The organism is Siccirubricoccus soli (assembly GCF_024178315.1).
Lineage (GTDB): Bacteria > Pseudomonadota > Alphaproteobacteria > Acetobacterales > Acetobacteraceae > Siccirubricoccus > Siccirubricoccus soli.
Genome location: NZ_JAMZIK010000043.1, coordinates 1 through 97091, shown reverse-complemented (window position 1 = coordinate 97091; position 97091 = coordinate 1). Strand labels below are relative to the sequence as shown.

Below are 97091 nucleotides of genomic sequence, written 5' to 3'. Positions count from 1 at the left end.
GCGCCCAGATGGGCGGCTGGTACCGCAAGGAGATCCGCTCGGTCGAGGACCTCAAGGGGCTGAAGATGCGCATCGCCGGGCTCGGCGGCACCGTGCTCTCCCGCCTCGGCGCCGTCCCGCAGCAGCTCGCCGGCGGCGATCTCTACCCGGCGCTGGAGCGCGGCACGATCGACGCGGTGGAATGGCTCGGCCCCTATGACGACGAGAAGCTCGGCTTCCACAAGGTGGCGCAGTACTACTACTACCCCGCCTGGTGGGAGGGCGCAGCGAACACCCATCTCTTCGTCAACCAGGAGCAATGGGCGGCGCTGCCGAAGAGCTACCAGGCCGCCATCCGCACCGCCGCCGCCGAGGCGACGCATTGGATGGTGGGGCGCTACGACATCCGCAACCCGGATGCGCTGCGCCGCATCCTCGGCTCCGGCACCCAGCTCCGCCCCTTCCCGCGCGAGGTGATGGAGGCCTGCTACCGCGAGGCCATGGCGGTGGAGCAGGACCTCGCTGGCCGCAGCCCCGAATTCAGGAAGATCCATGAGGGGTGGTCGAAGGCGCGGGACGACATGCGCGCCTGGTTCCGCGTGGCGGAGCTGAGCTTCGACAATTTCGTCGCCCAGGCCTCCCAGCGCCGCTGACCCTGCCCGGCGCTCCGTCGCCGCGTCTCGACCTGGACCGCCTGTTTCCCTGGCGCGGCTTCGCCGCGACAGGCTGTGCGAGGTGCCGGAAAACAGGGGCTCCGGGGGGCCATGGCGCTGCGCAGCAATGCCATGGCAATAAGGCGTCCCCGCAACGGCGCGAAGCGGTGTTGTGGGAGCTAGGCTTTGATGATGCAGCGCCCGGTTACGCCGCGCCGGGCGCAGGCATTGCGGGTATCCACCACCAGCGGCGCCAGCCGGGCGATACGGGCGTAGTCCACCGCATCATGGTCGGTGACGATCAGCACCGCATGGCAGGCCTCGAGCGCCGCATCGCTCAGCAGCATGGAGCGGCGCCCGGCAAGGGTCGGGTGCTCCGGCAGCTCGGCCGGCAGGGCAGGCACCAGCGGGTCATGGTAGGCGGCGACGCCGCCGCGCTGCTCGATCATCTCCATCAGCCGCAGCGCCGGGCTTTCCCGCACATCGTCCAGATTCGGCTTGTAGCCGACGCCGAGGACGAGGATGCGGCTGTTGCGCAGGCCGCGGCCCTGGCTCTCATCCAGCCCGCGCAGCAGCCCGTCCAGAACGTAGTGCGGCATGGCGGTGTTGATCTCGCCCGCCAGTTCGACGAAGCGGGTGGGGACGCCCTGGGCCTTCGCCTTCCAGGCCAGGTAGAAGGGATCCACCGGAATGCAGTGGCCGCCGAGGCCCGGGCCGGGCCAGAAGGGCATGTAGCCGAAGGGCTTGCTGCTCGCCGCCTCGATCACCTCCCAGACATCGATGCCCATGCTGGCGTAGACCTGCTTCAGCTCGTTCACCAGGGCGATGTTGACGGCGCGGAAGATGTTCTCCGTCAGCTTCACCGCCTCCGCTGTCTGGGGGGAGGAGACGGGCACCACGCGCCGCATGGCCGCGCCGTAAAGGGCGAGGGCAAGGCGCTGGGAATGCGGGTCCGCGCCGCCGACGACGCGCGGGATGCTGGCCGTGTCGTAGTGCGGGTTGCCGGGGTCTTCGCGCTCCGGCGAATAGGCCAGGAAGAATTCATGGCCGCAGACCAGGCCGGAGGAGTCCAGAATGGGCTGCACCACCTCCCGCGTCGTGCCCGGCCAGGTGGTGGATTCCAGCACGACGAGCTGGCCGGGACGGAGCTGCGCCGCGACCTGGTGGGCCGCCCCCTTCACGGCGGAGAGGTCCGGTTCCCGGTGGCGGCCGAGCGGCGTCGGAACGCAGATCAGGATGGCATCTGCCTCGGCGAGGCCGGCCAGGTCGCCGGAGACGGCGAATCGGCCGGACCGCATCGCCGCCTCGATCTTTTCGCGCGGGATCTGGCGCAGGGTGCTCTCGCCGGCGGTCAGGCGGGCGAGCTTCGCCGGATCGAGGTCGAAGCCGGTGGTGGCGAAGCCGGCATCGGCCAGGGCCAGGGCCAGGGGCAGGCCGACATAGCCGAGGCCCATGACGGCGATCTGTGCGCTGCGCGCCTCGAAGCGTTGAAGCTGCACCTCCCACAAGGGGCGCAGCCGGGTGGCAGAAGGGAGCGGATCAATCTGCGGCAGCATCGTATCCGGCATGCCATGAGCATTCCGCTGTCGTTCTTATAAAGTCAACCAGGAATAGTATTAACGAAACCACCTACGCGGTATGGATGCCCCCAGGGGCAGCTCTCGCTCCCGGCGTCACAGGGCGTGACCCTTGCGGGCAGATTCCGCGACTCGGCCATCGCCGGTGCGACCTTGCTCCGAAGAGGTGAAAATTCTGCAACCCGTCCCGGCCGAAGCCGGGGCCGTGCGGTGCTGCCACCATGCGTCGGCGGGGCGGATTTTCCGGCCCCGGGCGGCTCCGCCCGGACGGCAATTGCTTTAGGAGGGGCAGGCAACGGAGCGCGTAGGATGAAGGTTCTGGTCACCGGCAGCGCCGGCTTCATCGGCTTCCACCTCAGCCGGCGGCTCCTCGCGGCCGGGCATGAGGTGGCCGGCCTGGACGCCATGGTGCCCTATTACGATGTGCGGCTGAAGCAGGCGCGTCACGCCCGCCTTGCCGCCCTGCCGGGCTTCTCCGCCCATGAATTCGATCTCTGCGAGGCGGAGCGGCTGCGCGAGGTGCTGCGGGCGGAGGCGCCGGAGGTGGTGGTGCACCTCGCCGCCCAGGCCGGGGTGCGCTACGCGCTGGAGCACCCGGAAAGCTACGTCCACAACAACCTCGTCGCCACCTCCACCCTGGCGGAGGCGCTGCGCCACCAGCCGGTACGGCATCTGCTGATGGCCTCCACCAGCTCCGCCTACGGCGCCAACGAGACAATGCCCTTCCGCGAGACGGATGCGGTGGCGACGCCGCTGAACATCTACGCCGCGACGAAGCTGGCCACCGAGCATATCGGCCACAGCTACGCGCATCTCTGGCGGCAGCCGGTGACCATGTTCCGCTTCTTCACGGTCTATGGGCCCTGGGGCCGGCCGGACATGGCCTTCTTCAAATTCACCGACGCCATCCTGAAGGGCCGGCCCATCGACATCTACAACCACGGCCGGATGGAGCGGGACTTCACCTATGTGGAGGATCTGGTCCAGGCGATCGAGAAGCTGATCGACTGCGTGCCGGAGCAGGGAAGGCCGGTGGCGGAGATCGACAGCCTCAGCCCGGTTGCGCCCTTCCGCGTGGTGAATATCGGCAATGCGCAGCCGGTGCAGCTGCTGGACTTCATCGCCGCCATCGAACGCGCGGCGGGGCGCGAGGCGATCCGCAACCTGATGCCGATGCAGAAGGGCGAGGTGCTGAAGACCTGGGCCGATAGCAGCCTGCTGGCAGCGCTGACGGGCTACCGGCCGAGCACCGGGATCGAGGAGGGGATCAGGGAATTCGTGGCCTGGTACCGGGAGTATTACGGGATCTAGAGCGGATCGCCGTAGGGCGGCGTCGCCCGAAGGCGTCAATCTGCTCTACAGACAAAGGCGTAGAGCGTCTTCGGTGAACGCATGTGAACCGAAATGCTCCAGCCGCCCCTGGCGGGAGGCCCGGAGGCGAACCCGCCCAACCAAGCCCGCCGGTCGGCTGGGCTTGGTTCCCCAGCGGTTTTAGGTCCCTGGTGGTGCAGCCTGCGCCACCATGCGCCCGCCGTCCCCGCCTGGGATGGCCCCTGCGCAGCGAGCCGGGCCGGCAGGCTGAACTCCGGTCGCGGCGACACCTGGCCGGACAAGGTAGATTTGCCCTCAATTCGGCGCGATGATCATTGCTCGCTAAAAAAGAGGTTAGGCGGCAGGCACTTGAACGCCGTAAACCAGACATTTGTTCGATAACAGAAATATTTGTGATGATGCCGCAAATATCGGCGTGGCCGCGCCTCTCGGCCGCGGTCAAGCGAATAACGAGTTTGTCCGAACGGGAGCAGAACTCGCTATGGCCGTATATCTACGGATATTGATGTCCCATTTGCAGCGCTCGGCCGGCCGATTTCAGCGGAATGTCTGGCTGCCCGGGCGGCCGGTGCTGACCGCCTTGCGGGCGAGCCATTGGCTCTACGCCTGCATGAGCAAGCAACCGCAGGTCGTCGATCTCGCCGAGGGTGTGAAGGTGAAGCTCGCGCCCAAGCTGATGTCGCACGGCTCCACCTCCATCTTCATGAAGAGGGCGGAATACGAGCCCGAGCTTCGGTACATCGCACGCTTTGCCGAAGTCGGCAGCACGGCAGTGGATGTCGGCGCCAATATCGGCATCTACACCCTGTTCCTGTCCCGCTACCTCGGCCCCTCCGGCCATGTCTTTGCCTTCGAGCCGAGCGAGATCTCCTATCCCGAACTGGTCGAGAATCTCACCCGCAACCAGGTGACCAACGTCACCGCAAGCCGCCTTGCGCTCTCGGACCGCGCCGGCACGGCCGCGCTGTTCCAGATCAACGGCAGCCCGGTCAACTTCTCCCTGGCCGAGGAGGCGCATACGGACACCGAGACGGTCTCCGTCACCATGCTCGACGCCTTCCTTCAGGAGCCGCCGACGCGCCTGTCCTTCATGAAGATCGATGTGGAGGGCTTCGAGTACAGGGTGCTGCAAGGGGCCCGGAACACCCTGGAACGCCACAGGCCGACCGTCATGTTCGAGGTCTCCGACAGCGCGATGGCTCGCGCCAATACGGACCGCGCGGCCCTCGAGAACTTCTTCCGGCGCCTGGGATACCGCCTGTTCGTCTTCGACGAGGATGGCGGGCTGCAGGAGCTGGAAACGCTGGTGGACGCGAATGTCATCGCGCGGCCCGGTGAGGCGCTGCACCGCCCCTAGGGCAGATCGCCGCAGGGCGGCATCGCCTGGCAGCGCAGAACTGCGGCAAGGCCCTATGCCGGAGCAGCCTCGCTGCGCCTCGATCCCTGCCGGGCTCCGAAGGCCGCACTGGTCCTGGCCGCAGGTCCTCGCAAGGGGTCCTGCGGGGCTGCCCTAGAGCATGCTGCGTTCGCTTGCGCTCACGCAGCATGCTCTAGGCCGTTGTTGTGCGAGCATCTTCACGCGTTCAGATGATTCCAGCTGAACGCGATCTGCTCTAGGCCGCCACCGCCCCGCTCCAGGGCGTCATCGCATCGCTGATCCCCACCGCCCCGTCCGGCCCGCGCCGGATCATGTTCGGGCAGGCGAAGTTCAGCGGCAGCACCGCGTGTTCCACCGTCTGGGTCGGCCCCACCGCCTCCAGCGCCGCGATGACCTCCGGCGGCAGGCGCTGGTCCGCGGTGATGCCGCTGGGGCCGGAGACGTCGATGCGCGGGTAATGCGCCGCCTCCTCCAGACCCATGCCGAAATCGGCGACATAGGTGAGGAGCTGGAACACCGCCGCCAGGATGCGGCGCCCGCCCGAGGCGCCGCCGGCGATCTCCGGCTCCGCGCCATTCGCCGCGATCACCGGGCACATATTGGTCAGCGGCCGCTTGCCCGGGGCGATGGCATTCGGCGTGCCCGGCTGCGGGTCAAACCACATGACGCCGTTGTTCATCAGGACGCCGGTTCCCGGAAGCACCACGCGGGAGCCCATGGAGGAGAGCAGCGTCGTCGTCATCGCCACCATCATCCCGTCCTTGTCGCAGACGGTCAGGTGGGTGGTGCAGCTATCCACGCCCTGCGGCTCGGCATCGCCAAGCCCCGCCAGCCGCTCAGCATAGGAGGCCTGCAGCACCTCGGCCAGCTTGCCGTACCAGGCGGCGGAGGGGACCTCGTCATAAGGGGCATCGGCCATGCCTTCCAGCACGCGCCGCAAGGTCGGCGCCGCGGTCAGCCCATTGGCCAGCATCAGGGTGCGGCCGCGCCAGGGCGCCGTGATGGCCGGCAGCACCCGTGCCGTGCAGCTTTTCAGGTCGGCGGCGGTGATGACGCCGCCCACCGCCTTCATGTCGGCGACGAGCTGCGCCGCGATCTCGCCCTCGTAGAAATCCCGCAGCCCGGCGCGCTGCAGCTGCTCCAGCGTCGCCGGCAGCTCGCCCTGCACCAGATAGCCCGGCTTGCCCTGATAGGGCGTGGTGGGCGGCAGCCCGTTCGGCAGGTAGATCCGCGCGCTCTCCGGATAGAGCCGCAGCACGGCGGCCGAGGCGGCGATCTTCAGCGTCGTGTACCAATCCTGCGGCAGGCCGCGCCTGGCCAGCGCCACGGCAGGGGCCAGCACCTCCCGGATCGGCAGGCGGCCATGCTTCTCATGCAGCAGCGCATAGCCGGCGACGGCGGAGGGGATGACGAAGGAGAGCGGGCCATGGATGTTGCGGTCGCCCTCCACCTCCGGCCAGGAGAACAGATCCTGCTTCAGCCTTCCGGTCAGCGGAAAGGCGGAGGCATCGAGGCCGGCAGGGGCGACGGGGCCGAAATCGAAGGTCTCGGCGGTCGGCATGCCCGGCTTCATCGCCAGGGCGAAGCCGATGCCGCCCAGGCCGCAATTCCAGGGCTCCAGGCTCGCCAGGGCGAAGGCGGTGGCCACGGCGGCATCCGCCGCATTGCCACCAGCCCTCAGCATCTCCGCCCCCGCCTCGGCCGCCGCCTTCACCTGGGAGACGACGATGCCACCGGCGCCGCGCGCCTCCGGCTTGCGCAGCTGCCAGTGCTGGGTGAGGTGTTCGATCATCGCGGGGACCCTTGCGGCATGTCCGCATGCTCGCGCCGATCGCCGCGGAAGGGAAGGGCAGGGGCCCCGCCGCGGTCAGCCCTGCGGCACCGGCGCGTGGGCGGAGGGGAGACCCGCCTGGTGCCGAGCCTCGATCCGCCGGACCAGCGAGTTCTCCGCATGCGGGTTCGCGAAATGATACAGCGCGGTGGCGCGGACCACATCCGGCGGGCAGGGGCGGTTGGCGTGCAGGGAACGGTAGCCCCAGAAGAAGTAGACATTGCCGGGCTCCATCGGCACGTCCCTCGCACCCATCCGGCGCTGCACCCAGGGGCTGGCCAGCGGCTTCGCGACCAGCCGATTCTGCAGCAGCGCCTTCTCGGCCAGGTTGGTCAAGGTGCTGGACCGAACGCCACGCAGGTTGGGATAGATGACGAGGTCGCCCCGTTGGGCCCGCGGCCGGGCGGGGATCAGGATCGGCACCAGCGCGGTGATCAGATAGGCATCGTAGTGGAAGCGGTAGGAATGCCGCAGCCCGGAGCGGCCGGATAGCACCCGCAGCACCTGGAAGATGTCGTCCGCCGGCGCCGCGCGGCGCATGCTGCGCTCATAAAGACCGGTCATCACCCCGCGGAAGCCGGCGGAACGGCCAAGTTGCGCGAGCGGCAGCCCGGCCACCGGGCCGGGACCGAGGTAGCAGAAATACTCGCCGCCATTGCGTGCCAGCTCCTGCTCCACGAAGTCGGCGATGGCGCCGAGCGCCGTGTGGGGAATGCAGTTCCGCAGCATGGCGACGCCATCCTGCTGCATGGCGGCGAAGATATCATCGATATCCCGGCTCGCCAGCGCTGGGAAAGGATCAGCGATCTGCAGCATCAGGCACCTGCCCAGCCAGCAATGCTGCAATTTGCTATAAGAAACGGCATATTTTTTTCCCGGCCCTTGGCACGGTATTGTGCCGGGCGGAACTTGGAAAATTCCGGGACCGTGAGGAATTCACGAGATCGAATGCAACGCGAAAAGAAATGTGATCGACACCAATGGACGACCCGATACGGTTTGTCTCCGACGATTTCGGCTGATTATCATGTGGATGATGCGGATGGTCGCCGGCCTCTAAGGATGGCTGGTGCCCTGGCATTCGCAGGTCAGGTTGTGAATCCCGTTACTGGGCCAGTTTCCTGGCCATGTCGGGCGGTGCGCGAGGGCCGCGGCATGCCGCTGGCACGCGGGGCGGCCCGGCGTCATGGGATCCGCAGGCGGAATGCCACGAAATCGCCGCCAGACCGGCCTGATATCGCCCGGGGCGAGGAGTTCAGTCAGGGGACACCGGCCGGCCGGGCTGCCGGATTTCTTGGAGAATTGCCGCCATGCGTCAGCGGATCGCCTGCGGCCTCATCTTCGGGGCCCTCTGCCTCATCACCGCCCTCGTCGGCCTGTTGCTCAGCGACGCCATGGCACCCGGACGGGTGCCGCCCATGCTCGCCTTCTGGGGGGCCTGCGGCGCGGGGGGGCTGCTGGTCGGGGGCCTGGCCCTGCTGGAGCGCCGCGGCGTGGACACGCTGCCCGGCCTGCCCAGCCGCGGCTGAGCCGGCCCGGCCTCAGGCTTCCAGCCAGGGAACTGGCCGTCCGCGCCCCGCGGCCGGCCCGTGCCGCTCAGCCGGCCTCGGGATAGAGGGCGCGCAACCCGGTCTCGGAGGCCTCGCAGCGACCGCGCTCGGTGATCAACCCGGTCACCAGCCGCGCCGGCGTTACGTCGAAGGCCGGGTTGGCCGCCGGGCTGCCCTCCGCCGCGACGCGGATCGTCTCGATCCGCCCATCGGCGGTGCGGCCGGTAAGCTCCGTCACCTCGGCGGCGGCACGCTCCTCGATCGGGATCTCCGCCACGCCGTCGGCCACCCGCCAGTCGATGGTGGAATGCGGCAGCGCCACCCAGAAGGGCACGCCATTGTCCTTCGCCGCCAGCGCCTTGAGATAGGTGCCGATCTTGTTCGCCACGTCGCCGGTGCGGGTCACCCGGTCCGTGCCGACGATGACGATGTCCACCTCGCCATGCTGCATCAGGTGGCCGCCGGCATTGTCGGCGATGACGGCGTGCTTCACCCCATGCTTGCCGAGCTCGAAGGCGGTCAGTGCCGCGCCCTGGTTGCGCGGGCGGGTCTCGTCCACCCAGACCTCGACGGGAATGCCCTCGTCATGCGCCTGGTAGATGGGGGAGAGGGCGGTGCCGTAATCCACCGTCGCCAGCCAGCCGGCATTGCAGTGGGTGAGGACCTTCACCTGGCCCTTCTTCGCCGCGATCTCCCGCAGCAAGGGCAGGCCGTGCTGGCCGATGCGGCGGCAGGTCTCGGCATCGTCGTCGGCGATGGCCAGCGCCTCGGCATAGGCGGCGGCGACGCGCTCCGTGGGCGGCAGGTTGTGCAGCCGGGCCCGCATCCGGTCCAGCGCCCAGCGCAGGTTGATGGCGGTTGGGCGCGTCTCGCCCAGCACCGCCACCGCCCGTTCCAGGCCTTCGGTCGAGGGGTCGGCCCGCAGCGCCAGCGCCACCCCATAGGCGGCGACGGCGCCGATCAGCGGCGCCCCGCGCACCTGCATGGAGCGGATCGCCTGCGCCACCTCCGCAAGGCCGGTCAGGCGAAGGATGTCGAGCTGCCAGGGCAGCTTCGTCTGGTCGAAGATCCGCACCGACCAGCCATCCTCGTCCACCCAGACGCTGCGATAGGGCTTGCCGTCGATCTTCATGCCTGTGGTCCCGGTTGCGTGGCTGGCGCCGTCAGGCAGGCATGTGGCGTGAGGGAGGGGGCCTGTCCAGCATGATAGGCCGGGGACGGGCCCCGCCCCGCTAGATCCGCTGGTGCAGCGCGCAGACCAGGGTGAAGAGCTGCCGTGCCGTCTCGAAATCCAGCCCGATCCGCCCTTCCAGCCGGGCCATCAGCAGCTCCGCCCCCTCGTTGTGCAGGCCGCGGCGGCCCATGTCGATGGCCTGGATCCGGGCCTCCAGCCCGCCCTCCAGCACCGCCCGTTCATGGCTCTCCACAATCATGTGGTAGTCCTTGATCAGTCGCCGGAAGGGGCCGAGGGCGAGGGCTACCGCCCGGACCGGCACCTCCCGCAGGTCGCGGATATCGAAGACCAGGCGGCCGTCGCGGATGCAGAGATGCAGCAGGAAGGGGCCGCCGCCGACGCCCACCGGGTCGAAGCGGTTCTCCCGCAGCAGATCGGCCACGGCCTGGCGGCGATCCGCCTCGGCATAGGCGGAGGGCAGGGGGGCGTCGTCCGGCAGGATGAGCTTGTCCAGCCGTCGCGCCCCGGGGGGAGCGAGCGTGGCCGGGGCGGTGCGTCCCTCAGGCATCGTGGCGGGGAGCAGCGGCAGCGGGCTCCGGCTCGGGCTCCGCGCCGACGAAGCCCAGCGCGCTCATCCAGCCGACCACGGCCCCCTTCACCGGCCGCAGCAGCAGGATGCAGAGCACGGTGAAAAGCGGCAGCCAGACGGCCATGTGGACCCACATCGGCGGCTGCCAGACGCGCTCCACCCAGAACACCCCCGGCACCAGCAGGTGGCCGACCAGGAAGATGACGAAATAGGGCGGGGCGTCATCCGCCCGCAGCCGGCCGAGCGGCGCGCCGCAATTGGCGCAGGCCGGCACCAGCCGGAGGTAGCCGGCGAAGACCTTGCCCTCGGCGCAGAAGGGGCAGTGATTCCCCAGGCCGCGACTGACCGCCGTCCACAGGGGGGGCGGGGCGTAGGCGGCGGTCGGGGCAAGGCGGCTGGCATCCCAGCGCATCCGGCAATCCTCCATTGGCGCCGATCCGGCGCGTTCCGTTTCGGCTTGGCGGCGCGGGCTGCCGCAATGATGCAATGCAATATCGCCCGGCGGTCCGCCATAGCAAGCGCCGGCTGGTGGCCTGCCGGTCCTGCCGGAGCCGGAAAGCCGGAACCTCGGCGGCAGGAGACCGGGCCGGGGGCGCCGCAAGCCGGCCTCATGCAGCGCTCCACCCTAACGAGCGCGGGCGGCCGGGTCCCGGTTCCAGAGAACCGCCAGGGCCCGGACGTCCGGCGGATCGTCTGCGTGCGGGAACGCCAGCCGGCTGCGAAGGCCAGCCTCCCTGGCGGCGCCGTCGCGGCAGGGCGGCGAGTCTGCCTGGCATGGAGGATCCTGCGCCATCCCTCCGCCTTGCCGCTTCCCGGCCGTCATGCGGCACAAGGTCCGGCTTGCGCCGGGAGGGCAGGCTGGGCGAGGCTTGCGCATGGCCCAGCGCATCCTCGTCCTCAATCCCAATGCCTCGCTCTCCTGCACCGCCGGCATCGCCGCGGCCCTGGCGCCGCTCGCCACCCCCGGCGGCCCGCGCTTCGACGTGGTGCGGCTGGAACAGGGGCCGCCTGCCGTCGCCACCTGGCGGGACTGGTTCCAGGTGGCGGAGCCGCTCTGCCAGCTGGTCGAGCGGGAGGCGGCGGATGCCTATGTCATCGCCTGCGTCTCCGACCCGGGGCTGGAGGCGGTGCGGATGGCGACGACCCGCCCGGTGCTCGGCATGCTGCGCTGTGCGGTGGCGGCGGCGCTGACCCGGGCGGAGCGGTTCGGCATCATCGGCTTCATGGAGAGCAGCCGGCCGCGCCAGCGCCGGGTGCTGCAGGCGATGGGGGTGGAGGCGCGGCTGGCGGCGTTCGAGCCGCTGAACCTGCCGATGGAGGTGCTGACCGACCCGCTCGCCGCCCGCGCCCGGATCGAGGCAGCGGCGCGCCATCTGGCGGCGCAGGGGGCGGAGGCGATCATCCTCGGCTGCACCGGCCTCGCCGGCCATGCCGCGGCGGCGGAGGCGGCCGCCGGCGTCCCGGTCATCGAGCCCTGCCTGGCGGCCGGCAGCATGGCGCTGCTGGCCCTGCGTGGCGAACCGGTCGCGGCCGCCCGTACGGCGGCCTGAGTCCTGCCGGCTGGGTCCGGCCCGCCGGCGAGCGGTGAAGGGCGTGCTACGTTGCGCGCCGCTGTCGATGCCGTCTCGGTCGGGACCCGTACGCGTCATGGATGGCCCTGTCCTGGCCGTGGCGCCATGGGCGACGCCAGTCCAGACGGCCTTGAACCTGCGCGCCACCGATCACCACGCTCCGGCCGCTGCGCGCCATGGGTGGCTCCGGCTCACGGGCCCAGACCTGCGCGCCACGCTCCGGGCGATGCCGTCCTCGACAGGTCTGGGGAACCATCCAGGACCTTCTCCCCGCTCAGTGCTTCCCGTGGGCCGGACGAGCCCGGCCCTGCCCGCATGGAGGCGCCGCCGGCGAGGGGCCATGGCCGCCAGCCCGGTAACGGCCGGTTACGCTTTCTCACCCGTCGGCGACGGAGGGTGATGCTGGCGTCGCATGGCATCGGCAGGCTGGCCGCCTCACCCCGAGGGAGAGCCGCCATGGCCCAGCCGCTGTTCCGCGCCGGATTGTTCACCCTGGCCGTGTCGCTCGGCTTGCTGCCCTATCTCGGCGGCGGGGCGGGGGAGCGCCATGCCAGGATGGTCGGCCGCCAGGCCCTTGCCGCCCCGCGCCAGCCGGTCGCTGCGCGGGAGGAGCCGGGGATCGAGGCCGAGGACGGGGACGCTACCGGCGGGCCGCAGCGCCTCACCGTCTGAGGCCGGATTGACCCGGGCCCGCGGCATCGTGAAGCTGACGGCGGGAATTCTGGGACCAGACCCTTATGCGTTCATTCACCCGTCGCGGCCTCGCGGCGATGCTTGCTGCCGCCTTGCCGGCCGCCGCCGGTGCCCAGGCCTGGCCGGCCCGGCCCATCCGCTTCGTGGTCCCCTGGCCGCCGGGCGGGCTGAACGACCTCATCGCCCGGCATTTCAACGACCGCGTCTCGGCCCGGCTGGGCCAGGTCATCGTCAACGACTTCAAGGCCGGCGCCGGCGGGCGGATCGGGGTGGCGGAGGTGGCGCGGGCGGCGCCGGATGGGCTGACCATCGGCATGGGCAATCTCGGCCCGCTGACCATCTTCCCCAACCTCTACAAGGACATGCCCTACGACGTCCGGCGGGACCTGATCCCGGTGATGATGTTCGCCGCCTCGCCCCTGGTGCTGGTGGTGAACAGGGACCTGCCGGCGCAGGACGTGGCGGGGCTGATCGCCCTGGCCAAGGCGCGGCCGGCGCAGCTCAACTACGCCTCCATCGGCATCGGCACCGCGCAGCACCTGATCTTCGAGATGTTCCGGGTGAAGGACGGCATCCGGATGGAGCACGTCCCCTATCGCGGGGCGGGGGACAGCCTGCTGGCCATCCTTGGCAACGACGTGCAGGCGGAGTTCGAGACGCTGCCTTCCATCCTGCCCGCCATCCGGGATGGCCGGGTCCGCGCCCTGGCAGTGACGACGCCGGAGCGCGTCCCGCACCTGCCGAAGGTGCCGACGCTGAAGGAGGTCGGCTACGACATCGAGGTCGCCACCTGGTACGCGGTGATCGTCCCCGCCCGCACGCCGGAGCCGATCGTCGAGCGCCTCTATGCCGAATACACGGCGATCTCCCGCAGCCCGGACACCCAGGCCTTCCTGGCGGAGCAGGGGCTGATCTACCTGCCCAACACCCGCGCCGAATTCGCCGCCCGCATCGCCTCCGAGACCACCCGCTGGGCGGCCATCATCGCCGATCGCGGCATCAAGGTGGATTAGCCTCATGGACGCCAAAGGCCTCACGGCCTTTGGCAGGGGAACTCCCTGGGGTCCTGGACCGGGATGGGTGGAGCTTCGCTCGCCCATCCCGGTCCGGCACGCTGTCCGGCTATGCGGCCCGCGCTTTCGGCCGACCCGTTGCGGCCGATCGCGCTCCAGCCGCGGAGCCCTGGGGCGCGGCGCCGGCAGCGCCGCGGCGCATCAGCGCCAGGCCGGCCGGCCGAGATTGACGTCGCGGCCGCTGGTCAGCGCACCACCGGCCGCGCCAGCCGCACCGCCGATCAGCGCCCCGGTGCCGACGCTGCCGCCGGTGAGGGCGCTGACGCCCGCCCCCGCGCCGGCCCCCAGCAGGCCGCCGGACACCGCCCGGTCGCCGGTGGAATAGCCGCAGGCGCCCAGGGCCAGGGAGGCGAGGCCGAGCAGGGCGAGGCAGGTCTTGCGCATGGCGTCCATCTCCTTGTTCTCAATTCCGAAGTGGCAACGCGAGGCCATGCGCCGGGTTGCGATGCCGTCACGCCACGTGATCGGGCCGCCTCCGACCAGGGCTTGAGCCGCGTGCAAGGGGCGGGTAAGCCAGCGCCTCGCCGGCTGCCCCGCGGCTTTGTGAACGCCCCCTGGACGCTTCCCCGAAGCTCCCCCCGGCGGCCTTCCGGACGCCTGCCCGGGCGGCAGAGTCCGAGCTGGAAGGTTGCCCTCACATGTTTTCTCGCCTGTTCGGCTTTCTGTCGGCCGACATGGCCATCGACCTCGGGACCGCGAACACGCTGGTCTATGTGAAGGGTCGGGGCATCGTGCTGAACGAGCCGAGCGTGGTGGCGATCGCCGACCACCGGGGACGCAAGCAGGTCCTGGCCGTGGGTGAGGAGGCCAAGATGATGCTCGGCCGCACCCCCGGCAACATCGCCGCCATCCGCCCGCTGCGCGACGGCGTCATCGCCGATTTCGAGGTGGCGGAGGAGATGATCAAGCACTTCATCCGCAAGGTGCACAACCGGCGCAGCTTCGCCTCGCCGATGATCATCGTCTGCGTCCCCTCCGGCAGCACGGCGGTGGAGCGCCGTGCCATCCAGGAAAGCGCCGAGAGCGCCGGCGCCCGCCGGGTGCTGCTGATCGAGGAGCCGATGGCCGCGGCGATCGGCGCAGGGCTGCCGGTGACGGAACCCTCGGGCTCCATGGTCGTCGATATCGGCGGCGGCACCACGGAGGTCGCGGTGATCTCGCTTGGCGGCATCGTCTATGCCCGCAGCGTGCGTGTGGGCGGCGACAAGATGGACGAGGCGATCATTTCCTACATCCGAAGGCACTTCAACCTGCTGATCGGCGAGAGCAGCGCCGAGCGGATCAAGATGGAGATCGGCGCCGCCACCATCCCGGACGAGGGGGACGAAGGCGCGCTGACCGAGGTGAAGGGCCGCGACCTGATGAACGGCGTGCCGCGGGAGGTGGTGGTGACCCAACGGCAGATCGCCGAGAGCCTGGCCGAGCCGGTCACCGCCATCGTCGAGGCGGTGAAGGTGGCGCTGGAGAACACCCCGCCGGAGCTTGCCGCCGACATCGTGGACAAGGGCATCGTGCTGACCGGCGGCGGCGCCCTGCTGCACCGGCTGGACGAGGTGCTGCGCCACGCCACCGGCCTGCCGGTGGTGGTGGCGGAGGAGGCGCTGTCCTGCGTCGCCCTCGGCACCGGGAGGGCCCTTGAGGAAATGAAGCGGCTTCGCCAGGTGCTCTCTTCGATGTATTAGAATGTCTCGCAGGACCGCCGCGCGGCTTTGCGGAAGGGGCGGATTCGGCGGCCTCCGGGAGGCCGCACCGGCCTGCGCCCCCAGGCCGCGGACGGACAACCGGCGGCGGCAAGGGATGTTTAGGCACATCCAGTGCAAGCTGGATCGACCTAAGGTGGTGGGCGCATGACGGTTCCGGGCGCATGACCTTGTCAGGCCGATATCCTGAGCGGCAGCAGGCGCCCAGCCGGGGAGGCCGGTGCGGATGATCCGCCTCAGCATCCCCCTGCGCCAGGCGCTGGCGCGGCTCAGCCTGCCGATGATGATCGCCGCCGCCTTCGGCGTGATGCTGCTGGGCAAGGCGGATGCGCTGCTGGCGGAGCGCGCCCGGGTGGCGCTGGCCGACCTGCTGACCCCGATCTGGAGCGCGCTGCAGCAGCCGGTCTCCGCCGTGCAGCAGGCGGTGCGGGAGGCGGAGTCGCTGCTGCGGCTGCGGCAGGAGAATGCCAGGCTGCTTCAGGAGAATGAGCGGCTGCGCCGCTGGCAGGCGGCCGCCCTGGCGCTGGAGGCGGAGAACACCCTGCTGAAGCGGCAGCTGAACTACCTGCCGGAAGCCGCGCCCGCCTACACCACAGCCAGGGTCGTGGCCGATGGCGGCGGCACCTATGCCCGCGCCGTGCTGCTGGCCGCCGGGCCGCAGCATGGCATTCGCAAGGGTCAGGTGGCGCTGGATGAGCGGGGCCTGGCCGGGCGGGTGACGGAAGTGGGCAGCCGCTCCGCCCGGGTGCTGCTGGCCACCGACATCAACAGCCGCATCCCGGTGACGCTGGAAGGCAGCCGGGCGCGGGCCATGATGGTCGGCACCAACGGCGCCCGGCCGCGGCTGCAGCACTGGCCGGAGGGCGCCATCCCGCAGGAGGGCGACCGGGTGGTGACCAGCGCCGAGGCCGGGGCCTTCCCCGCCGGCCTGCCCGTGGGCGTGGTGCGCTGGAGCGCGGCGGGGGCGCCGGAGGTGGAGCTCTTCGCCCGGCTGGACCGGCTGGATATGGTGCGGCTCTTCGATTACGGGCTCAGCGGCATCCTGCCGCCGGAAGCCGTGGCCCGGCCCGAGCCCCGGGCGCGCCGGTAGCGCCATGGCCTTCAAGGGGCGCCCCGCACCCTCCACCGGGCTGCTGCGGCAGGTGGATGCCCTGGCGCGGGCGGCCTTCCCCTCCGGCTTCACCGTCCTGGTGCTGGTGCTGGCCGCGGTGCCGGTGGGGCTGCCGGGGGTGGTGGCCGCGGCCGGCCTGCCCTGCATCTTCTTCTGGTCGGTCTTCCGCCCCGCTGCCCTGCCGCCGCCCGCCATCTTCGGCCTCGGCCTGCTGACGGACCTGCTGAGCGCGGCGCCGCTCGGCAGCAACATCCTGATCCTGCTGGTGGTCTATGGCTTCGCCACGCGCTGGCGGCGCTTCCTGGCGCGGCAATCCTTCCTCGCGGTCTGGCTGGCCTTCTGCGGCTTCGCCGCCGTCGCCGCCCTGCTCGGCTGGGGGTTGCAGGCGCTGCTCGGCTGGGCCGTGCCGCCCGCCATGCCGGGGGTGGCGCAGGTGATGCTCTCCGCCGGGCTCTACCCGATGCTGGCCGCCCTGATGAGCGCGGCGCAGCAGGCGATGATCCGCGCCGAGGCTGCCGGATGAGGGGGGTGCGGCGCGAGGAGGAGCAGCGGCGGAGCATCTTCACCCGCCGGGCGCTGGCGCTTGGGCTCGGCCAGCTCGCCCTGTTCGGCGCGCTCGGCACCCGCCTCTACCGGCTGCAATCGGAGGAGGGGGAGCGCTACCGGACGCTGGCCGAGGAGAACCGCCTCTCCGCCCGGCTGATCCCGCCGCCGCGCGGCCGCATCCTTGACCGCAACGGCCAGGTCGTCGCCGGCAACAAGCTGAACTGGCGGGTGCTGCTGGTGGCCGAGCAGACCCAGGATGTCGGCGCGACGCTCGAGACCTTCTCCCGCATCCTGCCGCTGGCCGAGCATGAGCGGGCGCGGATCGAGCGCGAGGTGCGCCGCCGCCGCCGCTTTGTCCCCGTCACGGTCCGGGAATTCCTCGCCTGGGAGGAGATGGCGCGGATCGAGGTGAATGCGCCGGACCTGCCCGGCATCCTGATCGATGTCGGCACCACGCGGCTCTATCCGGAGGGCGAGCACCTGGCCCATATGGTCGGCTATGTGGCGCCGCCCGCCGAGCGCGACATGGATGGTGACCCGCTGCTGGAGCTGCCCGGCATCCGGGTCGGCCGGGCCGGGCTGGAACGCTTCCACGACCAGGTGCTGCGCGGCCGCGCGGGGGCGGTGCAGCTCGAGGTGAACGCGGTCGGCCGGGTGATCCGGGAGGTGGAGCGGCGGGAGGGCGTGCCGGGCCAGGATGTGCAGGTCTCGGTGGATGCCGAGCTGCAGAAGGCCATCCGCGGCAGGATCGAGGAAGGCACCAGCGTCGTCGTCCTGGATGCGAAGAACGGGGAGGTGCTGGCCATGGCCTCCCAGCCCTCCTTCGACCCCAACCTGTTCAATGCCGGCGTCTCCGCCGCGCAGTGGCGGCAATGGACGGCGAGCCGCTCGACGCCGCTGATCAACAAGGCGACCAACGGGCTCTACGCCCCGGGCAGCACCTTCAAGATGGTGGTGGCGCTGGCGGCACTGGAGGCGAAGGTGTTGACGCCCGGGGAGCGGGTATCCTGCCCGGGTTATTACGACCTGGGCGATACGCGCTTCCATTGCTGGAGCCGCTATGGCCATGGCGGTGTGGATATGCGCGCCGGGCTGAAATATTCCTGTGACTGTTATTTCTACGAGGCCGCCAAGCGCACCGGCATCGACCGCATCGCCGCCATGGCGAACCGCTTCGGCCTCGGCGTGGATCTCGACATCGAGCTGCCGGGGACCCGCAAGGGGCTGGTGCCGACGCGCGCTTGGCGCCAGGCCCAGGGCAAGCCCTGGAATCTCGGCGACACGGTGGTGCATGGGATCGGCCAGGGCTTCTACCAGCTCACCCCGCTCTCGCTTGCCACCATGGCGGCGCGGCTGGCGACCGGGCGGGCGGTGCAGCCGCACCTGACCCGCAGCATCGGCGGCCGCCCGGCCCGCGGCGGGAAGCCCGAGGACTGGCCGAGCCTCGGCATCCCGGACCGCGACCTGCGCCTGGTGCGGGAAGGGATGTGGGCGGTGGTGAACGAGGAGGGCGGCACCGCCCGGGTGGCCCGCCTGCCGGGGCAGTATGGCGTGCTCGCGGGCAAGACCGGCTCCGTCCAGGTGCGGCGGGTGAGCCGTGAGCAGCGCGAGCGGGGCTACAAGGCGGAGAACCAGCCGCGGGAGTGGCGGCCGCATGCGCTCTTCGTCGCCTATGCCCCCTATGACAACCCGCTCTACGCCGTCTCCGTGGTGGTGGAGCATGGGATGAGCGGCGCCGGCGCCGCGGCGCCCCTGGCCCGCGACGTGATGCTGGAGGTGTTCAACCGCTTCCGCGCCGCCCCCGCACAGCGCGTGGCGGAGGGGCGACCATGAGCGGCACCTTCGAGCGCCGGCTGCTGACGCGCGACCGTGGCACCGGGCTGCTGCAGAAGCTCTGGCTGATCCCCTGGAGCTTCGTGCTGCTGCTCTGCGCCGTCGCCGCCGTCGGATATGTCGCGCTCTATTCCGCCGGCGGCGGGCCGGAGGCCTATGCGGCGAAGCACGCCATCCGCTTCGGCTTCGGCTTGGTGCTGATGCTTGGCATCGCCATGGTCGATATCCGGATCATCGCCCGCTTCGCCTGGGTCGGCTATCTCGGTGGCATCGCCCTGCTGGTGCTGGTGCTGCTGCATGGCAATGTCGGGAAGGGGGCGCAGCGCTGGATCGATATCGGGCCGCTGCAGCTCCAGCCCTCGGAGCTCATGAAGATCATGCTGGTGCTGGCGCTGGCCGCCTGGTTCCAGCGGGCGAGCGGGGAGCGGATCGGCAACCCGCTCTTCCTCATTCCGCCCGCCCTGATGGTGCTGGTGCCGGTCGGGCTGATCCTGAAGCAGCCCAATCTCGGCACCGGCCTGATCACCGCCATGATCGGCGGGGCGGTGTTCTTCGCCGCCGGGGTGCGGTTGTGGAAATTCGCCCTGATCCTGGCCGCGGTCGGGGTGGCGGCGCCGATCGCCTATGAGCATCTGCACGACTACCAGCGGGCACGGATCACCACCTTCCTCGACCCGGAGAGCGATCCGCTGGGGGCGGGGTACAACATCATCCAGTCGAAGATCGCGCTGGGCTCCGGCGGGTTGTGGGGGAAGGGGTTCCTGCAGGGGACGCAGGGCCACCTGAACTTCCTGCCGGAGAAGCAGACCGACTTCATCTTCACCATGATCGCCGAGGAATTCGGCCTCGTGGGGGCGCTGACCACGCTGGGGCTGCTGGCGCTGGTGGTGCTGTTCTGCTTCGCCGTGGCGTTGCGCTGCCGGCATCAATTCGGCCGGCTGCTGGCGGTGGGGCTGGGGACGAATTTCTTCTGCTACGTCTTCGTGAACGTGGCGATGGTCACCGGCTCCATCCCCGTGGGCGGGGTGCCGCTGCCGCTGATCTCCCATGGTGGCTCCGCCATGCTGACCACCATGCTGGGTTTCGGGCTGCTGCTCTCGGTCTTCGTCCATCGCGATGCGGAATTCGGTCCCGCGCGCGACTGAGGGGGTGGACAAAGCGGCAGCGGGCGCTATGAACCGCCCCTGTCGGGCGCATAGCTCAGTTGGTAGAGCAGCTGACTCTTAATCAGCGGGTCCAAGGTTCGAGTCCTTGTGCGCCCACCATTTTCAAGCACTTACGTGGTGGTGGTTCCGACGTTCCGACGGGCGTTCCGACGCCTGTCCACCACGCGTTCTGCGCCTTATTCACGCCGCTTAGCCCGTCGTTCCGCTGCGAGGCGTAGCTTCGCCCCCTCCTCGAACTGTTCCGGTGTCCGACGGGCATACCGGCGGCGCATGTCAGCAGTCAGATGGCCGCTATGGGTGCCCATCTGGATATCGGTGGCGCCAGCGGGTCCATCCCCGCGCAGGCGGGGGAGCCTTCCGCGGCTGCAGCTCCTGCGCATAGGCCGGGGGTCCATCCCCGCGCAGGCGAGGGAGCCTTGGCCTGGAAGGTGAACGACGCCGTGGTGTCGGGTCCATCCCCGCGCAGGCGGGGGAGCCTTCCGCGGCTGCAGCTCTTGCGCATAGGCCGGGGGTCCAGCCCCGCGCAGGCGGGGGAGCCTTCCGCGGCTGCAGCTCTTGCGCATAGGCCGGGGGTCCAGCCCCGCGCAGGCGGGGGAGCCTTCCGCGGCTGCAGCTCTTGCGCATAGGCCGGGGGTCCAGCCCCGCGCAGGCGGGGGAGCCCCCGCGCTAGGTCTCGCACCGCGGCGCGGAGGGGTCCATCCCCGCGCAGGCGGGGGAGCCGTACGTTCTGGACTGAAGCGCCCTCGACCTACGGGTCCATCCCCGCGCAGGCGGGGGAGCCATGCTCGGCCTTGCCACTGGCGCCGCTGCCCGGGGTCCATCCCCGCGCAGGCGGGGGAGCCATGCTCGGCCTTGGCACTGGCGCCGCTGCCCGGGGTCCATCCGCGCGCAGGCGGGGGAGCCATGCTCGGCCTTGGCACTGGCGCCGCTGCCCGGGGTCCATCCGCGCGCAGGCGGGGGAGCCCCCTGACGGTGGCCGAGTACGGCGCAGGCTCCGGGTCCAGCCCCGCGCAGGCGGGGGAGCCCCCTGACGGTGGACGAGTACGGCGCAGGCTCCGGGTCCATCCCCGCGCAGGCGGGGGAGCCATGGTGCAGCGGCACTCCTTTCCCTCGAATGGGGGTCCATCCCCGCGCAGGCGGGGGAGCCGAGATCTGCCACTTCTGCGGATAGACGATGCAGGGTCCATCCCCGCGCAGGCGGGGGAGCCCATGGCAGCAGCGTGACGCGCCCGAAATAGACAGGTCCATCCCCGCGCAGGCGGGGGAGCCGGCCGAAGCTGCAGGCCGAGATCCTCCGCCGCGGGTCCATCCCCGCGCAGGCGGGGGAGCCGGCCGAAGCTGCAGGCCGAGCTCCTCCGCCGCGGGTCCATCCCCACGCAGGCGGGGGAGCCATGCCTGCCCGCCGGCGCGGAAGATCCGGACGGGGTTCATCCCCGCGCAGGCGGGGGAGCCCATGGCAGCAGCGTGACGCGCCCGAAATAGACAGGTCCAGCCCCGCGCAGGCGGGGGAGCCGAGCTCTGCATCGTTGATAGCTTGGGTCAAGGGGGTCCATCCCCGCGCAGGCGGGGGAGCCATGCCTGCCCGACGGCGCGGAAGATCCGGACGGGGTCCATCCCCGCGCAGGCGGGGGAGCCGAGCTCTGCATCGTTGATAGCTTGGGTCAAGGGGGTCCATCCCCGCGCAGGCGGGGGAGCCTCTTGCGCATACCTGATTGATAAAACTCAGATTGTCAAAGAACCACACTGATCACTGGATCAGTTGCGTCGTACCAACAGCATGCCGTCAAGATCTGCCAATTCCCGCCTGGGCAGGCCGAGGACCAGTAGCCCCAGCCCGCTCGGCCAGGCATTGTCGCGCCAAGTCAGCAGGATCGAGCCACCCGGCATCCCGTCCCACCAGTCGGACAGCACGGCCCAGACCCGCTCGCGCACTCCGCGGGAGAGGTTGGGGGCCACGAACACACCAGGTGCGACCTCCGGCATGATGGAGGACAGGAAACCACGGTAGCGGTCCGGCACGTCCCGCGTGACGACCACGGTCATCGGCATCAGGCGCTTGGCTCCTCGACGAACAGCGCCTTGATCCGGTCGATCATCGCCGGGATCACGCCGCCCCGGCGCAAGCGCTCGGCGACGATCCGCCGCGTGGTCCGCTCGATCGGATCGCCCGAATGGCGCTGCGCGATCGCCACTGCCTTGAACGCACAGGGCACCGTCACCTCGTCACGGAAGAGATCGGCGATGTCGAGCACGAAGCTCTGGCCCGAATCCTCATGTATAAAGCCGAGTTGGGGGATCGTGCCCGTGGCCGCAACGGCGATCGCCGCGGCGGCCTCCACTGCGCTGGCTGCATGGTTGATCGCCTGGTTTGGCAGGTCCGCCGCCGTCGGATTGGCGCGGTCGTAACGCCGGCCGGCCCAGGCGATGCCTGCGCGCTCCGCGGCCAGGCGATACACCTCTTTCATACGGGCACCCTCGATGCCGCGCAGCACCGTGATGTCCCGATGCGGCAGTACCTCGCCCAGGCGGAGAGCGTACATCCGGCGCGCCACCTTCATCCGCGTGCCCTTCGCATCCGCCCAGGCCAGGGCCTGCGCTCGCGCCAGGGCAGAGCTGTCGGGTGTCAGCGGCTGTGCAGTGTAGAAACGCACCCCGCCCTCACCGATGGCAGCCAGCCCGGTGCCGTGGCGGGCCAGCAGGCGCAGCGCGTCATGGCTGATGCTCGACCCAGGCCCGAGCAGGACCAGCGAAACCGATTGGTGCGGCAGCCGGTAGTCGCCCGCCGCCACCGTCTCGCTGCCGGCGGCGACGAAGCGCAGGCAGCCATCCTCGACAGAGAGCGTGCCGCGATCCAGCCAGAGCAGGCCGTGCCGGTCGGCATGCGGCAGCCGCGCCGTCTCCAGACCCAGTCGGCCTTTCAGCATCCCGGCCGCGCCCTACCGCACGGGCCGCAGCAGCAGCATGCCGAAGCCGAACGCGCGATGCCGTCCCACGCCGCGGGCAAGCAACTCCGCGAAGGCCTCCGGCTCCGTCACGCGCAGGATACCGGAGAAGCTGGCTTCCGGCGTGGCCCGCCGCAACCGCAATGCCCGCGTAGCATCCCGGCGCTGCGCCTCGACCAGTTGGAACGCGTCCAGGGTCACCTGCTCCAACGTGGCGCCCGGGGCCAGCCGGCGCGCCAGCCAATCCCGGTAGACCTCGCCCCGGCTCGGGCCGGCCTCGGGCGGCAGGCCGTCGATGGCGGCGAGGAAGGCATCCACCTCGCGCACCTTACGGCGGTCGCCGTCGCGGTCCTGCCGCACCGTCGGTCGCAGATGGACAGAGAAGCCGAGGCGATGGCCGGCGGGGAAGCGATCCGGCATCCGCTTCGCCGCCAGCCGGTCGAGCCCGCCCAGCGCCGCCAGGGCGGCAGGTTCAGCGAAGCTCGCTGCCTGCAGGCGCAGCGTCGTCTCGTCCTGCTGGGAGTAGGCCAGCAGCTTTGGCGGACGCCGCGCGTCGCGCTGCAGCAGGAAGGGCTTCGGCGCAAGGTTGCCGAACACGGCGCAGAGCAGGGCATGCAGCGCATAGCCGACATCGCCCTCGCCCTGCCGCGGCATCAGGCCGTGGCCCTGCGCCCAGCGGAAGATCCGCGCCACGTCTGGCTCCGCCTGCAGCATGGTCAGGGGCATGTGCCGGCCTCCGCCGCCTGTCCGCGATCGTCCGATGCGGCATCGGGGCGGGGAGGGGCTAGGTGCCGGATCAGCACCGTCCGCCCGCCGCCATGTACGCCGGAATGCCAGTCCCGCAGGTCGCCGGCCCAGCGCCGTTCATCCCCCAGCAGCGTGGGTTCGGTTGCCGGCAGCAGAATGCGCCAGAGCCCAACCGCCGGCTCGGGCGGCAGGCTGGCGAGCGCGGCGAGCAGCCCCTCCGCCTCCACCAGCCCACCGAGCAGGGGGCGGCTGGGCAGGCAGGTCTTGCGGCCGAGGAAGAGCGGTCGCGCCGGGCTCTCCAGCGCGGCGGCAAGCGCCTCCAGATCCGGCGCCTCCCCAGCGGGGTCGAGGCGCAGCGCCACCGTCACCCGCTTGTCGGCATCGTAGTCGCGCAGGCGGATGTGCGGCGCTGCATAGGTACCGGGGCCGCCGGCACGCTCCTCCGGTGTGCCGCTTGTGGTCCAACCGCGGTCGTCCTTGCCGAGCTGGGCGGTTTGGAAATCGGTGATGCGCTCACCTTCCCGGTCAATGCGCGCGGCGAAGACCAGCCGCGCCTGAAGCCGAGCATGGCGCTCCCGCTCCCCCCGCCGCCAACCCAGGGCATTGGCTAGTAGCCCGATCAGTAGGGAGGCGGTCGGGAAGTCACCGACCACACCCCGTGCATCGACCACCTCTCCGCCGAAGGCGAGCAGCGGCCCCTCCAGCACCAGGAGCAGGTGCCGCGGCATCAGGCAGCCCCGGCGGCAATCGCCCCGCGCACCCAGGCCGCGAGATCATCCAGGCTGCGCGGCACGCCCGTCCCTGGCAGGCTGGCCTCGGCGGCGCTGAGCAGGCCGCGCTCCTCCTTCAGCCCGTAGCAAGCATCGAGCCGCGCCATATGCGCCGAAAGGGCATCGAGCGCGCGGCCAAGCAGGTCGCCCTCGCCGGAGAGCGGCACTGGCCTGCGGAAGGCATTGGCCAGGCTGCGTGGCTGGCGCGTGCCCAGTTCCACGAGCAATGCCTCCGCCCAGGCATAGGGCGCGGTCGAGCCTTTCTTTGCCCCCGGGGAGACGGTGGCGATCAGGTGCAGCAAGTGCTCCACGACCCGCCCGCCCAGCGCCGCGTCATTGCCGAGATTGGCGACCAGGCCGGGCACGTCCACCACGACATAGCCGTAGAACAGGCCGGAGGTCAGCTCCGTCTCGAACAGGCCGGCCGATCCGGTCTCGCCCGCCTCGCGCGTCAGATCGTCGATGACGGTGAAGTAGTCGCTCTCGCTCTCCTCCGCATGCACAGTGAAGGCGTGCGCGACATGGATGGCGGCCTCGGTATTGGCCTCGGGGTCGGAGGTGACCATCCGGCCGAACAGAGCGCTTTCCAGTCCGGCGGCGAGGTCACCCGCCACCGCCTTCATGGCTGCCAGGTTCTTCTTGCCCTCACCCTTGCCGAAGCGCGCCTCAATGCCGGCCTCGGCCGCCTTGGGGCTGTCGGCCCCCGCCACCGCCGTCCGCGCCAACGCCACGATATGCTCGATCTCCGGCTGGCCGAGCAGCAGGGCCTGGCGGCTCGAAATCTCGACGCTCTTGTCGCCGTAGAGCTTCTTCGCCAGGGAGACCCGCACCGCCTCGGCGATGGCCGACGGCAACTCGCCGAGGCGCGGCATGATCTCGCGCTCTACCACCTCGCGCGAGCGGATGGCCATGGGCTGGCCGATCGCCTTCAGTGCCCAATCATCCTCCACCACCCGCCAGTGTCGCTTCAGGCATTGCGAGGAGACGCGGATGCGGGAGGCACCACCGAAGGGCAGCCGCTTGGCGAGGCCGGCGTCGTCGCGGTTCAGCAGCACTGCCGGATAGGCGGCGAGGGTATGGATCTGGACGAAGCGCGGCGGCGTCATGCGGTGGCATCCTCGGGGGCTTGCGTCCGGGCGGCCGTCTCAGCGGCGGCCTCGGCGCGGTAATAGGCGCGGGCGATGGCGGTACGGGCCTCTTCGGAGGCTGCGGCCTGCCCGCGGAAGGCGCTCAGCACCAGGTGCCGGAGCGCATCTGGATCGAGCTTCCGCCCTTTGGCGACGAGGAAGCGGACCATGCGCGGCAGCACCACCAGCAGTTCGGTCGGGCGAGCCTGCAGCAGCCGGGTCAGCCGGCCCTCGCTGTAGCCGGCGGTGTACAAGGCGGCGCCGAGCGGTGGGCCGCCGCGGTGCAGATCCGGCGCTGCCAGGGCCAGGGAATGGATCAGCAGCGCCCAGGCCCGCTCGCCCCCGTCCTGTAGCCAGCGCTCCGGCAGGTCCGCCAGCAGTCGCTGCAAGGCCGGCACGGCGAGGTTGCCTGCCGGGTCGAGGCGCCGCAGCGCCGCGCGCGGGCCGGGGCCGAGATGCGGGTCAGCCAGGCGCCGGGCGATGGCACGCAGCGCCTCCGCCGCATCGGGCGGGGCGGCGGAGGGATCAGGCGGCGTCACGCTGCGGTTCCTTCAGCCAGGAGGCGAGCAGGCCATCGGGCCTGTAGGCAACATGCAAAAGGGCGGCACGGCCTCGGACCCGGGCGCGGTAGCGGAGACGGGAGGATTTCGGCGCCGCGGCATCGGCGACGTCGAGCAGGGTACGGGCCTGGTCGAGCAGGCCGCGCACCCAGGCGCGCCGCTCCGCCTCCCGCGCCGCCCTATCATCCTGCTCCAGCTCTCGCCACAGGGCCGGGAAGAAGTCGCGGTCCACCCCGGCGTCAAAGCGGCGGAGGAAGGTCTCTGCCTTGCGCTTCGCCTCCTCATCACGCGGGTCTACCGCTTCCGGCCCGTTTTCCAGCAGGGCAAGCAGGCCAAAGCGCAGGGCATTGGCCATGGCGGCGGCCAGCGCCACGCGCTCCTGCGCCGTGGCGGCGGCGCGGTCGGCCGCGCGGCTGGCGAACAGCGCGCGGACGCGCCGGGTGAGCGGAACGCGCCGCTCGTGGTAACCCTCGGTCTTGCCCTGACCGCGCGTCAGGGCGCGCGCCAGCAGCACCAGCCCCTCGGCCGGGTCCTCCGCCTGCGGGTCCTGCAACGGGGCGTGCCTGATGGAGGGGGAGAACATTAGCTCCACCATGCGCCGGTAACCGAAGCCGCGGGCATCGACGGTCAGCACCTTCAGGCTGCCGTCCTTCTCGGTCAGCACCGGCGCCCAGGGATCCCCGGTGACGCCGCCCGGCGCGGGCGCGACGCGCGGCGCCTTGGACCCCCCGGCCCGGGCAGCGATGCGCCCCGCCACCTCCACCAGGCGGACACGGCGGCAGATCTCGATATAGAGCGGGTCGAGCCGCATGCGCGGCAGGGAGGCGGCGCCGTCCCAGGGCTCCAGCCAGAGCAGGGCGAGCCCGCCAGCCTCGGCGCAGCCTTCCGAGAGGGGCGGCCGGCCGCCCAGCGCGAGCAGGCAGCGGATGTCGCGCCGCACATGTGCTCCCGGTCCGCCGGGCGGCACGAGGCAAAGCGCCGGCCGGTTGGCGAAGCCGCCATTCATGCGGCTGATGCCGTAATTGCCCGCGCCCAGAAAGCCTTCCATCGTCTGCAGGCTGACCAGGGCAAAGAGCCAGTCATCCGGCGCTGCCGCGGCCATGACCTGCCGCTTCAGATCATGGTTCTTCGACGCAACGAGCAGGTCGAGCGCATCGGGCGTCGACACGGCGTTCTTCAGGGCGCCGATCCCATCCGGGATGGGGGGTTGCAGCAGCGCCGGCCGGTTGGACGGGCCAAGCAAGCACCAGGGCGCGTCATCCGCATGCTCCGGCGTCAGGCCGCGCAGCAGGTCGCGCCAAGCGCCTTCATTCTCTGGCGGCGCCAACAGGCCGGCTCTCAGTAGGGCCAGGGTGCCGAGCTGGACCAGGAAGGCATGCCAGGCATGGCGCTGATGTGGCCGGAGGGCGGTGAAGCCCGTGATCGCGTCCTGCATACAGGCGGCGAGCACGCCCGGCAGGGTCAGCAGATCCTGGCGACCATCTGGGCGAATGACGCGGATGCAGGGCTGGATCAGCGTGTTCATGGGCTTGTCAGCATGATGGCAAAATCACCTAACCAGCGAGCCTCAGACGCTCACAGTCCATAAACCAACGGCCATTTGCAAGCGAGGATATTCAATAAGCGCGTCGTGATAGTGGAACAGAGGTTCTGACGCGCGACGCAGGGGAAGCACCGCGGCATGGTAATGGAACGATTTATCAATAATCCAGGATCATGTCCCCTTTGCTGGATCGGGAGCAGGGGCCACTCAGGCTGAGACACCAGCCGCAACGTTTACGCGCCGCACGGCTGGAGCATGCGGCGTTCGCTTGCGCTCACGCAGCATGCTCCAGGCCGTAGTTTTGCGAGCATTTTCACGCGTTCAGCTGATTCCATCTGAACGCGATCTGCTCTAGGCAAATCTGTCCCCGCGTGGGCGGGGGAGCTTTGGTATAGGAGCGCTCGGCCGAGGCGCGCTGCGGTCCATCCCCGCGTGGGCGGGGGAGCCCTCGAGTCCCCGCCCGGCCTTACCCTGGCGGCGGGTCCACCCCCGCGTGGGCGGGGGAGCCCTCGAGTCCCCGCCCGGCCTTACCCTGGCGGCGGGTCCACCCCCGCGTGGGCGGGGGAGCCCTCGAGTCCCCGCCCGGCCTTACCCTGGCGGCGGGTCCACCCCCGCGTGGGCGGGGGAGCCCTAGAGTCCCAGCCCGGCCTTACCCTGGCGGCGGGTCCATCCCCGCGTGGGCGGGGGAGCCGGGTCTGGAAAGGACTCCGCGATATGGTAAGGGGGTCCATCCCCGCGTGGGCGGGGGAGCCCGCGCCACGGGCGGCCAGGTGACGCCGAACGACGGTCCATCCCCGCGTGGGCGGGGGAGCCGAGCTGCGCCCGGTTCTGTCCCTCACAGGAACAGGTCCATCCCCGCGTGGGCGGGGGAGCCCGTGGATCCACCACGACCTTTCGGATCCCGCCTGGTCCATCCCCGCGTGGGCGGGGGAGCCGGCGATGCGCTCGACCTGGTGGCCTGGGCGAAGGGTCCATCCCCGCGTGGGCGGGGGAGCCGCCTGCAGCACATCACTACCTCCATGCCCCCCAGGTCCATCCCCGCGTGGGCGGGGGAGCCCGCAGCGTGCGCGAGGCCCGGCCGCCCGAAGGTGGTCCATCCCCGCGTGGGCGGGGGAGCCTCTAGGTGCTAACCACCTTAGAAAACTGCCGAATTGTCAAGGAGCCCTGGAGCGTGCCCTACGCCGCCGACACCTGCAGACCCATGCGGTCATAGGTGAAGGCGTGCCCGCCCACCCGAAATCGGACCCCATCCTCGGTCTGTTGCCAAGCCTCCGGCTCCACCATCTCTCCCAGGCCGGACAGCATGTGGTGCGGCAACCGCAGGGCGCCCGGTGCTGAACCGAAGGGACCGGCCAACCCCTCCGGCACCGTCACCAGCAAGTCCTTCGCACCCAGTCGCGTGGCCAGCCGTTCGTCTGAAGCCAGCACGAAGTCGCTGAAGGGCCTGGACCGGTCGAGGAGCGCCACCCCCGCCTGCTGCCGCCGCGCAATTCCGGTGCCGGCGATGGAGTGGAGATGCCGCGCCCAACGGTCATCTGCTTCCCGCCAAGCCGCCTCAATGGCAGCGAGCGCCTCGGGATGCGTCGCGTTTTCGACCAGGAGGCGGTTCATTTCCGGCACGCGCCAGGTCGCATGCCCTTCCAGCAGGCGCCAGGTTGCCTCGATCATGCGCCAGTCCTCATAGACCCGACCCAGGCCGTGCCGCCCGCGCCGCTCTGCCAGCCGCAGCATTTCGCGCCCCTGGGGCACCAGCACCAGGGCATGTGGCGCTACGAAGCCGGCCGGCCGACTGCGCCCGGAATGCCGGTGCAGCCGGCCTAGCCGCTGCAGCAGCACATCCGCCGGGCAGAGATCGGTAAGCAGCAGATCGGCATCGAGATCGAGGGAAACCTCCAGCGTCTGGGTCCCGACGACAACGCCCCCTTTCCCCACGCCGCGGTCGCGGCCGAAGCCCGCCTCCACTGCCGCATCCAGCCGCAGGCGGTCCGCCCCGGCGAAGCGACCATGATGCAGCGTCGGCACCCCGCCCACCCGGAAGAGCGCGGGGTGATCCGGGCCGGTCAGGACCTCCAGCGCCCGCGTCGTCGCCACCGCCGCGCCGACCGTGTTGCGCAGCACCAGCACCCTGGCGCCTGCTTCGGCCGCCCGCAGCGCCCGAGCGGCGATGGCCTCAGGCCGGTCCAGCCAGTCGGCCAGCTCCAGTTCCGTCACCTTCCCCGGACCAGCGGGCTCCAGGGCCTGCTGCTGCTCCCGTCCCGCCTCTGCCCAGCTCAACGCCGGATAGGGCAAGGCTGCCGCCACCCTAGCCGGCGGGCAGGGCGTGCCCAGCAGGCGCGAGCGCATGCCGGCCCCAAGCGTCGCCGAGAGCAGCAGGGCATGGCCACCGGCGCGCAGGTGTTCGCGCAGCAGACTGCCGAGCAGATCTTCCATGTAGCGGTCGGAGGCATGCACCTCGTCCACCACCAACAGATGTCGCAGTAGCGCCGTGCCCCGCAGATGCGCATGCTTCACCCGAATGGTGCCCAGCAGTGCTTGATCGAGCGTGCCGATCGCGATCTGCGCCGCCAGGAAGCGTTTGGGATGCTCAGCGGCCCAGCGGGCCCGGGTCTTGCCGCCATCCGGGTCATCGCTCCATTCGAAGCGAAAATCGGGCAGCGGGTGGCCCTCGGCTGCGTCGGCCCGCACCTGCCCTGGCACCGCCAGCACGACGGCAGGCTGATCTGCCGGGCCGAAGAGCCGGTCGCGGAAGGCCAGGACGCGGTGGAAGACCTGCGTCGCCGCCACTCGCGTCGGCAAGGCGAAGTAGAGCCCGTCCACCGCGCCCTGTTCGAACAGCGTCTTGAAGCGCCAGAGCGCCGCCTCGGTCTTGCCCGATCCCGTCTCGGCCTCCAGCACCAGGCAGCGGGCGGCGGCCTCCCCGGTTGCGGCCTGCGCCGGCCGGGGCCGGGGCACGCCGAAGCTCGCCGCGAAGTCCGGGGCCGCAGCGCGCAGGACAAGGCGACGCGGCTCGACGGCCAGGCCGGTGGCGGTCAAGGCTTCCAGCGCCCAGACACGTGCCTCCGCCATACGGCCAGCATAGGAGCCATTGGCCATGGGAAAGAAGCGCTCGTCCGAGCCGAGCCAGTCGGCCAGCATCAGCAGGCCGGCGAAGGCGTGGTGGAAGGGCGGTGTCTCCGGCAGCGGCGGGCCGCGCTCGAAGGCCGGGGCGAACCACGCGTCCAAGGCCTGCCGTAACGGCGCCAGGTCGGCAATCGGGTCGCCCTCGGCATCGGCGCGCCAGTGCGCGCGGGCGCTGGGCAGGATCGGCAGCTCTTTAACTCGCCAGGGGCGACCGTGGTGGGCGAAGACGGCGTCGAAGAGGTCGCAACTCCCCTCGTCGCCGAACCATGCCGCCAAGCGGTCCAGACCGAGGACGTCATGAAGGCGCACCGTCAAGTCCTCTGCGTCCGGCGCCTGCACCAGCCAGAGGAGCTGGTCGATATGGCCGACCGGGAGCGCCTGCGGATCGACACGCCGGCGGAATCCACGATTGGCCTTGCCGATGTCGTGTAGAAAGCAGAGGGCAGCCAAGCGGGCCTTGGTGACCGGGTCGAGCGCGTCTCGGTCAGCGAGCCGTGCCAGCCGGCGACCCAGGATAGGCATGTCGAGCAGCGCCTCGGCCACGGCAGCGACATCGGCCGAATGCGCGACAAGGTGATGCCAGCGGACAATCTGGCCGGTCTTGTCACGCAGGATCTTGGCCCAAAGCTCCCGGGACGTCGGCATGACAGGTAGCGGCACGGAGCACTCTCATTTCTGATCGTTGCGAAGCCGCCGCAGATCGAGAGACGGGCGACGAGTGTCGCAGGTATTCGACGACATTACCGCAGGGCAAAGACGATCTGCTCATCCGCAAGCGCGTTCTCCGCCTCATGCGCCAGGCCTCCTTGCTGCGGCAGCTCCATACCGCCAGACGGCCGATCCGCGCCCGTGAGGGCACCGTCGTCGCCCCGGCCTCCAACCAGCGCTGGGTCTCCGACAGCTTCGAGACCCCTGCTGGAACGGCGAGGTGGTCCGCGTCGCCTTCGCCATCGACACCCATGACCGCGAGGTCATGGCTTGGGCCGCCACGATCGGCGCCGGGATCAGCGGCGAAATGGTGCGCGACGTGATGCTGGAGTGCGTTGAGCGCCGGTTCGACGCCGTCCGCGCCCCGGAGCCAGTGCAGTGGCTGGCCGACAACGGCTCGGCCTACACCGCAGGCGAGACGGTGGACTTCGCCACCGCGCTGAACCTCGTCGCTTGCTTCACGCCGGTCCGCAGCCACGAGAGCAACGGCGTCTGCGAGCCTTCGTCAAAACCATGAAGCGCGACTACGTCCGGGTGAACCCAAGGCCGGACGCCATCACCGTCCTCCAGCAACTTCCTTCCTGCTTCGAGGACGACAACACCATCCACCCACATAGCGGCTTGCGTATGCAGTCACCTCGTGAGTTCACCGCAAGTCAGTCAGCCACCCAAGCCGCGTGTCCGGTCTGACGGGGAGCACTCCACCAAACAACGTGACAATGCCGGAGCATCGGTGCCGTCGCGGTTCCCGGGGCGCCGCTTAGGGCGCGAGATGTGATAAGGCAGCCCCCGGCGCTTCTGCTGCATGGCAGCATTGCTGTTGACACCGCATCGAGAACTCGTCAGTTTCCTTTCCAAGGAACTCTTGAGTTTTCTGCAAGAACCCACCGTGCATCTTCAATCCCGCCACGCCCGCTCCTCCAGGGCCGCTGTCTCGCGCACTCGGTGGGCCTGCCTGCGAGGCGCCACCGCCCTTGCCGGCCTGCTGCTCGTCTCAGCCTGTGACGATCAGCCGCGGCAGGCGGCAGCCAACGAGGCTTCCGCACCACCGGCCGAGGTGACCGTTGTCGCCATCCGCCGACAGGCCGTGCCCGTCACGACCGAGATGCCCGGCCGAACCACCGCATACCGCGTGGCCGAGGTGCGGCCCCAGGTCGGCGGCGTGTTGCGTGAGCGCATGTTCACCAAAGGGCAGGAGGTTGGGGCCGGGCAGCCGCTCTACCAGATCGATCCCGCCCCCTACCAGGCGGGCCTCAACAGCGCCGAGGCGGCCCTTGCCCGCGCCGAAGCCACGGCCCGGTCGGCTGGGATCACGGTCAACCGCTACCGCCCCCTGGTCCGCGCCCAGGCTGTCAGCCAGCAGGCCATGGACAATGCCGAGACGGCGCTCCGCCAGGCCCAGGCGGATGTTGCCTCCGTCCGCGCCGCAGTGGAGATGGCACGCATCAACCTTGGCTACACGCAGGTGATCTCACCCATCGACGGGCGCACCGGCCGTTCCTCGGTGACGCCGGGCGCGCTGGTCACGGCGAACCAGGCCGACGCCCTCGTTACCATCACCCAGCTCGATCCGATCCATGTCGATGTAACACAGTCGAGTGTGCGCCTGCTGCAGCAGCAGCGCGCCGTCGCAAGCGGCACGTTGCGCCGGGACGCGGCCGATCGGGCACCGGCCAGGCTGATCCTCGAAGACGGGTCGGAATACCCGCATGCCGGCCAGATGCAGTTCACCGAAGTCATCGTCGACCAGGGCACCGGCTCCGTCACGCTCCGTGCAGTCTCCCCCAACCCCGACGGGATGCTCATGCCCGGCATGTTCGTCCGCGCGCGGGTCGAGGAGGGGGTCACGGACCGCGCTCTCCTCGTGCCGCAGCAGGCCGTGATGCGGACCCCGCGCGGCGAGGCGACCACCGTCGTGGTGAATGCGGAGGGTGTAGCAGAGCCGCGCCTGCTCCGCGCGGATCAGTACCGCGTGCAGCGTGCCGATCTCTTCCCGCAACTCGGCGCGACGGGCAGCTTCGAGGCCGGCCGAACCCCGGCTGCCCTTGCCACGGCCAATGTGCCGATCGACAGCGCCGCGGGCATCACCCGGCGTACTTACGGTGCCGGCATCGGCTTCAGTGCCTGTGAGATCGACCTGTTCGGGCGTGCCCGCAGCCTCAGTTCCGCGGCCTTCGCCCACTATCTCGGCTATGAGGAGGCACGGCGCAGCGCGCAGATCAGCCTGGTCGCGCAGACCGCCAATGCCTGGTTGGCCCTGGCCGCCGACCAGGAACTGCCAGACCTCACCCGGCGGATGCTGACCAACCAGGAGGAGGCACGGCGCCTGACGCGCGCGGGCTTCGACGGCGGCACCGCAACCGCGCTGGCGCTGCGCCAGGCGCAGACCTCGGTCGAGACGGCGCGGACCAGCCTCGCCCTCTATACCCGCCGTCAGGCGCAGGACGAGAACGCCCTCGCACTGCTCCTCGGCCGGGCCGTGCCGGCTGAGCTGCTGCCGGCTGGGCTGTCCGTTGATGCGTCGCCGATGGCCGAACTCCCCGTGGGCCTCAGCTCAGAGAGGCTGGTCCGGCGGCCCGACGTGCTGGCGGCGGAACAGAACCTGATCGCAGCCAATGCCGATATCGGCGCGGCGCGTGCGGCCTTCTTCCCTCGGCTCACCTTGACGGCCGGCGCCGGGTCCGCCAGCGCCGGGCTCTCGCAGCTTTTCGGCGCCGGCAGCGGGTCCTGGAGCTTCGCGCCCCAACTCAATATCCCGATCTTCTCGGCCGGGGCACTGCAGGGCAGCCTGAACCTTGCCCAGGTGCAAAGTGACATCCAGGTCGCCATCTATGAACGGACGATCCAAACTGCCTTTCGCGAAGTCGCCGACGCACTCGCCGCGCGCAGTACCTATGACCACCAGATCGCCGCGCAGCAGGCGCTGGTCGCAGCTTATGAGGGTGCGTACCGGTTGGCCCTGCGGCGTTTCCGCAGCGGCCTTGACACCTATCAGGCGCCTCTCGATTCCCAGCGTCAGCTCTTCGCCGGACAGCAGGAGCTGATCGGGCTGCGGTTGCAGCGGCTGCAGGACCTGGTCTCCCTCTACAAGGCGCTCGGCGGCGGCTGGCGTGAGCAGAGCAAGGTGGCAGCGGGGGACGTCCAGTGACCACGAATGGGAAGATCCCGGCGCGGGGGCGCCTCTCCGAGGCCGATCGTTGCCGGGCTCTACGGCAGGCAGCCGAAGCCGTCTTCCTCCGGATGGGCTATGCCGCGGCCAACATGGATGATGTCGCGCGCACCGCTGGGATGTCGAAGCGGACGCTGTATCAGCACTTCCCCTCCAAGGCGGCGCTGTTCGAGGCGGTGATCGAGGATTATCTCGCGCCGCTCCGCATCGACACCGAGCTGGAGGAGGAACCCGACATCGCCAGGGCGCTGACCGCCATGCTGGAAGTGGCCGCGCGGCATCTTCTCGCATCAAGTCAGAGCGGGATCCTCCAGCTTGTCGTCGCTGAAGTGAACCGTTCGCCGGAACTCGCGGATGCCTTCCATCGCGCCGGGCCAGGCCGTGGCGCAGGTTCGCTCGAACGCCGCATTGCGGCTGAGATGGGGAAGGGGCGGCTGCGGGTCTCCGACCCGGAGGACGCCGCCAGCATGCTTTATTCGATGGCTATAGGCGCGATCCACATCAAGATGCTGCTCGGCCTGCGTGGCCCACCGGACGAGGCCGAGATTTCCCGCCGCGTCCGTCAGGCCGTCGCCGTTTTTCTTCGCGGTACGATGATCGATTCTGTCGGTCTGGTCCTGGAGCTGCGGGACGACGCCAAAGGTCAGTAATTCCTTACGGCAAGTTTTAAACAAGGCAATTTCAATCACCAGTCAATCAGGCGGGGGAGCAGAGGTGTGAAGGCGATTATCTTATGTGCTGGCCAAGGCCGACGCTTGCTGCCGCTGACAGAACGGGTTCCGAAATGCCTCCTTCCAGTCGCCGGGCGCTCCATCCTTGAATGGCAGATTCGTGGATTGGCCACCGCTGGTATTGAGGATATCACGCTCGTAACGGGATTTGAAGCTGAGGCTGTAGAGCAATTGGTTCACGCCATCGCTCCGGCCCGTGCCACAGTCCGCACGGTATTCAACCCTTTCTTCAGTGTGGCTGAGAATATCGGCAGCTGCTTCCTCGTTCGAGACCTGCTCCAGGCCGCCGAAACCATTCTGCTGAATGGTGATACGTTGTTCGAGACGGCAGTGCTGCGCCATTTGCTTTCGACACCGGATTGTCCAATTACAGTCACGATCGACCGGAAGCCCACCTACGACGCCGACGATATGAAGGTTTCGCTGGATGGAACGCGGCTGACGGCCATCGGTAAGACGCTGCCGGTCGGCAGCACTCATGGCGAATCAATCGGCATGCTGATGTTTCGCCGCGATGGAGGGGAAATGTTCGCGGCCGGGCTCGAAGCGGCACTGCGGCAACCGGACGGGCTCGGCCGGTGGTATTTGTCGGTCATCCACACCCTGGCACAGACCGGCGTCGTGCAGGCGAGATCGATCGAGGGCCATGCCTGGGGCGAGATCGACTATCCGGACGACCTTGCTGCCGCCGAACGGCTTGTGCGTGCCTGGGGTAACCCTGCTATTGCCACCGTCGCGGGGGGGAACTGAATGGACTTCCCGCTGCTTCCGACCCTGAACTCCTGCCCCCAGCGCCTCGGCGACTTCGACACCTTGTCGAAGGCCCTGGATTACGCCGCCGAGGGCGTCACCGGGTTCAATTTCCACGATGGACGGGGCGTGGTGACGCAAGTTCTGTCCTATCGACGGCTGCGCCGGGACGCCCTCGCTCTGGCGCGCCGCCTGACGCATGCCGGGCTTCGGCGCGGCGATCGGGTGGCTATCGTCGCCGAAACCCATCCTGATGTGGTTACGGCGTTCTTTGGCTGCCAGTACGCAGGTCTGGTCCCAGCACTGGTGCCGTTGCCCGCGGCATTCGGTGGTCGCGAGATCTATGTCGAGCATATCCGCCGCCTGGCCCTCGCGGCCCATGCATCGGCCCTGTTCGTGCCGGACGCCATGCGGAACTGGCTGGCGCCCTTTGCGCGGGAGGCCGGGCTGAAGGCCTTCGGCAGCGTCGCCGCGCTGCCGGACGGTCCGGATGGCGGGCCGCTGCCGATCCCCACGCAGGAAGACGAGATCGCCTATCTGCAATTCTCTTCCGGCAGCACCCGCTTCCCCGTGGGCATCGCGGTCACCCAGCGGGCGCTGATGGCCAATATCAGTGCGATTCTGCGGCACGGCCTGCGTGTGGTGCCGGAAGACCGCGCGGTGTCCTGGCTGCCGCTCTACCATGACATGGGCCTGGTCGGCTTTCTGTTGGCGCCGCTTGCCGGTCAGGTGACGGTCGACTTCCTTTCTTCTCATGAATTCGCGCGCCGGCCACATGTCTGGCTGCGCCTGCTGTCCGCTAATCGCGGCACGCTCTCCTATAGTCCGAGCTTCGGCTATGAACTCTGCACCCGCCGCGCGCGGCTCGGCATGGCGAAGGGGCCACCGCTGGACCTCTCGGCGTGGCGCGTCGCCGGTATCGGAGGCGACATGATCCGCAGCCATGTGCTCGACCATTTCGCCGAGACCTTCGCCGCCGATGGCTTCCGTGCGGAAGCCTTCGTTCCCAGCTACGGTATGGCGGAGGCGACACTGGCAATCAGCTTCGCACCGCTCGGCACCGGCGTCGCCACCGATATCGTGGATCTCGACCAGCTTGAGCGCGAGGATATCGCGCAGCCGGCCACGAGCGGAAGCCGACGCACACGCGCCTTCGTCCTGTGTGGGCTGCCGGTTCCAGGAACCGAGGTAGAGATACGGCATGCCGCCGGATTCCCACGCCCCGGGCGGCCACTGCCGGAACGCGAGGTCGGACGGATCCTGGTCCGCGGACCGGGCCTGATGCGAGACTATGAGCAGCAGCCGGAGGAGAGCGCAGCCGCCCTCTTGCCAGATGGCTGGCTCGACACGGGCGACCTTGGCTACCTCCTGAACGGCCAACTCGTCATTACCGGACGGGCCAAGGACCTGATCATCGTAAATGGCCGCAATATCTGGCCGCAGGACCTGGAATGGTCGGTCGAGCAGGCCGTGACCTCGGTCCGCACCGGCGATACCGCTGCCTTCGCCGTTGAGGAGGACGGGGTGGAGCAAGTCGTCATGTTGATTGAAGCCCGCGGCGCGCCCGACAGCGACACGCGCACAAAGCTCGTGGCCGCTGCTGCGGGCACGCTCCGCGCGCGGCATGGGCTGGAGGCTTGCATTGTCCTGGCACCGCCCGGCAGCCTGCCGCACACCTCCTCGGGCAAGCTCAGCCGCATGGCGGCGCGCGCGCTCTATCTGGCAGGCGCTTTCACGATGCGCGCACCCGTCCTGGAGCCGGTTTCCGAATGATGAAGGCACCGCTGGTCGCGGTCACCGGCGCAACCGGGTTCCTCGGGCGCCATGTGCTCGACACCCTTGCGGGCAAAGGCTGGCGGCTGCGCCTCCTCATCCGAGGCGATGTCCTGCCACGACTGGCGACCCGGTCCGTGGAGCTGGTGCGCGGCGATCTTGCGGATGAAGATGCGCTGCAGCGGCTGGTCCGGGGGGCGACGGCGGTCGTGCATCTTGCCGGCCTCATCAAGGCCAAACGACGGGCGGATTTCCTGGCTGTGAACCGCGACGGCAGCGCCCGGCTGGCCGCCGCAATCGCCGCGGCCGCACCCGGGGCGCGCTGCGTGCTGATCTCCTCCCTCTCGGCGCGGGAGCCGCATCTGTCAGACTATGCCGGAAGCAAGCAGGCCGGCGAGGCGGCGGCGATTGCCGCCCTTGGTGAGAAGGCCGACTGGGTGGTGCTGCGGCCCGGTGTCATCTACGGTCCCGGCGACCGCGAAGGCCTTGCGCTCCGTCGGCTGGTCTCCGCCCCGTTCATACCGGTGCCACGCGCGCCGGAGCCGCGCATCAGCTTCGTCCATGCGCGGGACGTTGCTGCGGCTATCGCCGGCGTTTGCCTTGCCGGGCCATCGAATGCGGTCTTCGAGGTCGCGGACGAGCGTTCCGGCGGTTACGGCTGGCGCGAGATCATGCGCCGGCTCTGCGAGATGTTGCGGTGCGAACCGCGCTTCGTGCCGGTGCCGGATTCGATGTTCTTGGCAAGCGGAGCAATGGCCGATGCCTGGTCGTCAATAACCGGGCGACCCAGCCTGTTCGGGCGCGGCAAGGCGCGCGAGATCCTGCACCGGGACTGGGGCTCGAGTGCCGAGCGGCAATTGCCCAGCCTGGTCTGGGTTCCCGGCATTCCGCTGCAGGCGGGGCTACAGGATATGCTTGGCTGGTGGACGAGCCTCGGCCTGGTCAACGCCGCAGCTCCTGCATGAAAGTCCGTGCTGTTGTGTCGGATGCTACCTGCGCGTTGCCTCGTAGCGGAAGCTACAGGTTCCACGGGTTCGGCCCAGTACCATCAGGTCCGGTATATCCGATGCGGTCAGTTGGTTGCCCTGGATCCGTCCAACGACTGAGCGGGTTGCTCCGATTGAGCGCAGTGCCATCTCTCCCTCTGGGGAAACAGTGCCGGCAAGCATCGGCTTCGGGATTGCCAAACCTCGGTGCCGCGACGAGCGCATCTCGACCAAGCCGCCCTCGACCCGGAACCAGACCCTTCGCGACCTATCGGAACAGGTGAAATCCGAGCTGATCGGCACCCGCTGGCCCTCGTACCAGACTACGGAGGGCGCAGTCGTAGCGGAAGCAGCTTGGCCGCCCCCTGCCTGATCTACCACCGTTTGGTGTGGTGCTGGCCCCGTCTCGGCGCAACCGGCCAGAAAGCTCAAGACCATGAGGCTGAGCCTGCTCAGTGAGGGGCAACCGCACCAGCCTCCGCCCGCCAGAAGCGAGGTCCGAAGGGGCGTTCGATCGTGCCGGCGGGCACGGGCGCGTCTGGCGCATCGCATTCTGCAAACCTTTGTTCCTGTGCGCTTCGCTGCGTCAGCTGCTGAGGGCACTCAGCACCATCTACTTCCATATGTGTCCGAGCGCACGGTGAAACGACAGCGAAAGATCAGGTGCGGGGCTGCCGTACAGAATTGTTGCCATGCTGGTCGTCCCGCCCTGCGCTGGCCGCAAGCTCCTCATGTCTGCCCCCAGACGCCAGGGTTACATTTCAATGACCTATCCAATACATTCGACTGGAGGACTGAGATATGTTTGGGGGGCCGAGGCATGCCGGATGAGGAACTAGTGCTGCGCGAAATCACGGGCGCATTGGAGGAACTGGGCAAGGGGACGGTGCCGGTGACCATGGAGACAAGTCTCCTGCATGACTTGAGCCTGGATTCGGTCACTGCCCTCGATTTCGTCATGCAGCTCGAGACGCGGCTGGACATCATCATCCCGATGGATGGCATGGCAGAAATCGAGACCATCGGCGATCTCGTCGGTGTGCTGACCCGCGGCACCGGCAAGGCCGACTGATCGATGCTAGCTAAACTTCGCGCCCTGCGCTCCGAGCTCGCAATGGTCTCCGCCGCAGGGCGGAATCCCTTCGGCGTGACCTTCGATTCCATTTTGTCGGCGACGGAGGCGATCCTCGACGGGAAGCGCGTCCTGCTGCTGGGCACCAACAACTATCTTGGCCTGACCTTCGACCAGGACTGCATCGACAGCGCGGTCACGGCGACCATGGCGCACGGCACCGGCACCACCGGCTCGCGCATCGCCAACGGCACCTATGGCGGCCATGCGGCGCTGGAGCAGCGGCTGGCACGCTTTCTCGGCCGGCGGCATGCGATGGTCTTCACCACCGGCTACCAGGCCAATCTCGGCACGCTGTCCGCGCTAGCCGGGCGCGGCGACCACCTGCTGCTGGATGCGGACAGTCATGCGAGCATCTATGACGGCGCGAAGCTCGGCAATGCGCAGGTCACCAGGTTCCGTCACAATGATCCGGACGACCTTCGGCGCCGCCTGCGCCTGCTCGCCGACCAGCCGGGCGAGAAGCTGATCGTCCTTGAGGGCATCTACAGCATGCTCGGCGACACCGCGCCGCTGCGCGAGATGGTCGAGGTGAAGCGCGAAGCCAGTGCCTGGCTGCTGGTGGACGAGGCCCATTCCCTGGGCGTGCTCGGTGCCCACGGCCGCGGCCTGGCCGAAGCGGACGGCGTGGAGGCGGATGTCGATTTCGTCGTCGGCACCTTCAGCAAGAGCCTGGGCGCGATCGGCGGCTTCTGCGCCTTCGACCTCGACGATTTCGGTGCGCTGCGGGTTGCGGCCCGGGCCTATATGTTCACGGCCTCCCTGCCGCCTTCAATCGTCGCCTCGGTCATCCAGGCCATCGAGGCGATGGAAGCCCAGCCACAGCTGCGCGACAGCCTCCGGCGGAACGGCCAGCATCTGCATGCGGGGCTGGCCGCCGCCGGCTTCGTGCTCGGTGCGATGCCGAGCCCGATCGTATCCCTGCCGATGCCGGACCGCGAGACGGCGATCCGCTTCTGGAACCAACTCCTGGACGCAGGCGTCTATACGAACCTGGCGCTCGGGCCGGCGACCCCAGGTGGCAGGCCCTTGCTGCGCATGAGCGTCAGCGCCGCCCTGACCCCGGAGCAAATCGACACCGCTATCGCCGTAATCACCCGGACCGGGCAGCTGCTGGGGCTGGCTACCGCCGGGCTGGCGGCGGCGGAGTAGCGGGCGCGAGACCGGCCCGGCGTCCTTCAGCGCACCGCCCCATCCCGCCGCAGCCGCCACAGCAGGATCGGCGCCGCAAGCACGGGGTGGCGGCGCTGCCAGCCGGTCAGTTCGATCGTAACCCCCGCGTGGCGGGCAATCTTGCTCGTCAGGTAGTCCGGGCCGCCATCGAAGGTGAAGGCGGCCTTGACCAGCCGCATCACGTTCAGCGTCTTGCCGCAAACGCGCCGAACCGCCCAGGAAAGGGTGAAATCCCCGACCAGACCAGGCCGCAGCTGTCCCTCGGCATCCACGGCGGTGGCCAGGCCGAGCCGCGCCAGCGCCAAGGTCAGGGCCGGGCCGTACCAGCCGGGCGAGGCAGCCAGCAGCCGGTCCGACCGGTTGCCGCGCTCGACGCGGAGTTCGGCACCGTAGGTGCGGGCCAGGAGGCCGCGCCAATATTCCACAGGCGTTGCGGCCGGTGGACCGAGCCGGATTGCCCAGAGCACGGCCGTCGTCAGCGCCTGCGCCACGGCCTGTTCCACCCTGTGCCGCGCCGCAGGATCGTGCGCATGGACCAGGGTCGATGGCTGGCAGAAGCGGGCCCAGATCGTGGTGTCCAGCGATCCCGGCCGCAGCCGCCGCTCGAACTGACGAAGCGTCAACACCGCCACCTTGGCACGGATCGGGCCGGCGAGGCCGTCGCTGCGCCAGTGCAGAACCGTTGGCGGCAGCAGGGCATTGAACAGCGCCGGCAGCCAGCGCCGGTGAAAGGCCCGGTGACCGCTGGTCAGTACATAGAGGTCGAGCAGCCCGGCTGGATCGTCGTCGAGCCGGCAGGCGCCATAGAACAGCACCGCCTCCACCCCGACGCCATGCCGGGCCAGGATGTCCTCGGCTAGGTGTCGGGCGGCCAGCATGGCGGCACCAGGTTCGGCAGGTGTGGCAAGTTCGGCGGCGACCAGCGCCTCGAGCGTTGCGGGGGCGGCGGGCGTCACGGCGTCACGAAGGCGACCCGGCCCGGGGCGGAGAGCACCAGCCCCTCCGGCCCCGGCTCGAACACCTCCCCGTCCAGCACGAAGGGCACGCCGAGCCGGATGGCGAGCCGGTCTGCGTTGCCGCTGCGATAGCCGGCTGCCGACATCCAGGACCGCGGCCGGCCCTGGACGCTGGCCCAGAGCGCTGCCGCAAGACGCTGCGGCGGCGCCGCGACATCGAGCCACCGCACCGGCCCCGGGCCGTCCCCCCAGAAGGGCCATAGCCCCAGCATCAGCTGGTCGAGCGGCGTGGCCAGGACCAGGAAGCGGTGCCCGTCTCGCGGCGCCAGATCATCCGGCGCCAGCTCCATGGCGGCGCCGGCCCGCAGCGAAGCGTCGCGCCCCCACAGGGTCCGCAATGCAACGCCGGCCAGGGCCAGCAGCACCGTCAGCCGGTCATGGATGCCGCGCCGGTGCAACGCCCGATCCGCCAGCAGCTTCGCCTCGGTGAAGGCGCCGGCGCCGAACAGCAGCCCATGCAGCGGCAGGGTACCGTGCAGCCCAGGCCGGGCGACCTTCAGCACCGGCAGCAGCCGGCGGCGCAGCGTGCCGCACCGGGCCGCCTGCAGCAGCCGCGCCAACGCCGCCTCCCCCGGGCCGGCGCTGCCCAGCACCCGCGCGGCCAAGTTGGTCTTCCCCGTCGCCAGCAGGGCGATGTCGGGTGGATGGTCGCCAAAGGCAGCCGGCAGGGCGGTCAGGACCTCGCGCAGCGTGCCGTCGCCGCCCTGCACGGCCAGCAGGTCCACCCCCTGTGCCGCGAAGCCGGCCAGGGCGGTGCGGAGCTCCGCCAGCGTCGCGGGCACGGCAAGCGGTAGCCCAGCTGCCTGGGCGCCGAGCCTGCCCTGCCCCTTGCGCAGCATCCGGCTCAGCGGGTTGCTGATGATGCCGACACGCCGGACGCCGCCGGACCCGCTCATTGCTGGAGCCAGGAGCGCAGCGGCGCCCGGCGTTGCGCCAGGCCCGCCTGCACCGTCACCACCACCTGCTCGATGCAGCCGAAGACCGTCCAGGCGGCCACCGCCAGCATGCCGAGATCCGGCCGCCCGATCAGCGTGCCCAGGGTGAGCAGCACCAGGTTCGGATTGCGCCGTGCGATCACCAGGCGAAACAAGCTGTCGAAACGCCGCCAGACATGGATCTCCATGCCGAACAGGGCGAGGAACAGCCCCTCCTGCAGCCGCTGGAGCACATAGCCGACGAAGACGATCACACCCACCGCGACGGGTTCCGCGAGCGGCATGCCCACCGCCTGCAGCCCCAGGATCCAGGCCAGCCACCAGAAAGGTGGATGGATCAGGTCGATCGCATGGTCGAAGACGTTGCCAAAGGGCGTCGAGGTCAGCGTCACCCGCGCCAGCTTGCCGTCCACGGTGTCAAGAAAAGTCATCACCCAGGCCGCCAGCAACCCGGCCAGAAAGGCCCCCTCGGCGAAGAGCCAGAGCGCGAGGAAGACCAGCACGAGGCTGACCAGCGTCACCTGGTTCGGGGTGATGCCCAGCGCGGCGCAGGCGCGCACCACATGGAAGGCCGGGCGGGGCCAGACATGCTTGGTGACGGCATCGGTGACACCCTTGTAGGAGCCGCCGAACATCTCCCATTCCACGGCCCGGCGGGTGTCGGGCCCGAGGCGCAGCAAATAAGGGTTGCCGCGCTTGCGCAGCGCGCGGTCGTAGCTGTCCGTCAGTTCGGCGGGCGCCGCGGGACGCAGCCCGGCGAAGGCCGCATCCGTGGAGGCACGCCCGGCCTCCAGCGCCTCGGCGATCGGGGCCGCGGCGATCCCCGTCGGCAGATGCGCAGCGACCGGGCGGCCATCCTCCGGCCGGCAGAGCAGTACGCCGGGGCTGCGCACCAGGCCGGCGACCAGGGCGGCATCGTGGACATGATCCGCCCGCAGCAGGAGAAGCCTGCCATCCATCTGCGTCCCATCCCAGGCGGCGACGTCCCCGACTCCCGCTCGGGCCAGCGCGCGGCCGAGCAAGGCGGAACCGGGCATGCTCCAGATCGGGACGGGCGATTCGCTCAGCAGTCGGGCCGCTGGCGCCGATGCGCCGGCCGGGCGAGACTTGGGCGATCCATGTCCTTCACCCTTGCGCACCTGTCGGATCTCCACCTGCCTGTTCCCCCCGGAGCCTTGCATCCGCTTGGACAGCTCGCGGGCAAGCGTTTGCTGGCCTATCTTGCCCTGCGGCGCAAGCGCCAGCGGAGCCTGCCCGCCGATGCCCTGCTGGCCGATATCGCCGCCGCCGGACCGGACCACCTGGTGGTCACGGGTGATCTGACCTGCCTCGCCCTGCCCGGCGAATTCGCGTCGTCGCGGGCCTGGCTGGAGCGGCTGGGCCCGCCCGGGCGGGTGACAGTCCTCCCGGGCAATCACGACGCGACCGTGGCAGTGCCCTGGGAGTCCGGGATCGGGCGCTGGCAGCCATGGATGGTGGATGACGCGCCCGGACCGGGCGCGGCGCCCTTCCCGTTCCTGCACCGGCGCGGGCCCATGGCCCTGATCGGGCTCTCCTCGGCCGTTCCGACCATGCCTGGCTCGGCCGAGGGACAGCTGGGCGCGGCACAGCTCGCCCGGCTGCCGGCGCTGCTCGACGCGACCGGGCGTGAGGGGCTGTTCCGGGCGGTGCTGGTGCATCATCCGCCCGTGCTCGGGCCGGGCGGGTGGCGCAAGGCGCTGCGCGACCGTGCCGCTTTGTGCGCCCTGCTGGCCCGCCATGGGGCGGAGCTGGTGCTGCATGGGCATCACCATGTTGCGTCGCGGGCCGCGCTGCCCGGAGCGGCACGCCCCATCCCGGTCCTCGGCGCGCCGCAGGCGCTGGCGGCGGGACAGCACTGGCCCGGATGGCTGCTGCATCGGATCACGCGCACCGGAACCGGGTGGCGGTGCGAAACGACCCTGCGCTTGCAGGACCCGGCGACCGCCGAGTTCCGCAGCTTGGCAATGGAGTGAGCCTCCCCCCGCCGACTTGCCGAGCGTCAGTAACGCAGCCGGATCGTCATCTGCGAGCCGCCTACCGGCACCGCGAAGCGCACAGCCTCGAAGGATGGCAGGCCAATCAGCGCCGGGGCGTCGTTGGAGAAGCCATAGCCCTCGGCAGGTGTCCCGATCAGCGTGCGGTTGAAGTCGTGGTCGTTGTTCTCGTCGTGGTAGACGGCGATGGCGTAGTCGCCGGCCTCGGAAAGGGCAAAGCATGCCTCTGCTGCCGAGCCTTGCAGCAGGATGCGCTGGCGCGCCAGGCGGCCGCCGCGCGCCAAGAAATCCTCCGGCCGCGGGCCGTAGACCGTGATGGTGATGTTGCCTGCCACCTTGCGCGCCCCGGTGACCGTGACCTGCAGGCGCGGCCCGGCCGGCGCCTCCGCCGCAGCACAGGCGGTCGCGCGGGGCCCGGCCGCCGCCATGGCACCGGCGCCTCCGAGCAAGGCTGCGGCCAGCAGCCAGGCGGCCGGCCATGCACCTGTCGCCGGACGGCCAGGCTCCCTGCTGAACTGGCGACCTTGCGGCGCCGCACCTATAGTCCGGCCAGGGCGGTTCAAGGCCGCGCCGCAGTCAGGGGCCGCACGGCCTTCCCTTGAACCGGTTGTGCGAGATTTCGGATGCCAGCTGCCACGCTCACCAAATTCGGTCATCCCGCCACGTTGATCGGCGAAACCGACCATTGGATCGTGCTGCTGCGGCCACAGCAGGTCACGCTCGGCTCGCTGGTGCTGGTGTGCCGTGAACCGGTCACCCGTTTCGCCGAAGCCAGCCCCGCAGCCTTTGCCGGACTGCACGGCGCCGTCCGCCGCGTCGAAACCATCCTGCGCGAATTTGTGGCGTATGAGAAGATCAACTACCTGATGCTGATGATGGTCGACCCGGACGTCCATTTCCACGTCATCCCGCGCTACAGCAGCGAGCGGGTGCATCTGGGCAGCAGCTTCCCCGATGCCGGCTGGCCAGGGCCACCGGCGCTCGGCCAGGCTGTGGAACCGGAGGCGGCGGTGCGGGACGACATGCTGCTTTGCCTCCGCGCCGCCTGGGGAGCAACCGGAGCGTGATCCGGAGCCCCGCCACCGCAATCTGGTGGTGGCCATCAAGGGCGGGCATCGGACGGGGACCGCCGTCGAGGGGCGGGGTGGTAGACCGCTACATGCTGCGCCAGCTGGCCAGGCCGCTGGCTGCCACCCTGCTGCTGGTGCTGCCGGCGCTGCTGATGGAGCGGCTGCTTCGGTTGTTCGACCTTCTGGCCGGTGCCGGCGGATCGGCGTCCTCGATCGTCCGGCTGTTGCTCTACCTGGTGCCGCATTACCTCGGCCTAGCCTTTCCGGCGGCTCTGTTCCTGGCGGTCTATGTGGTCGTCGCGCGGTTGAGCCAGGACCACGAGCTCGACGGGCTGCAGGCCGCCGGCTTTTCGCTGACTCGCCTCAGCCGGCCCTTCCTCGCGGTCGGGCTGGGCTGCGGCCTGCTCGCCCTCGGGCTGTACGGCTATGTCCAACCCCTCAGCCGCTACGCCTACCGCGCAGCCTTCCACGCCCTGACCAATGCGGGCTGGAACGCCACCCTGGTGCCCGGAGAATTCCTGCAGATCGGGCATCGGCTTACGGTCCGTGCCGACCGGCGGGACCCGGCGGACGGGACGCTGCACGGCATCTTCCTGCAGCAGCGGGACGAGGATGGGCGCGAGGTGCTGACCACCGCCGTGACCGGCCGGCTGCTGCTCAGCGACGACGAGACGGAACTGCTGCTCGAATTGGACGAGGGCCAACAGATCACGCTCCTGCCCGACGGCCAGGCATCGACGCTGCGCTTCGCCGGGTCGGACCTGTCCCGGCCCTTCACTCGGCGCCTGCCCATCTTCCGCCTGCGTGGCACGGATGAGCGGGAGATGACCATTGCGGAGCTTTGGGCCGGGCGGCAGTCCCCGGACCCGCCGCGGGACCGCACCCGGCTGGATGGCGAGCTGCACGGAAGGCTGGTGCGTTCGGCGTCGATGCTGGTCCTGCCGCTGCTAGCAATGCCCCTAGGACTGGCGGCGAAGCGGTCGCGGCGCTCGGTCGGCATCCTGCTCGGGGCGGTGATCCTGATGTTGTACCAGCAGGCGCTGCAACTGATCGAATCGCTCGGCGATATCGGCCGGATCGATCCGCGCCTGGGGCTTTGGGCCGCCCTTCTCCTGCTCACCGGCTTCGCCATCGCGGTGTTCCGTCACAGCGATCGCCATCCGGAGGAAGGTGCCTTCGACGGCGTGATCGCCTGGCTCGACCGGGCGGCGGCCACCATCGCCGGCTGGCTGCCATGGCACCGGGGGCCAGCCGTATGATCCTGCGGCGCTACCTGACCGGGATCTTCCTGGGTTGGACGGCCGCGGTGCTGCTGGGGCTGGTGGTGCTGCTTCAGCTGCTGGACCTGCTCGACAAGACGAGTGAGGTGCTCCAGCGCGGCGGCCCAGCCGATATCGGCCGCTATGCCCTGCTGCGCCTGCCGACCATGCTTGGGCAGCTTATCCCCCTGGCGGTGCTGGTCGGGGCGATCCTGACCTTCCGGCGTCTGGCCGGAACGCTGGAGATCACGGCATTGCGGGCCTTGGGGCTTGGTGCCTGGCGCATCCTGGGGGCCGTGCTGCCGGCTTGCGTGCTGGCGGTTGCGCTGCAGGCTGCGCTGCTGCTCGCCATCGCGCCACGGACCGAACGGGCACTGGCCGATTGGTGGGACAGCCAGGGCGTGGAAGGCCAGCCCGTCGCGCTGGCGCAGCGGCTTTGGCTGCGCAACGGCGCCGAGATCGTGTCGGTGGAGGCGGCCTCCCTGGACGGCAGGTCGCTCGCGGGGATCCTGCTCGTCCGCCGCGATGCGGAAGGGCGGGCGCTCGAGCGCATCGACGCGCGCCGCGCGATCCATGGGCCGGAGGGTTGGCGGCTGCTGCAACTGCGCTTGGTCCGGCCGGGCGAGACCCGGCCGCAATCCCTGGCGGAACTTGCCTGGGCGGATGGCCCCTCACCGGAGGCGATCCGCGATCTCGCGCGTCCGATCGCGGCGCAGCCGCTCGACCGGTTGCTGGCGGGGCAAAGGGGCGAGGGCGCCGTGACCCGCGGCCCCGCCTTCTATGCGACCCGGCTGCAGGCCGTCACGGCAACGATGGTTGCTCCCTTCGTCATGCTGCTGCTTGCCGCGCCCGCGGCCTTCGGCCTGCCGCGGCAGGCGGACGGTTATCGGCGCGGCGGAATTGGACTGGCCCTCGGGCTCGGCTATCTCGTCGTCAATGGCCTGCTCAACGCAATGGGCGAGGCCGGTGGGCTTGGGCCCCATCTGGCCGCCTGGACCGCGCCACTGGTCTTTGCCCTCGTAGGCCTGCTGCGGCTGTGGCACGAGGAGGCCTAGCGGCACGGTGATGGGTCGGGAGGGGGGAAGGACGATGCATGGTCGCTGGCGAGACGGGTGGAGCCCCGATCTCGGGCGGATGACACTGCGGGGGCCGCTGCGCGCCCATGTCAGGCATCAGGGCTACGACGAGGCGGTGAGTTTTTCCTGGGTCCCGCGCCTGAGCGGCGGCGCCCCGTACGACCATCCGCCTAGGCCGGGCGGTACGGTGTGACAGCGGAAAGGACGGGCTTCCTCGAGACCGGCATGAGCGGCTCCGCCGTCGAAATCGTCCCGGTCTCCGGCCGCGCGGACCTCGAGCGCTTCATCCGCCTGCCGCATGCGCTGTTGCGCACCGATCCCGCCTGGGTGCCGCCCCTGCTCATGGAGCGCCGGGCGGCGCTGTCGGCAAAGCACAACCCGTGGTTCCGCCATGGCGAGGCCGCCTTCTGGATCGCCCGCCGCGACGGCCGCGATCTCGGGCGCATCAGCGCGCAGGATGACCAGCTGGTGCGTGATCCGGACGGCACCCGCCCCGCGCATTTCGGCCTGCTGGCGGCGGCGGATGACCGCGACGTCTTCGCGGCGCTGCTGACCACGGCGGAGGCCTGGGGCAAGGCGCGCGGGCTCAACCGCCTGCGGGGACCCTTCAGCCTGTCCATCAACGACCAGACCGGCCTGCTGGTCGCGGGCTTCGAGACGCCGCCGATGCTGATGATGCCGCATGACCCGCCCTTTGCCGGGCCGCGGCTGGAGGCGCTCGGCTATCGCAAGGCCCGCGATCTGCTGGCCTATCTCTGCGACCTTTCGCTGCCGATGCCGCCCGCGGCGGCCCGGCTCGTCGCGCGGCCCCTGCCGGACGGCGTCGTGCTGCGGCCGTTGCGCCGGCGTGCCCTGCGGGAGGAGATCGCCACGATGCTGGGCATCTTCAACGATGCCTGGTCCGGCAATTGGGGCTTCGTGCCCTTCACCGCCGAGGAAGTGGCGCATCTGGCCGCGGAGCTGCGCCCGCTGCTGAATGAGCGGCTGGTCTGGTTCGCCGAGCTGGCCGGCAGGCCGATCGCCTTCGCCGTCTGCCTTCCCAACCTGAACGAGGCGATCCGCGATCTGTCCGGCCGGCTGCTGCCCTTCGGCTGGGCGCGCCTGCTCTGGCGGCTTAAAGTGGCAGGCGTGGCGACAGCCCGGGTACCGCTAATGGGCGTAAGGCGCGATATCGGCGCGGGGCTTCTGGGCCGGGTGCTGCCGCTCTTCCTGGTGGAGGCGCTGCGGCGCGAGGCGTTGGCCCTGGGTATCGATCGGATCGAGATGTCCTGGGTGCTGGAGGACAACCTGCCGATGCGGCACTTGGCGGAGATGCTTGGTGCCAAATCCTATAAGACCTACCGCGTCTACGAGAAGGATCTGCCGACGTGAACCCGTCCGCTGCCGGGGCAGGCGTGACTGCATTGGTGCTGGCGGGCCAGCGTGGCGGGACGGATCCGTTGGCAGCCTCCAGGGGCGTATCGCACAAGGCGCTGTTGCCGGTGGCCGGCGTGCCGATGCTGCTGCGGGTGGTTGCGGCGCTGCGGGCGACCCCGGCGATCGGGCGCATCGTGGTGTCGATCGAGCAGCCGGAGACGACGCTCACCGCGCTGGACGGCCTGTCGGGTGTCATCCTGCGCCCGGCCGGAGCCAGCCCGGCGCGCAGTGCCGCGGCCATCCTGGAGGAATTCGGTACTCCCCTGCTGGTCACTACCGCCGACCATGCCCTGTTGAGCGCGGCGATGGTGACGCATCTGCTGAACGCTGCGCCGCCAGAGGCCGCCGCCCTCGCCGCCCTTGCGCGACGAGAAACGGTTCTGCTGGAGTTCCCGGAGACACGGCGCAGTTGGTTGCGGCTGCGTGACGGCACCTTCAGCGGATGTAACCTGTTCCTTCTGGCGCGCCCGGAAGCGGCACGGGCGGTTGGCTTCTGGCTGAAGCTGGAACAGCATCGGAAGCGGCCGCTGATGATGGCATGGATGCTGGGCCTGCTTCCGCTGCTGCGCTATGCGCTCGGGTTGATGACCTTGCAGGGGGTGGCTCGGGCGCTTGAACGGCGCTCCAGCGTGCGGCTCGGCTTCGTCGAACTGCCCTTCGGTGCCGCCGCGGTGGATGTGGACAAGCCATCGGACCTTGTCCTGGCGGAGACGGCGCTGTGCCCTGCCGGCTGGAGCCCCGAATGAGCCGGCGATGGGCGATGCCGCTCGGCGGCCGGGATGCCCATGCGGATGGTGCGTTCCGCCGCGCGTTGGAAAACGCCGCTTGGCTGTTCGGCGGCAAGGGTGCGGGCGCGCTGCTGAGCCTGGTCTATCTGGCCATCGTGGCGCAGACGCTCGGCGTGGCGACTTTCGGCATCTTCGCCATGATCCTGGCCTTCGGCCAAGCCATCGGGACTGTCGTCGGCTTCCAATCCTGGCAGACGGTCATCCGCTACGGGGCCCGCCACCTGGCCGACGGCAATGTCGGCGCGCTCCGCGCCGTGCTCGGTTTCACGACCGCCCTCGACCTCTGTGCGGGAGTCTTCGCCGCGGGCCTGGCCAGCCTGGGCGCCCTGGCGGTCGGGAGCACGCTGGGGTGGTTGGATCAGGAAGCGCAATTGGCAGTCTGGTTCGGCCTGTCTCTGCTGTTCGGGCAGCGCGGGACGCCGACCGGAATCCTGCGGCTCTTCGCGCGCTTCGACCTGGCCGCCTGGAGCGAGTTCACCCTGCCCGCCGCGCGGCTGGTGGGCACCTGCGCGGCCTGGGCGGCCGGCGGTAGCCTGGCCGGCTTCCTGATCGCCTGGGGTGTGGCGGAGCTGGCGACGACCGTGGTGATGTGGGCCACGGCCGCTTCGCAACTGCGTGCCCAAGGCGTCGCGGCGGGTCTCCCCCGGATACGTGGAATAGCCGACGGAAACCCGGGGATCCTGCGCTTCGCGGTGCTGACCAATCTCACTTCTTCCATCGGTCTCATCTGGCAGCAGGTGCCGATCCTGGCGGTCGGCTGGATCACCGGGCCTGCCGGTGCCGGCGGCTATCGCATTGCCATGCAACTCGGGACGGCGTTGACGAAGCCGGTGACCTCGCTCGCTCGGGCGCTCTACCCGGAGATGGCGAAGCTGACCGCGACGAGGGGTGCATTCGCGGTTCGGCTCGTCCTGATCCGCGCCGCGCTGCTGACGACAGCCATCGGGCTCCTGACGATCCTTCTTGTCGCCGTGGCCGGCGAGTCGCTTCTGTCGCTGATCGGTGGGCCTGGCTATATCTTTGCCTATCGGATTTTCCTGGTGCTCACGATCGCCTCCGCCGTGAACCTCTCCGGCTTCGGGCTCGAGCCGGCGCTGGTCGCCTTCGGGCGGCCCGACAAGGCTCTGGTCGCCCGCGGCCTGGCAAGCATCGGCTATCTCGTCTTCCTGGGCGTTCTCCTGGGTACGATGGGGCCGATCGGCGCGGCATGGGCGACGCTTGCGGCGAATGCCTGCTCGGTAATGCTGCTGCACATCGCCTTCCGAAGCCTGGAGCGCCAGGTGGCATGAGAGCGCCGGATCCCAACGTGGCGCCGCAGAAGGTCTGCTTCTTCCTCAACGCGCAAGCCCATATGCTGATGCATACCGTGCCGATCGCGATCAGGCTCTCGCATGATCGGCGGTTCGAAACCCATGTGGTAGCGACCACGGCCGCTCATATCGAGCATGCGCGCGCCATGGCCCTGAAGGGTGGCGCGGGCCCGATCCGGTTCTTGCGGATCGGCGGCAGATGGTTGGAGCGCGCCGCCCGGCTCACCGGCGCTTCCATCCCCCCCAAGCTGTTGAGTCTGGCCGTGGCAAGCCGGCACCTGAAGGGCTTCGATGCCGTCGTCCTGCCGGAGCGGACATCCTTGCTACTTCGCCGAATGGGTTGCGGCCATCTTCGCTTCGTGCACACCACGCATGGGGCCGGGGACAGGGCCGTCGGCTTCGATCCGCGTATCCGCCAATTCGACTTCGTGCTGCTGGCCGGCGAGAAGCAGCGCCGGCGCATGCTGGCCAAGGGGCTCCTCCGCGAGGGCGGCCATGCCGTGGTCGGCTATCCCAAATTCGACGCCGTCGCACTGTGCCGCGCCGAGCCGCCAGCGTTGTTCCGCAGCGAACGGCCCGTGGTGCTTTACAACCCGCATTCCAGCCGGGCGCTCTCCTCCTGGGAGAAGATGGGCGAGGCGATCCTGCGGCAGGCCGCCGCAGAGCCGCGCTACAACCTCATCGTCGCGCCCCATATCAAGCGGTTCGACCGGCAAGGAGACCGGCTTCGCGCCGAGCGGCTGCTCGCTCCCTACAGCGCCTGCGCCAACATCCATATCGATCTCGGCAGCAGCCGCTGCATCGACATGACCTACGCCGCCATGGCCGACATCTATCTGGGAGATGTCAGCAGCCAGGTCTACGAGTTCCTCGCCAAGCCACGACCCTGCCTGTTCCTCAATGCGCATGGCGTTGCCTGGCGGAACGACGAGAACTACGCCCATTGGCGCTACGGGAGGGTTCTCGATAGCGCAGACCGGATCCTGGATGCCCTGGATGCCGCGTGCGATGACCACAGCACCTATCTGCCCGCGCAGCAGGAGGGGTTTCAGGATACCTTCGACATGTGCGGGGATCTCCCTTCGGCGCGGGCGGCACAGGCCTTGGCGGAGTTCCTGCTGCGCGCTGCCCGGGACTCGGACGGGCCCCGTGCCTGACGCGCCCGGCCGTCTCTGGCTGGTCACCAGGGTTTATGCGCCCGACGAAGGCGGGGTGCAGACCTATGCCGCGGAGGTGGCACGCGCGTATGCCGCGCTTGGCTGGCAGGTCACGCTGTTCGTGAAATCCTCGGCCGGTCCCCGGCGTGAGACCGACGGTCGGCTGACGAAGATCGACGTGGGGCCGGGTTCCAAGCTGCGGGTCTATGCACGCCTCCTCGGCGCCATGGCGGCCGCCTGGCGGGAGGGCGAGCGTCCCGAGGCGATCCATGCCTGCACCTGGCGCGCGGCCATTCCGGCGCTGTTCTTCCGCCGACGCTTGATCGTCACCGTACATGGCCGGGAGATTGGCCGTCCACGCGGTTTGGCATTCCGGCTCATGCGCCTGGTGCTCGCCAGGTCGGAACGTGTGGTCGCCGTCAGCGAAACGACGCGCGAGCTGCTCCTCCGGCGCCTTCCGCAGTTCGAAGCCCGCTGCGTTGTTGCCTGGAATGGCATTTCCACCGCGGTAGTCGCAGCAACGGGCGCTGCGCGGACCGGCGAGGGCGAGCCAGGCGTCCTAACCCTCTGCCGGCTGGTGCCGCGCAAGAACATTGTCACGGCGGTCAAGGCAGCTGCGTCATGCTACGATCGGGGGCTGCGCTTCCACTATCGCATCGCCGGCCGCGGCCCACAGGCAGCCGAGATCCGGCACGCCATCGACGCAAGCGGTGCCGGTAGCCGGATTGCGCTCCTGGGCTATGTCGGTGATAGACAGCGCGAGGTCGAATTCCGGCAGGCAGAGATTTTCCTTCATCCGCAGCTTGCGCTGGAGGCCGGGGATGAAATCGAGGGCTTCGGCATCAGCATCGCCGATGCCATGGCGCACGGCCTTGTCTGCATCGTTGGCGCCGAAGGCGGACCTGCCGAGCTGATTCAGCACGACGTGACAGGGTTCGTCGTCGATGCGAGGTCCGAGGCAGCAATCGCTGCGGTGCTCGAGCGGGTACTCCTTGATTCCACGCTGCGTAGCCGCATGGGGGAAGCCGCGCGCTGCTGGGTCGGGGAGAACCTTTCCTGGCACCACCATTGTCGCATCAGCCTTGACCGTCGGCCGGCGCCGCGGGCTGGCCAGAGGTCACAGGAACGGTGGCAATGACAGAGCTTGTTGCGCTAACATGGCTCACCCTTTGGTCGAGCGGTGCCGGGCCGCAAAACGGTCCAACCAAATCGTGTTTGGGATCAGGCACCGTCAAGTTGTCGCCTCTGGCGGACCGAGCTGGTAGGCCCGAGGACAATGCTGGCATGGAGTTCGAGCTGCCGCAGCAACCCCGCTGACATCGGCCCATATCTCGAACGTAGGCGCCCTTGCGGCTCGATACTCGCTGGCGGAGATGCGGTCGCGGGGCATTGCCAAGTTGGCCGCCTCTATCCGGAACGAAGTGGTTGGGCCAAGCCGGGTTGATGACGTCCGATCTCGCCAGCTACCCCGGATACCGCTTCCCCGCTGAGATCATCAGCCACGCCATATGGCTTATCACGTCTTCAGCCTCAGCCTGCGTGACGTCGAACTCGTCCTGGCCGCGCGGGATTGTAGTCGGCTACGAGTCCAGCTGATGCAACGGACCAGCGTCGACAGACCAATCCCAAGATCCTTGGCGATCTCGCGCTGACTCCGCCCGCTTGTCCGGACCAGCCGGACCGCCTCGTCCTCAAATTCCATACGGCGATGATCAGCGCGTCATAGGCGATCTCGCGTGCCCCAAGGAGAACCCGGCCGTCATCCAGCCGCAGGGGCGCGAGGCTGACCGCCTTCCGTCGCCGGTCGATGCCATCCATCTCGCCCGGCCAGTAGGCGAAGCCATGCAGCCGTGCATGGGAGGCGAAGACCACCTGCTCCCGGTGGACGTCGCTGGTGCCGGCTGCGATGGTGTGCAGCATCGGTTTCCAGACATGGGCCGTGTCGCGGTCGATCAGCGTGATTGCCGCCTGGCCGGAGCGGCCGAGGCGCTTGCCAAGCTGGGTGGCGATCTCAAGGCCGGCGATGCCGCCGCCGATGACGGCGATGCGTCGAGGATTGGTCATGAGGCTCCACCAAGCGGCGTGAGGAATGGTCGGGCGTGGATAGGGGACGCGCGACCGGCGGCTGAAGGGGCGGGCAGGCCGGCCAGAGCTGGGATGCGGTGTGCACGACAGAGCACCACGCTAAGGGCTAGGGACAAAACCGCCTGACCTGTCTGATGCAGATGATGGCGCAGGCGAGTGTGGTGAGGACGAGGTGGACGTCGGCATGGCGCTCGTGGCGGATGGCGAGGCGGCGGAACTGGGCGAGCCAGGCGAGGGTGCGTTCCACCTTCCAGCGGTGTCGCCCCAGCCGCTCGCTGCTGTCGATGCCGCGGGCGCGGCACTCACGGCGGCATCGGCGATGGTCATGGGCCTTGTCGGCGTGCAGCTTGTCCGAGCGGCGGCGTGGCCGTCCCGGACGCCCTCGGACAGGAGGCACGGCATCCAGGGCGGGCGCCAGCACGCGGCTGTCATGTCGGTTGGCCGGGCTCAGCGTCAGGCCGAGCGGCGTGCCTTCCCCATCGACGAGCAGGTGCCGCTTGGTGCCCGCCTTGCCACGGTCCGTCGGATTGGGCCCGGTCTCCGCGCCCCCCTTTGGGCGCGCGCGGCGGCACTGCCGAGCGAGGCCTGGTGCCAGTCCAGGGGCATTGTCAACCTAGCCTAATTTGCAGCGAATTTTCGCAATAGCCCTTTATTGCCCGCTTATGCGCAACAATTTTTTAGCTGCATTCCGGGCTTCGCCGGCCGCAGAATTGCGGACCGCGGCGCGCCTTCGGCCCAAGTTGACAATGCCTCCTTTCGAGTGACCTCGCCCGGGCGATGCGGCTCTGGTGCATGACGGCGCATGAGTTTGCGAGCGCCATCGCGCTATTCGGGCGCGATGCCTGCACGCCGAACGAGGTCGCCATTGGCCGCGAGGTCCCGGGCCACGGTCTCACGCAGGGCCTGCGCACCGGTCGGCGCAGGGGTGATGCCGAGCGGTTCAAGCCGCGCCATCACCTGCTCGTCGGCAAAGGTCGCCGCGAGCGCCCCTTCCAGCTTCGTCGCGACGGAGGCAGGCAAGCCGGCAGGCCCTGCGACGGCGGTCCAGTTGGGCACGTCGTAGCCAGGGAAGCCCTGCTCGGCGACCGTCGGCACCTCCGGCAGCAGCCGGTACCGTGCCGGCATGGCGACGCCGAGGGCGCGCACCCGTCCGGCCTCCATGTGCGGCTTGGCCGGCGCGAGGGTGCTGAGCATGAAGTCCACCCGCCCGGTGGAGACGTCCGTCAGCGCCGCGGCGGTGCCGTTGTAGGGCACATGCACCAGGTCCACCCCGGCACGCCGGGCCAGGTCGAAGGTGCCCAGGTGGGCCGAGGAGCCCACGCCCCAGGTGGCGTAGCTGATTTCGCCCGGCCGGCGGTGCGCCGCGATCAGCAGCGCCTGCAGGCTCTCCCAGCGCGGATGCGCGACGAAGAGGTACATCGCGCTGCCTGTCATGCCGAGCCAGGTGAAGTCCTCTGCCGGATCGTAGCCTGCGTTGCGCAGCACGAAGGGCGTGATGCTGAAGGTGCCGTTGCCGGCGAAGACCAGGGTGTAGCCGTCCGGCCGCGCGCGCGCGACCAGCCGCGCGCCGAGCGTCGTGCTGGCCCCCGGCTTGTGGTCCATCACGAAGGTCCCGCCCAGGCGCTCCGTCAGGCCCCGGACGATGGCGTTGCCGAACACGTCCGGTATGCCGCCCGCGGCGTAGGGGATGACCAGGCTGACAGGACGCTGGCCAGGATAGCCGTCCTGGCCGCGCGCGGACCCCAGCCCGAGAAGGGCGCCGCCTCCGGCGCCCAGCAGGGCGCGACGCCGCAGCGTGAGGCATGCACTCATGGACGCGTCTCTCCCGGGTTGCGGCGCCTGTCCAGGCTTCAGATGGTGCGGCCAATCCCCTGCCAGTGCCGCTCCCGCAGCTTGCGCTTGAGCAGCTTGCCGGAATCGTCGCGCGGAAGCTCCTCGTGGAATTCGATCCGGCGCGGCACCTTGAAGTTGGCCAGCTTGGCCTGGAGCGCCGCCCGGATGGCGGCCTCGGTCGTGCCAGGCAGGGCGCGCACCGCGGCGCAGAGGGCTTCGCCGTATTCCGGATCGGGGATGCCGAAGACGGCGCAGTCCAGCACGCCTTCGACGCCGATCAGCACCGCCTCGATCTCGGCCGGGTAGATGTTCACCCCGCCGGAGATGACCATGTCGCGCTTGCGGTCGCAGAGGAAAAGATAGCCGTCCTCGTCGAGGTACCCGACGTCGCCGACCGTGATCAGGCCGTCCCGCTCCACGGCCCGACGCTCCGCGTCGCGCTTGTGGTAGGTGAAGTCGGGCATGTAGTCGCAGCTGGCATAGATCTCCCCAGGAACGCCGGGCGGGCATTCCCGGCCCTCGGCGTCGAGGATCTTCAGCACTGCTCCTTCCGTGAGGCGGCCGACCGTGCCGGGCTTGGCCAGCCAGTCATGGCTGTCGCAGGCGGTCGGCGCGCCGAGGTCGGTGGCGCCGTAGAACTCGTGCAGCACCGGGCCCCACCACTCGATCATCGCCCGCTTCACCTCCGGCGGGCAGGGCGCGGCGGCATGGGTGACATGGCGGAGCGAGGTGAGATCGTAGCGGCGCCGCACCTCCTCCGGCAGGCGCAGCAGGCGCACGAACATGGTGGGAACGAGGAAGGTCGTGTCGATCCGATGCCGCTCGATCAATGCCAGGAGCTGCTCCGGATCGAAGCGGGGCATCAGCACCAGCAGCTCCGCGAGGGTGCCGGAGCGGAGGCCGAAGCTATTCGGGGCGCTGTGGTAGAGCGGCCCTGGCAGCAGGCCACGGATGCCTGGACGGATGCCGTAGATCTGCGCGCGGTTGCGGGCGGTGCCCTCCATCTGCGCCGGCGTCGGCGGCATGCGGCGGACGCCCTTGGGGCGGCCGGTCGTGCCGGAGGTGTAGATCATGCTCTCGCGCGCCGGCTGCGGCAGCCTGTCCCAAGCCGGCTGGCGGGCCAGCCACGCCTCCCAGTCCTCCCCGGCCGGTTCGGACATCGGCAGGCCGTAGGCGGCGGCGAGCTCGGGCGGGGTGCGGACGGTGATCACCGTCAGGCTGGGCGGCGCCTCGGCCAGCAGCGGGAGGAGATCCGCATGCGCGACCACAACGCGGGCATCGCTGTCGCGCAGCAGATAAGCGACCTCGTCCGGCTTCCAGTGCCAATTGACCGGCACCGCATAGCCGCCGAGCATGGTGGCGGCGTAGCTCGCTTCCAAAAAGGGGAAGTCATTGCGCAGCAGCAGCGCGACGCAGTCACCCACGCCCACGCCGAGCGCGGCGAAGCCGGAGGCAGCGCGCCGCGCCCGCTCCATCAGGGCGCCGCGGGTGACTTGGCGGTCGCCGCTGATGATCAGTGCCGCGTCGCTCATGGCACGTATTCGGCCCGGCCGTTGCTCAGCACCACTGCGTCCCGGGCCGGCACGCGGACGCGGAAGGCGGCCGCGCCCTCCCCGAGGCGCCAGACCTCCGTGCGCAGCGTCTCCCCTGGATAGACCGGCGAGGTAAAGCGCAGGTCGAAGCGCCGCAGCCGCTCCGCTTGGCCGTCGCAGAGCAGGTTCGCCACCGACCAGGCGGCAACCCCGTACGAGGCGAGGCCGTGCAGGATCGGCTCGGCGAAGCCGGCGCTGCCGGCGACGTCGGGGTCGGCGTGCACGGGGTTGAAGTCGCCGTTGAGCCGATAGAGCAGGGCGGCATTGCGACCGAGGGTCCAGTCGAAGCCCGCTTCGGGCGGTGCCTCCGGCACCGGATGCGGCTTGCGCACCGGGCCCGCGGGGCCACCGAAACCGCCATCGCCCCGCAGGAACGACGTGCTGGTCAGGCTGCAGAACAGCTCGCCCGTCCCGGCGTCCAGAACCTCCCGGGTGCTGTACAGCAGCGCGCCGCGCCCGGCGCCCTTGTCGATGATCTCGTCGATGCGGAGGCGGCCGATGACGCGCCCTTCGGGCGGCAGCGGGCGGTGGATGGTGAGACCCTGCTCGCCATGCAGCACCTTCGGCCAGTCGACGCCGGTGTCGGGCTCCTTCACCCAGAAGCCGGGCGTCGCCAGCACCACGCCCATGGTGGGCAGTGCGACCAAGTCCTTTTCGTAGACGTGGCGCAGCTGGCGCCGGTCGAGCGGATCCTGGCCGAGGCCGAGGCCGAGCGCGTAGAGGATTGTGTCCTTGAAAGTGTAGCTCTGCTCGATGTCTGGAAAGTGCCGGTTCTTCAGGCGTCCGTAGTCGATGGCCACCGTGTCTTCCTCCCAGGTTCTTGTGTCGGGCGTATCAAGTGCCTCCGGGTCCGAAGGCGGCATCGGCGGCCAGCACGCGCTGCGCCTGGCGGAGATGCGGCATGTCCAGCATCCTGCCGTCCATCCCGACCGTGCCGATGCCGGGATTGGCGGCGAAGGCGGCGCAGACCCGGCGGGCGAAGGCGACCTCCTCGGCGGTCGGGCGGAAGCCCTCATTGATGGCGGCGACCTGCGCGGGGTGGATGGCGATCTTGCCGGTGAATCCCTCGCGCCGCGCTGCAGCGCAGGCGACGCGCAGGGCGGCCTCGTCGCGGAAATCCGGCTCCAGCGTGTCGATCGGCTGGGTACCGGCGGCCACCGCGGCGAGCAGGCAGGCGGAGCGCGCCATGCGGTAAGTCAGCGCCAGGGCGCCGGCGGCGTCCTGGTTGGTGCTGGCACCGAGCGCAGCCGGCAGGTCCTCCGCTCCCCAGGTGAGGCCGGCGAGGCGCGGCACAGGCTGGCGGGCATAGTCGCCGAGGCCGAGGACGGCCGTGGCCGTCTCGGTTGCCACGGCGAGCAGGCGGATCCGGCCCGCAGGCAGGCCGTCCCGCGCCTCCAAGGCGTCGAGCCAGTGGGAGAGGCGGAGCAGGTCGGTGGGACCATTGACCTTGGGCACCACCAGCCCATCCGGCGCGGCGCGCACCACCGCCGCCGTGTCGGGCAATCCGCCATCCTCGAGCGGGTTGATGCGGACCCAGAGGCGCGGACGGCGCTCCGCGCCGGCATGGGCCTGGAGATAGGCCGCCACCATCTCCCGCGCCAGCGGCTTGCGGGTCGCGGCGACGGAGTCCTCGAGGTCGAGGATCAGCGCATCCGCGCCGCTATCACCGCCCTTGGCGAGCTTGCGCTCGCTGTCGCCCGGGACGAACAGCCAGGACCGCGGCGGCGCACTCATGCAGGCTTGCCCTTCATCAGGGCGGAGCGCCGGCAACGCGCCACCAGTTCGCCCTTCTGATTGAAGGCGCGGTGTACGAACTCCACGACGCCCTGGCCGGGGCGCGACCGGCTCTCGCGCTTGGTGATCACCTCGGATTCCACACGGATGGTGTCGCCGTGGAAGAGCGGCTTCGGGAAACGCACCTCGTCCCAGCCGAGATTGGCGACCGTGGTGCCGAGCGTGGTGTCGCCAACGGAGATGCCGACCATCAGACCGAGCGTGAAGGCGCTGTTGACGATGCGCTGACCGAATTCCGTCTCGGTCCGGCAGTACTCCTCGTCGAGGTGCAGCGCCGCCGGGTTATGGGTGAGGGCCGAAAACCAGACATTGTCGGCCTCGGTGATCGTCCGCCTTATGGCGTGCCGGAAGACCTGGCCGACCTCGAATTCTTCGTACCACAGGCCCGGCATATCAGCCCTCCTGCACGCGCCACTGGACCAGGGTGTAGGGCGGGTCGGCCTCGTCGTGCGGCTCGAACACCGCCTCGACCTTGGCGCCGATGACGACCTTGTCGGTCGGACCGCAGAGCAGGTTGCCGACCATGCGGACGCTGTCCGCATGCGGCAGTTCCACCAGCACGATCGTATAGGGCGTGTGCCCGTTCAGCGCCCCGTGCACCGGGTGGTGCGGCCGCTGCCAGGACCAGATGCGCCCCTTCGGCGCCACCTCTTCCCAGCCGAGGTCGAAGGAGTGGCAGCGGTGGCAGATCCACTCCGGGCCCCACTGGTACTTGCCGCAGCCGCGGCACTTCTGAATCACCAGCCTGCCCTGGCGAGTGCCCTCCCAATAGGGCTTGGCGAGGCCATCCTGCGCCGGCACCGGCAGGCCCTCGGGAAGGACACGGTTCATCGTGGTGCTCACAGGGCAGCCTCCGTCCCGACGACCAGGCTGCTGACAGGCGTGACCATCGGCCCGCCAAGCACGGCGACCACGTTGGCGCCCGCCACCTGGTTGATCGCAGTGCCGCGCAGTTGGCGCACTGCCTCGTTCACCATCTCCAGCCCGTGCATGTAGCACTCGGCCAGGTTCCCGCCCGAGGTGTTCATCGGCATCTTGCCGCCGGACACCAGCAGGTTCTCCAGCACGAGCTGCTCGTTCGCCGTCTTCGGGTCGACGAAGCCGTGCTCCACCAGGCTCAGCAGCACGCCGCCCGTGAAGTTCTCGTAGGCCTGCACCACATCGCAGTCCTTCGGGCCAAGCCTCGCCATGTCCCACATGTTCTTTGCCACCGTCTTGAAATGAGCGGAGGCGTAATCCGGCGCGTTGTGCACCGGCGCGGCGCTGCGGTGGTGCCCGCCCTGCGCGGCGCCGAGCAGATAGACCGGCTTGTGCGGCAGGTCCTTCGCGTGGTCCGCCGGCACCACCAGCACCGCGCCGGCGCCGTCGTTCTCCTGGCAGCAGTCGAAGAGGCGGTGGAACGGCTCGATGATCCAGCGCGAGGCCTCGTACTTCTCCGCCGTCAGGGGCCGCCCGCGCATCACCGCGTTCGGATTGTTCTGCGCGTGGTGGTAGGAGGCCATGGCGATCGCCCGCAGCGCCTCGTGCCGGATGCCGTTGTCCGTCATGAAGCGGGTGATCTTCATGGCGAAGCGCTGCGCCGGCGACATCAGCCCGTAGGGCGCCAGGAAGGCGTCGTCGCCCATCGCCGCCGCGCCCGTGCGGCTGCGGCCGTAGCGGGCGAATTGCCCCTGCGCGAGGGAGCGGAAGGCGATGACGCAATTGGCCATGCCCGAATGCACGGCCGCCGCGGCATTGGCGACCGAGGCCGCGACGCCGCCGCCGCCGCCGCCCCAATGCATGTTCGAGAAGCGGAGTTCCTTGATGCCAAGCGCTGCGGCGAGGCGCGGGCCGTCGGAGCGGTCGTCACCGTAGGAGGCGAAGCCGTCGACATCGCGCGGGTCGATGCCGGCGTCCTTGCACGCGGCGAGGATGGCCTGCAGCGCCAGCTTGAACTCCGCGTCGGGCGATTGCCCGTGCTTGTAGTAGGTGGTCTCGCCGATGCCGGCGATCGCCACCTTGCCCCTCAATGTGCGCTCGGTCATGCGCCCGCATTCCCTCCCTGGTCTACCGGCCGGCATCGGCGAAGAGCCGGCGGCCAACGATCTCCTTCATCACCTCCGCTGCGCCGCCGGCAATGCGGGTGACGCGCGCGTCGGCGTACGCCTTCGCGATGGGCGTCTCCATCATGTAGCCGGCGCCGCCGAACAGTTGCAGGCAGCGGTCCACCGCTTCGCATTGCAGGTCTGTGCAGAACAGTTTGGCCATCCCGGCCTCCACCGGGTCGAGCGTGCCCTCCAGCTGCAGTGCGATCATCTGGTCAGTCAGCGCCCGCGCGGCTGCCGCCTTGGTGGCAAGTTCGGCGAGCACGAAACGGGTGTTCTGGAAGTCCGCGATCGTCTGGCCGAAAGCCTTGCGCTCACGGGTGTAGGACACGGTCCAATCGATCGCCGTTTCCGCCACCACGCTGCCGCGGACCGCCTGCACCAGCCGCTCGCGCGCCAGATTGGTCATCAGCATGGCGAAGCCGCGGCCTTCCTCGCCCAAGCGGTTTGCTGCCGGCACGCGAACCTCGTCGTAGAACAGTTCCGAGGTGTCCGCTGCGGGCATGCCAAGCTTGTGCAGGTTGCGCCCCCGGCGGAAGCCGGGAGTGTCAGTCTCTACCACGATCAGGCTGATACCACGGGCGCCTGCCGCCGGATTGGTCCTGGCCGCGGTAACGACCAGATGGGCATTCTGGCCATTGGAGATGTAAGTCTTCTGGCCGCTGATGACGTAGTGATCGCCGTCCCGCACCGCACGGGTGCGGATGCCCTTGAGGTCGCTACCGGCATCGGGCTCGGTCATGGCGATGGCGCCGATCAGGCTGCCGTCGCACATGCCGGGCAGCCAGCGGCGCTTTTGCTCCTCGGAGCCGAAGCGCGCGATGTAGGTGGCAACCATGTCGGAATGGACGACGAACCCGGGGCCGGTCAGGTTGGCCCGCGCCAGTTCCTCGGTCACCACCGCACAATGGCCGAAATCGCCGCCCGCGCCGCCATAGTCGGGCGAGATATCGCAACAGAGCAGCCCGGCGGCGCCGGCCTTGCGCCAGATTTCACGCGGAACGATGCCGGCCTCCTCCCATGCGGGATGGTGCGGTACCAGCTCCGTCTCAACGAAGCGGCGCACGGCCTCCCGGAAGATGTCATGGCCTTCGTCAAAAACCGTGCGGGGCCGCTTCAGCATCGGCCTTTCCTCCCATCATCCGCTGCCATATGGTAAGCAGGTGTACGACATGGCTGCAAGCGCCATGCGGGAGGGGTACTATGGATTTCGGTGTCTCGCCTGAGCAGGAAGCCATCCGGGAGGGCGTCGCTGCGGTTTGCCGACGCTTCGGCGACGAGTACTGGCGCGACTGCGAGGCGGAGGCCCGCTTCCCGCGCGAGTTCCACACGGCCATGGCCGAGGGCGGCTGGCTCGGCATCACCATGCCGCAGGAGCATGGCGGCGCCGGCCTTGGCGTGACTGAGGCGGCGCTGATGATGCACACCGTGGCACGCCATGGCGGCGGCATGGCCGCGGCCTCCTCGCTGCACATCAACATGTTCGGCCCGCATCCGATCGTGGTGCACGGCACGAAGGAGCAGCAGGCGCGCTGGATCCCGCGCCTCGTCTCCGGCGAGGACCAGGCCTGCTTCGGCGTCACCGAGCCGAATGCCGGGCTCGACACCACGAGCATCACCACCTTCGCCCGGCGCGCTCCCGGCGGCTACCGCGTGAACGGCCGGAAGATCTGGACCTCCACCGGTCAGGTAGCGAACAAGATCATGCTGCTGACCCGCACCACGCGGAAGGAGGACGCGCGTCGCCCGACCGATGGCATCTCCCTCTTCTACACTGACCTCGACCGCAGCCGCGTCGAGGTGCAGCGCATTCCGAAGATGGGCCGCGCGGCGGTGGACTCGAACATGGTCTTCATCGACGACCTTTTCGTCCCGGAGGAGGACCGCATCGGCGAGGAGGGACGCGGCTTTTCCTACCTGCTCGACAGCCTGAACCCGGAGCGCGTGCTGGTCGCGGTGGAGGCCATCGGCATCGGCCAGGACGCGTTGGACCGCGCCGCGCGCTACGCCCGCGAGCGCACGGTCTTCGGCCGCCCCATCGGCCAGAACCAGGCCATCCAGCACCCGCTGGCAGAGTGCTGGACGGCTCTCGAATCCGCTTGGCTGATGGCGATGAAGGCCGCTTGGCTCTACGATAATGGCCGCCCCTGCGGGGCGGAGGCGAATGGCGCGAAGTTGCTCGGCGGCCGCGCCGGCTACAATGCCTGCCTGCAAGCGGTGATGACCCATGGTGGCATGGGCTATGCGAAGGAGTACGTGGTCGAGCGCCTGCTGCGCGAGGTGATGATTACCCGCCTCGCCCCGGTCTCCGAGCAACTCGTTCTCTCCTTCATCGCCGAGCGGGTGCTCGGCCTACCGAAGTCCTACTGACATGACGCCGCTCAAGGGTATCCGCGTCCTCGACTTCTCCAAGGTCCTCGCCGGCCCGCTCTGCGGCCAGTGGCTGGGCGACCTCGGCGCGGACGTCGTCAAGATCGAGCCGCCGGGCAGCGGCGACGACACGCGGGGATGGCCGCCCTTCCGCACCGGCGGGGACCAGCGTGTCGGCGCCGTATTCCTCAGCGCCAACCGGAACAAGCGCAGCCTGACGCTGGACCTGAAGACCGAGGCCGGCCAGGCGGCGGCGCGGCGCATGGCGGCCGAGGCCGATGTGGTGATCGAGAGCTACGCGACCGGCGTCGCCGAGCGCCTCGGCATCGGCGCGGAGCGGCTCTGCGCCGCCAACCCGCGGCTCATATACTGCAGCATCTCCGGCTTCGGCCGCACCGGGCCGCTGAGCCATGGGCTCGGCTACGATGTCATCCTGCAGGCCTTTTCCGGCATCATGGCGATGACCGGCGAGCGCGGCGGCGGTCCTATCCGCAGCCCCTTCTCGCCGATCGACCAGAGCACCGGGATGAATGCCTTCTCCGGCATCCTCGCCGCGCTGCTCGAGCGCGGGCGGACCGACCGCGGCTGCCGGCTGGAGGTCTCGCTCTTCGAGACCGCCGCGGCGCTGCTCGGCTACAGCCTGCAGATCTACTGGCAAAAGGGCGTGCTGCCGGAGAAGAGCGGCTCCGGCCACGAGTCCCTCTGCCCTTACCAGGCCTTCGAGGCGTCGGACGGCCCGGTGCTGATCGGCATCGCCAGCGACAATCTCTGGCGGCGGTTTGCCGCCGGCATCGGCCGGCCGGAGCTGGCGGAGGATCCGCGCTTCCGAACGAATGCCGACCGCGTGCACCACTTCGCCGAGACGGTCGCGTTGGTGCAGGACATCACCGTTACCCGAGCCGTCACGGAGTGGGTGGAGTTCTGCGGCCGCGTGGGCATCCCTTGCGCGGCCATCAACACCCTGGCGGAGATGCTGGCGCATCCGCACACGGCGGCGCGCGGCATTGTGCTGGACTACGAGCATCCCGCGCTCGGGCCGCTCAAGACCATGGCGCAGCCGATTCAGTTCAACGGCCGACCACGCAAGGTCGCGTCGCCCCCGCCGCTGCTGGGCGAGCACTCGGCCGAGGTGCTGGCCGGCTACGGTTTCACGCCGGACGAGATCTCGGCCCTGCGCGCCGCGGGCGCCATCGGAGAGCCAGGCAATGCGGCGTAGGACCTTGCTCGCCACCTTGCTGGCCCCAGCAGCAGTACGCGCGCAGGAGGAACCCTGGCCAACCCGGGCGCTGCGCGCCATCGTTCCCTTTCCGTCCAGCAGCGCGACCGATGGCATCGCCCGTTTCGTGGCGGAACGGCTCTCGCCGCGCCTCGGCCAGTCGGTGGTGATTGAGAACGTCGCCGGCGGCAACGGACTGATCGCCGCGCGCCAGGCGGCCCGGGCGGCGCCGGACGGGCACACTGTATTCTTCGCCACCAACTCGACCCACGCCGCGAGCGTGCACCTGGCGAAGGAGCCGGGATTCGACCCGGTCCGCGGCTTCCTGCCGGTGACGCTAACCAGCCTGGCCCCGCTCGTGCTGATGGTTCGCGCCGATTTCCCGGCGCAGACGGTCGAGGAGTTCATCGCCGTGGCGCGCGCCAGGGCCGGCGCGTTGAACTACGGCACCGGCAACATCGGCAGCTTGGCTGCGGCGCAGCTGCTGAAGAGCCTGGCCGGGATCGAGGCGGAGCAGATCAGCTATCGCGGGACACCCGCGGCCGTGACGGACCTGCTCGCCGGAAGGCTGCAGTTCCTGGTCAGCGATCTCGCCGCGGCCGGAGAGCATATCGGTGCCACCACGCTGCGCGCCCTGGGTGTCACCACGGCGCAGCGCATCCCGATGCTGCCGGAAGTGCCGACGCTGCAGGAGGCCGGGGTGCCTGGCTACGAGTTTGCCTCCTGGGTCGCGGTCTTCCTGCCTGCCGGCAGCCCGGCGGCCGTCCAGGCACGACTCAACCGGGGGATCCGTGCCGTCCTCGAAAACGACGAAGGAAAGCGCTTTGCGCTCAGCATCGGCCTTGTCGCTGCGACATCGACGCCGGAGGAGCTTGCGGCTTTCCAGGCACGCGAGATCGCCCTCTGGGGGCGCATCGCTCAGGTCGCCAGTTTGCCCAAGGAGTAGCTTGTTGACCTACCCGCGACTGGGGCCGGGCCGTCCGGCATGAGCGACACGAAGGCAAGCGGCGAGTTCCGCATCGGCTTCCTGATCCACGACGTCTCGCGGCTTCGCCAGATTCTGTTCGACCAGGAAATGCGGCCACACGGCGTCACCAGGGCTCAGTGGTCCGTGCTGGCGCAACTCTCCCGCAAGGACGAAGGGGGCATGACCCAGGCAGAGCTGGCACGCTTGCTCGGCCTGGGCAAGGTCGCGGTCGGTTCCATGATCGATCGGCTAGAGGCGGCAGGGCTGGTAGTCCGACGGGACGATGCGCTGGACCGTCGTATCCACCGCATCTTCGTCACCGCCAAGGGCCGCAAGATCCAGGCCCGCATGGTGGAGGTGGGACGCAGGCTGAACGGGCAGGTCCTGGCCGGGCTCTCCGCCGAGGAGATCGCTGTCGCGGATCAGGTGCTCACGGTCATCCGGCGCAACATACGCCGCGCACTGCGGGACGAGGATGAGGCTGGCGATCCCGCGGGTGCCACGAACGAGATTGGAGCCGGCTAGAGCGTTTTCGGTTTACATGCGTTCACCGAAAACGCTCTACGCCTTTGTTTGCAGAGCAGATTCACGCCTTCGGGCGATGCCGCCCTACGGCGATCTGCTCTAGATGTTTGGTCCCGGGATATGGTGGTGCGGGTCATGGATGAACCTGGAGGGCTCCTCCGTCCAGGCTTTGCAAATGGCTTCGTAGGGGGTGAGACCTCGTAGGGTTTTCAGCCGACGGGCAAAATTGTAGGCGGCGCCAACGTGTTGCATGGGTCAGCGGTGTGGACGCACGTAGCCCTACCCGCGCTCCGGGTCATGCGGTGCGGACATACTCCGGGCGTCCGAGTTCGAGCGTGCGGTTCAGCACATTGGCGGCGATGGCCACCTCGGTGGCCTGACGCCCGCCGGTTTGCGACCGGAGCCCGTCGCCGAGGACGCGTTTCCATCTTGAGACGTCGGCCTCGACCAAGGCACGCCAGTTGTACCCCGACGCTCGCTGCCAGCCCATGCGGCCGCGCTCCGCGATGCATTGCAGGTGGCGGTCGCGCTGTGTCGGCGCGGTCTCGGCTGCCGCGCTTGGCACCGCGTTCACGCGTGGTGGCACGATGACGGCCGCCTCGGGATGCCGTACCGCGACCTCGGCATAGACGTCGTCGCGGTCGTACGCGCCGTCGCCGGTAAAGGACGCCACCGGGCCGTCAACCTGGTCGAGCAAGGGGCTGACCTGCGAGCCATCGTCGGCATTATGGTCTGTGAGTTCGGCCGCGACGATCCGGCCCGTGTCGGCGTCCGTGGCGGGATGCAGTTTCCGCCACGATCGGCGCCGCTTGCTGCCGTGCTTCTCCGCCAGCCATTCGTCAGGACACAGAGCTTCAGTCCCGTGCTGTTCACCAGCAGGTGCAGGGGCTCGTTCCCCGCCTTCGGCCGCAGCACCGGCAGCGTCTCAGCCCGGCGGCTCGGGGTGGAGTGGTCGGGCACGGCGAGGTCGAGACCGAGCAGCTGCAAGATGGACCCGATCAGGCTCTCGGTCTGGCGCAGGGCCAGGCGGAACACCGATCGCAGAGCCAGAGCCGTCGTGATCGCCAGGTCCGAGTAGCGCGGCTGCCCGCCTCGAGAGCTGCGCGACGTCGCGCGCCACGCTTCGATCGCCTCTGCCGTGACCAGATCGTCAGGCTGCCGCGGGCCCGCAGGCCAGCGTCGTAGGCGGCCCAGTTGGTAACCCGGTGTCGCTGCTTCGGAATATGGTGACGGCGGTCGGCCTGGGCATTGTGCGGCAAGGGGCTGTCCCCGAACGGAGGAGGGGACCGGCCCCGGCCTCATCCTATCCGAAGCCGCCCAACCGGGCGATCCGTGCAACAACATCACGGACAATGCTCCAGGCGGCGTTGGCAGCGCGACTGGAGGCGATCCGGTCTGGTGAGCCCTTGACCAAGACTGCGTATTGCGAACGGCGCCTGATGTCAGGGCCTGATCAATGGACATGCTCACCCGCGGTAATCTTAATCAACGGGTCCAAGGTTCGAATCCTTGTGCGCCCACCATTTCCCGGCACTTCCGGGGCGGTGGTTCCGACGTTCCGATGGGCGTTCCATTGCTTGCCCGCGGCCGTTTCATTCCTCCCGCCGGCCTTCCCTCTCCTGATCCTGCCTTTCCAGCCGTCTCGTCGCTTGCGGCGGGGGCGCCAGCCGCTCGAATGCGGCGCGGCACCGAGGCCGGCGCTTGAAGGGTTGCCGTGCAGTGAAGCGGTTTCGGCGAAGCAAAGCCGTATGGTAAACCCTCCGCAAGGAATGGCCGGGGCGGTGGGCGGTGCAGGCAGCAGGCTGCGAGCGGGACGGCACTTCACCAGGGCGAGGCCGGCGACGGGGAGCGGCGTGGCGGCGCGTCCTGCCGCTGCTCATCTTCCTCGCCGGCTGCGACAGCCACGAGGACGAACTGCCACCGGAGGAGCCGCCGGCCGTGACCGTCGCCCGCCCGGTGCGGCGCGAGGTGACCGACTGGGACGAATACACCGGCCGCTTCGTCAGCGTGGAACGGGTGGAGGTCCGGGCGCGGGTCAGCGGCTACCTGGACAGCTTCGCCTTCACCGACGGCCAAGTGATCGAGCGAGGCGACCTGCTGTTCCGCATCGACCCGCGCCCCTTCCGCACGGCGATCGTGGATGCCGAGGCGCGGCTCGCCAGCGCCCGCTCCCAGCTCACCCTGTCCGAGCGGGAATTCGAGCGGACGCGCAACCTGCTGACCGCCCGCGCCGCCTCCGAGGCCAATGTCGAGCAGCGCGTCCAGGCGCTGGAGGCTGCCCGCGCGGCGGTGACCCAGGCGGAGGCGGCGCTGCAGCGCGCCAAGCTGGACCTGGAGTTCACCGAGGTCCGGGCGCCGCTCTCCGGCCGCATCGGCCGCCATCTGGTCAGCCCCGGCAATCTGGTCTCGGGCGGGGAGGGGAGCGGCGCGACGCTGCTCGCCACCATCGTCACCCTGGACCCGATCGATTTCAGCTTCGACATCGACCAGTCGGCGGCGCTGCGCTACCAGCGCCTCGCGGTCGGCGGCGGCCGCCCCTCCTCGCGCGACATGCGGAACCCGGTCCAGCTCGCCCTGGCCGATGAGACGGGCTTCCCGCATCGCGGCGAAGTGGTCTTCGTGGACAATGAGGCGGATTCCGGCACCGGCACCATCCGGCTGCGCGCCCGCTTCTCCAACCCGAAGGATCTCTTCCTCCCCGGCAGCTTCGCCCGCATCCGCCTCGTCGGCAGCGCGCCCTACCAGGCGCTGCTGGTGCCGGATGCCGCCGTGGCCACCGACCAGTCGCGCCGCATCGTCTATGTCGTCACGGAAGGCGACCGGCTGCAGATGCGCCAGGTGCAGCTCGGCCCGATGCATGACGGCATGCGGGTGATCCGCCACGGCCTGGACGGCAGCGAGGAGGTGGTGACCAGCGGCCTCACCCGGGTGCGGGCCGGCCAGGCGGTGGTGCCGCAGCGCATGCCCGCCCCCACGCCCGCGGCGCAGGCGGAGGCACGGCCCTGAGCAATCTCGGCGTCCTCTCGGTCCGCCAGCCGGTCCTGGCCTGCGTCCTCTCGCTGGTCCTGCTGATCGTCGGCGGGCTCTCGCTGCTCTCCCTGCCCATCTCCGAATATCCGGATGTGGCGCCGCCCACCGTTGTCGTCGCCACCTCCTACCCCGGCGCCTCGGCCCAGGTGGTGGCGGATACGGTGGCGACGCCGATCGAGCAGGAGGTGAACGGCACCGAGGGCATGCTCTATATGTCCTCGCAATCCACCGCCGATGGGCGGATGGTGCTGACCGTCACCTTCCGCCTGGGCACCGACCCGGACCGGGCGCAGATCCTGGTGCAGGGGGCCGTCTCCACCGCCCTGCCGCGGTTGCCGGAGGAGGTGCGGCGCTGGGGCGTGACGACGCGCAAGCTCGCCACCGACCGCCTGATGATCGTCTTCGTCAGCTCCCCCGATGGCAGCTACGACCAGCTCTACGTCTCCAACTACGCGCTGCGTCAGGTGCGGGACGAGCTGCTGCGGATCGACGGCATCGGCGATATCGACATGCAGGGGGCGCGCGACTACGCCATGCGCGTCTGGCTCGACCCCGGGCTGATGGCGGCCAACAACATCACGGCGGAGGACATCGTCGCCGCGGTGCAGGCGCAGAATGCCGAGGTGGCCGGCGGCCAGATCGCCGAGCCGCCGGTGACGGACCAGGCCTTCCAGCCCAACCTCACCTTTCGCGGCCGGCTGGCCGATCCGCTGGATTTCGAGCGCATCGTCATCCGCGCCGGGGCCGACGGCCGCCTGCTGCGCCTCGGCGATGTCGGGCGGGTGGAGCTCGGCGCCGCCTCCTACACCACCGCCAGCACGCTGCAGGGCCGTCCGGCCGTCGCCCTCGCCATCACCCAGCGCCCCGGCTCCAATGCGCTCGCGACGGCGACCGAGATCCGCGAGCGCCTCGCCGAGATCGCCCGCGACTTCCCCGCCGGCATCACCGCCGAGATCGCCTACGACCCCACCCGCTTCGTCGCCGACAGCGTGCACGAGCTGGTGCGGACGATCGGCGAGGCGGTGGGGCTGGTGGTTCTCGTTGTGCTGCTCTTTCTGCAGAACTGGCGCGCCGCCACCATCCCGATCCTTGCCATCCCGGTCTCCCTCATCGGCACCTTCGGGGTGATGATCGCGCTCGGCTTCACACTCAACGTGCTGACCCTGTTCGGGCTGGTGCTGGCGGTGGGCATCGTCGTCGATGACGCCATCGTGGTGGTGGAGAATGTGGACCGCCACCTGAAGACCGACCCGACGGTGGAGCAGGCGGCAACGCGGACGATGCGGGAGGTGGGCGGGGCGCTGATCTCCATCGCCCTGCTGCTCTGCGCCGTCTTCGTGCCCACCGCCTTCCTCGAGGGGATCACCGGGCGGTTCTTCCGGCAATTCGCCGTCACCATCGCGGTGGCCACCGCGCTCTCCTGCTTCTGCTCCCTTACCCTCAGCCCGGCCCTGGCCACGCTGATCCTGCATCGGGAGGAGGAGGGCCCCCCGCGGCGTCCGCCCGGGGCCTTGCGGCGGGCGGTGGGCTGGGCGCTGGACTGCTTCAATGCCGGCTTCGACCGGCTGGCGGAGGGCTATGGCGCGCTCACCCGCCGCGTCGCGCCGCAGGCGGGGCCGATGCTCCTGCTCTATGCCATGCTGATCGCCGGGGTGAGCTGGCTGCTGCTCACCTCCCCGCAAGGCTTCGTGCCGGCGCAGGACCGCGGCTACGCCATCGTCTCCATCGAGCTGCCGGGCGGCTCCTCCCTGATGCGCACCACGGCGGTGGTGGAGGAGGCGGTGGAGATCGCGCGGGAGGTCCCCGGGGTGGCCCGCGTCGCCGGGTTGGCAGGCGTCTCCGGCGCCACCAATACCGCCGGCAGCAACCAGGGCCAGCTCACCGTGGTCTTCACGCCCTTCGAGGCCCGGCGGGAGCGGGAGCAGAGCGCCGCGAGCATCCTGGCGGCGCTGCGCCGGCGCCTCGCGGGGCTGCAGGAGGCGACGGTGCTGGTCATCCCGCCGCCGGCGGTGCCCGGCCTCGGCAGCGGCGTCGGCTTCGCGCTGCGGCTGGAGGACCGCACCGGCCGCGGCACCGCGGTGCTGGCGGATGCGGCGCAGCAACTGGTCACGACGCTCAACCGGACGCCGGGCCTGACCGGGGTCTACACCCCCTTCAGAATCGACTCGCCGCTGATCGCCGTGGATATCGACCGCACCCGGACGGAGATGCTGGGCGTGCCGGTGGCGCGGCTGAGTCAGGCGATCGAGACGCTGCTCGGCTCCTCCTACGTCAACGACTTCACCGCCTATGGCCGCAACTGGCGCGTGGTGGCGCAGGGGGCGCCGGAATTCCGGCGGGAGGCCACGGATCTGGCGCGGCTTTATACTCGCAACGCCGAGGGGGCGATGGTGCCGCTGGCCAATGTGATGTCCATGCGCGACATCACCGGGCCGCAGCGCGTGCCGCGCTACAACCTCTACCCCGCCGCCGAGGTGGCCGGGGAGATCAGGCCGGGCACCGGCTCCGCCGCCGCGCTCCGCCTCGTCGAGCGGACGGCGCGGCGGGTGCTGCCGGACGGCATCGGCTTCGAATGGACCGACCTGTCCTACGAGCAGCGGACCAGCGGCAATGCGGGGCTGCTGGTGTTTCCGCTCTGCGTGCTCTTCGTCTACCTGGTGCTGGCGGCGCAGTACGGCTCCTGGAGCCTGCCCTTCGCCGTCATCCTCATCGTGCCCATGTGCCTGCTGACCTCGACGCTCGGCGTGCGGTTCCTCGGGCAGGACGTGAACATCCTGACGCAGATCGGCTTCGTCGTGCTGGTCGGGCTGGCGGCGAAGAACGCCATCCTCATCGTCGAATTCGCCCAGGCGCAGGAGGATACCGGCAAGAGCCCGCTGGATGCGGTGGTGGAGGCCTGCCGGCTCCGGCTGCGCGCCATCCTGATGACCTCGCTGGCCTTCATCCTCGGCGTGCTGCCGCTGGTGCTGGCGGAGGGGGCGGGGGCGGAGATGCGCCGCGCGGTGGGCGCGGCGGTGTTCTTCGGCATGATCGGCGTGACGCTGTTCGGGCTGCTCTTCACCCCGGTCTTCTACCTGGCGATCCGCCGCATCACCGGGCCGCGGCGCTCCAAGCTCTACATGATGAAGCGGCGGAACGCCTGACGGGCCGCCTTGCCTCGGCGCGGTGCGCTTGCGCCGACCGCGCCGGCGGGAAACCGCCCTGGCGCTGCGGCCTGCCGCAGCGTCCGGGGCGCCGGGCGACCCCCGCCCGGCGGAACATGCCCTATGCGTTGAGCGCCGCGCCGATCTCGCCCTGGCGGCCCGGCACGCTCATCGCGACCGCATCGCCGACGCGGCGGAGATCGATGTCGATCCGCGCCTCCCCCAGCGCCAGGCCGCGCAGCGCCACGCGGTCGAGCCCAGCCGGGATCTCCGGCCGGTCCAGCCACACCACCCGGGCCTCCGGGTTGAAGCTCAGCCCCAGGCAGGCGCCGAGCAGCCCGATCGGCGCCGCCGCCGCCCAGGCCTGGGGGGCGCAGGCGACCGGATAGGCGGTCGGGCCATGGCCGCGCCGCCGGGGAAAGCCGCAGAACAGCTCCGGCAGCCGCCGCAGCTCCAGCCGGCCCGCCGCCGCCGCCAGCCCTTCCAGCAGCCGCGCCGTCGCGGCGCGGTGACCATAGCGCGCCAGGCCAAGGCCGATCAGCGCCGTATCATGCGGCCAGACCGAGCCATTGTGGTAGGACATCGGGTTGTAGCGCGCCTCCGTCGTCGCCAGCGTCCGGATGCCCCAGCCGGAGTGGAAGGTGCCGCCCAACAATTGCCGCGCCACCAGCGCCGCCCGCTCCGGCGAGGCGATGCCGCCGAACAGCGCATGCCCGGCATTGGAGGCGCGGACCCGGCAGGGCCGCTTCGCCCCGTCCAGCGCCAGCACATAGGTGCCGAGCCGGTCGCACCAGAACGCCGCCTCGAACCGCTCGCGCAGCGTCTCCGCGCGGGCCTCCAGCGCCGCCGCGCGGCCCGCCGGCAGGCCCAGCGCGCGGGCGATGCGCGCCCCGGCGCGGAAGGCGGCATAGGCGTAGGCCTGCACCTCGCACAGCGCGATCGGGCCCTCGGCCAGCGTGCCATCCTCGTGCGAGATCGAGTCCCAGCTATCCTTCCAGCCCTGATTGGCGAGGCCGGTGGCGGTGCGGCGGCCATATTCGATGAAGCCGTCGCCGTCCCGGTCGCCATGGGTCTCGATCCAGCGCAGCGCCGCCTCGAGATGCGGCCAGAGCGGCCGCAGCACCTCCGCCTCCCCGGTGCGATCGAGCCAGGCGCCGGCCAGGGCGACGAAGAGCGGGGTGGAATCGACGCTGCCGTAGTAGCGGCGGAACGGCACCTCGCCGAGCTCCGCCATCTCCCCGGCGCGCATCTCGTGCAGGATCTTGCCGGGCTCCGCATCGGCCGCGGCGTCCTCCGCGCCCGCCTGCAGCGCCGCCAGCCGGCGCAGCACGCCGAGCGCGATCGCCGGGTCGAGCCAGAGGGTCAGCCAGGCAGTGATCAGCGCGTCGCGCCCGAAGACGGTGCTGAACCATGGCACCCCGGCATAGGGGTAGGGGCCCTCCGGCGTCTCCGTGGTCAGCAATTCCAGGTCAGCGACGGAGCGGCCGAGCATCTCGTTGAAGATGGCGTCGGAGGTGGTGGCGGCGGCCATGCGAGCCAGGGCGGTCCGGCGGCTCCGCCTGCCCTCGCGCAGCGCCCGCAGCAAGGCCGCGGCCGGCAGCTCCGGCGGCAGGCCGGGCGCCGGGTTGCAGGAGACCTCCACCAGGATGCTCCGCCGCTCCCCCGGCGCGAGGGTCAGGGCGAAGTGTGCCTGGCCGGCCTCCAGCCGGTCCGGCGCCGGGTGGAAGCGCAGCCGCGTGGCGCGCCGCCTATGGTCCAGCCCGACATAGGCCAGGGTGACGCCATCCGGCGCCAGCCCGGGCGCCTGCAGCGTGCCGCGGCGCGGGCGGCGCTCGCCGCGGACCTCGAAAAGGTCGGCGAAATCCGCGGCGAACTGGATGTCGAGCGCCAGCCGCACCGGCCGGTCGGCGAAGCTGCGGATGCCGATGCGCTCGTAGCAGGTGCCGCGATGGATGAATTTGGTGCGGCGGATATGCACGCGGTCCCGTTCGATGGCCGGGCCGCCCTGCGCTGCGTCCAGGTCGGGGTTCGTCAGGTCGCAGCTCAGCAGCGCGCCGTCGTCGGACACGGCGGAGCTGAGCACCAGCGGCGTCGTCCCGGCGATCCGCAGCTCGAGCCGGGAGAGGTGGCGGGTGTCGCGGTGGTAGAGACCCTGCGGCGCACCCGGCTGCGGCCGGGCGTCGCCGCTCTGGTCGAGCACGGCGAAGGTGTCGTCATGCTTCAACACCCGGAGCTGGCGCTCATGCAGGCTGACATCGGCGGTGATGGCGTGCGGGTCCGCCTCGGTGACAGCGGGGGCGGTCATCATTCCCATATTTTGCCTCTGGTCGTCACATCGCGGGGCCAGCGGCGCCCGCGCTTCGGTCCGGCCTCAACGCGCGACGGCGGGCGCGGGCGCGCCCGCGCCGGCATTATCCGAGGAGGCCGTCCGCGCCGTTCCCCGGGAGGTGCCGAACCGGATCAGCCAGGTGAGTCAGCCGCCGGGCCGCCGGCGCCTCCCGGCCGCTCCGGCGGGCGAAATCGGCATAGAGGCGGAGATAGTCATTCGCCATCCGCCTTGCGGTGAAGCGCCGCTCGAAGGCGCGGCGCACGCCATGGCGGTCGATCTCCTCCAGGCGTTGCACCGCCGCCACGGCCGCATCCTCGTCCGGCACGATGAAGCCGCTCACCCCGTCCTCCAACACCTCGGGCACCGAGCCGCGGGGGAAGGCGATGACGGGCGTGCCGCAGGCCATGGCCTCGATCATCACCAGACCGAAGGGCTCCGGCCAGTTGATCGGGAAGACCAGCGCGGCGGCGTTGCCGAGGAACTCGCCCATCTCCGCCTGGCCGATCTCGCCGATGAACTCGATGCCGGGGCCGTCGAGCAGGTGCCGGATCTCGGAATCGAAATAGGCCTGATCCACCCGGTCCACCTTGGCCGCGATGCGCAGCGTCCGGCCGGTGCGCTGGGCGATGCGGATCGCGCTGTCGAGGCCCTTCTCCGGGCAGATGCGGCCGAGGAAGGCGAGGTAGCCCTGATGCCGCGGGTGCAGGCTGAGCAGCTCCGCCGGCAGCCCGTGATACACCGTGCCGACGAAGCGCCCCATCGGCAGGGGCAGGCGCTGGTTGTTGGAGATGGAGACCAGCGGCGCCTCGGGGAAATGCCGGAACAGGGAGTCGAGCTCCGGCAGGTCCATCCGGCCATGCATGGTGGTGAGGTGCGGCACCCGCGTCGCCATGAAGGCCGGCAGGTGGGCGTAGTCGATATGGGCGTGGATGATGTCGAATTCATCCGCCCGGGCCAGCACCTGCTGCACCATCTGCACATGGAAGGCGTTCGGGTCGCGCATCATGTCGGCCAGCCGCAGGGAGCGGGGGACGATGGGGACGAGGCGCGCATCGGTGCGGCTGTCGCCGCTGGCGAAGAGCGTCACGTCATGGCCGAGGGCGACCAGCTCCTCGGTCAGGTAGGAGACGATCCGTTCCGTTCCGCCATAGCACAGTGGCGGTACGGCCTCGGCCAGGGGGGCGATCTGGGCTATGCGCATGCCGGGTCGCTCCAGGCCGTGCCGCGTTGTGCCGCGGCAGTCTGCCCGGGACCGGTGCCCGCCCGGTCCGATCGGCATCCGAAGCGCGGGCGGGCCGGCCGGCCGCCGTGCGGCGCTGCCACGCCGTCGGCGTCTCCATCGCCCAAGCGCCAGGCCGCGCTGAACCGCGGCCTGTGGCCCACCACAGACCTGCATTCCATGCAGGGATCTCCTCCAGTGTCCCCGCGACAATGATCCGGAGGGGCCTGGGTTGCATCGGAGACGCCCCGGCAAGGATAATTTGCGGTGACACCGCGCCGTCCCATTGCCCGGCGGAACGGCCAGCCCGGCCGGGGCGCTGGCCCTCGGCGGGCGGCTAGATGGGTGGTCCCGAAATGCGGTGGCGCGTTCTGCCGTGAGCAGGAGGACGCGCTATGGCAGCAGGTCTTCACGGCGCAGCCCGCACGACGCCGCGGGTTCGAGCCGAACTCCAAACGTTACAAGCACCGTCCCGCCCGCCATGTCAGGCGCCCGTGGTCCGGACGGCCGCCGGCATCACGCCCCGCCCTTGAACCCTGTCGCCACCACGTAGAGCTCCGCGCTGTCCTTCCGGCTGGCCGGCGGCTTGGCGTGGCGCACCGTGGCGAAGCGGCGCTTCAGCGTCTCCAGCAACGCCTTCTCCGTCCCGCCCTGGAACACCTTGGCGACGAAACCGCCGCCCGGTGCCAGCACCTTCAGCGCGAAATCCAGCGCCAGCTCCACCAGGCCGATGATGCGCAGATGGTCGGTCGCGTTGTGCCCGGTGGTGTTCGGCGCCATGTCGGACAATACGAGGTCGGCCGGCCCGTCCAGCGCCGCCAGCACCGCTGCCTCCGCCGCCGGATCCTCGAAATCCCCCTGCAGCAGAGTAGCGCCGGGGATCGGGTCCATCCGCAGCAGGTCCAGCGCCACCACCCTTCCGGCGCCACGCTGCACCGCCACCTGGGTCCAGCCGCCCGGCGCAGCGCCGAGATCCACCACCCGCTGGCCCTTCTTCAGCAGGTGGAAGCGCTCATCCAGCTCGATCAGCTTGAAGGCGGCGCGGCTGCGGAAGCCCTGCGCCTGGGCGGCGCGCACATAAGGGTCGTTGAGCTGGCGCTCCAGCCAGCGCTGGCTGGCGGTGCTGCGGCCCTTGGCGGTGCGCAGGCGCGTGGTGAGGCCGCGCCCGCCGGGCGGTGGCAAGGACATGCGAATCGGGTTCCTTCAGCAGCCGCGGCGATACCCGGCCTGGCGTCCGCCCGCCCGGTCGGCGCGGATCATGCGCATCAGCATGCCCTCGCGCAGGCCACGATCGGCGACGGTCAGCACCGGCACCGGCCAGAGCTGGCGGATGGCAGCATAGATGGCGCAGCCGGGCAGGACGAACTCCACCCGCTCCGGCCCGACGCAGGGATGCGCGGCAAGGCCCGCACGGCCCAGGGCGAAGAGATCCCCCAGCGCCTGGTCCGCCGCCGCCCGGTCCAGCCGACAGCCATCCACCAGCGGGCGGCGGTAGCGGGGCAGGGCGAGCGCGACGCCGGCCAGGGTGGTGACGGTGCCGCTGGTGCCGATGAGGCGGACGCCGCCCGCCCGGATCTCCTGCCCGATGCAATGCACGCGGTCGAAGGCCTCGAGCTGCGCCGCCACCTCCTCCACCACCGCGGAAAAGCCGGATTCGGTGAAGCAGGAGGAGCCGACGCGCTCCGCCAGGGTGACGACGCCGAGGGGGAGGGAGATGTAGCCGATCAGCTCCGCGCTGGAGGCGCCATGGCCGGAGCGGACGCGGATCCAGGCGATTTCCGTGCTGCCGCCACCGATATCGAAGAGCAGGGCGCGGCGGTCCCCCTCCTCGAGCAGCGGGGTGCAGCTCTCCATGGCCAGCTCCGCCTCTTCCCGGGCGGAGATGATGCGGGGGCGGAGACCGGTCGCGGCCTCGACGCGGGCCAGGAAGGCGGGGCCGTTGCCGGCGCGGCGGCAGGCTTCCGTCGCCACCGCCTGCAGGGCGCGCACCGGGCGGCGATGCAGCTTTTCCGCGCAGGCCGCCAGGGCACCGAGGGCGCGGTCCTGGGCGGTCTCGGAGAGCAGGCCGGTGGCGGCCAGGCCTTCGCCCAGCCGGACGATGCGGCTGAAGCTGTCCAGCACCCGGAAGCCGCTGCCGCAGGGGGCGCCGATCAGCAGCCGGCAGTTATTGGTGCCGAGATCGAGCGCGGCATAGGCCGGCGCCCCGCCCTGACGCAGCAGCGTCGGCGCCTGAGGCAGGCATTCCCGCGCCGTCGCCGGGGCGGGATGCACGGGGCCCCCCGCTGCCGGGAGACCGATGGGAATGGCGTCATCGGGCATGGTTGAGCCAAGGTTGCGGGCGCGGTCTCGTCGCGTCCCTCCATGATCCGGTGATGTGGGGGCCCGGGCAAGCGCTTTCATCCTCCGGGCAGTTGCGGAGCCTCGAATGAAGTGGTAGCACCCGCCTCCGCCCGGGCAGGAACGCCAGGGCGACCCCGGGTGACCCGGTGGGGGATAGTTTAACGGTAGAACTCCCGACTCTGACTCGGGCAGTCTTGGTTCGAATCCAGGTCCCCCAGCCACCCCGACCCTTCCACCGGCCCCAGCTTCATCGGCAACGGCGCAGGCCGGCAGCGGCATGAAGGGTGCCATCCCGGGACGGTCCTCCACCGGCGTCGTCGTGGTTCGGCGCGCCGTGGCCGTTCCGCTCATCCCTTGGTCATGCTTCCGGCCGCATCCTGTCCGGCGATCGCGGTCTCGGTCCCGGTCCCGCCGCGGGGCCTGCCTGTCGATCCAGCCGGAGGCAGGGATGAAGCTGGCTTGGGGCATCTATCTTGCGGGTGCCTCCTACCCCAAGGATGCACGTATCGAGGCCGAGGTGACGCGGCGCATCGCCCCCGTCTTCGGCCGCTGGACCAGCCAGCAGAGCCTGCTCGACGAGGCCTCCGGCAGCCGGTTCGAGGGCAATCCCGGCCGCCGCCTTGCCGGCCTCAGCCGTGTGGTGCCCTACGATGCCGCCGCGCGTGGCCTGGTGCTGCTGGGCCGCTCCTCCGGGGGCCGCGTCGCCACGGTCTTCGCCGGCCTCCGGCCGGTCAGCGCCGTCATCTGCCTGGGCTACCCCTTCCGCCACCCGACCGGGCCGCGCGAGCCGGAGCGCTTCGCGCATCTCGCGCATATGACGACACCGACGCTGATCCTGCAGGGCAGGTCTGATGTCTATGGTGGCGCCTCGCTGCGTCAGGACTACCCGCTCTCGGACCGGGTCCGGCTCGAATTCCTCGATTGCGGGCATGAGTTCCAGCTCGACCCGCAGGGCTGGGACCGCGTCGGCGACCGCATCCTCAGCTTCCTGGCCGCGTTGCAGAGGTGACGGCCCCGGCTGCTGCCCGCGTGCCAAGCCGAGTCGTCCTTGCTATGCTCCGCAGCCCGGATGAACCGGCGGGAGGGAGAACAATGCCCGAGAACAGCTTCCGGCCCGAGCAGGACATCATGCGCATGCTGGCCGAGTTCCGCCTGCCCGCAATGCCGGATCTCAACATGTTGGCGACCGCCCAGCGCCGCAACCTGGAGGCCCTGTCCGCCGCCAACCGCGTGGCGCTGGAGGGGGCCCAGGCGGTGGCGCGGCGGCATATGGAAATCCTGCAATCCGCCATGGCCGAGATGACCGAGGCGATGAGCGGTCTCTCCTCGCAGGAGACGCCCCAGGCCAAGGCCGCCCGCCAGGCGGAGCTGCTGAAGGCCACCTATGAGAAGGCCGTCGCCAACATGCGGGAGGTGGCGGAGCTGATCCAGAAATCCAATGCCGAGGCGCTGTCCCTGCTGAACCAGCGCTTCGCCGAGGCGATGGACGAGGTCAAGCAGCTCATGACCAAGCAGGGCTGATCCTGCTCCCACGAGCCGCCGGCGCCCGCCAGACTCATGGTTTCCAAAGGCCTTTCGGCCTTTGGTAGGGGGAGTTTGAGGGGGACGACGTCCCCCTCAAGCCGTGTGCCATCAGGCCTTCGTCGCCATCGCCAGCGGCGGCGGCTGCCGCGCCGCCCCCGGCCGACCGAGCGCGCTGTAGCCCGGCGAATTGCTCTTCGGCAGCGCCGCCGTGGCGATGGTCTCGATCACCTTCGCCTGGATGCCGATGGCGCGTTCCAGCAGGGCGCGGTTCTCCTCGCCCAGGCGCTGCAGCCGCGCCGCCATCTCTTCGGCCGATTGCCGGGCCGGCCCCGCCGCCTTGCTCCCGGTCCGGGTTGCCGCCGCATAGGCCGCGGCGAAGGCGTCCGAGGCCTGGAGCTTGGCCGAGGCCAGCCCCGCCGCCCGCGGCATGTCCAGCGAGACCAGCGCCTCGTTCTCCGCCCTGAGCGCATCCGCCAGGCGCTGGCCGGCCAGCAGCAGGGCGTCGATCATCACCATCTCCGGGCTCTCCTTCATCCTGGGGGGACCTCCATGCCCTGGCGCCGCAGCATCTCGCGCAGGATCGCCTCGCCGAGGCCGAGCCCATGGCCGCCGCGCACCGCGCGCTCGGCGATGGCGTCGATCAGCATGGGCTGCCAGCTCGCCTCCGCCGCGCCGCCGCCGAAGGCGCCGCGGCTGGGATCGGCGGTGGCGAAGGCGGGCTTCAGCAGGGCGGCGAAGGCCTGCGCCTCGAAGGCCCGGGCCGCCTGCTGCAGCCGGGGCGGGATGGCGGCGCGCTGCGCGGGGGTGAGGGCGGACCCGGTCATCAACGCAGCTCCAGATCGGCCTGCAGCGCACCGGCGGCCTTGATCGCCTGCAGGATGCTGATGAGGTCGCGCGGGCCGACGCCGAGGGAGTTCAGCCCCCGCACCAGCTCCTGCAGGGAAATGCCGCCGGACAGCACGCCCATGCGGCGCTCGGCCTGGTCCTCAATCTCGATATTCGTCCGCGGCACCACGGCCGTCTCCCCGTTGCTCAGCGGGTTGGGCTGGCTCACCTGCGGCGTCTCGGTCACCCGGATGGTCAGGTTCCCCTGGGCGATCGCCACGGTGGAGACCCGGACATTGCTGCCCATGACGATGGTGCCGGAGGCTTCCTCGATGACCACGCGGGCGATCTGGTCCGGCTCCACCCGCAACTGCTCGATGCCGGCGAGGAAGCCCATGGCGTCGCGGCCCGCGAGGTTCAGCGCCACCGTCCGCGGGTCCAACGCCGTGGCGGCGCCAGGGGCAGTGCGGTTGATGGCGGCAGCGATGCGCCGCGCCGTCGTCAGGTCCGGGTTGCGGAGTGCAAGGCGCAGGCTGTTGCGTCCGGCCAGGCTGAACGGCACTTCGCGCTCCACGATGGCGCCGTTGGCGATGCGCGCCGCGGTCGGCACGCCGCGCTGCACGCTGGCCCCGGCGCCCCGGGCGGCGATGGCGCCGGTCGCGACCGCCCCCTGGGAGACCGCATAGACCTCCCCATCCGCGCCGAGCAGCGGGGTGACGAGCAGGGTGCCGCCCTGGAGGTTGGTGGCATCGCCCAGCGCCGAGACGGCGACGTCGATCCGGCTGCCCGGCCGGGCGAAGGCGGGGAGGTTGGCTGTCACCATCACCGCGGCGACGTTGCGCGTCTCCAGCCGCGCCTCATTGTCCCGGGTGTTCACGCCGAGGCGTTCCAGCATGCCGATCAGCGTCTGGCGGGTGAAGATGGCGGTGCGCAGCCGGTCCCCGGTGCCGTTCAGCCCGACCACGAGGCCATAGCCGACGAGTTGGTTGTCCCGCACACCCTCGAGATCCGCGATGTCCTTGATCCGCACCGTCTGGGCCACGGCCGGCGCCAGGGCGGCAAGCGTGGAGAGCAGCGCCGTCATGGCCGCTGCCGCCAAGGCGATCTTCGCCCTTGCGAAAGCATTTTTGGCCACGCTGCTCTCCATCCTGTCGGTTCCGGGGGACGGCCGCGCCGGCCGCCCCGCTCGCAGGGGAAGCAGCAATGCCCGTGCCAGGGCCGGGCGAGGGTTCAGGCGGCAAGCTTTGCCCGGGGCGGGTGCGGATTGCCGGGTCGGGTGGGCCGAGGAGGCAGGAAATGCGCGGTGTTGGGGGAGTCGGCGGGGCAGGGAGGGTGAGCGGCAGGCGCGGCTCGGGCCGGGCCGGGGCCGGCGGCTTCGCTCTGCCGGCCGGCGGGGCGGAAGCCGGGGCGCGGACCGAGGCAGCGGCCACCGCCGCGCCCATCGGCCTCGCCCTGCTCGCCCTGCAGGAGCATGGGGGGGAGCGGCGGCGGGACGTGGCGGCGCGCCACCGTGCCGGCGCCCTGTTGGCGGAGCTGGATGGGTTGCAGCGGGAACTGCTGGCCGGCGGCGCCGACCTGGAGCGGCTGCGCCGCCTGGCGGCGCTGCAGCAGGGCGAAGCGGCGGAGGATCCGGGGCTGCAGGAGGCGCTGGAAGCCATCCAGCTCCGCGCCCGTATCGAGCTCGCCCGCCGTGGCTGGGAGGAGAGTGTGGCGGACTCGTGAAAAGCGCGCTGTATCAGGAATTTGCGAGGACGCAACCCCTTGGCGGAGTAGGGCGGTCGCCTGTATGGTCCGCGCCGCCTCGGCAGCCGGCGCGACGGGCCCGGCGCCCAGGGGCTTGGGGCCGTCCAGACCATGCTCATCACGCTGCCGCCGGACTATAAGCCAAGCGACGACGAAGAGTTCATGAACCCCCAGCAGCAGGCGTATTTCCGCCAGAAGCTGCTGCGGTGGCGTCAGGAGCTGCTGCGGGAGGCGGGGGATACCCTGGCCAGCCTGTCCGCCGGCGGCATCACCGAGGCCGACCTCACCGACCGGGCCAGTGTCGAGACCGACCGGGCGCTGGAATTGCGGACCCGGGACCGGGCCCGCAAGCTGATCTCGAAGATCGACCAGGCGCTGGAGCGGATCGAGAACGGCACCTATGGCTATTGCGAGGAGACGGGCGAGCCGATCGGGCTGCGCCGCCTCGAAGCCCGGCCGATCGCCACCCTCTCCATCGAGGCGCAGGAGCGCCATGAGCGGATGGAGAAGGTGCACCGGGACGACTAGTTCCCCACGAAGCCGCTGCGCGGCTCGTGGGGGAGGGCCGGATATTCCGCTGGGATCGCTGCGCGATGCCGTGGCGCTTCGGGTGCGCTTCATAAGCAAAGTCTCGCACGGGCTGTCGCGGCAAGGCCGCCACAGGGCAGTAGGACGCTCGGTTCCCACATTCCGCAGGCATGGCCAGCCTCCCGCTGGACGGCGAGATGCGGCTGCGGGACAGGCGGGCGATCATCACCGGCGGGGCGTCCGGCATCGGCCTCGCCAGCGACGAGGCGAATTACGTGACCAGTGCCGCCCATACCGGAGATGGCGGCAGCGTCTTCGACTGAGGAGCTGGTGCGGGCCGTGGGGCTCGGGCTCAAACAGTCAAGAGGGGCGCCGCCCCTCTCGAGTTCACCCTGCGAAGGGCCGAAAGGCCCCCTGAACCCTTGAGGCAGCAGGCTGAACCCGCGAAGCCAACACTCAAGGTTTCCAAAGGCCCTTCGGCCTTTGGCGGGGAGAGTTTGAGAGGGGCAGAGCCCCTCTCAACCTTACGCTTCGGCGGAAATCGGAACGCCCTTTTCCTTCAACAGGCTCTGCAGCTCGCCCCCCTGGAACATCTCCATCACGATGTCGCAGCCGCCGACGAACTCGCCGTTCACATAGAGCTGCGGGATGGTCGGCCAGTTGGTGTAGGCCTTGATCCCCTCGCGGATTTCCATGTCCTCCAGCACGTTGATGCCCTTGAAGGGCACGCCGAGGTGGCTGAGGATCTGCACCACGCGGGCGGAGAAGCCGCATTGCGGGAAGACCGGCGTGCCCTTCATGAAGAGCACCACGGGCTGGGCCTTGATCTCGCTTTCGATCCGCTCGAAGACCGGGTTGGTCATCTGCATTTCCTTTCTCGCGCCGCCCAAACGGGATCAGGGGGCGCCGTATCGGGACTATGTCGGGGCGGAAGTCTGCAACGCAAGGGCATGCAGCTCCCCGCCCATGCGCCCGCGCAGCGCGGCATAGACGAGCTGATGCTGCTGCACCCGGCTCTTGCCGCGGAAAGCCTCGGAGATGACAGTGGCGGCGTAATGGTCGCCGTCCCCGGCCAGGTCCTCGATGGTCACCTGCGCGTCGGGCAGCGCCGCCTTGATCAGCGCCTCGATCTCCCCCGGCTGCATCGCCATTCCGGTCCGCTCCCTCTTCAGCTCTCGGCCATCAGCGCCGGCAGGGTAGCCTCATGGGCCGCCCTGAGGCTCGCCACCGATATGGAGGGGCCCTCGGCCAGAGCCAAGGCCTCCCCACCGCTGCGGCCGAGCTTCATGGCAGGGACGCCCGCGGCCGCGGCGGCGGCCAGCAGCGCCGCCCCATCCGCCACCGCCAGGACGTAGCGGCCCTGATCCTCGCCGAACCAGAAGGCATGCGCCGGCAGGCCGGCGGGGATGGGGAGGAGGGTGGCGCCGCACCCGCCTGCCATGGCCATCTCCGCCAGCCCGACCAGCAGCCCGCCATCGGACAGGTCGTGGCAGGCCCGCACCTCCCCGGCCAGGATTCGGGCGCGGACGAAATCGCCGTTGCGGCGCTCGGCGGCGAGGTCCACCGGCGGCGGCGCGCCCTCCTCCCGCCCGGCGATCTCCCGCAGCCAGAGCGACTGGCCAAGCCAGCCCCTGGTCTCGCCGATCAACACCAGGTCGAGGCCGGGCGTGAGGGAAAGCCCGACCGCCTGGCCCACCTGCTCCAGCACGCCGACGCCGCCGATGGCCGGGGTGGGCAGGATCGCCCGCCCCTCGGTCTCGTTGTAGAGGGAGACATTGCCGCTCACGACCGGGAAGTCGAGCGCGGTGCAGGCCGCCGCCATGCCGCGCACCGCGGCGGCGAACTGGCCCATGATCTCCGGCTTCTCCGGATTGCCGAAATTCATGTTGTCGGTGATGGCGAGCGGCCGGGCGCCGACCGCGGTCAGGTTCCGCCAGGCCTCCGCCACCGCCTGCTTGCCGCCTTCCTCCGGGTCCGCGGCGCAGTAGCGGGGGGTGCAGTCCGTGGTCATGGCGAGCGCCCGGGCGCCGCCCTTCTCCAGGCTTTCCTCCACCCGGACCACCGCGGCATCGGCCGCGCCGGGGCGGCGGGCGGTCTGGCCGCCGACCATGCTGTCATACTGGTCCCAGATCCAGCGGCGGGAGCAGAGGTCGAGGCTGCCGACCAGCGTCTCCAGCGCCGCCGCCGGCCCGACCGGGTCGGTGATAGCGGCCGCGTCCAGCACCTTCTGCTTCGGCGTCTCCGCCGTCGGGCGGCGGTAAAGCGGCGCCTCGCTCTCCAGCGGGGCGAGAGGGATATCCGCCTCCAGCTTCCCCTGGTGGCGGATGGTGATGCGGCCGGTATCGGTCAGGTGGCCGATGACGGCGAAATCCAGCTCCCACTTTCGGAAGATCGCCTCCGCCTCGGCCTCGCGGCCGGGCTTCAGGATCATCAGCATGCGCTCCTGGCTCTCGGAGAGCATCATCTCATAGGCGGACATGCCCGCCTCGCGCTGCGGGACGTTGTCCAGCACCAGCTCGATGCCGACGCCGCCCTTGCCCGCCATCTCCACGCTGGAGCTGGTCAGGCCGGCCGCGCCCATGTCCTGGATGGCGACGATCATGTCCGTCGCCATCAGCTCCAGGCAGGCCTCGATCAGCAGCTTCTCGACGAAGGGGTCGCCGATCTGCACCGTGGGACGCTTCTCCTCGGAATCGGAGGAGAATTCGGCACTGGCCATGGTGGCGCCATGGATGCCGTCGCGGCCCGTCTTGGAGCCCACATAAACGACCGGATTGCCGATGCCGGCGGCGGCACTGAGGAAGATGCGGTCCTTCGGCGCGATGCCGACGGTCATCGCATTGACCAGCGGGTTGCCATTGTAGGCGGGGTGGAAATTGACCTCGCCGCCCACCGTGGGGACGCCGACGCAATTGCCGTAGCCGCCGATGCCGCGGACCACGCCATCGATCACCCGCTTCATCCGCGGCGCCTCGGGCATGCCGAAGCGCAGCGCGTTCAGGTTGGCGATGGGCCGGGCGCCCATGGTGAAGACATCGCGCAGGATGCCGCCGACGCCGGTCGCCGCGCCCTGATAGGGCTCGATGAAGCTCGGATGGTTGTGGCTCTCCATCTTGAAGATGGCGGCCAGCCCGTCGCCGATATCGATGACGCCGGCATTCTCGCCGGGGCCATGGATGACCCAGGGCGCCTTGGTCGGCAGGCCGCGCAGCCAGACGCGGCTGGATTTGTAGGAGCAGTGCTCCGACCACATGACGCTGAAGACGCCGAGCTCGGTGAGCGAGGGCGAGCGGCCGAGAATGGCCAGCACCCGGTCGTACTCATCCGGCTTCAGGCCGAACTCGGCGGCAAGCTGGGCGGCGCGTTCGGGAAGGAGGGGGGCGGGAGTCTGGGTCATGTGGTCCTCAGGCCGCGGCGAAGCTGCCGGCCAGGCTCTCGAAGAGCGGCAGGCCATCCGTGCCGTCGATCTCCGGATCCACCTGGTTCTCCGGATGCGGCATCAGCCCCAGCACGCGGAGGTTGGGGGAGAGGATGCCGGCGATGCTGCGGGCGCTGCCGTTGCGGTTGGCGGCCTCCGTCACCTCGCCGGACGGGGTCGCGTAGCGTAGTGCGACCAGCCCATCGCCCTCCAGCCGGTCCAGCGTCGCGGCATCGGCGAAGTAGTTGCCGTCGCCATGCGCCATGGTGGCGCGGAACACCTGGCCGCGCTGGAAGCGGGAGGTATAGGGCGTATCCGCGCGCTCCACCCGCATATGGCAATCCATGGAGAGGAAGCGCAGCGACGCGTTGCGCAGCAGCGCCCCCGGCAGCAGCCCCGCTTCCACCAGCATCTGGAAGCCGTTGCAGACGCCGAGCACATGCCCGCCCTTCGCGGCGAATTCCTTCACCGCCTGCATGATCGGGCTCTGCGCCGCCATGGCGCCGCAGCGCAGGTAGTCGCCATAGGAGAAGCCGCCCGGCAGCACCACCAGGTCCAGCCCCGAAGGCAGTTCCGTGTCCCGGTGCCAGAGCAGCGGCGGCCGGTGGCCGGTCGCGCGCTGCAGTGCCAGCGCCATGTCGCGCTCCCGGTTGGTGCCGGGGAAGAGGATGATCGCCGCCTTCATCTCGCCTGCGTCCTTACGCCATCAGCCACCACAACGCGCCCGTCAGCAGCAGGCCGCCGATGACGTAGCCCGCCAGATCCGTGGCCATGTCGAACCCCGTCAGCCACCACAATGCGCCCGCAAGCAGCAGGGCACAGACCAGATAGCCCGTCAGTTCCACGGCGAGGCCGAGCGGGTAGGAGAAGAGGACCCGCCGCCAGCCGAAGATAAGGCCGGCCATCAGCACCACCGCCAGCATCACCACCGCGCCGAACCCGCCGAGCAGTGTGCCGAGCGCTTCCATTCAGCCGTCCTGCCACACCCGCAGCCAGTGCAGCCCGCCGAGCACCACCAGCGTCACCACCACCGCCAGCGTCGCCGCCGTCAGCCAGCGGTTCAGCTTGCGCTTCTGTGCCGCCACCCAGCCGCCCGGCGGCTTCGCCACCGGCCGCAGCGCCGTCATCCGCTCCTCCCGCCAGCGCAGCCCGATGCTGATCAGCACCGTCAGCACCGCCATGATGAGGAGGGAGGCCTTGATCACGATCTAGCCGAGCGTGACCGAGAAGCTCTCGATCACCGTATTGGCCAGCAGCTTGCGCGCCATCTCCTCGGCGGCGGCCTTGGCCTTCGCCGGATCGGTCTCGGCCAGCTCCAGCTCGATCACCTTGCCCGCCCGCACCTCGCCCACCCCGGCGAAGCCGAGGCCGGCCAGGGCATGGCCGATCGCCTTGCCCTGCGGGTCCAGCACGCCGGCCTTCGGCATCACCGTCACGAACGCCTTCATGCACTCCCCCTTCTCGCCGCCAGGCCCGCTCACTGCAGCGTCTCCGGCCCCTTCATGTCCCTGACGCCGGCCTCCGGCAGGATGCCGAGGCGGCGCGCCACTTCCTGGTAGCCTTCCTCGACCTTGCCGAGGTCGCGGCGGAAGCGGTCCTTGTCCATCTTCTCGCCGGTCTTCACGTCCCAGAGCCGGCAATTGTCCGGGCTGATCTCGTCGGCCAGGACGATGCGCATCTCGTCATTCTCGTAAAGCCGGCCGAATTCCAGCTTGAAATCCACCAGCGTGATGCCGACGCCGAGCAGCAGCCCGGTCAGGAAATCGTTCACCCGGAGCGCGAGCTGGACCATGTCGTCCAGATCCTGGGTGGCGGCCCAGCCGAAGGCGGTGATGTGCTCCTCGCACACCATCGGGTCGTTCAGCGCCGCGTTCTTGTAGTAATACTCGATGATCGAGCGCGGCAGCCGCGTGCCCTCGGCAATGCCGAGCCGCGTCGAGAGGCTGCCGGCGGCGACGTTCCGCACCACGAGCGAGAGCGGGATGATCTCCACCTCGCGGATCAGCTGCTCCCGCATGTTCAGCCGGCGGATGAAATGGGTGGGGATGCCGATCTCCATCAGCCGGCTCATCAGGTACTCGCTGATCCGGTTGTTCAGCACACCCTTGCCGGTGATGGTGCCCCGCTTCTGGTTGTTGAAGGCGTGCGCGTCATCCTTGAAGTATTGCACCAGGGTGCCGGGTTCGGGGCCTTCGAACAGAATTTTGGCCTTGCCCTCATAGAGCTGACGGCGTCGCGCCATGGTGGAATGAATCCTTCTCTGGGCCCAGGGCCACGCGGCGCCCGGGGGCGCCGGGCGCGGCCGGCCCGTCTGTGGCCGGCGATATAGCAAGCGCGGCCGCCTGCCGCCACTTGGCGGCCGGATTCGATGGTCCGGGCGGGGAGCGCCGCCTTTCCCGTGCCGGCCAGCTGCGGCACCCGGCCCTGTCGGAGGTCGAAAGGCCTTCGGAAAGCAACGGCTTGGCGGCTCCGCTACAGCGGCACGGCCTGGAAGGGGGCGCGGTCGGGCGGGCCGGGAGCGAACAGCCACTGCACCGTGCCCCCCGCGCCCAGGGCCAGCAGGCTGGCGGAGACGGTGCCGAAGCCGGCCAGGGGCGGAACGTTGAGCGCCACGCCGCGCGGGGCGGCCGGGTCGCCGCTGGTATCGCGGTCCGCCAGCAGCCGGGCCCAGGCAGTCCAGTCCTTCGCCTCCGGCACCGGGGGCGGGGCGGCCTGGAAGCGGGGCAGGTGGCGGGCGGTCCGGGGACTGGTCAGGTCGTTCGGGTCATGCGCCGTCACCATGCTGATGCCCGGGGGCAGGGGCAGCGCCTCTGGCCGGCCCTCGCCCAGGCCGCGGAGGAAGAAGGCCGCATGCCGGTCGGCGATCACCATGTTGAAGCTGCGCCATTCCGCCGCCGGCAGGGCGGCAATGGCCGCGGCGGCAGCGGTGGCGTCCGGCTCCGCCAGGGCCAGCAGCGGCAGCTCCCCGCGGGAGCGCTTGCCGGGCGCGGGGCCGAGGCTGCCCGGCCGGTTCAGCACCGTCGCCACCACCCCGTTGCGGTTCACCGCCATCCAGGTGCCGCCGCCGCTGCGGTCCCGCCCGCCGACCACCCCGGGCCGGTCCGGCCACCAGGGCCCGGGCGGGTCCGCCGCGCGGTCCAGCATCTCGTCCCGGTTGGCGGCGATCAGCACCGGCCAGGCATGGCCCGGCCGGGACAGCAGGATGACGGTACACATCCGGGCCGGGATAGCATGAAGCGCCGCCGGTGGCTCCGCCCCCCTTTCTGGCCGGATCGCCCAAGGGCGGCCGACCTCGAACCGGACCCCGGGGATCGTTGTCGAGGGCAGTGCCGCCAGGGGTGGAGCCCTACCGGGGATTCGGGGGTGACACCCCGGCAAAGCCCGATCAGCCAAAGGCCCTGACTTCGGACCGGGCCAGGGGGGCGCTGCCGGCGGCACTGTCGCTGCGGAGGAGAGCGCCTGCCGGAGACTCCAGGGCAGCACCCTGGGGCGAGCCGGATCACCTCAGGGCCCTGACCTCCCCGCCGGGCCCGGCGCCGACGGCAGGGCTCCTGCCGGGGGATTCGGGGCAGCGCCCCCGTTACCGCCAGCCGTAATGGGGGCGGGGGCGCCAGTACCGCGGCGGCGGCGGTGGCGGCGGGGCGTAGTAGCCATAGGGCCGCCAATGCGGCCGCCAATAGGCCGGCGGCGGGGGCGGTGGCCGCCGGTAATAGATCGGCGGGGGCGGCGGCGGCGCATAGTAGTAGCCATGGGCCTGGGCGCCGCCCGGCACCGCCAGGGCGGCAAGCCCAAGGGCGCCGAAGGCGATGAGAGCGTTGCGAAGCCTCAGCATGAGCTGGATCTCCTGACTGGCCGTACCTCCCGGCGTGTCAGCCAAAATATGCTGCCGTCTGGGGCGGAATCGCGGCACCGGCCGGGCGGTGGCGGGGCAGCCCCCGCCGCCCGGGTCACGTCGCCGCGAAGACCCGGGCGAAGATCGTGTCCACCTGGGCGAAATCCCGCGCCGGATCCATCACCCGGGCCAGCGCCGCCGCATCGAAGCGCGCCGCCACCGCCGGGTTGTCCAGCAGGTTCTCGGCGAAGCTGCGGGCCTCGGGCCGGCCCAGCTTCGTCCAGGTGGCCATCGCCGCCGCCTGCACCGCGGCATAGGCCTCCTCCCGGCTGATGCCCGCCTGGGTCAGGGCCAGCAGCACCTTCTGGCTGTGCACCACGCCGCCCAGGCTTTCCAGATTCTCCCGCATCCGCTCCGGATAGACGGTCAGCTTCTCCATCATCCCGGCCAGCCGGGCCAGGGCGAAATCCAGTGCGATGCAGGCATCCGGGGCGATCACCCGCTCCACGCTGGAATGGCTGATGTCCCGCTCATGCCACAGCGCGACATTCTCCAGCGCCGGGGTCACGTAGCCGCGCACCAGCCGGGCCAGGCCGGTCAGGTTCTCGCTCAGCACCGGGTTGCGCTTGTGCGGCATGGCGGAGGAGCCCTTCTGGCCGGCGTGGAAGAACTCCTCCGCCTCGCGCACCTCGCTCCGCTGCAGGTGGCGCACCTCGGTCGCCAGCCGCTCGATCCCGCTCGCCACCACGCCGAGGGTGGCGAAGAAGGCTGCATGGCGGTCGCGCGGGATCACCTGGGTGGAGTGTGGCTCCACCGCCAGGCCCAGCTTCTCCGCGACATGGGCCTCTATCCGAGGATCGACACTCGCAAAAGTGCCGACCGGGCCGGAGATGGCGCAGGTGGCGATCTCCGCCCTGGCCGCCTTCAGCCGGTCCCGGTTTCGTCTGAACTCCGCGTAATGTCCTGCTAATTTCAGCCCGAAGGTGGTGGGTTCGGCATGGATGCCGTGGCTGCGGCCGATGGTCGGGGTGTATTTGAACTCCTCGGCGCGGCGGGCGAGCGCCGCCATCACCGCCTCCACCCCCTCGATCAGCAGATCGGCCGCGCGAGTGAGCTGCACGGCAAGGCAGGTGTCCAGCACGTCGGAGCTGGTGAGCCCCTGGTGCATGAAGCGCGCCTCCGGCCCGATGCCCTCCTGCATCCAGGTGAGGAAGGCGATGACGTCATGCCGCGTCACCCGCTCGATGGCGTCGATCGCCTCGACCTCGGCCGCGCCGATGCTGGCGGCGCGGGGGGTACCTCTCTCCCGGATCACCTTGGCGGCCTCGGCCGGGATGGTGCCGAGCGCGGCCATGGCCTCGGCCGCCAGCGCCTCGATCTCGAACCAGATGCGGAAGCGCTCCGCCGGAGAGAAGATCGCTTCCATCTGCGGGCGGGTATAGCGGGGGACCATCCGGGGCCTCGGCGGCGATGTTGGGGGAGGGGGCGGTTTGGACCGCGGGCCCGGGCCTTGGCAAGCCTCGGCTGGCCGCGGGCGGGCGTGGCGGCGTCCGCGGCCAGGGCCGGGCCATCCCCGGCTTCCCGGCCCGGCCTCGCGAGGCGGATGGCCGCGGCCCGATGGCTGGGCGGCGATGGCAGGCCGCCGCCCCCGGAAGGGGCTTTCGCTGCCTCGCCGGCCATCCCGCCGGCCCTGACCGCAAGGGATCTTGTAGAGCGGGGTTGCGAAAAGATTAGCAAATATTTATCTGCCGCAACTGTAGCTGCCGTATCGCCCGTCCAGGAACCCCCTGCCCATGCCCGAATGGTTGGTCCCGCTTGCCCAGGTCCTCTTCATCGACATCGTCCTGGCCGGCGACAACGCCATCGTCGTGGGCATGGCAGCCGCCGGCCTGCCGTTGGAGCAGCGCCGCAAGGCCATCTTCTTCGGCATCATCGCCGCCACGGTCATGCGCATCGGCTTCGCCGCCATCACGACGCAGCTTCTCGCCATCGTCGGCATCACCCTGGCGGGCGGCGTCCTGCTGCTCTGGGTCTGCTGGAAGATGTTCCGCGAGCTGCAGGGCCATGGCCATGCCGAGGCGGCGGAGGGCGACGTCGAGGCCAAGCTGGCGGCGGCCGAGGCCAGTGCCCCGCGCAAGACCCTGCCCCAAGCCATCCTGCAGATCCTCGTCGCCGACGTCTCGATGAGCCTCGACAACGTGCTGGCGGTGGCTGGCGCGGCGAAGGACCATTTCTCGGTGCTGGTGGCGGGCCTCGCCATCTCCGTCGTGCTGATGGGCGTCGCCGCGACGCTGATCGCCAACCTGCTGAACAAGCATCGCTGGATCGCCTGGGTGGGCCTGCTGGTCATCCTCTACGTGGCGCTCGACATGATCTGGGAAGGCACGCACCAGGTCGCGGACCAGGTGCCGGGCGCCTATGCCTATCTGCTGCTGCCGCTGGGCTACCTGGCCCTGCCGGGCGTCTTCCCGGCCTGGATCTGGGCGGCGGCGACGGCGGGCCAGGTGATGGTCTTCACGGCGCTGGCCGCGCTCTCGGCCGGGCTGGTGCGGCGGGTGGCGGGCAGCGGCCCCGCTTCGGGGCATTGAGGCGCCGCGGCGGCATCCCGCTGCCCCGCGCCGCGCGCTTCAGCGTCGCGGCCAGGCAGGGCGCCGCCGCCATGTCCGGCCCCGGCCCATCTCCGGCTGCCCTGCAACCCCTGCGGCCCGCACGGCCGGAATCGGCCCGGCCATGACGGCGCGGGGGCCTCCTCCCAGGCCATGCCGCGGCCTGCCGGCGCGCTCCCCACGCGCCGTTGCAGGGCCGCGGCATGGCCGTGCCTGATCGCCGCCAGGGGAGCGGCAGGGGGCGGCGGCACGGGGCGCTCGCCGCCTGTACGCATTGCCGGCACGGCCGGCGGCGGCTTCACATGCCCGTCACGCTCGCTTAGGGTGCGCGCGCCGCCGGCGCCGGCCGGTGGACGACACCCTGGAATGCCCGCCGGCCCAAACGGCAGGGCCGGAGCTGCCACGCATGGACCTCGCCGCGATCGCCGGTAACTGGGACTGGCTGATCCTTTCGCAAATCCTCGGCGTCAACATCGTCCTCTCGGGCGACAACGCCGTCCTCATCGCCCTCGCCGCTGCCGGCCTGCCGGCGGAGAAGCGCGCCAAGGCCATCATGTTCGGCATGGTGCTGGCCGTCATCCTCCGCGTCGTCCTGAGCATCGCGGCGGTGCAGCTCCTCGCCATCCCCGGCCTGCTCCTGCTCGGCGGCGCCCTCCTGCTCTGGATCGCCTGGGGCTTCTTCCAGGAGCTTCGCTCCGAGGACAAGGACGACGAATCGGCCAATACGGTGCATGAGGAAAAGACCCTCGGCACCGCGCTGCGCCAGATCGTCATCGCCGACGTCTCCATGAGCCTCGACAACGTCCTTGCCGTTGCCGGCGCCGCCGGCGGCAACATGCCGATGCTGATCCTCGGCCTGCTGATCTCCATCCTGCTGATGGGCGTCGCCGCGACCCTGATCTCGAAGCTGCTCGAGCGCTATCGCTGGATCGCCTATGTCGGCGTCGCGCTGATCGTCTATATCGGCGTGAAGATGATCTACGAGGACGTCCACCGGTTGTGGGAGCGCTTCGGCCCCGGCCATGCGATGCTGCACGACGCCGGCCCGATGCTCGCCAAGGCGGCGACCCTGCCGCTGCTCGGCGGTTGAGTCGGGCCATGCGTCCCGCGGCGGGGCTGCTGCTGCCCCTGCTGCTGCTCGGCTGCGAGGCGGTCCCACCACCCGCCGCCGGCGAGGTGCCGGCCGAGGTGGCCGAGTCCGCCCCGGCCGCCACCGGCGGCGCGCCCGTCCGGGCGGCCTCCAGCGCCCTCGCCATCGCCCGTCGCCTGCCGCCGGAGGCGGCCGGCTTCCGCCGCGGCAACCTGACCGCGACCCGGACCGGCGGGCAGGAGGTGGGCTACCGCACCCAGGGCCGCACCGCCGCCGGCGCCACGGTGGAGGTGCTGCGCCCGAGCCAGGCGCCGGATGCGGCGACGCTCGACCGGGCGCTGGCCGAGCTGGTGCGGGAGGCGACGCAGCCTGCCCCGGCCCGCAGCCTCACCGCCCAGTCCCGCCTTACCATCCCCGATCCGCGGCCGGAGCGCGGGCCCGGCGCCGCCCCGCCCGGCCTCGCCTGCACCGAGACCGCCGGCACCTATGGGCGGGAGCCGGTCGCCGGCATGGTCTGCGTCGGCGCCGCCCAGGGCGCGCTGCTGCGGCTGCGCGTGCTGATGCCGGACCAGGACCCGCCGCCCGGCGATGCCCGTGCCTTCGCCGCTGCCATCCTGGCGGCGCTGCGCGGCGCCTGATGGCATTCGGCCTGCGCCACCCCATCTGACCGGGATGAGCGGCATTCCCGACCCGATGCGGGTCTTCGACCGGCCCCTGCACCGGAAGCGGCGCGACCGTGCCGCCGCCACGGTGCACCGCGTGGCGCCGGTGCTGGAGGCGGCGGCGGAGCTGCTGCTGGACCGGCTGGACGATACCACCCATCGCTTCTCCCGGGCGCTCGACCTCGGCGGACGGGGCGTGGTGGTGCCGCGGCTGCGGGCGCGGGGCATCCCCTTCGTCGTCTCCATGGACCTCTCCGCCGGGATGGCAGCCCGGGCCGGGGGCCTGCCGCTGGCGGGCGACGAGGAATGGCTGCCCTTCGCGCCGGAGAGCTTCGACCTCGTCGTCGCCAGCCTCTCCCTGCACTGGGTGAACGACCTGCCGGGGGCGCTGGTGCAGATCCGCCGGGCGCTGCGGCCGGATGGGCTGCTCCTTGCCTCGCTGCCCGGCCTCGGCACGCTGCACAGCCTGCGGGAGGCGCTGGCCGGGGCCGAGACGGAGCTGCGCGGCGGCCTCTCCCCCCGGGTGTCGCCCTTCCCCGACTTGCGCGACCTGGCCGGGCTGCTGCAGCGCGCCGGCTTTGCCATGCCGGTGGCGGATGCCGAGACGCTGAACCTCTCCTACCGCAGCCCCATGGCCCTTTTCGCCGATCTCCGCGCGGCGGGGGAGGGGAATGCGGTGCTGGCGCGCGACGGGCGCATCCCGCCCCGGGCGCTGCTGCCGCTGGCGGCCAGCCGGCTGCCGGAGTTGGACGGCGCCATCCCGGTGGAGCTGCGGCTGCTGACCATGACCGGCTGGGCCCCGCATGAGAGCCAGAGCCGCCCCGCCCGCCCGGGCAGCGCGACACACCGCCTGGCGGATGCGCTGGGGGTGGAGGAGCGGAGCGCGGGGGAGAAAGCGGGGACGCAGCACTGAGGCTGGCCAAGGGCCTCTGCCCCCGGAGCCTCGGCCATCCCAGACACCACGCCGGTGATCTACCTGTACCTGGATGAGCTGCGGTGCAGGAAGCGGAGCGCCAGGGGCGCTGCCGCCGAACCCTGGCAGGAGGTCGTCGCGGTCAGTGCCCGCGACCCTGCCCCTCAGCCGGGGGAATGCTTCCCCCTGGACCCGAGTTTGCGGATAAGCGCTGCGCTGGAGCATGCTGCGTTCGCTTGCGCTCACGCCGCACGCTCTAGGGTCTGTTGAGGTTTAGCGGGAGTGGATGACGGCGGCGGCGAGGTGGATCATGGCTGAGAAGCTGTGGTCGGTCTTGTCGCTGCGCATGGCGATGCGCTTGAACTCCTTGAGCTTGCAGAAGAAGTTCTCGATC

General features: G+C 70.3%; 87 protein-coding genes, 2 tRNA genes, 8 pseudogenes and 2 CRISPR repeat arrays. Of the genes and pseudogenes, 46 read left to right on the top strand and 51 right to left on the bottom strand.

Translation table 11 applies throughout. From position 1 onward, the window contains the following. Positions 1–632, top strand: a 632-nt coding sequence (gene dctP / locus NJ376_RS07730; RefSeq protein ID WP_252952666.1) for a TRAP transporter substrate-binding protein DctP, incomplete at its 5' end; no start/stop codon positions are given. A 179-nt stretch (positions 633–811) separates the two neighbouring features. Here dctP and NJ376_RS07725 read toward each other — a convergent pair. Further along, on the bottom strand, positions 812–2200 hold the full coding sequence (locus NJ376_RS07725) for a nucleotide sugar dehydrogenase (protein WP_252952665.1): 1389 nt from the start codon (positions 2198–2200) through the stop codon (positions 812–814). 318 nt (positions 2201–2518) lie between these two features. On the opposite strand from NJ376_RS07725, the gene NJ376_RS07720 reads away from it, so the two are divergent. Together NJ376_RS07720 and NJ376_RS07715 are read left to right on the top strand one after the other, a co-directional pair. Then, a complete protein-coding gene (locus NJ376_RS07720; protein WP_252952664.1) occupies positions 2519–3520 on the top strand; it encodes an NAD-dependent epimerase/dehydratase family protein in 1002 nt (333 codons plus the stop codon). 526 nt (positions 3521–4046) lie between these two features. Then, on the top strand, positions 4047–4898 hold the full coding sequence (locus NJ376_RS07715) for an FkbM family methyltransferase (protein ID WP_252952663.1): 852 nt from the start codon (positions 4047–4049) through the stop codon (positions 4896–4898). Positions 4899–5154: 256 nt separating this feature from the next. Here NJ376_RS07715 and NJ376_RS07710 read toward each other — a convergent pair whose 3' ends face one another. Further along, on the bottom strand, positions 5155–6711 hold the full coding sequence (locus NJ376_RS07710; RefSeq protein WP_252952662.1) for a gamma-glutamyltransferase: 1557 nt from the start codon (positions 6709–6711) through the stop codon (positions 5155–5157). A 75-nt stretch (positions 6712–6786) separates the two neighbouring features. Next, entirely contained in the window at positions 6787–7566 is a 780-nt protein-coding gene (locus NJ376_RS07705) for a hypothetical protein (RefSeq protein WP_252952661.1), read from the bottom strand. 494 nt (positions 7567–8060) lie between these two features. Between NJ376_RS07705 and NJ376_RS07700 the strand changes: the two genes are divergently transcribed. Further along, the gene (locus NJ376_RS07700) at positions 8061–8279 is read left to right on the top strand and encodes a hypothetical protein (RefSeq protein WP_252952660.1); all 219 of its coding nucleotides are present in this window, start codon (positions 8061–8063) and stop codon (positions 8277–8279) included. A 67-nt stretch (positions 8280–8346) separates the two neighbouring features. On the opposite strand, the gene mtnA is transcribed toward NJ376_RS07700, so the two are convergent. From mtnA to NJ376_RS07685, 3 genes are all read right to left on the bottom strand, one after another. After that, positions 8347–9432 carry an S-methyl-5-thioribose-1-phosphate isomerase gene (mtnA, locus tag NJ376_RS07695; RefSeq protein ID WP_252952659.1) on the bottom strand — a complete coding sequence of 362 codons (1086 nt, stop codon included), beginning with the start codon at positions 9430–9432 and terminating at the stop codon, positions 8347–8349. A 100-nt stretch (positions 9433–9532) separates the two neighbouring features. Beyond that, positions 9533–10042 carry a UPF0262 family protein gene (locus NJ376_RS07690; RefSeq protein WP_252952658.1) on the bottom strand — a complete coding sequence of 170 codons (510 nt, stop codon included), beginning with the start codon at positions 10040–10042 and terminating at the stop codon, positions 9533–9535. Next, positions 10035–10475, bottom strand: coding sequence for a DUF983 domain-containing protein (locus NJ376_RS07685; RefSeq protein ID WP_252952657.1), 441 nt, complete (start codon positions 10473–10475; stop codon positions 10035–10037). Before NJ376_RS07685 ends, NJ376_RS07690 begins: the two co-directional genes overlap by 8 nt. 463 nt (positions 10476–10938) lie before the next feature. Between NJ376_RS07685 and NJ376_RS07680 the strand changes: the two genes are divergently transcribed. The 3 genes from NJ376_RS07680 (at position 10939) to NJ376_RS07670 (ending at position 13340) form a co-directional block, all read left to right on the top strand. Further along, positions 10939–11613, top strand: a complete 675-nt coding sequence (locus NJ376_RS07680; protein WP_252952656.1) for an aspartate/glutamate racemase family protein — start codon at positions 10939–10941, stop codon at positions 11611–11613. A 477-nt stretch (positions 11614–12090) separates the two neighbouring features. Continuing rightward, positions 12091–12306 (top strand): hypothetical protein, encoded by a 216-nt coding sequence (locus tag NJ376_RS07675; RefSeq protein WP_252952655.1) that lies wholly within the window; start codon positions 12091–12093, stop codon positions 12304–12306. 65 nt (positions 12307–12371) lie between these two features. Beyond that, positions 12372–13340 carry a Bug family tripartite tricarboxylate transporter substrate binding protein gene (locus NJ376_RS07670; RefSeq protein ID WP_252952654.1) on the top strand — a complete coding sequence of 323 codons (969 nt, stop codon included), beginning with the start codon at positions 12372–12374 and terminating at the stop codon, positions 13338–13340. Positions 13341–13541: 201 nt separating this feature from the next. Here the strand turns inward: NJ376_RS07670 and NJ376_RS07665 are convergent, their stop codons facing one another. Then, a complete protein-coding gene (locus NJ376_RS07665; RefSeq protein WP_252952653.1) occupies positions 13542–13784 on the bottom strand; it encodes a hypothetical protein in 243 nt (80 codons plus the stop codon). A 254-nt stretch (positions 13785–14038) separates the two neighbouring features. Here NJ376_RS07665 and NJ376_RS07660 point away from each other — a divergent pair, with 254 nt between their 5' ends. The 6 genes from NJ376_RS07660 to NJ376_RS07635 all read left to right on the top strand — a co-directional run bounded on the left by NJ376_RS07660 (position 14039) and on the right by NJ376_RS07635 (position 19855). Then, the gene (locus NJ376_RS07660) at positions 14039–15082 is read left to right on the top strand and encodes a rod shape-determining protein (RefSeq protein ID WP_252952652.1); all 1044 of its coding nucleotides are present in this window, start codon (positions 14039–14041) and stop codon (positions 15080–15082) included. 244 nt (positions 15083–15326) lie between these two features. Next, positions 15327–16190 (top strand): rod shape-determining protein MreC, encoded by an 864-nt coding sequence (gene mreC / locus NJ376_RS07655; protein WP_252952651.1) that lies wholly within the window; start codon positions 15327–15329, stop codon positions 16188–16190. A gap of 4 nt (positions 16191–16194) precedes the next feature. Next, entirely contained in the window at positions 16195–16734 is a 540-nt protein-coding gene (locus NJ376_RS07650; RefSeq protein WP_252952650.1) for a rod shape-determining protein MreD, read from the top strand. Continuing rightward, entirely contained in the window at positions 16731–18590 is a 1860-nt protein-coding gene (gene mrdA / locus NJ376_RS07645; RefSeq protein WP_370288064.1) for a penicillin-binding protein 2, read from the top strand. Before NJ376_RS07650 ends, mrdA begins: the two co-directional genes overlap by 4 nt. Continuing rightward, positions 18587–19735: a rod shape-determining protein RodA gene (gene rodA, locus NJ376_RS07640; RefSeq protein ID WP_252952648.1), complete on the top strand. Its 1149-nt coding sequence runs from the start codon at positions 18587–18589 to the stop codon at positions 19733–19735. Before mrdA ends, rodA begins: the two co-directional genes overlap by 4 nt. Positions 19736–19779: 44 nt before the next feature. Beyond that, positions 19780–19855, top strand: a tRNA-Lys gene (locus tag NJ376_RS07635). Positions 19856–20082: 227 nt separating this feature from the next. Continuing rightward, positions 20083–21452: direct repeats of the CRISPR family, unit length 29 nt; unit sequence GGGTCCATCCCCGCGCAGGCGGGGGAGCC. 59 nt (positions 21453–21511) lie between these two features. Here the strand turns inward: NJ376_RS07635 and cas2e are convergent. The 8 genes from cas2e to cas3 form a co-directional block, all read right to left on the bottom strand. Continuing rightward, positions 21512–21805, bottom strand: a complete 294-nt coding sequence (cas2e, locus tag NJ376_RS07630; protein WP_252952647.1) for a type I-E CRISPR-associated endoribonuclease Cas2e — start codon at positions 21803–21805, stop codon at positions 21512–21514. Continuing rightward, the gene (gene cas1e / locus NJ376_RS07625) at positions 21805–22680 is read right to left on the bottom strand and encodes a type I-E CRISPR-associated endonuclease Cas1e (RefSeq protein ID WP_252952646.1); all 876 of its coding nucleotides are present in this window, start codon (positions 22678–22680) and stop codon (positions 21805–21807) included. The genes cas2e and cas1e overlap by 1 nt, the downstream gene beginning before the upstream one ends. Positions 22681–22692: 12 nt before the next feature. After that, positions 22693–23424 (bottom strand): type I-E CRISPR-associated protein Cas6/Cse3/CasE, encoded by a 732-nt coding sequence (gene cas6e / locus NJ376_RS07620; protein ID WP_252952645.1) that lies wholly within the window; start codon positions 23422–23424, stop codon positions 22693–22695. After that, a complete protein-coding gene (gene cas5e, locus NJ376_RS07615) occupies positions 23415–24173 on the bottom strand; it encodes a type I-E CRISPR-associated protein Cas5/CasD (protein WP_252952644.1) in 759 nt (252 codons plus the stop codon). The genes cas6e and cas5e overlap by 10 nt, the downstream gene beginning before the upstream one ends. Further along, positions 24173–25321 (bottom strand): type I-E CRISPR-associated protein Cas7/Cse4/CasC, encoded by a 1149-nt coding sequence (gene cas7e, locus NJ376_RS07610; protein ID WP_252952643.1) that lies wholly within the window; start codon positions 25319–25321, stop codon positions 24173–24175. Before cas7e ends, cas5e begins: the two co-directional genes overlap by 1 nt. Then, positions 25318–25881 (bottom strand): type I-E CRISPR-associated protein Cse2/CasB, encoded by a 564-nt coding sequence (gene casB, locus NJ376_RS07605; RefSeq protein ID WP_252952642.1) that lies wholly within the window; start codon positions 25879–25881, stop codon positions 25318–25320. Before casB ends, cas7e begins: the two co-directional genes overlap by 4 nt. Next, positions 25868–27427, bottom strand: coding sequence for a type I-E CRISPR-associated protein Cse1/CasA (casA, locus tag NJ376_RS07600; protein ID WP_252952641.1), 1560 nt, complete (start codon positions 27425–27427; stop codon positions 25868–25870). Before casA ends, casB begins: the two co-directional genes overlap by 14 nt. A gap of 376 nt (positions 27428–27803) precedes the next feature. Continuing rightward, a CRISPR array of direct repeats spans positions 27804–28563; the repeat unit is 28 nt; unit sequence GGTCCATCCCCGCGTGGGCGGGGGAGCC. A 58-nt stretch (positions 28564–28621) separates the two neighbouring features. Continuing rightward, positions 28622–31210: a CRISPR-associated helicase Cas3' gene (gene cas3, locus NJ376_RS07595; RefSeq protein WP_252952640.1), complete on the bottom strand. Its 2589-nt coding sequence runs from the start codon at positions 31208–31210 to the stop codon at positions 28622–28624. 128 nt (positions 31211–31338) lie between these two features. Here cas3 and NJ376_RS07590 point away from each other — a divergent pair. The 8 genes and pseudogenes from NJ376_RS07590 to spt form a co-directional block, all read left to right on the top strand. Next, positions 31339–31963: pseudogene (locus NJ376_RS07590) on the top strand (DDE-type integrase/transposase/recombinase); the annotation flags it as partial. 115 nt (positions 31964–32078) lie between these two features. Then, complete coding sequence (locus tag NJ376_RS07585) at positions 32079–34421, top strand: efflux transporter outer membrane subunit (protein WP_252952639.1); 2343 nt, start codon at positions 32079–32081, stop codon at positions 34419–34421. Next, entirely contained in the window at positions 34418–35092 is a 675-nt protein-coding gene (locus NJ376_RS29215) for a TetR/AcrR family transcriptional regulator (protein ID WP_252952638.1), read from the top strand. The genes NJ376_RS07585 and NJ376_RS29215 overlap by 4 nt, the downstream gene beginning before the upstream one ends. A gap of 66 nt (positions 35093–35158) precedes the next feature. Beyond that, complete coding sequence (locus NJ376_RS07575) at positions 35159–35923, top strand: phosphocholine cytidylyltransferase family protein (RefSeq protein WP_252952637.1); 765 nt, start codon at positions 35159–35161, stop codon at positions 35921–35923. Beyond that, complete coding sequence (locus NJ376_RS07570; RefSeq protein WP_252952636.1) at positions 35924–37696, top strand: fatty acyl-AMP ligase; 1773 nt, start codon at positions 35924–35926, stop codon at positions 37694–37696. It begins immediately after the preceding gene. Beyond that, the gene (locus NJ376_RS07565) at positions 37693–38661 is read left to right on the top strand and encodes an NAD-dependent epimerase/dehydratase family protein (protein WP_252952635.1); all 969 of its coding nucleotides are present in this window, start codon (positions 37693–37695) and stop codon (positions 38659–38661) included. Before NJ376_RS07570 ends, NJ376_RS07565 begins: the two co-directional genes overlap by 4 nt. A gap of 841 nt (positions 38662–39502) precedes the next feature. Continuing rightward, entirely contained in the window at positions 39503–39754 is a 252-nt protein-coding gene (locus tag NJ376_RS07560) for an acyl carrier protein (protein ID WP_252952634.1), read from the top strand. 3 nt (positions 39755–39757) lie between these two features. Next, positions 39758–40966, top strand: a complete 1209-nt coding sequence (gene spt / locus NJ376_RS07555; RefSeq protein WP_252952633.1) for a serine palmitoyltransferase — start codon at positions 39758–39760, stop codon at positions 40964–40966. A 26-nt stretch (positions 40967–40992) separates the two neighbouring features. Here spt and NJ376_RS07550 read toward each other — a convergent pair whose 3' ends face one another. The 3 genes from NJ376_RS07550 to NJ376_RS07540 are packed head-to-tail and all read right to left on the bottom strand — an operon-like array spanning position 40993 to position 43897. Further along, positions 40993–41943, bottom strand: coding sequence for a hypothetical protein (locus NJ376_RS07550; protein ID WP_252952632.1), 951 nt, complete (start codon positions 41941–41943; stop codon positions 40993–40995). Further along, positions 41940–42899, bottom strand: coding sequence for a diacylglycerol kinase family protein (locus NJ376_RS07545; RefSeq protein ID WP_252952631.1), 960 nt, complete (start codon positions 42897–42899; stop codon positions 41940–41942). Before NJ376_RS07545 ends, NJ376_RS07550 begins: the two co-directional genes overlap by 4 nt. Continuing rightward, on the bottom strand, positions 42896–43897 hold the full coding sequence (locus tag NJ376_RS07540) for a CDP-alcohol phosphatidyltransferase family protein (RefSeq protein WP_252952630.1): 1002 nt from the start codon (positions 43895–43897) through the stop codon (positions 42896–42898). Before NJ376_RS07540 ends, NJ376_RS07545 begins: the two co-directional genes overlap by 4 nt. 159 nt (positions 43898–44056) lie before the next feature. Between NJ376_RS07540 and NJ376_RS07535 the strand changes: the two genes are divergently transcribed. Next, the gene (locus tag NJ376_RS07535) at positions 44057–44932 is read left to right on the top strand and encodes a metallophosphoesterase family protein (protein WP_252952629.1); all 876 of its coding nucleotides are present in this window, start codon (positions 44057–44059) and stop codon (positions 44930–44932) included. A gap of 26 nt (positions 44933–44958) precedes the next feature. Here the strand turns inward: NJ376_RS07535 and NJ376_RS07530 are convergent, their stop codons facing one another. After that, positions 44959–45381, bottom strand: a complete 423-nt coding sequence (locus tag NJ376_RS07530) for a DUF2141 domain-containing protein (protein ID WP_252952628.1) — start codon at positions 45379–45381, stop codon at positions 44959–44961. A gap of 195 nt (positions 45382–45576) precedes the next feature. Here NJ376_RS07530 and NJ376_RS07525 point away from each other — a divergent pair, with 195 nt between their 5' ends. The 8 genes from NJ376_RS07525 (at position 45577) to NJ376_RS07490 (ending at position 54167) form a co-directional block, all read left to right on the top strand. After that, positions 45577–46020, top strand: a complete 444-nt coding sequence (locus tag NJ376_RS07525) for an HIT family protein (RefSeq protein ID WP_252952627.1) — start codon at positions 45577–45579, stop codon at positions 46018–46020. 92 nt (positions 46021–46112) lie between these two features. Beyond that, positions 46113–47282 carry an LptF/LptG family permease gene (locus tag NJ376_RS07520; protein ID WP_256476204.1) on the top strand — a complete coding sequence of 390 codons (1170 nt, stop codon included), beginning with the start codon at positions 46113–46115 and terminating at the stop codon, positions 47280–47282. Then, on the top strand, positions 47279–48337 hold the full coding sequence (locus NJ376_RS07515; protein WP_252952625.1) for an LptF/LptG family permease: 1059 nt from the start codon (positions 47279–47281) through the stop codon (positions 48335–48337). The genes NJ376_RS07520 and NJ376_RS07515 overlap by 4 nt, the downstream gene beginning before the upstream one ends. Before the next feature lie 246 nt (positions 48338–48583). Continuing rightward, positions 48584–49729, top strand: coding sequence for a GNAT family N-acetyltransferase (locus NJ376_RS07510; RefSeq protein ID WP_252952624.1), 1146 nt, complete (start codon positions 48584–48586; stop codon positions 49727–49729). After that, complete coding sequence (locus NJ376_RS07505; RefSeq protein ID WP_252952623.1) at positions 49726–50520, top strand: nucleotidyltransferase family protein; 795 nt, start codon at positions 49726–49728, stop codon at positions 50518–50520. The genes NJ376_RS07510 and NJ376_RS07505 overlap by 4 nt, the downstream gene beginning before the upstream one ends. Next, positions 50517–51851 (top strand): lipopolysaccharide biosynthesis protein, encoded by a 1335-nt coding sequence (locus tag NJ376_RS07500; protein ID WP_252952622.1) that lies wholly within the window; start codon positions 50517–50519, stop codon positions 51849–51851. Before NJ376_RS07505 ends, NJ376_RS07500 begins: the two co-directional genes overlap by 4 nt. A 17-nt stretch (positions 51852–51868) precedes the next feature. Next, complete coding sequence (locus tag NJ376_RS29210; protein WP_252952621.1) at positions 51869–53029, top strand: sensor domain-containing protein; 1161 nt, start codon at positions 51869–51871, stop codon at positions 53027–53029. Beyond that, a complete protein-coding gene (locus tag NJ376_RS07490; RefSeq protein WP_252952620.1) occupies positions 53022–54167 on the top strand; it encodes a glycosyltransferase family 4 protein in 1146 nt (381 codons plus the stop codon). The genes NJ376_RS29210 and NJ376_RS07490 overlap by 8 nt, the downstream gene beginning before the upstream one ends. 444 nt (positions 54168–54611) lie before the next feature. Here NJ376_RS07490 and NJ376_RS29205 read toward each other — a convergent pair. The 11 genes and pseudogenes from NJ376_RS29205 to NJ376_RS07440 form a co-directional block, all read right to left on the bottom strand. Continuing rightward, positions 54612–54731, bottom strand: a pseudogene (locus NJ376_RS29205) (IS3 family transposase); the annotation flags it as partial. An 11-nt stretch (positions 54732–54742) separates the two neighbouring features. After that, positions 54743–55093, bottom strand: a pseudogene (locus tag NJ376_RS07485) (FAD-dependent oxidoreductase); the annotation flags it as partial. Positions 55094–55220: 127 nt separating this feature from the next. Next, positions 55221–55714: pseudogene (locus tag NJ376_RS07480) on the bottom strand (IS5 family transposase); the annotation flags it as partial. A 225-nt stretch (positions 55715–55939) separates the two neighbouring features. Continuing rightward, the gene (locus NJ376_RS07475) at positions 55940–56926 is read right to left on the bottom strand and encodes a Bug family tripartite tricarboxylate transporter substrate binding protein (RefSeq protein WP_252952619.1); all 987 of its coding nucleotides are present in this window, start codon (positions 56924–56926) and stop codon (positions 55940–55942) included. Between the two features lie 38 nt (positions 56927–56964). After that, entirely contained in the window at positions 56965–58479 is a 1515-nt protein-coding gene (locus NJ376_RS07470; protein ID WP_252952618.1) for an acyl-CoA synthetase, read from the bottom strand. Further along, complete coding sequence (locus tag NJ376_RS07465) at positions 58476–59339, bottom strand: MaoC/PaaZ C-terminal domain-containing protein (RefSeq protein ID WP_252952617.1); 864 nt, start codon at positions 59337–59339, stop codon at positions 58476–58478. The genes NJ376_RS07470 and NJ376_RS07465 overlap by 4 nt, the downstream gene beginning before the upstream one ends. Positions 59340–59373: 34 nt before the next feature. Beyond that, positions 59374–60273: an HpcH/HpaI aldolase/citrate lyase family protein gene (locus NJ376_RS07460; RefSeq protein WP_252952616.1), complete on the bottom strand. Its 900-nt coding sequence runs from the start codon at positions 60271–60273 to the stop codon at positions 59374–59376. Continuing rightward, positions 60270–60725, bottom strand: a complete 456-nt coding sequence (locus NJ376_RS07455) for a MaoC family dehydratase (RefSeq protein WP_252952615.1) — start codon at positions 60723–60725, stop codon at positions 60270–60272. Before NJ376_RS07455 ends, NJ376_RS07460 begins: the two co-directional genes overlap by 4 nt. Before the next feature lies 1 nt (position 60726). After that, the gene (locus NJ376_RS07450) at positions 60727–61164 is read right to left on the bottom strand and encodes a Zn-ribbon domain-containing OB-fold protein (protein WP_252952614.1); all 438 of its coding nucleotides are present in this window, start codon (positions 61162–61164) and stop codon (positions 60727–60729) included. Between the two features lie 8 nt (positions 61165–61172). Continuing rightward, positions 61173–62357 carry a thiolase C-terminal domain-containing protein gene (locus tag NJ376_RS07445; RefSeq protein WP_252952613.1) on the bottom strand — a complete coding sequence of 395 codons (1185 nt, stop codon included), beginning with the start codon at positions 62355–62357 and terminating at the stop codon, positions 61173–61175. Positions 62358–62379: 22 nt separating this feature from the next. Further along, entirely contained in the window at positions 62380–63540 is a 1161-nt protein-coding gene (locus NJ376_RS07440; RefSeq protein ID WP_252952612.1) for an acyl-CoA dehydrogenase family protein, read from the bottom strand. Between the two features lie 80 nt (positions 63541–63620). Between NJ376_RS07440 and NJ376_RS07435 the strand changes: the two genes are divergently transcribed. From NJ376_RS07435 to NJ376_RS07420, 4 genes are read left to right on the top strand one after another with little or no spacing between them, the layout of a single operon-like run. Beyond that, entirely contained in the window at positions 63621–64787 is a 1167-nt protein-coding gene (locus NJ376_RS07435; protein WP_252952611.1) for an acyl-CoA dehydrogenase family protein, read from the top strand. Position 64788: 1 nt separating this feature from the next. Next, positions 64789–66003 (top strand): CaiB/BaiF CoA transferase family protein, encoded by a 1215-nt coding sequence (locus tag NJ376_RS07430; RefSeq protein ID WP_252952610.1) that lies wholly within the window; start codon positions 64789–64791, stop codon positions 66001–66003. 4 nt (positions 66004–66007) lie between these two features. Beyond that, positions 66008–66949, top strand: coding sequence for a Bug family tripartite tricarboxylate transporter substrate binding protein (locus tag NJ376_RS07425; protein ID WP_252952609.1), 942 nt, complete (start codon positions 66008–66010; stop codon positions 66947–66949). 39 nt (positions 66950–66988) lie between these two features. After that, entirely contained in the window at positions 66989–67495 is a 507-nt protein-coding gene (locus NJ376_RS07420; RefSeq protein WP_252952608.1) for a MarR family winged helix-turn-helix transcriptional regulator, read from the top strand. Positions 67496–67594: 99 nt separating this feature from the next. Here the strand turns inward: NJ376_RS07420 and NJ376_RS07415 are convergent. Both NJ376_RS07415 and NJ376_RS07410 read right to left on the bottom strand, forming a co-directional pair. Continuing rightward, positions 67595–67729 (bottom strand): annotated as a pseudogene (locus NJ376_RS07415) (IS481 family transposase); the annotation flags it as partial. Between the two features lie 61 nt (positions 67730–67790). Continuing rightward, positions 67791–68754 (bottom strand): annotated as a pseudogene (locus NJ376_RS07410) (IS5 family transposase). A gap of 679 nt (positions 68755–69433) precedes the next feature. Here NJ376_RS07410 and NJ376_RS07405 point away from each other — a divergent pair. Then, positions 69434–70501, top strand: coding sequence for an efflux RND transporter periplasmic adaptor subunit (locus tag NJ376_RS07405; RefSeq protein ID WP_252952607.1), 1068 nt, complete (start codon positions 69434–69436; stop codon positions 70499–70501). Continuing rightward, positions 70498–73668: an efflux RND transporter permease subunit gene (locus NJ376_RS07400; protein WP_252952669.1), complete on the top strand. Its 3171-nt coding sequence runs from the start codon at positions 70498–70500 to the stop codon at positions 73666–73668. Before NJ376_RS07405 ends, NJ376_RS07400 begins: the two co-directional genes overlap by 4 nt. A 121-nt stretch (positions 73669–73789) precedes the next feature. Here NJ376_RS07400 and NJ376_RS07395 read toward each other — a convergent pair whose 3' ends face one another. The 4 genes from NJ376_RS07395 to NJ376_RS07380 all read right to left on the bottom strand — a co-directional run bounded on the left by NJ376_RS07395 (position 73790) and on the right by NJ376_RS07380 (position 79487). Next, a complete protein-coding gene (locus NJ376_RS07395) occupies positions 73790–75973 on the bottom strand; it encodes an amylo-alpha-1,6-glucosidase (RefSeq protein ID WP_252952606.1) in 2184 nt (727 codons plus the stop codon). Between the two features lie 106 nt (positions 75974–76079). Then, positions 76080–77198, bottom strand: coding sequence for a glycosyltransferase family 4 protein (locus NJ376_RS07390; protein WP_252952605.1), 1119 nt, complete (start codon positions 77196–77198; stop codon positions 76080–76082). Positions 77199–77732: 534 nt separating this feature from the next. Continuing rightward, entirely contained in the window at positions 77733–78404 is a 672-nt protein-coding gene (locus NJ376_RS07385; RefSeq protein ID WP_252952604.1) for an RlmE family RNA methyltransferase, read from the bottom strand. Positions 78405–78419: 15 nt separating this feature from the next. Beyond that, the gene (locus NJ376_RS07380; RefSeq protein WP_370288050.1) at positions 78420–79487 is read right to left on the bottom strand and encodes a Ppx/GppA phosphatase family protein; all 1068 of its coding nucleotides are present in this window, start codon (positions 79485–79487) and stop codon (positions 78420–78422) included. Positions 79488–79703: 216 nt separating this feature from the next. Here NJ376_RS07380 and NJ376_RS07375 point away from each other — a divergent pair. The 3 genes from NJ376_RS07375 to NJ376_RS07365 all read left to right on the top strand — a co-directional run bounded on the left by NJ376_RS07375 (position 79704) and on the right by NJ376_RS07365 (position 81077). After that, positions 79704–79777 (top strand) — tRNA-Gln (locus tag NJ376_RS07375). Positions 79778–80004: 227 nt separating this feature from the next. Next, positions 80005–80565, top strand: a complete 561-nt coding sequence (locus tag NJ376_RS07370; RefSeq protein ID WP_252952603.1) for an alpha/beta family hydrolase — start codon at positions 80005–80007, stop codon at positions 80563–80565. A gap of 83 nt (positions 80566–80648) precedes the next feature. After that, a complete protein-coding gene (locus NJ376_RS07365) occupies positions 80649–81077 on the top strand; it encodes a phasin family protein (protein ID WP_252952602.1) in 429 nt (142 codons plus the stop codon). 111 nt (positions 81078–81188) lie between these two features. Here the strand turns inward: NJ376_RS07365 and NJ376_RS07360 are convergent, their stop codons facing one another. Genes NJ376_RS07360 through NJ376_RS07350 form a run of 3 tightly spaced genes read right to left on the bottom strand, consistent with a single transcriptional unit; the run spans position 81189 to position 82989 of the window. Continuing rightward, positions 81189–81614, bottom strand: coding sequence for a hypothetical protein (locus NJ376_RS07360; protein WP_252952601.1), 426 nt, complete (start codon positions 81612–81614; stop codon positions 81189–81191). After that, the gene (locus NJ376_RS07355; RefSeq protein ID WP_252952600.1) at positions 81611–81904 is read right to left on the bottom strand and encodes a rod-binding protein; all 294 of its coding nucleotides are present in this window, start codon (positions 81902–81904) and stop codon (positions 81611–81613) included. The genes NJ376_RS07360 and NJ376_RS07355 overlap by 4 nt, the downstream gene beginning before the upstream one ends. Further along, a complete protein-coding gene (locus NJ376_RS07350; protein WP_252952667.1) occupies positions 81904–82989 on the bottom strand; it encodes a flagellar basal body P-ring protein FlgI in 1086 nt (361 codons plus the stop codon). Before NJ376_RS07350 ends, NJ376_RS07355 begins: the two co-directional genes overlap by 1 nt. A gap of 119 nt (positions 82990–83108) precedes the next feature. On the opposite strand from NJ376_RS07350, the gene NJ376_RS07345 reads away from it, so the two are divergent. The 3 genes from NJ376_RS07345 (at position 83109) to NJ376_RS07335 (ending at position 84499) form a co-directional block, all read left to right on the top strand. Continuing rightward, positions 83109–83627, top strand: coding sequence for a flagellar assembly protein FliX (locus NJ376_RS07345; protein WP_370288048.1), 519 nt, complete (start codon positions 83109–83111; stop codon positions 83625–83627). 132 nt (positions 83628–83759) lie between these two features. After that, entirely contained in the window at positions 83760–84176 is a 417-nt protein-coding gene (gene dksA / locus NJ376_RS07340; protein WP_252952598.1) for an RNA polymerase-binding protein DksA, read from the top strand. Between the two features lie 170 nt (positions 84177–84346). Continuing rightward, positions 84347–84499 carry a hypothetical protein gene (locus tag NJ376_RS07335; protein WP_252952597.1) on the top strand — a complete coding sequence of 51 codons (153 nt, stop codon included), beginning with the start codon at positions 84347–84349 and terminating at the stop codon, positions 84497–84499. Between the two features lie 201 nt (positions 84500–84700). Here the strand turns inward: NJ376_RS07335 and grxD are convergent, their stop codons facing one another. From grxD to purB, 11 genes are all read right to left on the bottom strand, one after another. Then, positions 84701–85039: a Grx4 family monothiol glutaredoxin gene (gene grxD / locus NJ376_RS07330; RefSeq protein ID WP_252952596.1), complete on the bottom strand. Its 339-nt coding sequence runs from the start codon at positions 85037–85039 to the stop codon at positions 84701–84703. A gap of 54 nt (positions 85040–85093) precedes the next feature. Beyond that, positions 85094–85327, bottom strand: coding sequence for a BolA family protein (locus tag NJ376_RS07325; protein ID WP_252952595.1), 234 nt, complete (start codon positions 85325–85327; stop codon positions 85094–85096). A 17-nt stretch (positions 85328–85344) separates the two neighbouring features. Next, entirely contained in the window at positions 85345–87573 is a 2229-nt protein-coding gene (gene purL / locus NJ376_RS07320) for a phosphoribosylformylglycinamidine synthase subunit PurL (RefSeq protein WP_252952594.1), read from the bottom strand. 7 nt (positions 87574–87580) lie between these two features. Further along, positions 87581–88279: a phosphoribosylformylglycinamidine synthase subunit PurQ gene (gene purQ / locus NJ376_RS07315; RefSeq protein ID WP_252952593.1), complete on the bottom strand. Its 699-nt coding sequence runs from the start codon at positions 88277–88279 to the stop codon at positions 87581–87583. A 13-nt stretch (positions 88280–88292) separates the two neighbouring features. Further along, positions 88293–88562 carry a hypothetical protein gene (locus NJ376_RS07310; protein ID WP_252952592.1) on the bottom strand — a complete coding sequence of 90 codons (270 nt, stop codon included), beginning with the start codon at positions 88560–88562 and terminating at the stop codon, positions 88293–88295. Next, the gene (locus NJ376_RS07305; protein ID WP_252952591.1) at positions 88563–88799 is read right to left on the bottom strand and encodes a hypothetical protein; all 237 of its coding nucleotides are present in this window, start codon (positions 88797–88799) and stop codon (positions 88563–88565) included. Between the two features lie 3 nt (positions 88800–88802). Continuing rightward, entirely contained in the window at positions 88803–89042 is a 240-nt protein-coding gene (gene purS, locus NJ376_RS07300) for a phosphoribosylformylglycinamidine synthase subunit PurS (protein WP_252952590.1), read from the bottom strand. A gap of 29 nt (positions 89043–89071) precedes the next feature. Continuing rightward, a complete protein-coding gene (purC, locus tag NJ376_RS07295; protein WP_252952589.1) occupies positions 89072–89836 on the bottom strand; it encodes a phosphoribosylaminoimidazolesuccinocarboxamide synthase in 765 nt (254 codons plus the stop codon). A 230-nt stretch (positions 89837–90066) separates the two neighbouring features. Continuing rightward, positions 90067–90810: an NRDE family protein gene (locus tag NJ376_RS07290; protein ID WP_252952588.1), complete on the bottom strand. Its 744-nt coding sequence runs from the start codon at positions 90808–90810 to the stop codon at positions 90067–90069. A 364-nt stretch (positions 90811–91174) separates the two neighbouring features. After that, positions 91175–91426, bottom strand: coding sequence for a hypothetical protein (locus NJ376_RS07285; RefSeq protein WP_252952587.1), 252 nt, complete (start codon positions 91424–91426; stop codon positions 91175–91177). Positions 91427–91541: 115 nt separating this feature from the next. Continuing rightward, positions 91542–92879, bottom strand: a complete 1338-nt coding sequence (gene purB, locus NJ376_RS07280; protein ID WP_252952586.1) for an adenylosuccinate lyase — start codon at positions 92877–92879, stop codon at positions 91542–91544. A gap of 340 nt (positions 92880–93219) precedes the next feature. Here purB and NJ376_RS07275 point away from each other — a divergent pair. The 4 genes and pseudogenes from NJ376_RS07275 to NJ376_RS07260 all read left to right on the top strand — a co-directional run. Further along, positions 93220–93840: pseudogene (locus NJ376_RS07275) on the top strand (TerC family protein); the annotation flags it as partial. A gap of 598 nt (positions 93841–94438) precedes the next feature. Continuing rightward, positions 94439–95122 carry a YjbE family putative metal transport protein gene (locus NJ376_RS07270; RefSeq protein ID WP_252952585.1) on the top strand — a complete coding sequence of 228 codons (684 nt, stop codon included), beginning with the start codon at positions 94439–94441 and terminating at the stop codon, positions 95120–95122. Between the two features lie 8 nt (positions 95123–95130). Continuing rightward, the gene (locus NJ376_RS07265) at positions 95131–95760 is read left to right on the top strand and encodes a hypothetical protein (protein ID WP_252952584.1); all 630 of its coding nucleotides are present in this window, start codon (positions 95131–95133) and stop codon (positions 95758–95760) included. Between the two features lie 34 nt (positions 95761–95794). Further along, on the top strand, positions 95795–96697 hold the full coding sequence (locus NJ376_RS07260; RefSeq protein WP_252952583.1) for a methyltransferase domain-containing protein: 903 nt from the start codon (positions 95795–95797) through the stop codon (positions 96695–96697). A gap of 273 nt (positions 96698–96970) precedes the next feature. On the opposite strand, the pseudogene NJ376_RS07255 reads toward NJ376_RS07260, so the two are convergent. Then, positions 96971–97091 (bottom strand): annotated as a pseudogene (locus NJ376_RS07255) (IS5/IS1182 family transposase); the annotation flags it as partial.

What these genes read in the sequence shown, in the direction of transcription:
- NJ376_RS07360 (WP_252952601.1), bottom strand. Translation starts at nt 81,614, where the DNA reads ATGAAGGAGAGCCCGGAGATGGTGATGATCGACGCCCTGCTGCTGGCC.
- NJ376_RS07445 (WP_252952613.1), bottom strand. Translation starts at nt 62,357, where the DNA reads ATGACCGAGCGCACATTGAGGGGCAAGGTGGCGATCGCCGGCATCGGC.
- NJ376_RS07565 (WP_252952635.1), top strand. Translation starts at nt 37,693, where the DNA reads ATGATGAAGGCACCGCTGGTCGCGGTCACCGGCGCAACCGGGTTCCTC.
- NJ376_RS07455 (WP_252952615.1), bottom strand. Translation starts at nt 60,725, where the DNA reads ATGCCGGGCCTGTGGTACGAAGAATTCGAGGTCGGCCAGGTCTTCCGG.
- dksA (WP_252952598.1), top strand. Translation starts at nt 83,760, where the DNA reads ATGCTCATCACGCTGCCGCCGGACTATAAGCCAAGCGACGACGAAGAG.
- NJ376_RS07705 (WP_252952661.1), bottom strand. Translation starts at nt 7,566, where the DNA reads ATGCTGCAGATCGCTGATCCTTTCCCAGCGCTGGCGAGCCGGGATATC.
- spt (WP_252952633.1), top strand. Translation starts at nt 39,758, where the DNA reads ATGCTAGCTAAACTTCGCGCCCTGCGCTCCGAGCTCGCAATGGTCTCC.
- cas7e (WP_252952643.1), bottom strand. Translation starts at nt 25,321, where the DNA reads ATGACGCCGCCGCGCTTCGTCCAGATCCATACCCTCGCCGCCTATCCG.
- NJ376_RS07420 (WP_252952608.1), top strand. Translation starts at nt 66,989, where the DNA reads ATGAGCGACACGAAGGCAAGCGGCGAGTTCCGCATCGGCTTCCTGATC.
- cas5e (WP_252952644.1), bottom strand. Translation starts at nt 24,173, where the DNA reads ATGCCGCGGCACCTGCTCCTGGTGCTGGAGGGGCCGCTGCTCGCCTTC.
- casA (WP_252952641.1), bottom strand. Translation starts at nt 27,427, where the DNA reads ATGAACACGCTGATCCAGCCCTGCATCCGCGTCATTCGCCCAGATGGT.
- NJ376_RS07260 (WP_252952583.1), top strand. Translation starts at nt 95,795, where the DNA reads ATGAGCGGCATTCCCGACCCGATGCGGGTCTTCGACCGGCCCCTGCAC.
- NJ376_RS07435 (WP_252952611.1), top strand. Translation starts at nt 63,621, where the DNA reads ATGGATTTCGGTGTCTCGCCTGAGCAGGAAGCCATCCGGGAGGGCGTC.
- NJ376_RS07685 (WP_252952657.1), bottom strand. Translation starts at nt 10,475, where the DNA reads ATGCGCTGGGATGCCAGCCGCCTTGCCCCGACCGCCGCCTACGCCCCG.
- NJ376_RS07540 (WP_252952630.1), bottom strand. Translation starts at nt 43,897, where the DNA reads ATGGATGGCAGGCTTCTCCTGCTGCGGGCGGATCATGTCCACGATGCC.
- NJ376_RS07345 (WP_370288048.1), top strand. Translation starts at nt 83,109, where the DNA reads ATGCCCGTGCCAGGGCCGGGCGAGGGTTCAGGCGGCAAGCTTTGCCCG.
- NJ376_RS07515 (WP_252952625.1), top strand. Translation starts at nt 47,279, where the DNA reads ATGATCCTGCGGCGCTACCTGACCGGGATCTTCCTGGGTTGGACGGCC.
- NJ376_RS07395 (WP_252952606.1), bottom strand. Translation starts at nt 75,973, where the DNA reads ATGACCGCCCCCGCTGTCACCGAGGCGGACCCGCACGCCATCACCGCC.
- grxD (WP_252952596.1), bottom strand. Translation starts at nt 85,039, where the DNA reads ATGACCAACCCGGTCTTCGAGCGGATCGAAAGCGAGATCAAGGCCCAG.
- NJ376_RS07385 (WP_252952604.1), bottom strand. Translation starts at nt 78,404, where the DNA reads ATGTCCTTGCCACCGCCCGGCGGGCGCGGCCTCACCACGCGCCTGCGC.
- purQ (WP_252952593.1), bottom strand. Translation starts at nt 88,279, where the DNA reads ATGAAGGCGGCGATCATCCTCTTCCCCGGCACCAACCGGGAGCGCGAC.
- NJ376_RS07500 (WP_252952622.1), top strand. Translation starts at nt 50,517, where the DNA reads ATGAGCCGGCGATGGGCGATGCCGCTCGGCGGCCGGGATGCCCATGCG.
- NJ376_RS07670 (WP_252952654.1), top strand. Translation starts at nt 12,372, where the DNA reads ATGCGTTCATTCACCCGTCGCGGCCTCGCGGCGATGCTTGCTGCCGCC.
- NJ376_RS07535 (WP_252952629.1), top strand. Translation starts at nt 44,057, where the DNA reads ATGTCCTTCACCCTTGCGCACCTGTCGGATCTCCACCTGCCTGTTCCC.
- purB (WP_252952586.1), bottom strand. Translation starts at nt 92,879, where the DNA reads ATGGTCCCCCGCTATACCCGCCCGCAGATGGAAGCGATCTTCTCTCCG.
- NJ376_RS07680 (WP_252952656.1), top strand. Translation starts at nt 10,939, where the DNA reads ATGGCCCAGCGCATCCTCGTCCTCAATCCCAATGCCTCGCTCTCCTGC.
- mreC (WP_252952651.1), top strand. Translation starts at nt 15,327, where the DNA reads ATGATCCGCCTCAGCATCCCCCTGCGCCAGGCGCTGGCGCGGCTCAGC.
- NJ376_RS07715 (WP_252952663.1), top strand. Translation starts at nt 4,047, where the DNA reads ATGTCCCATTTGCAGCGCTCGGCCGGCCGATTTCAGCGGAATGTCTGG.
- NJ376_RS07370 (WP_252952603.1), top strand. Translation starts at nt 80,005, where the DNA reads ATGAAGCTGGCTTGGGGCATCTATCTTGCGGGTGCCTCCTACCCCAAG.
- NJ376_RS07265 (WP_252952584.1), top strand. Translation starts at nt 95,131, where the DNA reads ATGCGTCCCGCGGCGGGGCTGCTGCTGCCCCTGCTGCTGCTCGGCTGC.
- mtnA (WP_252952659.1), bottom strand. Translation starts at nt 9,432, where the DNA reads ATGAAGATCGACGGCAAGCCCTATCGCAGCGTCTGGGTGGACGAGGAT.
- cas1e (WP_252952646.1), bottom strand. Translation starts at nt 22,680, where the DNA reads ATGCTGAAAGGCCGACTGGGTCTGGAGACGGCGCGGCTGCCGCATGCC.
- NJ376_RS07585 (WP_252952639.1), top strand. Translation starts at nt 32,079, where the DNA reads ATGGCAGCATTGCTGTTGACACCGCATCGAGAACTCGTCAGTTTCCTT.
- NJ376_RS07570 (WP_252952636.1), top strand. Translation starts at nt 35,924, where the DNA reads ATGGACTTCCCGCTGCTTCCGACCCTGAACTCCTGCCCCCAGCGCCTC.
- NJ376_RS07525 (WP_252952627.1), top strand. Translation starts at nt 45,577, where the DNA reads ATGCCAGCTGCCACGCTCACCAAATTCGGTCATCCCGCCACGTTGATC.
- cas3 (WP_252952640.1), bottom strand. Translation starts at nt 31,210, where the DNA reads ATGCCGACGTCCCGGGAGCTTTGGGCCAAGATCCTGCGTGACAAGACC.
- NJ376_RS07520 (WP_256476204.1), top strand. Translation starts at nt 46,113, where the DNA reads ATGCTGCGCCAGCTGGCCAGGCCGCTGGCTGCCACCCTGCTGCTGGTG.
- purL (WP_252952594.1), bottom strand. Translation starts at nt 87,573, where the DNA reads ATGACCCAGACTCCCGCCCCCCTCCTTCCCGAACGCGCCGCCCAGCTT.
- NJ376_RS07660 (WP_252952652.1), top strand. Translation starts at nt 14,039, where the DNA reads ATGTTTTCTCGCCTGTTCGGCTTTCTGTCGGCCGACATGGCCATCGAC.
- NJ376_RS07690 (WP_252952658.1), bottom strand. Translation starts at nt 10,042, where the DNA reads ATGCCTGAGGGACGCACCGCCCCGGCCACGCTCGCTCCCCCCGGGGCG.
- NJ376_RS07325 (WP_252952595.1), bottom strand. Translation starts at nt 85,327, where the DNA reads ATGGCGATGCAGCCGGGGGAGATCGAGGCGCTGATCAAGGCGGCGCTG.
- NJ376_RS07725 (WP_252952665.1), bottom strand. Translation starts at nt 2,200, where the DNA reads ATGCCGGATACGATGCTGCCGCAGATTGATCCGCTCCCTTCTGCCACC.
- cas6e (WP_252952645.1), bottom strand. Translation starts at nt 23,424, where the DNA reads ATGCCCCTGACCATGCTGCAGGCGGAGCCAGACGTGGCGCGGATCTTC.
- NJ376_RS07440 (WP_252952612.1), bottom strand. Translation starts at nt 63,540, where the DNA reads ATGCTGAAGCGGCCCCGCACGGTTTTTGACGAAGGCCATGACATCTTC.
- NJ376_RS07675 (WP_252952655.1), top strand. Translation starts at nt 12,091, where the DNA reads ATGGCCCAGCCGCTGTTCCGCGCCGGATTGTTCACCCTGGCCGTGTCG.
- NJ376_RS07365 (WP_252952602.1), top strand. Translation starts at nt 80,649, where the DNA reads ATGCCCGAGAACAGCTTCCGGCCCGAGCAGGACATCATGCGCATGCTG.
- NJ376_RS07390 (WP_252952605.1), bottom strand. Translation starts at nt 77,198, where the DNA reads ATGCGCATAGCCCAGATCGCCCCCCTGGCCGAGGCCGTACCGCCACTG.
- NJ376_RS07335 (WP_252952597.1), top strand. Translation starts at nt 84,347, where the DNA reads ATGGCCAGCCTCCCGCTGGACGGCGAGATGCGGCTGCGGGACAGGCGG.
- purS (WP_252952590.1), bottom strand. Translation starts at nt 89,042, where the DNA reads ATGAAGGCGTTCGTGACGGTGATGCCGAAGGCCGGCGTGCTGGACCCG.
- NJ376_RS07720 (WP_252952664.1), top strand. Translation starts at nt 2,519, where the DNA reads ATGAAGGTTCTGGTCACCGGCAGCGCCGGCTTCATCGGCTTCCACCTC.
- NJ376_RS07510 (WP_252952624.1), top strand. Translation starts at nt 48,584, where the DNA reads ATGAGCGGCTCCGCCGTCGAAATCGTCCCGGTCTCCGGCCGCGCGGAC.
- NJ376_RS07470 (WP_252952618.1), bottom strand. Translation starts at nt 58,479, where the DNA reads ATGAGCGACGCGGCACTGATCATCAGCGGCGACCGCCAAGTCACCCGC.
- NJ376_RS07460 (WP_252952616.1), bottom strand. Translation starts at nt 60,273, where the DNA reads ATGAGTGCGCCGCCGCGGTCCTGGCTGTTCGTCCCGGGCGACAGCGAG.
- NJ376_RS07350 (WP_252952667.1), bottom strand. Translation starts at nt 82,989, where the DNA reads ATGACGGCGCTGCTCTCCACGCTTGCCGCCCTGGCGCCGGCCGTGGCC.
- NJ376_RS07700 (WP_252952660.1), top strand. Translation starts at nt 8,061, where the DNA reads ATGCGTCAGCGGATCGCCTGCGGCCTCATCTTCGGGGCCCTCTGCCTC.
- NJ376_RS07270 (WP_252952585.1), top strand. Translation starts at nt 94,439, where the DNA reads ATGGACCTCGCCGCGATCGCCGGTAACTGGGACTGGCTGATCCTTTCG.
- NJ376_RS07545 (WP_252952631.1), bottom strand. Translation starts at nt 42,899, where the DNA reads ATGAGCGGGTCCGGCGGCGTCCGGCGTGTCGGCATCATCAGCAACCCG.
- purC (WP_252952589.1), bottom strand. Translation starts at nt 89,836, where the DNA reads ATGGCGCGACGCCGTCAGCTCTATGAGGGCAAGGCCAAAATTCTGTTC.
- NJ376_RS07450 (WP_252952614.1), bottom strand. Translation starts at nt 61,164, where the DNA reads ATGAACCGTGTCCTTCCCGAGGGCCTGCCGGTGCCGGCGCAGGATGGC.
- NJ376_RS07710 (WP_252952662.1), bottom strand. Translation starts at nt 6,711, where the DNA reads ATGATCGAACACCTCACCCAGCACTGGCAGCTGCGCAAGCCGGAGGCG.
- NJ376_RS07310 (WP_252952592.1), bottom strand. Translation starts at nt 88,562, where the DNA reads ATGGAAGCGCTCGGCACACTGCTCGGCGGGTTCGGCGCGGTGGTGATG.
- NJ376_RS07650 (WP_252952650.1), top strand. Translation starts at nt 16,195, where the DNA reads ATGGCCTTCAAGGGGCGCCCCGCACCCTCCACCGGGCTGCTGCGGCAG.
- rodA (WP_252952648.1), top strand. Translation starts at nt 18,587, where the DNA reads ATGAGCGGCACCTTCGAGCGCCGGCTGCTGACGCGCGACCGTGGCACC.
- NJ376_RS07285 (WP_252952587.1), bottom strand. Translation starts at nt 91,426, where the DNA reads ATGCTGAGGCTTCGCAACGCTCTCATCGCCTTCGGCGCCCTTGGGCTT.
- NJ376_RS07530 (WP_252952628.1), bottom strand. Translation starts at nt 45,381, where the DNA reads ATGGCGGCGGCCGGGCCCCGCGCGACCGCCTGTGCTGCGGCGGAGGCG.
- NJ376_RS07665 (WP_252952653.1), bottom strand. Translation starts at nt 13,784, where the DNA reads ATGCGCAAGACCTGCCTCGCCCTGCTCGGCCTCGCCTCCCTGGCCCTG.
- NJ376_RS07290 (WP_252952588.1), bottom strand. Translation starts at nt 90,810, where the DNA reads ATGTGTACCGTCATCCTGCTGTCCCGGCCGGGCCATGCCTGGCCGGTG.
- NJ376_RS07355 (WP_252952600.1), bottom strand. Translation starts at nt 81,904, where the DNA reads ATGACCGGGTCCGCCCTCACCCCCGCGCAGCGCGCCGCCATCCCGCCC.
- cas2e (WP_252952647.1), bottom strand. Translation starts at nt 21,805, where the DNA reads ATGCCGATGACCGTGGTCGTCACGCGGGACGTGCCGGACCGCTACCGT.
- NJ376_RS07560 (WP_252952634.1), top strand. Translation starts at nt 39,503, where the DNA reads ATGCCGGATGAGGAACTAGTGCTGCGCGAAATCACGGGCGCATTGGAG.
- NJ376_RS07475 (WP_252952619.1), bottom strand. Translation starts at nt 56,926, where the DNA reads ATGAGTGCATGCCTCACGCTGCGGCGTCGCGCCCTGCTGGGCGCCGGA.
- NJ376_RS07430 (WP_252952610.1), top strand. Translation starts at nt 64,789, where the DNA reads ATGACGCCGCTCAAGGGTATCCGCGTCCTCGACTTCTCCAAGGTCCTC.
- mrdA (WP_370288064.1), top strand. Translation starts at nt 16,731, where the DNA reads ATGAGGGGGGTGCGGCGCGAGGAGGAGCAGCGGCGGAGCATCTTCACC.